At 68.4% G+C, this 111,076-nt stretch carries 105 protein-coding genes (1 of these 105 cut by a window edge); 63 read left to right on the top strand and 42 right to left on the bottom strand.

Going from position 1 to position 111,076, the window contains the following annotated elements:
- Positions 1-227 precede the first annotated feature (227 nt).
- From RTY13_RS05490 to RTY13_RS05460, 7 genes are all read left to right on the top strand, one after another.
- Complete coding sequence (locus RTY13_RS05490) at positions 228-1,976, top strand: tetratricopeptide repeat protein (protein WP_312781736.1); 1,749 nt, start codon at positions 228-230, stop codon at positions 1,974-1,976.
- A 260-nt stretch (positions 1,977-2,236) separates the two neighbouring features.
- Positions 2,237-3,130, top strand: coding sequence for a thioredoxin (gene trxA / locus RTY13_RS05485; protein WP_312781734.1), 894 nt, complete (start codon positions 2,237-2,239; stop codon positions 3,128-3,130).
- 13 nt (positions 3,131-3,143) lie between these two features.
- On the top strand, positions 3,144-3,800 hold the full coding sequence (locus RTY13_RS05480; protein ID WP_312781732.1) for an LON peptidase substrate-binding domain-containing protein: 657 nt from the start codon (positions 3,144-3,146) through the stop codon (positions 3,798-3,800).
- Positions 3,801-3,965: 165 nt separating this feature from the next.
- Positions 3,966-4,160, top strand: a complete 195-nt coding sequence (locus tag RTY13_RS05475; RefSeq protein ID WP_003166576.1) for a Trm112 family protein — start codon at positions 3,966-3,968, stop codon at positions 4,158-4,160.
- 90 nt (positions 4,161-4,250) lie between these two features.
- Positions 4,251-4,394, top strand: a complete 144-nt coding sequence (locus RTY13_RS05470; protein ID WP_312781730.1) for a hypothetical protein — start codon at positions 4,251-4,253, stop codon at positions 4,392-4,394.
- Positions 4,394-4,612 (top strand): hypothetical protein, encoded by a 219-nt coding sequence (locus RTY13_RS05465; protein WP_312781728.1) that lies wholly within the window; start codon positions 4,394-4,396, stop codon positions 4,610-4,612. Before RTY13_RS05470 ends, RTY13_RS05465 begins: the two co-directional genes overlap by 1 nt.
- Positions 4,609-4,785 carry a hypothetical protein gene (locus RTY13_RS05460; protein ID WP_312781726.1) on the top strand — a complete coding sequence of 59 codons (177 nt, stop codon included), beginning with the start codon at positions 4,609-4,611 and terminating at the stop codon, positions 4,783-4,785. Before RTY13_RS05465 ends, RTY13_RS05460 begins: the two co-directional genes overlap by 4 nt.
- A 174-nt stretch (positions 4,786-4,959) precedes the next feature.
- Here the strand turns inward: RTY13_RS05460 and RTY13_RS05455 are convergent, their stop codons facing one another.
- Positions 4,960-6,210 carry a UbiH/UbiF/VisC/COQ6 family ubiquinone biosynthesis hydroxylase gene (locus RTY13_RS05455; RefSeq protein ID WP_312781725.1) on the bottom strand — a complete coding sequence of 417 codons (1,251 nt, stop codon included), beginning with the start codon at positions 6,208-6,210 and terminating at the stop codon, positions 4,960-4,962.
- Positions 6,211-6,354: 144 nt separating this feature from the next.
- On the opposite strand from RTY13_RS05455, the gene RTY13_RS05450 reads away from it, so the two are divergent.
- The 3 genes from RTY13_RS05450 to xth all read left to right on the top strand — a co-directional run bounded on the left by RTY13_RS05450 (position 6,355) and on the right by xth (position 10,786).
- Complete coding sequence (locus RTY13_RS05450) at positions 6,355-8,832, top strand: DNA translocase FtsK (RefSeq protein ID WP_312781724.1); 2,478 nt, start codon at positions 6,355-6,357, stop codon at positions 8,830-8,832.
- 294 nt (positions 8,833-9,126) lie between these two features.
- Positions 9,127-9,762: an outer membrane lipoprotein carrier protein LolA gene (locus RTY13_RS05445; RefSeq protein ID WP_312781723.1), complete on the top strand. Its 636-nt coding sequence runs from the start codon at positions 9,127-9,129 to the stop codon at positions 9,760-9,762.
- 220 nt (positions 9,763-9,982) lie between these two features.
- Positions 9,983-10,786: an exodeoxyribonuclease III gene (gene xth / locus RTY13_RS05440; RefSeq protein WP_312781722.1), complete on the top strand. Its 804-nt coding sequence runs from the start codon at positions 9,983-9,985 to the stop codon at positions 10,784-10,786.
- Between the two features lie 4 nt (positions 10,787-10,790).
- Here the strand turns inward: xth and RTY13_RS05435 are convergent, their stop codons facing one another.
- Positions 10,791-12,221, bottom strand: a complete 1,431-nt coding sequence (locus RTY13_RS05435; RefSeq protein WP_312781721.1) for an SLC13 family permease — start codon at positions 12,219-12,221, stop codon at positions 10,791-10,793.
- A gap of 96 nt (positions 12,222-12,317) precedes the next feature.
- Here RTY13_RS05435 and RTY13_RS05430 point away from each other — a divergent pair, with 96 nt between their 5' ends.
- Positions 12,318-13,232 (top strand): hypothetical protein, encoded by a 915-nt coding sequence (locus RTY13_RS05430; RefSeq protein ID WP_312781720.1) that lies wholly within the window; start codon positions 12,318-12,320, stop codon positions 13,230-13,232.
- A gap of 22 nt (positions 13,233-13,254) precedes the next feature.
- Here RTY13_RS05430 and RTY13_RS05425 read toward each other — a convergent pair whose 3' ends face one another.
- The 4 genes from RTY13_RS05425 to RTY13_RS05410 all read right to left on the bottom strand — a co-directional run bounded on the left by RTY13_RS05425 (position 13,255) and on the right by RTY13_RS05410 (position 15,865).
- A complete protein-coding gene (locus RTY13_RS05425) occupies positions 13,255-13,377 on the bottom strand; it encodes a hypothetical protein (protein WP_255413111.1) in 123 nt (40 codons plus the stop codon).
- A gap of 101 nt (positions 13,378-13,478) precedes the next feature.
- A complete protein-coding gene (gcvA, locus tag RTY13_RS05420) occupies positions 13,479-14,402 on the bottom strand; it encodes a transcriptional regulator GcvA (RefSeq protein WP_312781718.1) in 924 nt (307 codons plus the stop codon).
- Positions 14,403-14,409: 7 nt separating this feature from the next.
- A complete protein-coding gene (locus RTY13_RS05415) occupies positions 14,410-15,096 on the bottom strand; it encodes a response regulator transcription factor (protein ID WP_312781716.1) in 687 nt (228 codons plus the stop codon).
- A 58-nt stretch (positions 15,097-15,154) separates the two neighbouring features.
- A complete protein-coding gene (locus RTY13_RS05410) occupies positions 15,155-15,865 on the bottom strand; it encodes a YggS family pyridoxal phosphate-dependent enzyme (protein WP_312781714.1) in 711 nt (236 codons plus the stop codon).
- On the opposite strand from RTY13_RS05410, the gene RTY13_RS05405 reads away from it, so the two are divergent.
- A complete protein-coding gene (locus tag RTY13_RS05405; RefSeq protein WP_312781712.1) occupies positions 15,864-16,505 on the top strand; it encodes a thiamine phosphate synthase in 642 nt (213 codons plus the stop codon). The two genes, RTY13_RS05410 and RTY13_RS05405, sit on opposite strands and share 2 nt — an antisense overlap.
- A gap of 12 nt (positions 16,506-16,517) precedes the next feature.
- Here the strand turns inward: RTY13_RS05405 and RTY13_RS05400 are convergent, their stop codons facing one another.
- Positions 16,518-16,913 (bottom strand): NtrZ family periplasmic regulatory protein, encoded by a 396-nt coding sequence (locus RTY13_RS05400; protein WP_312781711.1) that lies wholly within the window; start codon positions 16,911-16,913, stop codon positions 16,518-16,520.
- Positions 16,914-17,246: 333 nt separating this feature from the next.
- Here RTY13_RS05400 and RTY13_RS05395 point away from each other — a divergent pair, with 333 nt between their 5' ends.
- From RTY13_RS05395 to holA, 4 genes are all read left to right on the top strand, one after another.
- Complete coding sequence (locus RTY13_RS05395; protein ID WP_312781710.1) at positions 17,247-17,693, top strand: DUF3576 domain-containing protein; 447 nt, start codon at positions 17,247-17,249, stop codon at positions 17,691-17,693.
- 85 nt (positions 17,694-17,778) lie between these two features.
- A complete protein-coding gene (leuS, locus tag RTY13_RS05390; protein WP_312781709.1) occupies positions 17,779-20,361 on the top strand; it encodes a leucine--tRNA ligase in 2,583 nt (860 codons plus the stop codon).
- Positions 20,361-20,855 (top strand): LPS assembly lipoprotein LptE, encoded by a 495-nt coding sequence (gene lptE, locus RTY13_RS05385; RefSeq protein ID WP_312781708.1) that lies wholly within the window; start codon positions 20,361-20,363, stop codon positions 20,853-20,855. The genes leuS and lptE overlap by 1 nt, the downstream gene beginning before the upstream one ends.
- Before the next feature lie 37 nt (positions 20,856-20,892).
- Complete coding sequence (gene holA / locus RTY13_RS05380; protein WP_312781706.1) at positions 20,893-21,945, top strand: DNA polymerase III subunit delta; 1,053 nt, start codon at positions 20,893-20,895, stop codon at positions 21,943-21,945.
- A gap of 42 nt (positions 21,946-21,987) precedes the next feature.
- Here holA and RTY13_RS05375 read toward each other — a convergent pair whose 3' ends face one another.
- The 11 genes from RTY13_RS05375 to hemE form a co-directional block, all read right to left on the bottom strand.
- Positions 21,988-22,176 carry a hypothetical protein gene (locus RTY13_RS05375; RefSeq protein ID WP_312781704.1) on the bottom strand — a complete coding sequence of 63 codons (189 nt, stop codon included), beginning with the start codon at positions 22,174-22,176 and terminating at the stop codon, positions 21,988-21,990.
- A 36-nt stretch (positions 22,177-22,212) separates the two neighbouring features.
- Positions 22,213-23,097 carry a ParB/RepB/Spo0J family partition protein gene (locus tag RTY13_RS05370; protein ID WP_312781702.1) on the bottom strand — a complete coding sequence of 295 codons (885 nt, stop codon included), beginning with the start codon at positions 23,095-23,097 and terminating at the stop codon, positions 22,213-22,215.
- Between the two features lie 39 nt (positions 23,098-23,136).
- On the bottom strand, positions 23,137-23,958 hold the full coding sequence (locus RTY13_RS05365; RefSeq protein ID WP_105564216.1) for a ParA family protein: 822 nt from the start codon (positions 23,956-23,958) through the stop codon (positions 23,137-23,139).
- Positions 23,948-24,571 carry a 16S rRNA (guanine(527)-N(7))-methyltransferase RsmG gene (gene rsmG, locus RTY13_RS05360; RefSeq protein WP_312781700.1) on the bottom strand — a complete coding sequence of 208 codons (624 nt, stop codon included), beginning with the start codon at positions 24,569-24,571 and terminating at the stop codon, positions 23,948-23,950. The genes RTY13_RS05365 and rsmG overlap by 11 nt, the downstream gene beginning before the upstream one ends.
- Positions 24,568-26,463: a tRNA uridine-5-carboxymethylaminomethyl(34) synthesis enzyme MnmG gene (mnmG, locus tag RTY13_RS05355; RefSeq protein ID WP_312781698.1), complete on the bottom strand. Its 1,896-nt coding sequence runs from the start codon at positions 26,461-26,463 to the stop codon at positions 24,568-24,570. Before mnmG ends, rsmG begins: the two co-directional genes overlap by 4 nt.
- Before the next feature lie 81 nt (positions 26,464-26,544).
- Positions 26,545-27,858 (bottom strand): tRNA uridine-5-carboxymethylaminomethyl(34) synthesis GTPase MnmE, encoded by a 1,314-nt coding sequence (gene mnmE / locus RTY13_RS05350; protein ID WP_312781696.1) that lies wholly within the window; start codon positions 27,856-27,858, stop codon positions 26,545-26,547.
- Positions 27,859-27,991: 133 nt separating this feature from the next.
- Complete coding sequence (locus RTY13_RS05345) at positions 27,992-28,231, bottom strand: DUF6489 family protein (protein ID WP_134581953.1); 240 nt, start codon at positions 28,229-28,231, stop codon at positions 27,992-27,994.
- A gap of 81 nt (positions 28,232-28,312) precedes the next feature.
- Entirely contained in the window at positions 28,313-29,800 is a 1,488-nt protein-coding gene (gene rho / locus RTY13_RS05340; protein ID WP_312781692.1) for a transcription termination factor Rho, read from the bottom strand.
- 265 nt (positions 29,801-30,065) lie between these two features.
- Positions 30,066-30,533 carry a CopD family protein gene (locus RTY13_RS05335; RefSeq protein ID WP_312781690.1) on the bottom strand — a complete coding sequence of 156 codons (468 nt, stop codon included), beginning with the start codon at positions 30,531-30,533 and terminating at the stop codon, positions 30,066-30,068.
- A 19-nt stretch (positions 30,534-30,552) separates the two neighbouring features.
- Complete coding sequence (hemH, locus tag RTY13_RS05330; RefSeq protein ID WP_312781688.1) at positions 30,553-31,617, bottom strand: ferrochelatase; 1,065 nt, start codon at positions 31,615-31,617, stop codon at positions 30,553-30,555.
- A complete protein-coding gene (gene hemE, locus RTY13_RS05325) occupies positions 31,614-32,648 on the bottom strand; it encodes a uroporphyrinogen decarboxylase (protein WP_312781686.1) in 1,035 nt (344 codons plus the stop codon). The genes hemH and hemE overlap by 4 nt, the downstream gene beginning before the upstream one ends.
- 521 nt (positions 32,649-33,169) lie before the next feature.
- On the opposite strand from hemE, the gene RTY13_RS05320 reads away from it, so the two are divergent.
- From RTY13_RS05320 to dnaQ, 5 genes are read left to right on the top strand one after another with little or no spacing between them, the layout of a single operon-like run.
- Complete coding sequence (locus RTY13_RS05320) at positions 33,170-34,042, top strand: pyruvate, water dikinase regulatory protein (RefSeq protein WP_312781684.1); 873 nt, start codon at positions 33,170-33,172, stop codon at positions 34,040-34,042.
- Positions 34,039-34,638 (top strand): Maf family nucleotide pyrophosphatase, encoded by a 600-nt coding sequence (locus RTY13_RS05315; RefSeq protein ID WP_312781682.1) that lies wholly within the window; start codon positions 34,039-34,041, stop codon positions 34,636-34,638. The genes RTY13_RS05320 and RTY13_RS05315 overlap by 4 nt, the downstream gene beginning before the upstream one ends.
- Positions 34,635-35,492: a shikimate dehydrogenase gene (locus RTY13_RS05310; RefSeq protein ID WP_312781680.1), complete on the top strand. Its 858-nt coding sequence runs from the start codon at positions 34,635-34,637 to the stop codon at positions 35,490-35,492. Before RTY13_RS05315 ends, RTY13_RS05310 begins: the two co-directional genes overlap by 4 nt.
- Positions 35,489-36,103, top strand: a complete 615-nt coding sequence (gene coaE / locus RTY13_RS05305) for a dephospho-CoA kinase (RefSeq protein WP_312781678.1) — start codon at positions 35,489-35,491, stop codon at positions 36,101-36,103. The genes RTY13_RS05310 and coaE overlap by 4 nt, the downstream gene beginning before the upstream one ends.
- Positions 36,104-36,146: 43 nt before the next feature.
- On the top strand, positions 36,147-36,881 hold the full coding sequence (gene dnaQ, locus RTY13_RS05300; RefSeq protein ID WP_312781676.1) for a DNA polymerase III subunit epsilon: 735 nt from the start codon (positions 36,147-36,149) through the stop codon (positions 36,879-36,881).
- 111 nt (positions 36,882-36,992) lie between these two features.
- Here dnaQ and secB read toward each other — a convergent pair whose 3' ends face one another.
- On the bottom strand, positions 36,993-37,520 hold the full coding sequence (gene secB, locus RTY13_RS05295; protein ID WP_390183200.1) for a protein-export chaperone SecB: 528 nt from the start codon (positions 37,518-37,520) through the stop codon (positions 36,993-36,995).
- A gap of 217 nt (positions 37,521-37,737) precedes the next feature.
- Here secB and timA point away from each other — a divergent pair, with 217 nt between their 5' ends.
- Genes timA through RTY13_RS05280 form a run of 3 tightly spaced genes read left to right on the top strand, consistent with a single transcriptional unit; the run spans position 37,738 to position 39,779 of the window.
- Positions 37,738-38,358, top strand: coding sequence for a TIM44-related membrane protein TimA (gene timA / locus RTY13_RS05290; protein WP_312781674.1), 621 nt, complete (start codon positions 37,738-37,740; stop codon positions 38,356-38,358).
- Positions 38,358-39,482, top strand: coding sequence for an MltA domain-containing protein (locus RTY13_RS05285; RefSeq protein WP_312781672.1), 1,125 nt, complete (start codon positions 38,358-38,360; stop codon positions 39,480-39,482). The genes timA and RTY13_RS05285 overlap by 1 nt, the downstream gene beginning before the upstream one ends.
- Before the next feature lie 57 nt (positions 39,483-39,539).
- Positions 39,540-39,779 (top strand): hypothetical protein, encoded by a 240-nt coding sequence (locus tag RTY13_RS05280; protein ID WP_312781670.1) that lies wholly within the window; start codon positions 39,540-39,542, stop codon positions 39,777-39,779.
- Between the two features lie 452 nt (positions 39,780-40,231).
- Here RTY13_RS05280 and RTY13_RS05275 read toward each other — a convergent pair whose 3' ends face one another.
- Complete coding sequence (locus tag RTY13_RS05275; RefSeq protein WP_312781668.1) at positions 40,232-41,749, bottom strand: helicase HerA-like domain-containing protein; 1,518 nt, start codon at positions 41,747-41,749, stop codon at positions 40,232-40,234.
- 118 nt (positions 41,750-41,867) lie between these two features.
- Between RTY13_RS05275 and RTY13_RS05270 the strand changes: the two genes are divergently transcribed.
- The 15 genes from RTY13_RS05270 to RTY13_RS05200 all read left to right on the top strand — a co-directional run bounded on the left by RTY13_RS05270 (position 41,868) and on the right by RTY13_RS05200 (position 58,162).
- Complete coding sequence (locus tag RTY13_RS05270) at positions 41,868-43,028, top strand: AI-2E family transporter (RefSeq protein ID WP_312781666.1); 1,161 nt, start codon at positions 41,868-41,870, stop codon at positions 43,026-43,028.
- A gap of 408 nt (positions 43,029-43,436) precedes the next feature.
- Positions 43,437-48,296 (top strand): NAD-glutamate dehydrogenase, encoded by a 4,860-nt coding sequence (locus RTY13_RS05265; RefSeq protein WP_312781664.1) that lies wholly within the window; start codon positions 43,437-43,439, stop codon positions 48,294-48,296.
- Positions 48,297-48,551: 255 nt separating this feature from the next.
- Positions 48,552-49,019: a universal stress protein gene (locus RTY13_RS05260; RefSeq protein ID WP_312781662.1), complete on the top strand. Its 468-nt coding sequence runs from the start codon at positions 48,552-48,554 to the stop codon at positions 49,017-49,019.
- 121 nt (positions 49,020-49,140) lie between these two features.
- Positions 49,141-49,698 (top strand): NifU family protein, encoded by a 558-nt coding sequence (locus tag RTY13_RS05255; protein ID WP_312781798.1) that lies wholly within the window; start codon positions 49,141-49,143, stop codon positions 49,696-49,698.
- A 192-nt stretch (positions 49,699-49,890) separates the two neighbouring features.
- Complete coding sequence (locus tag RTY13_RS05250; protein ID WP_312781660.1) at positions 49,891-50,487, top strand: helix-turn-helix transcriptional regulator; 597 nt, start codon at positions 49,891-49,893, stop codon at positions 50,485-50,487.
- Between the two features lie 69 nt (positions 50,488-50,556).
- Positions 50,557-50,925, top strand: coding sequence for a helix-turn-helix transcriptional regulator (locus tag RTY13_RS05245; protein ID WP_312781658.1), 369 nt, complete (start codon positions 50,557-50,559; stop codon positions 50,923-50,925).
- Positions 50,926-50,947: 22 nt separating this feature from the next.
- A complete protein-coding gene (gene tsaB / locus RTY13_RS05240) occupies positions 50,948-51,649 on the top strand; it encodes a tRNA (adenosine(37)-N6)-threonylcarbamoyltransferase complex dimerization subunit type 1 TsaB (RefSeq protein ID WP_312781656.1) in 702 nt (233 codons plus the stop codon).
- A 7-nt stretch (positions 51,650-51,656) separates the two neighbouring features.
- Entirely contained in the window at positions 51,657-52,070 is a 414-nt protein-coding gene (rimI, locus tag RTY13_RS05235; protein WP_312781654.1) for a ribosomal protein S18-alanine N-acetyltransferase, read from the top strand.
- 37 nt (positions 52,071-52,107) lie between these two features.
- The gene (locus RTY13_RS05230; RefSeq protein ID WP_114817062.1) at positions 52,108-52,584 is read left to right on the top strand and encodes a Fur family transcriptional regulator; all 477 of its coding nucleotides are present in this window, start codon (positions 52,108-52,110) and stop codon (positions 52,582-52,584) included.
- Positions 52,585-52,637: 53 nt separating this feature from the next.
- The gene (gene miaB, locus RTY13_RS05225) at positions 52,638-54,044 is read left to right on the top strand and encodes a tRNA (N6-isopentenyl adenosine(37)-C2)-methylthiotransferase MiaB (RefSeq protein WP_312781647.1); all 1,407 of its coding nucleotides are present in this window, start codon (positions 52,638-52,640) and stop codon (positions 54,042-54,044) included.
- Between the two features lie 96 nt (positions 54,045-54,140).
- Entirely contained in the window at positions 54,141-55,133 is a 993-nt protein-coding gene (locus tag RTY13_RS05220) for a PhoH family protein (RefSeq protein ID WP_312781645.1), read from the top strand.
- Positions 55,134-55,589 (top strand): rRNA maturation RNase YbeY, encoded by a 456-nt coding sequence (gene ybeY, locus RTY13_RS05215; RefSeq protein WP_312781643.1) that lies wholly within the window; start codon positions 55,134-55,136, stop codon positions 55,587-55,589.
- Complete coding sequence (gene lnt / locus RTY13_RS05210) at positions 55,586-57,187, top strand: apolipoprotein N-acyltransferase (protein ID WP_312781641.1); 1,602 nt, start codon at positions 55,586-55,588, stop codon at positions 57,185-57,187. The genes ybeY and lnt overlap by 4 nt, the downstream gene beginning before the upstream one ends.
- Positions 57,184-57,627 carry a helix-turn-helix transcriptional regulator gene (locus tag RTY13_RS05205; protein ID WP_312781639.1) on the top strand — a complete coding sequence of 148 codons (444 nt, stop codon included), beginning with the start codon at positions 57,184-57,186 and terminating at the stop codon, positions 57,625-57,627. The genes lnt and RTY13_RS05205 overlap by 4 nt, the downstream gene beginning before the upstream one ends.
- A gap of 112 nt (positions 57,628-57,739) precedes the next feature.
- Entirely contained in the window at positions 57,740-58,162 is a 423-nt protein-coding gene (locus RTY13_RS05200; protein ID WP_312781637.1) for a helix-turn-helix domain-containing protein, read from the top strand.
- Between the two features lie 76 nt (positions 58,163-58,238).
- Here RTY13_RS05200 and RTY13_RS05195 read toward each other — a convergent pair whose 3' ends face one another.
- Both RTY13_RS05195 and RTY13_RS05190 read right to left on the bottom strand, forming a co-directional pair.
- Positions 58,239-58,772 (bottom strand): carboxymuconolactone decarboxylase family protein, encoded by a 534-nt coding sequence (locus tag RTY13_RS05195; RefSeq protein WP_292032124.1) that lies wholly within the window; start codon positions 58,770-58,772, stop codon positions 58,239-58,241.
- Between the two features lie 189 nt (positions 58,773-58,961).
- Complete coding sequence (locus RTY13_RS05190) at positions 58,962-59,516, bottom strand: peroxiredoxin (protein ID WP_292084884.1); 555 nt, start codon at positions 59,514-59,516, stop codon at positions 58,962-58,964.
- Between the two features lie 272 nt (positions 59,517-59,788).
- Here RTY13_RS05190 and katG point away from each other — a divergent pair, with 272 nt between their 5' ends.
- The gene (gene katG, locus RTY13_RS05185) at positions 59,789-62,002 is read left to right on the top strand and encodes a catalase/peroxidase HPI (protein ID WP_312781635.1); all 2,214 of its coding nucleotides are present in this window, start codon (positions 59,789-59,791) and stop codon (positions 62,000-62,002) included.
- Positions 62,003-62,103: 101 nt separating this feature from the next.
- On the top strand, positions 62,104-62,991 hold the full coding sequence (locus tag RTY13_RS05180) for a hydrogen peroxide-inducible genes activator (RefSeq protein ID WP_207824295.1): 888 nt from the start codon (positions 62,104-62,106) through the stop codon (positions 62,989-62,991).
- A gap of 128 nt (positions 62,992-63,119) precedes the next feature.
- Here the strand turns inward: RTY13_RS05180 and RTY13_RS05175 are convergent, their stop codons facing one another.
- Positions 63,120-63,386, bottom strand: coding sequence for a hypothetical protein (locus RTY13_RS05175; RefSeq protein ID WP_312781633.1), 267 nt, complete (start codon positions 63,384-63,386; stop codon positions 63,120-63,122).
- 236 nt (positions 63,387-63,622) lie between these two features.
- Here RTY13_RS05175 and acnB point away from each other — a divergent pair, with 236 nt between their 5' ends.
- Positions 63,623-66,205 (top strand): bifunctional aconitate hydratase 2/2-methylisocitrate dehydratase, encoded by a 2,583-nt coding sequence (acnB, locus tag RTY13_RS05170; protein ID WP_312781631.1) that lies wholly within the window; start codon positions 63,623-63,625, stop codon positions 66,203-66,205.
- Between the two features lie 69 nt (positions 66,206-66,274).
- On the opposite strand, the gene RTY13_RS05165 is transcribed toward acnB, so the two are convergent.
- On the bottom strand, positions 66,275-67,888 hold the full coding sequence (locus RTY13_RS05165; protein ID WP_312781629.1) for an NAD(P)/FAD-dependent oxidoreductase: 1,614 nt from the start codon (positions 67,886-67,888) through the stop codon (positions 66,275-66,277).
- A gap of 118 nt (positions 67,889-68,006) precedes the next feature.
- Positions 68,007-70,733 carry an aconitate hydratase AcnA gene (acnA, locus tag RTY13_RS05160; RefSeq protein WP_312781627.1) on the bottom strand — a complete coding sequence of 909 codons (2,727 nt, stop codon included), beginning with the start codon at positions 70,731-70,733 and terminating at the stop codon, positions 68,007-68,009.
- A 198-nt stretch (positions 70,734-70,931) separates the two neighbouring features.
- On the opposite strand from acnA, the gene ccmA reads away from it, so the two are divergent.
- Together ccmA and ccmB are read left to right on the top strand one after the other, a co-directional pair.
- Positions 70,932-71,555 carry a heme ABC exporter ATP-binding protein CcmA gene (gene ccmA, locus RTY13_RS05155; RefSeq protein ID WP_312781797.1) on the top strand — a complete coding sequence of 208 codons (624 nt, stop codon included), beginning with the start codon at positions 70,932-70,934 and terminating at the stop codon, positions 71,553-71,555.
- Positions 71,552-72,217 carry a heme exporter protein CcmB gene (gene ccmB / locus RTY13_RS05150; RefSeq protein ID WP_312781625.1) on the top strand — a complete coding sequence of 222 codons (666 nt, stop codon included), beginning with the start codon at positions 71,552-71,554 and terminating at the stop codon, positions 72,215-72,217. Before ccmA ends, ccmB begins: the two co-directional genes overlap by 4 nt.
- A gap of 6 nt (positions 72,218-72,223) precedes the next feature.
- Here ccmB and RTY13_RS05145 read toward each other — a convergent pair whose 3' ends face one another.
- The 3 genes from RTY13_RS05145 to RTY13_RS05135 form a co-directional block, all read right to left on the bottom strand.
- Positions 72,224-72,748, bottom strand: a complete 525-nt coding sequence (locus RTY13_RS05145; RefSeq protein ID WP_312781623.1) for a Smr/MutS family protein — start codon at positions 72,746-72,748, stop codon at positions 72,224-72,226.
- Between the two features lie 70 nt (positions 72,749-72,818).
- Positions 72,819-73,052: a helix-turn-helix transcriptional regulator gene (locus RTY13_RS05140; protein WP_292084896.1), complete on the bottom strand. Its 234-nt coding sequence runs from the start codon at positions 73,050-73,052 to the stop codon at positions 72,819-72,821.
- A 23-nt stretch (positions 73,053-73,075) separates the two neighbouring features.
- Entirely contained in the window at positions 73,076-73,684 is a 609-nt protein-coding gene (locus tag RTY13_RS05135) for a DUF2975 domain-containing protein (protein WP_312781621.1), read from the bottom strand.
- Positions 73,685-74,130: 446 nt separating this feature from the next.
- Between RTY13_RS05135 and rdgB the strand changes: the two genes are divergently transcribed.
- Together rdgB and hemW are read left to right on the top strand one after the other, a co-directional pair.
- Complete coding sequence (gene rdgB, locus RTY13_RS05130) at positions 74,131-74,733, top strand: RdgB/HAM1 family non-canonical purine NTP pyrophosphatase (RefSeq protein WP_312781619.1); 603 nt, start codon at positions 74,131-74,133, stop codon at positions 74,731-74,733.
- A 70-nt stretch (positions 74,734-74,803) separates the two neighbouring features.
- Positions 74,804-75,934: a radical SAM family heme chaperone HemW gene (gene hemW, locus RTY13_RS05125; protein WP_312781617.1), complete on the top strand. Its 1,131-nt coding sequence runs from the start codon at positions 74,804-74,806 to the stop codon at positions 75,932-75,934.
- Position 75,935: 1 nt separating this feature from the next.
- Here hemW and RTY13_RS05120 read toward each other — a convergent pair whose 3' ends face one another.
- Positions 75,936-76,625 (bottom strand): alpha/beta hydrolase, encoded by a 690-nt coding sequence (locus tag RTY13_RS05120; protein WP_312781615.1) that lies wholly within the window; start codon positions 76,623-76,625, stop codon positions 75,936-75,938.
- Positions 76,626-76,745: 120 nt separating this feature from the next.
- Between RTY13_RS05120 and rsmI the strand changes: the two genes are divergently transcribed.
- The 8 genes from rsmI (at position 76,746) to RTY13_RS05080 (ending at position 85,617) form a co-directional block, all read left to right on the top strand.
- Positions 76,746-77,624 (top strand): 16S rRNA (cytidine(1402)-2'-O)-methyltransferase, encoded by an 879-nt coding sequence (gene rsmI / locus RTY13_RS05115; protein ID WP_312781612.1) that lies wholly within the window; start codon positions 76,746-76,748, stop codon positions 77,622-77,624.
- Positions 77,621-78,049, top strand: coding sequence for a YraN family protein (locus tag RTY13_RS05110; RefSeq protein WP_312781609.1), 429 nt, complete (start codon positions 77,621-77,623; stop codon positions 78,047-78,049). Before rsmI ends, RTY13_RS05110 begins: the two co-directional genes overlap by 4 nt.
- Complete coding sequence (locus RTY13_RS05105; protein WP_312781607.1) at positions 78,046-78,858, top strand: transglutaminase family protein; 813 nt, start codon at positions 78,046-78,048, stop codon at positions 78,856-78,858. Before RTY13_RS05110 ends, RTY13_RS05105 begins: the two co-directional genes overlap by 4 nt.
- A gap of 118 nt (positions 78,859-78,976) precedes the next feature.
- Entirely contained in the window at positions 78,977-79,927 is a 951-nt protein-coding gene (gene gshB, locus RTY13_RS05100) for a glutathione synthase (protein ID WP_312781605.1), read from the top strand.
- A 23-nt stretch (positions 79,928-79,950) separates the two neighbouring features.
- Positions 79,951-80,637, top strand: a complete 687-nt coding sequence (locus RTY13_RS05095; protein ID WP_312781603.1) for a hypothetical protein — start codon at positions 79,951-79,953, stop codon at positions 80,635-80,637.
- A gap of 77 nt (positions 80,638-80,714) precedes the next feature.
- Complete coding sequence (locus RTY13_RS05090) at positions 80,715-82,301, top strand: YifB family Mg chelatase-like AAA ATPase (RefSeq protein WP_312781601.1); 1,587 nt, start codon at positions 80,715-80,717, stop codon at positions 82,299-82,301.
- Between the two features lie 56 nt (positions 82,302-82,357).
- Entirely contained in the window at positions 82,358-83,896 is a 1,539-nt protein-coding gene (locus RTY13_RS05085; protein ID WP_312781599.1) for a response regulator, read from the top strand.
- Entirely contained in the window at positions 83,779-85,617 is a 1,839-nt protein-coding gene (locus RTY13_RS05080) for an AmpG family muropeptide MFS transporter (protein WP_409450282.1), read from the top strand. The genes RTY13_RS05085 and RTY13_RS05080 overlap by 118 nt, the downstream gene beginning before the upstream one ends.
- Positions 85,618-85,678: 61 nt before the next feature.
- On the opposite strand, the gene RTY13_RS05075 is transcribed toward RTY13_RS05080, so the two are convergent.
- Positions 85,679-87,958 carry an NADP-dependent malic enzyme gene (locus tag RTY13_RS05075; RefSeq protein ID WP_312781595.1) on the bottom strand — a complete coding sequence of 760 codons (2,280 nt, stop codon included), beginning with the start codon at positions 87,956-87,958 and terminating at the stop codon, positions 85,679-85,681.
- 95 nt (positions 87,959-88,053) lie between these two features.
- Entirely contained in the window at positions 88,054-88,893 is an 840-nt protein-coding gene (gene dapF / locus RTY13_RS05070; RefSeq protein ID WP_312781593.1) for a diaminopimelate epimerase, read from the bottom strand.
- A gap of 49 nt (positions 88,894-88,942) precedes the next feature.
- Between dapF and RTY13_RS05065 the strand changes: the two genes are divergently transcribed.
- From RTY13_RS05065 to RTY13_RS05040, 6 genes are all read left to right on the top strand, one after another.
- Complete coding sequence (locus RTY13_RS05065) at positions 88,943-89,746, top strand: ion channel (protein ID WP_312781591.1); 804 nt, start codon at positions 88,943-88,945, stop codon at positions 89,744-89,746.
- A 114-nt stretch (positions 89,747-89,860) separates the two neighbouring features.
- Positions 89,861-92,035, top strand: coding sequence for a prolyl oligopeptidase family serine peptidase (locus tag RTY13_RS05060; protein ID WP_312781589.1), 2,175 nt, complete (start codon positions 89,861-89,863; stop codon positions 92,033-92,035).
- 145 nt (positions 92,036-92,180) lie between these two features.
- The gene (locus RTY13_RS05055) at positions 92,181-94,403 is read left to right on the top strand and encodes a prolyl oligopeptidase family serine peptidase (RefSeq protein ID WP_312781587.1); all 2,223 of its coding nucleotides are present in this window, start codon (positions 92,181-92,183) and stop codon (positions 94,401-94,403) included.
- Positions 94,404-94,529: 126 nt separating this feature from the next.
- Positions 94,530-95,273, top strand: coding sequence for a DUF1223 domain-containing protein (locus tag RTY13_RS05050; RefSeq protein ID WP_312781585.1), 744 nt, complete (start codon positions 94,530-94,532; stop codon positions 95,271-95,273).
- 73 nt (positions 95,274-95,346) lie between these two features.
- On the top strand, positions 95,347-97,302 hold the full coding sequence (locus RTY13_RS05045) for a potassium transporter Kup (RefSeq protein ID WP_312781583.1): 1,956 nt from the start codon (positions 95,347-95,349) through the stop codon (positions 97,300-97,302).
- Between the two features lie 47 nt (positions 97,303-97,349).
- Positions 97,350-98,693, top strand: coding sequence for an RsmB/NOP family class I SAM-dependent RNA methyltransferase (locus RTY13_RS05040; protein WP_312781581.1), 1,344 nt, complete (start codon positions 97,350-97,352; stop codon positions 98,691-98,693).
- Positions 98,694-98,708: 15 nt separating this feature from the next.
- On the opposite strand, the gene RTY13_RS05035 is transcribed toward RTY13_RS05040, so the two are convergent.
- Positions 98,709-99,131 (bottom strand): metallopeptidase family protein, encoded by a 423-nt coding sequence (locus RTY13_RS05035; protein WP_312781579.1) that lies wholly within the window; start codon positions 99,129-99,131, stop codon positions 98,709-98,711.
- A gap of 144 nt (positions 99,132-99,275) precedes the next feature.
- Between RTY13_RS05035 and RTY13_RS05030 the strand changes: the two genes are divergently transcribed.
- A complete protein-coding gene (locus RTY13_RS05030; RefSeq protein ID WP_312781578.1) occupies positions 99,276-101,588 on the top strand; it encodes a sensor histidine kinase in 2,313 nt (770 codons plus the stop codon).
- Between the two features lie 54 nt (positions 101,589-101,642).
- Entirely contained in the window at positions 101,643-102,497 is an 855-nt protein-coding gene (locus RTY13_RS05025) for an HAD family hydrolase (protein ID WP_312781577.1), read from the top strand.
- Here the strand turns inward: RTY13_RS05025 and RTY13_RS05020 are convergent.
- The 8 genes from RTY13_RS05020 to RTY13_RS04985 all read right to left on the bottom strand — a co-directional run bounded on the left by RTY13_RS05020 (position 102,469) and on the right by RTY13_RS04985 (position 108,445).
- Entirely contained in the window at positions 102,469-103,275 is an 807-nt protein-coding gene (locus RTY13_RS05020) for a kinase (RefSeq protein WP_312781576.1), read from the bottom strand. The two genes, RTY13_RS05025 and RTY13_RS05020, sit on opposite strands and share 29 nt — an antisense overlap.
- Position 103,276: 1 nt before the next feature.
- Entirely contained in the window at positions 103,277-103,597 is a 321-nt protein-coding gene (locus RTY13_RS05015) for a 2Fe-2S iron-sulfur cluster-binding protein (protein WP_300197569.1), read from the bottom strand.
- Positions 103,598-103,710: 113 nt separating this feature from the next.
- Positions 103,711-104,508 carry a succinate dehydrogenase iron-sulfur subunit gene (locus RTY13_RS05010; protein ID WP_312781574.1) on the bottom strand — a complete coding sequence of 266 codons (798 nt, stop codon included), beginning with the start codon at positions 104,506-104,508 and terminating at the stop codon, positions 103,711-103,713.
- A gap of 12 nt (positions 104,509-104,520) precedes the next feature.
- Positions 104,521-106,305: a succinate dehydrogenase flavoprotein subunit gene (gene sdhA / locus RTY13_RS05005; protein WP_312781573.1), complete on the bottom strand. Its 1,785-nt coding sequence runs from the start codon at positions 106,303-106,305 to the stop codon at positions 104,521-104,523.
- A 7-nt stretch (positions 106,306-106,312) separates the two neighbouring features.
- Positions 106,313-106,711, bottom strand: coding sequence for a succinate dehydrogenase (locus RTY13_RS05000; protein WP_312781571.1), 399 nt, complete (start codon positions 106,709-106,711; stop codon positions 106,313-106,315).
- Positions 106,708-107,085 carry a succinate dehydrogenase, cytochrome b556 subunit gene (gene sdhC / locus RTY13_RS04995; RefSeq protein WP_312781795.1) on the bottom strand — a complete coding sequence of 126 codons (378 nt, stop codon included), beginning with the start codon at positions 107,083-107,085 and terminating at the stop codon, positions 106,708-106,710. The genes RTY13_RS05000 and sdhC overlap by 4 nt, the downstream gene beginning before the upstream one ends.
- A gap of 200 nt (positions 107,086-107,285) precedes the next feature.
- The gene (locus tag RTY13_RS04990) at positions 107,286-107,702 is read right to left on the bottom strand and encodes an HIT domain-containing protein (RefSeq protein WP_312781570.1); all 417 of its coding nucleotides are present in this window, start codon (positions 107,700-107,702) and stop codon (positions 107,286-107,288) included.
- Positions 107,699-108,445 carry an EcsC family protein gene (locus RTY13_RS04985; RefSeq protein ID WP_312781569.1) on the bottom strand — a complete coding sequence of 249 codons (747 nt, stop codon included), beginning with the start codon at positions 108,443-108,445 and terminating at the stop codon, positions 107,699-107,701. The genes RTY13_RS04990 and RTY13_RS04985 overlap by 4 nt, the downstream gene beginning before the upstream one ends.
- 141 nt (positions 108,446-108,586) lie before the next feature.
- Between RTY13_RS04985 and mdh the strand changes: the two genes are divergently transcribed.
- Positions 108,587-109,549: a malate dehydrogenase gene (gene mdh / locus RTY13_RS04980; protein WP_312781568.1), complete on the top strand. Its 963-nt coding sequence runs from the start codon at positions 108,587-108,589 to the stop codon at positions 109,547-109,549.
- Positions 109,550-109,654: 105 nt separating this feature from the next.
- Here mdh and RTY13_RS04975 read toward each other — a convergent pair whose 3' ends face one another.
- Positions 109,655-110,200, bottom strand: a complete 546-nt coding sequence (locus tag RTY13_RS04975; protein ID WP_312781567.1) for a YbjN domain-containing protein — start codon at positions 110,198-110,200, stop codon at positions 109,655-109,657.
- Between the two features lie 32 nt (positions 110,201-110,232).
- Positions 110,233-111,076 carry the 3' portion of a cell division protein ZapE gene (gene zapE, locus RTY13_RS04970; RefSeq protein ID WP_312781566.1) on the bottom strand. 290 nt of this gene lie beyond the right edge of the window, so only the last 844 of its 1,134 coding nucleotides appear in the window; the start codon falls outside the window, past its right edge — the gene reads right to left on this strand; the stop codon is at positions 110,233-110,235.

Genomic DNA, 111,076 nt, shown 5'->3' with positions numbered 1-111,076 from the left:
CAGCCTCCCCCACTTTCAAACTAAGAGAACCATGATCTCTGTCTGCTTTCCACCCATAGCGGCCATCCAACCCTTCCGCTTTGAGGCACGCCCCCGGGGAAAGTCCCGTTTCCCTGAATCGCTCTGTCCAGGCGATGCGACAGCCCATAATATCGCCGTTCTTCATTCCAGCGCCCCCCCGGCGCCGCGGGCGTTCATCGCGTCAGACCCTGACAGGGAGACGGTGCATGCGACTGTTGTGGAAAGCCCTGGCCGTGGGCGGCGCCGGTCTGGTCCTGACAGGCTCCAGCGCCTTGTCGCCCCTGCCCGCCGCGACGCCCGGCGCGCTCAATGCGATCTGCGGTCCCGCTAGCGCGGGCGGCGCCCTGCTGCGCGACCTGCTGATCGCCTCGGCGGTCGCGGCCCCGGCCAGTCAGGCCCGGCCTATTCCCCTCTATCCCGACCTGACGGGATCAAGGCTGATCGCGACCCGCGACCCCCGCGCCCAGGCCTATTTCAGTCAGGGCCTGATGTTCGCCTATGGCTTCAACCACGCCGGAGCCGTGCGCTCCTTCCGCGAGGCGCAGGCGCGCGATCCCGAATGCGCCCTGTGCTGGTGGGGCGAGGCTCTGGCGCTCGGCCCCAACATCAACGCCCCGATGGACGACCGCGACCGGACGGCGGCGCTGGCCGCCCTCGACCGCGCCATGACCCTGCGAACCCTCGGCACGCCGCAGGAGCAGGCCCTGATCGAGGCCCTGGCCCGGCGCTATTCCGACGACCCGGCGGCGGACCGCGCGGCTCTGGACGCCGCCTACGCCGACGCCATGCTGGCCGTCGCCGCCCGCTTCCCCGAGGACAACGACATCGCCGGCCTGACCGCCGAGGCGGTCATGGACACCACGCCGTGGAACTACTGGCAGGCCGACAAGCGCACCCCCGTGGGCCGCAGCGGCGAGGCGGTGCGTCTGGTCGAAACCGTCCTGGCTCGCGCCCCTGATCACGTGCAGGCCGCCCACCTCTACATCCATCTGATGGAGGCCGCCGATCCCCAGCGCGCCGAGGCCGCCGCCGACCGCCTGGCCGTCGCCCCCACGACCAGCGCCGGCCATCTGGTCCACATGCCCGGCCACATCTATGTGCGGCGCGGCCGCTACGCCGACTCCATCCGACTGAACGTCGCGGCGGCGCGCGCCGACGAGGCCTTCATCCGCGACACGGGCGACGAGAGCCTGGTCCGCTACGGTTATTATCCGCACAACATCCACTTCATTGTCGCCTCGGCCCAGATGGCCGGCGACATGGACACGGCCCTGACCGAGGCGCGGCGGCTGAGGACCGTGCTGGACCCGGCGACCTCGGCCCGCATCGCCTGGATTCAGGTCATCGACGCCGCCCCCTGGCAGGCCCTGGCCCAGTTCGCCGCGCCGCGCGCCATCCTGTCGGCGCCCGCCCCCGACGCCCGCCTGCCCTATGCCGTCGCCATGCGCCGTTACGCCCGGGCCGTCGCCTACGCCCGCCTGCGCGACCGCCCGAACTTCGAGCGCGAACTGGCGGCCATGAAGGCGCTGAAGACCTCCGACGCCTTCGCCGACATGGTCGCCCAGGGCGTGCCCGCCCCCGATCTGCTGACCCTGGCCGAGGCCGTGGCGCGTGGCCGCTTCGCCACGGCTCATGGCCGCCATCGTGAAGCCGCCGGCCACTATCGTCGCGCCGCCACGATCGAGGCCGGCCTGCCCTATCAGGAGCCGCCCTACTGGTATTATCCGGTCAATCAGTCCCTGGGCGCCGCCCTCTATCAGGCCGGTCGGCCCGCCGAGGCCGCCGTCGCCTTCCGCTACGCCCTGGCCCAGACACCGAACAACGGCTGGGCCCTCTACGGCCTGGCCCGCAGCGAGGCGGCCCAGGGAAACGCGAACGAGGCCGCCGCCGCCGAGAGCGCGCTCAAGACCGCCTGGCTGGGCGACCGCCGCTGGCTGCGCATGGATCGGCTATAGAACCCTCTCCTTGCTCCCTTCCCGCTCGAGGGGGAGGGCTTACTTCGGGAGCGACCCCTTCTGACGCAGCGATCCACTATAGGCAGGTTGAATCGGATCGCCGATTTCAGACGATTCAGACGAATTGGACTCTGTTTTTCTCGCGGACCGGCCGCCCCTTGCGGCCAGACGCCTCACTTCCTGCACTTGCCGCTTGATGGCGAGGCATCCCGACGCCATCTGATCCGTTACGATTCTTCGACCCTGATGCGGACCCGATCATGACCTTCGCCGACCCCAAGCTTTCCGACGACCTGATCAAGGACGGCACGGACGCCTCCTTCATGACCGACGTGGTCGAGGCCTCGAAGCATCAGCCGGTCATCGTCGACTTCTGGGCCACTTGGTGCGGCCCCTGCCGCACCCTCGGCCCCGCTCTGGAGAAGGCCGTGCGCGGCGCAAAGGGCGCGGTGAAGATGGTCAAGATCGACGTGGATGCGAACCCTGCCTATGCGGGGCAACTCAGGGTCCAGTCGATCCCAACGGTCTACGCCTTCGTCAACGGCCAGCCGGTCGACGGCTTCCAGGGCGCCATTCCCGACAGCCAGATCAAGGCCTTCATCGACAAGCTGACCGGCGGGGCCGGGGTCAACACCGACGTCGAGCAGCTGCTGTCGCTGGGCGAAGAATCCCTGGCCCTCAACGACCTCGGCGGCGCAGCGCAAGCCTTCGCCCATGTCCTGACCATGGAGCCGGACAATCAGAAGGCCATCGCCGGCATGGCGCGGGTCTATCTGGCCGAGGGCGACGCCGAACAGGCGCGCCAGACCATCGCCATGGCCCCCGCCGACTCCACCGACCCCATGGTCCAGAGCGTGCGCGCCCAGCTGGCCCTGGCCGCCTCGGCCCCGACCGGCGCCCACGCCGACCTGGAAGCGAAGATCGCCGCCGATCCCAACGACCACCAGGCCCGCTACGACCTGTCCCTGGCCCTGGCTGCGACGGGCGACCTGAACGGCGCCGTCGATCAGCTGCTGGCCATCGTCAAGGCCGACCGCGAGTGGAACGACCAGGCCGCGCGCAAGCAGTTGCTGACCGTGTTCGAGGCGGCGGGCGCGACCAGCGAGGTCGCCCGCGACGGCCGTCGTCGCCTGTCCTCCATCCTGTTCGCCTGATCGGAGACCGGCGATGGCCCAGGGCTATATCAAGGCGATCGAGCTGCCCCAGGTGATCCCGGTCTTCCCCCTGCCGGGGTCGATCCTGCTGTCGCGCGGCCAGCTGCCGCTGAATGTCTTCGAGCCGCGCTATCTGAACATGGTGGACGACGCCATGGCCGGGGACCGGGTCATCGGCCTGATCCAGCCCATGGGCGGTCTGGGCGTCCAGCCGCCGCTGGCCCGCGTCGGCTGCGCCGGGCGCATCACCAGCTTCAACGAGACCTCGGACGGCCGCTATCTGATCACCCTGACCGGGATCTGCCGCTTCAACGTGACCGGCGAGCTGCAGGTCAAGACGCCCTATCGCCAGGTGCGCGCCGACTTCGCCCCGTTCGAAGCCGATCTGCGCGCCCCCGATCCCGCCGCTGATTTCGACCGCAACGGCTTCCTCGACGCCCTGCGCCCCTATCTGGAGCACCGGGGTCTGAACGTGGACTGGGACACCGCCGAGGCCGCGCCCCAGGAGGCCCTGATCAACAGCCTGGCCATGGCCCTGCCCTTCGAGGCCCCCGAAAAGCAGGCCCTGCTGGAAGCCGAGACCCTGGACGCCCGCGCCGAGGCCCTGACCGCCCTCCTGCGCATCGAAGCCGCCGCCAACGACGACGACGATGGCCCGGCGATGCAGTAGCGCAAGGCACGACAGGGGCCTAAACACACTCCAACAGCAAGCCGCCGCGCGGTGACCGACAGGGCGAAAACGCCCTCATTTAGAGAGCGCCCGCGGCGCGAACGATAGGGCCAAACTTCCTCAAGCAGCGAGCGCCTGCGGCGCGAGCGATAGGAAACAAAGATGATGAGCGACGCTTTCAACACCCCCGTCTCGGTCGATCCCCGCCTGCTGGAGGTCCTGGTCTGCCCGGTCACGCGCGGCCGCCTGACCTATGACCGCGAGCGCAATGAGCTGGTCTCGGCCGGCGCCAAGCTGGCCTTCCCCATCCGCGACGGCGTGCCGATCATGCTGGCCGAGGACGCCCGCCCGCTGGACTGAGGCTTACGCCGCGCTTAGGCGGCGGCCTGCTTTCCACATCGCGGCCTTACGCCGACCGGGTGTCTTCTTCGCCTCATGAAGGAGACGCCCATGAGCCGCCGCGCCCTGTTGAACCAGTCCCTGCGCCCCGCAGCGCCCCCAAGCGCCACATCTCCCGGTGTCTGGCGCATGGCCCAGACCGTCCTGGCCCTCTATCTCGGCTGCACGCCCCGCAACCCAGGCCGCCCGCGATGATGTCCGGCTATCCCGACGCCTCCGCGCCTGAACGCCGGGCCGAGGCCGCGCCTCACCGCCATCGCACCTATGGCGTCGTCGCCCGCGACGGCGGCTGGTGCGTCACCCTGGACGACTGCGCCACCCGCCCCTTTCCCGATCAGGAGGCCGCCCTGCGCATCGCCCGCCAGCTTCAGACCCAGGCCGACCGCCTACGCCACACGGAACCCCGGGCATGACGACAAGGCCCGTCCTGTTTGAAATCCGCCGCATGGGCCGCGTCTGGCGCCTGGCCTCCTCGGACGGCCTCTTCTTCGGCCTGTTCCAGAACCGGGCCTCGGCCCTGCGCTGCGCCGTCGAGGAAGCCGACCGCCGCGACGACGCCGACGTCCTGCTGCACACGCATGACTAGGTGATCCTTCCTCCCCACTCGTGGGGAGGGGGACCGCGCAGCGGTGGAGGGGCTGCCGCACCAAGCTCGACCGAGCCCCTCCGTCTCGCCGACTCCGCCGCCGATCCACCTCCCCACTTCATGGGGAGGAGAGGCCCGACGGCCTCAAGCAGCGCGAAGCGCGGTAAGCCCTTCTTACAAACTCTCGCCTCGCAAGAGGCGCGGCAGGTCCCCCGTCGCGCCCCCGGCCTCATGCATGAAGGCGCGGCGCAGGGGGGCGATGCGGTTGACCGCCGCCATGCCCAGGTCGCGCGCCAGCCGCACCGGCGCCAGATCATTTGAGAAGAGGCGCACGAAGCCGTCGAAGCCCGCGGCCAGGGCCGCGTTGTCGAAGCGGCGCCAGCGGGCGTAGCGCTCCAGCACCAGCTCCGAGCCGATGTCCTCGCCGATGCGCACGGCGTCGGTCAAGACCTCGGCCAGGGCGGCGGCGTCCTTCAGCCCCATGTTCAGCCCCTGCCCCGCCACCGGGTGCACCCCGTGGGCGGCGTCGCCGAGGATGGCGATGCGCGGCGCGCTCAGCTTCTCGGCCAGCTGCAGCGACAGGGGATAGACGAAGCGCGGCCCCACCACCTCGACCCCGTCCAGGAACTCGCCGAAGCGGCGCATCAGGTGGGCGTGGAAGGCCTCGTCCGAGGCGACTTTCAGGGCCTCGGCCCGGCGCGTGCTCTCGGTCCAGACCAGGCTGGCGCGCTGCTCGGTCAGGGGCAGGATGGCGAAGGGGCCGTCGGGCAGGAAATATTCGTGGGCGACATTGCCGTGGTCGCGGTCCAGCTTGACCGTCGCCACCACCCCGCTCTGGCCATAGCCCCAGCCGAAGGTGTCGATGCCCGCCGCCCGACGCACGGTCGAGCCGCGCCCCTCGGCCCCCACGACCAGAGGCGCGCTGATGCTTGCGCCGTCCTTCAGGGTCACAGACGCCAGACCCGGCCCGACCTCGACCCCGGCCACGCTGGCGGGGGCGCGGACCTCGATCCCGGCGGCGGTCACAGCCTCGGCCAGAGCGGTGCGGATGCGGCGGTTCTCCAGCATATAACCCAGGGGCTCACCGCCGTTGCGGTCGCCGATCTCGTCGGCGTCGAAGCGGATATAGGCCGGCGACGGCGGACGGCTGGCCGCGCCGGGGCGCTTGCCGTCCGTCACCAGAATGCGGTCCATGCGACAGGCGTGGGGACGAAGGCTCTCGCCCAGACCGAGGGCGTCCAGCATGCGGAAGGTCGAATAGGCGATGGCGGTCGAGCGCCCGTCAAAGGTCGGCGCCAGCTGGGCGTCGAAGGGCTGGGGGTCGACCAGCACCGGCTTCAGTCCGCCCTGCGCCGCCGCCAGGGCGAACGTCGCCCCCGCCAGTCCCGCGCCCGCGATGATGATGTCGTAGTCCGTCTGAGCCATGCCGCCTGTGTCGCGCCGATGGCCGCCCGCGTCCAGAGGCGACGAGCGGGGCGAGACGTCGCGGTCGCCGGATCGTCGCCTGGTAAACAGCCCCTTAACCCTGTCGCGCGACAAGGGAGACCTAGTCTTCTGAGGTTCGCCTTCATGTCCGCCGCCCTCGCGCTCGGCCAACGCGCCTGGTCCACCGCCCGCATCGTCTGGGGCGCGCCCTTCGCCGTGCGCTTCCGCGGCGTGCTGCAAGCCTTGCTGGCGACCCTGCTGCTGGTCGCCATGATCTCGTGGAACCCGGCGGACCCCAGTCTTAACGCCGCCTCGACGCAAGGGCCGACCAACTGGTTGGGCGGAACCGGCGCCGTCTTCGCCGACCTGATGATGCAGTCCCTGGGCCTGGCCGCCTGGCCCGCCGTCCTGCTGCTGATCGCCTTCGGGCTGGCGGTGGCCGTCGGCGACGCCCTGCAGCACCGGCTGCAGCCCACCGCCTTCAAGATCTTCTGCGCCGTCACGGGCGTTCTGCTGCTGTCCGCCGCCCTGTCCGCCCTGGCCGCCCCCGCCGCCTGGCGTCTGGCCGCCGGTCTGGGCGGTCTGTGGGGCGACGCCGTCACCGGCCTGTCGGCTCAGGGGCTCAGCGCTCTGCATATCCCCGCCGCGCGCTGGATCGCCGGGGGCCTGTTCCTGGTCCTCGGCCTGTGGGCCCTGGGCTATGCGGTCGGTCTGCGCCTGCGCGACTTCACCGACACCGCCGGCTGGGCCGCCGAGAAGCACGCCGCCCGTCGCGCCCAGCAGGCCGAGCGCCCCGCCAAGCCCGCCCGCGTCGTCGCCGAAGCGGCCCCCTCCCCTGCGGCTGCTCCTCGCCGCCCCCGCCGCGTCCACGAACAGCCCGAAGTCCCCGTCGCGCCTCCAGCCGACCTTGAGGCCGACGACAGCTACGCGGCCGATCCCTACGATGACGCCGACGATGCACCCGCCGCCTACGCCCCGCCATGGGAGGACGCCGCCCCCGCCCCGGTCGCCCCGCCCTCGGCCCGCGCACCCAAGTCGGTCGAGCCGCGCGTGGCGGCGGTCAAGGCGCCCAAGCCCCGCGACACCGCCGATCAACAGACCTTCGACTTCGAACCCGGCGAGGGCTTCGACCTGCCCTCGCTCGGCATCCTGGCCAAGCCCGGCCAGCGCGGCGGCGCCGTGGACGAGGAGTCGCTGAAACAGAACGCCAAGATGCTGGAGGGCGTGCTGCAGGAGTTCGGCGTGCGCGGCGTGATCGACCAGATCCGCCCCGGCCCCGTCGTCACCCTCTATGAACTGGTGCCCGCCCCCGGCGTGAAGCACGGCCGCGTCGTGGCCCTGGCGGACGACATCGCCCGCTCCATGTCGGCCCGCGCCTGCCGCATCAGCGTGGTTCAAGGCCGCAACGCCATCGGCATCGAACTGCCCAACGCCAAGCGCGAGACGGTCTATCTGCGCGACCTTCTGGCCTCGGGCGAATACGACAAGAAGAGCCATCTGCTGCCCCTGGCGCTCGGCGAAACCATCGGCGGCGAGCCCTATGTGGCCGACCTGGCGCGGATGCCCCACCTGCTGATCGCGGGCACCACCGGCTCGGGCAAGTCGGTCGGGGTCAACGCCATGATCCTGTCGATCCTGTATCGCCACACGCCCGCCGAGTGCCGCTTCATCATGATCGACCCCAAGATGCTGGAGCTGTCGGTCTATGACGGCATTCCGCACCTGCTGGCGCCGGTCGTGACCGATCCCAAGAAGGCGGTCGTGGCCCTGAAGTGGACCGTGCGCGAGATGGAGGACCGCTATCGCCGGATGTCCAAGCTCGGCGTCCGCAACGTCGCCAGCTACAACGAGCGCGCTCGCGAAGCTCAGGAAAAGGGCGAGCATTTCGAACGCACCGTCCAGACCGGCTTCGACGAACAGGGCCGCCCGGTTTACGAGAGCGAGAAGATTCGCCCCGAGCCCATGCCCTATCTGGTCGTGGTCATGGACGAGATGGCCGACCTGATGCTGGTCGCCGGCAAGGACGTGGAAGGCGCCGTCCAGCGTCTGGCCCAGATGGCCCGCGCGGCGGGCATCCACCTGATCATGGCCACCCAGCGCCCGTCGGTGGACGTCATCACCGGCACCATCAAGGCCAACTTCCCGACCCGGATCTCCTTCCAGGTCACGTCGAAGATCGACAGCCGCACCATCCTGGGCGAACAGGGCGGCGAGCAGCTGCTGGGTCAGGGCGACATGCTCTACATGGCCGGCGGCGGCCGCATCACCCGCCTGCACGGCCCCTTCGTCACCGACCAGGAAGTCGAGGAGGTGTGCAAGCACCTGCGCCTCCAGGCCGAGCCCGACTACCTCGACCTGATCACGGACGAGCCGGACGGCGACGGCGACGGGGCTATGGGCGGCGACGGCGACGGCATGTCCGGCGACGACCTCTACGACCGCGCCGTGGCCGTGGTCACCCGTGACCGCAAGGCCTCGACCTCCTACATCCAGCGCCGCCTGCAGATCGGTTACAACCGCGCCGCCACCCTGATCGAGCGCATGGAGCAGGAAGGCGTCGTCAGCCCCGCCAACCACGCCGGCAAGCGCGACATCCTGGCCGGGCCTCCGCCCATGGTGTGATCGGCCTGGCGGCCGACGCGGCGGCTGCGCCGCCGGGCGCTATCGCTCGCGCCGCGGGCGCTCGCTGCTTGAGCGCCATGCGACTGAGATGGGAACCAGGCGCTTCGGTTGACGCTTAAACGCCTCACGTCCTCAGGCAGTGAGCGACCGCGTCGCGAACGATAGGACCCCAAAAACAATGAACAGCGCTTCATCGAAGCGCCGGAATATGGTCAGGCTGGCGTCATCAGCCTGCCGGATGAAGCTCACACCCTCGCCGGGTCGAACACCGTTCAGAACGGGAGAAGAAAAGACATGACCCTTTCACGCCGCGCCTTCGGCTTCAGCGCCGCCGCATTGGCCGTCCTCGCCGCCGCGCCCGCCTCGGCCCAGTCCAATCTGTCGGCCGAGGATCAGGCCACCCTGCGCCAGGCCCAGGCCTATCTGACCGCCCTGACGGCGGCGCAAGGCAACTTCATCGAGACCGGCCCCGGCGGCCAGCAGCGCTCCGGCAAGTTCTGGCTGCAGCGCCCCGGCAAGATGCGTTTTGAGTACGCCGAGCCGGCGGGCCTGCTGGTCGTGGCCGACGGCAACAACGTCAAACGCTATGATCCGCGCCTGAACGTCTTCCGCCAGGTGCCGCTGCGGGCCACGCCGCTGTCGACCTTCCTGGCGCGCGAAGTCCGTCTGGACCAGGGGGTGCGCGTCGACCGCGTCACCCGCATGGCGTCGGGCGCCTTCGCCATCACCGCTCGCGACGCCTCCAAGCCCGCCGAGGGCTCGGTCATCCTGGCCTTCGCCGGATCGCCGTTGCGCCTGCAGGAATGGACCATCACCGATGCGCAAGGCTCGCGCACCCGCATCCAGCTGACCTCATTGCAACCGACCTCGGGTCTGGCCGCCAGCCTGTTCCAGCTGCGTGATCCCACGCGCCGTCCCAGCCGCAACTAGGCGTCGCAACCAGAGCGGGGCGTCGCAAGAACGGCACAACCCTGACTCATTTTGTTGATTTGACTTTTTTCGCCCCTGTGACATTCTGACCACAGAACGGCGGCGGCCGTTCTGCCCGCCATGGAATCATCCCCTCCCGGCGGCGAGAGAGACGAACTGAACAGCGCCCGGACCCGTTCCGGGCGCTTTTTTCATGGCGCCTTCGTGCTAAGGCCGGGCCATGACCCTTCGCATCGTCACCTGGAACATCAACTCGGTCCGCCTGCGCGTCGATCAGATCGCCCGTTTCGTCGCCGAATACGCGCCCGACGTCCTGTGCCTGCAGGAGATCAAATGCACCGAGGACCAGTTCCCGCGAGAAGCCTTCGAGGCGATGGGCCTGCCCTATCTGAAGATCCGCGGTCAGAAGGGCTGGCACGGCGTGGCCATCGCCAGCAGGCTGCCCATTCTCGACGGCGAAGGACCTGCGCTGGACGTCTGCCGCGAGGGCCACGGCCGCTGCGTCTCGGGCCTGATCAACGGGGTCGAGGTGCAGAACTTCTACATCCCCGCCGGCGGCGACATCCCCGACCGCAAGCTGAACCCGAAGTTCGATCACAAGATGGACTTCTACGAGCGCCTGACCGCCGAGATGAAGACCCGCGACCGGCAGCGGCCTCTGGTCCTGGCGGGCGACTTCAACATCGCGCCGGGCGACAACGACGTCTTCAATCACAAATTCATGCTGAAGGTGGTCAGCCATACGCCGGGCGAGATCGAGACCCTGCGCCGGCTTCAGGACGCCGGGGGTTTCGCCGACGTGGTGCGCGACCAGATCCCGGACCCGGTCAAGCTGGCCAGTTGGTGGAGCTATCGCGCCAAGGACTTCCGGGTCTCGAACCGGGGCCTGCGTCTGGACCACCTGTGGACCTCGCCGGGCCTGACCCCCGCCGTGGTCAAGGGCAGCGCCCGCATCCTGGACACCGTGCGTGAATGGGAGCGGCCCAGCGACCACGCCCCGGTCGTCATGGATCTGGACGTCTGATCGTTCAAAAGGGGAAGAAGATCGGGATGGCGACCATGGCCGCCGCCCAGGTGATCAGGTTCAGCGGCAAGCCCACGCGCACGAAGTCCAGGTAGCTGTAGCCCCCCATCTGATAGACGAGGACGTTGGTCTGATAGCCGAAGGGGGTGGCGAAGGCGGCCGAGGCGGCCATCATCACCGCCACCAGGAAGGGGCGCGGATCGACACCCAGGCTCTCGGCCAGGGCCACCGCGATCGGGGTCACCAGAACCGCCACCGTGGCGTTGGACAGAAGCTCGGTCGCGAACAGGGTCACGCCATAGAGGACGATCAGGGCGCCGAGCGGCCCGAACGGCCGGATCACCTCGATCAACAGCCCCGCCCCCTGCGCCGCCAGGCCGGTCACCTCGATGGCGGTGCCGACCACCACCATGCCCGCGATCAGCAGCAGGATGTCGGGCTTGAGGCCCGAATAGGCCTCATCCGGCGTCAGCACGCCCAGCAGGATCAGGGCGACGGCCCCGGCGAAGGCCGCCGCCGCGATGGGCGCGATCCCCAGGCCCGCCGCCGCCACCACCATCACGAACACCGCCAGAGCGATCAGCGCCCGCTTCCACTCCAACGGGCGGTCGGCTGAAGAATACAGATCGACGTCGCCGAGGTGAGCGTCGCCGGTGCCGTCGCGCTGGCTGCGGCTCTCGCCCAGATGCATCAGATTGGGCAAGGCGAAGGGCAGACGCCAACGCCCCAGACGCGACGCCTTCGTCCGGCCTGCCTCGGCCAGGGCGCGGGCCTCGGCCTCTTGACGCTCGCGCTCGGCCTCGGCCTCTTCCTCGACGGTCGCCGTGCGGCCCAACTGGCGCGCGCCGGCGAAATAGAGCCACACGCCGCCGACCAGGGCGATGACCAGGCCCACGGGCGTGATCTCGAACAGGCTGAACACCGGCTGGCCCGCGTTGCGCGCCATGTCGTTGACCAACAGATTGGTCGAGGTGCCGATCAGGGTCAGAAGACCGCCCATGACCGCCACATGACTGAGCGGCATCAGGAAGCGCTTGGGCGACAGCTTCAGCGACCGGGCCATGTCGCGCACCACCGGCGCCGCGATCACCACCACAGGCGTATTGTTCAGAAAACCGCCGACCGAACCGCACAGGCCGATCACCAGCCAAATGCCCGTCGCGCCGAACCGCCGGCACAGGGCCGTGGCCTTGCGGATTATCAGACCCAGCAGCCCCGACAGTTCGATGGCGTAGGCGATGACGAAAAGGCCCGCCAGGGCGATGACGGCCGGGCTGGCGAAGGCGCTCTGGACCTCGACCGGGCGCACCACGCCGAGCAGCAGCAGGGCCGCCGCCCCGCTCAGCGCCACGACATCGGATCGCATCCGCCCGTGGATCATCAGCCCGACCACGGCGACCAGAACGATGAGTGCGATGATCTGATCCAGCGTCACGCGCGCACGGACCCTCCCCGGCCCTCGCCCCCGCTGTGGATGCCGGTCATTTCGGCCGGGGGCGCCATTCAGCGTTTCTCGTGTTAGGCTGGTTCCATGCCGATCACAACGACCCGTCTCGCCGCGCCCGTCGCTGTCCTCGCCGCCCTGCCCCTGCTGGTCTGGTGTCAGCGGCCGCCCGAGCCCGCGCCGTCGCCGGCTCCAGCGCCTTCGCCGGCGCCGGCGCCGACGGTCGTGATCGACTCCACCTTGAACCGCTCGGCCCTGCTGGCCGCCCTGACCGAGGCCGGATCGGCCCTGGCCGACGGTCGCGATCGTGACGGCGGCCTGAGCGGCCGCACCGTGTCGGTTCGCCTGCCCTTCGGCTGCGGCGGCGAGGCGATGAGCGCCGAGGCATCGGTTTCAGGCTTGCCGCGCCTGGTGCGCAACCCCGACGGCGGCCTGACCCTGACGGTCATGCCCGAGGACCTCAAGGCCAGGATCGCGGCTGGGGGCGTCACGCCCGCAGCGGACGCGAGCCTGGATCAATGGGATGCGATCGAGGGCTTCTGGATCGCGCGTCCGTGGAGCGGACTGGACGCCTGTCCCGCGGGCGCCATCGCAGCGACAGCGCCTGTAGAGACGCCCGAAGCCGCCAGGATCGAAGCGGATCGATCAAAGCCCGCCAAGGCGGCCGTCGAGGCGCCGCCGCCGGTTCAAGTCCTGCCGGAACGCACGGCAGGCCTCGCGGCCGTGGTCGAGGCGGACAGCTCGCGTCTGGGCCGGCGCCAAGGCCAGGCCTACGCCCATGTCATTCGAGGAGAGAAGGGCGCGGCGCCCACGCCGGCGCCGGGCGGCTACGCCCTGAGGCTGGAAGGGCGGCTGACGACCTTCGCCGACGGCAAGGCTGTCAAATGCGTCCAGAGAGACATCGAGAGCCGGCCGGTCTGCGTCGCCGCGCTGCGGCTGGACCGACTGGCCTTCGAGGATGGAGCCACGGGCGCCCTTCTCAGCGAATGGCGCCCGCGTTGAGCTGAGCTCAGTTCAGCAGGCTTTAGGCGGCGCCGAGCAGCTTGGCGCCGGCCAGAACGCCCAGCAGGATCAGGGTGACGCTGCCGGTGAAGACGACGACGGCTTCGAACGAGAGGGCGTTGGCGCGGGGATGCACGAGTTTCATGATGAGGGTTCCTTGTCGGCGGGGAGATCCGAGCCCGCTGAACATGCCCCCTCAAGCCCCTGTGGACAAACCACGGTTAGGCCAGGTCGCGTGAGTTTCAATCACTCGATAGGCGCGTGGTGGGCCTCGGCTTCGATCCAGTTGAGGAAGCGTCGCAGCTTGGGCTCGTCGGCGCGCTCAGGCAGGACCACGGCCCAGTAGGCCAGGTTGTTGGTCAGAGCGTGATCGACCGGCTGGATCAGTCGGCCCTCCTTCAGGTCGTCGGCGGCCAGGGGCGCCGAGGTCAGGGCCACGCCGCGGCCCGACAGGGCGGCCTCCAGGGCCAGATGACTGTGGCTGAAGACCGGGCCGCGCAGGTGGTTGACGCGCGGGTCCGAAACGCCCGCGCTTTCGAACCAGGCCTTCCAGCCCATACGGTCCGCATAGGGCATGTCGTGCCAGGTCTCGTGGATCAGCACCACGTCCAGCAGGTCCGCCGGCGTATTGACCTTGCGCGCCGCCGCCAGGGACGGGGCGCAGACCGGGATCAGGCGTTCGCTCATCAACCGACGCGCCGTCTGACCGGGATAGGGGCCTTCGCCATAACGGAGCGCCACGTCCGCCTCGCCGTTCGACAAGTCGGCGATGCGATCCTCGGCGAAGACGATCAGATCCAGGTCGGGGTTGTCCTCGCTGAAGCGGTGCAGGCGCGGCGACAGCCACTTGCCCGCCAGGGACGGCAGGGCCGAGATCCGCAGCTGGCGAGAACGCCCCGGGCGCACGGCCTCCAGCGCGCTTTCCAGCCGCTCGAAAGCGTCGGCCACGCCCTGGGCCAGACGGCGGCCGTCGGCGGTCAGGACCACCGAGCGGTTGAAGCGGTCGAACAGGCGCAGGCCCAGCCGCATCTCCAGCGCCTTGATGTGGCGGCTGACGGCGCCGGGGGTGACGCCCAGCTCCTCGGCGGCCTCGCGGAAGCTGCCCAGACGGGCGGCGGCGTCGAACGCCCGAAGCGCCACCAGGGGCGGGGTCGGACGACGTTCGCTCATCGTCCGGTCAGGGCTGCAGGCGGTAGCCGCCCGCGTCGGTCAGCAGCAGGCGCGCCTGACCGGGCTCGGGCTCGATCTTCTGGCGCAGGCGATAGATGTGGGTTTCCAGGGTGTGGGTGGTGACCCCGGCGTTATAGCCCCAGACCTCGGTCAGCAGCTCCTCGCGCGACACGGGCTTGGCCCCGGCGCGATAGAGATACTTGAGGATGTTGGTTTCCTTTTCCGTCAGCCGGACCTTCTTGCCCTTGTCGTCCAGCATCATCTTCGACGCCGGGCGGAACTCGTAGGGGCCGATCTGGAAGACGGCGTCCTCGGACTGTTCGTGGCTGCGCAGATGGGCGCGAATGCGGGCCAGCAGGACTGCGAAACGGAAGGGCTTGGTGACGTAGTCGTTGGCCCCCGAATCGAGACCCAGGATAGCGTCGGAATCCGACGACTGGGCCGTCAGCATGATGACCGGGGTCGAGACCCCCGCCTTGCGGATCAGGCGACAGGCCTCTCGCCCGTCCATGTCGGGCAGGTCCACGTCCAGCAGGATCAGGTCGGCGCGAATCTCGCGCGCCTGACGCACCCCGTCGGTCGCAGTCGAGGCCTGAACGGGACGAAACTCCTCATGCAGAGCCAGCTGCTCGGCCAGGGCCTCGCGCAGGTCGTCGTCGTCGTCGATGATCAGGATGGTCTTGGGCGTCGGCATGGGTAGAGAATGGCGAGGCTTGAAGGGTTCGCCAAGGGCGCTCCGCTATTTCATCGCTTTAAGAGGGCTTTGGGGGCGTAATTCGTTCCCCGAACAAGGCCGAACCGACCCGCACATGGGTCGCGCCGCTGGAAATCGCGGCTTCATAGTCCCCGCTCATGCCCATCGACAGGACCGATAGCCCGTTGCGGACGGCGATCTCGGCCAGAAGCCGGAAATGGGGTTCCGGCGCCTCCTCGGCCGGCGGAATGCACATCAGGCCCTCGATGTTCAGGCCATGGACGTCGCGCGCGGCGGCGATCAGGGCGTCGGCGTCTTGAGGCAGGACCCCGGCCTTCTGCGGCTCCGCGCCGGTGTTGACCTGGACCAGGACGCGCGGGCGTCGGCCCGTCTTCGTCATCGCCGCGGACAGTGCGGCCGCCAGCTTGTCGCGATCCAGGGTCTCGATGACGTCGAACAGTTCGACCGCCTCGACCGCCTTATTGGTCTGCAAGGGGCCGATCAGGCGCAGCTCCAGATCGGGGAAGGCGGCGCGACGGGCGGTCCAGTGGCCTTGCGCCTCCTGCACCCGGTTCTCGCCAAAGACGCGCTGGCCGGTCGCGAGCGCCGCCTCCAAGGCTTCATCCGGTTGGGTCTTGGATACGGCGGTCAGCACGACGGAGGCCGGGTCTCGGCCCGCCTCGACACAGGCGACGGCGACGCGCGCGCGCACCTCGGCGAAACGATCGGCGATGGACGAAGCGGCGGAAGCAGGATTAGAGGCGGTCATGACCCTCACCGAAGACGCAGACGCCCTGTGGCGGACGGCGACGGCTCTAGCCCGAGCGGCGGCGGCTGTCAGCCCGCCGAAAAAGCCCCTGCCCCCGCTTCTGTTCTTCACCGACCCCGCCCGCACGCCTCGGCCGTGGGAGACAGCGGCCCGCCTGCCCGCCGGCGCGGGCGTGGTCTTCCGGCATTTCGGGGCGACGGACGCGCTGGAAACCGGCCTGAGGTTGCGCGCTGCGACCAAGGCGGCCGGCGTCCGCCTGATGGTCGGATTGGACGCCGATCTGGCCGAGCGGATCAGCGCCGACGGGGTGCATTTGCCGGAGCGGGCCCTGTCGGCGGCCTACGCCTTGTCGGGGCGGCGGCCCGACTGGCTGCTGACCGGGACGGCGCACGGGTTGGAGACAGCGAGGGGCGCGCGGGATCTCGACGCCCTGGTGCTGTCGCCGGTGTTTCCTGCGGGCGGCGCCTCGGCGAGCAAGGCGGCGCTGGGGATCGACGGGTTCAAGGCTCTGCGGGCCCACGCCCCCTGCCCCGCCTACGCCCTGGGCGGCGTCAACGCGGGCAATGCCGCCGAACTTCTGGGATCAGGCGCGTGCGGCATCGCAGGCGTAGACGCCATGCAGACCGCCTTCAGGCCCTAAAGCCCGACGCGATCAGAATTTGAAGATGGTTTCCAGACGCACGCGCGGCGCGGCGCGGCGGTCGGCGGCGCTTTCAGGGGCGCGAGCCGGGTCGATTTCGGGCGAGGCCAGGTTGGCGGCGGCGCCGACTCGCAGGCGAGGGCTGAGGCGGTAATAGGCGCCGGCCTCGACATCGCCCCAGTCGGTTTCGCGACCGACAGGCTGGTTGAGGTTGAAGTTCAGACCCCAACGGCCGCTGTCGTTCCAGCGCAGGCCCCGACGTTGCGGGGCAGGCGTCGCATGCGAGGCCTGAGCGGATTCGGTCAGGGAGACGGCGGGCGCGCGGCGCGCCTGGGCCGAGGCGTCATGAGCCGTCCCGGCGATAGCCAGGGCGCCCACAGTCGCAGCGATGATCGCAACGAAACGCATCTTCCAACCCTTGGATCGACGTTCACGCGCCGACCCTTGTTTCCTGAACCTCGAGACGCAACTCAAGGACAACGCGATTAGACACCGCTGATCCAGCCGGTCAACGAAACGTAGTCATCCACAGGTCGTTCCGCACGACTCTTGCGTGTCCTGTGGCGCTGGCACCACGCCAATATGTCGACTTCCCGTCGTTCGAACATCGGATCGCCTTGTCATGGCCCCTTTTCACCGTGTTATAGAGCGTTGCTGCGGCGCAGACGTGCGCGGAGCCAGGGTGCTTGCGTCCCGGATTCGCCCTACGGCTCGGCCTCGAACCTTTACGGAGACCTCGGAATGGCTTTTGTTCGCGGCGCTGCGGTCGCCCTTATTGCGTCGGGACTGCTGCTCGGCGGCTGTTCCAGCCTGCCCTTCGTCGGCGGCCAGGAGAAGGCTCCCAAGGCTGACGCCCAACTGGGCATCGGCGTGAACGCCTATCTGTGGCGCGCCACCCTCGACACCCTGTCCTTCATGCCCCTGGCCAGCGCCGACCCGTGGGGCGGCGTGGTCAACTATGACTGGTACGTCAATCCCCAGGCGCCGAACGAGCGCTTCAAGGCCACCGTCTTCATCCTGGACCGCCGTCTGCGCGCCGACGCCCTGAACGTGTCGGTGACCAAGGAAGTCAAGGACGCCGCCGGCGCCTGGACCGCCGCCCCGGTCGCGGCCCAGACCGAAACCGATCTGGAAAACGCCATCCTGACCAAGGCGCGCCAACTTAATCTCGCCAACGCGGCTCGCTAAGAGCCGCCTCTCCGCTTTCGCTCCCCAACGCAGACCTCAGGGCCGCCTCAAGCTTCGCGCCTGAGGCGATACCTCAGGATACGCCGTGGCCACTCGTTACGAGTCCAAGACCGCCGAACCCCGCCAGCAAGCCCGCTGGGCGGCCGCTGACGCCTTCTCCGTGTTCAACGCCGACACCGGCCGTCCGAAATACTACGTGCTCGAGATGTTCCCCTATCCCTCGGGCAACATCCACATGGGTCACGCCCGCAACTATGTGATGGGCGACGTGGTGGCGCGTCACAAGCGGGCGCAGGGCTTCGACGTCCTGCATCCGATGGGCTGGGACGCCTTCGGCATGCCGGCCGAGAATGCGGCCATGGAGCGCGGCGTCCACCCCGGCGACTGGACCTTGTCCAACATCGCGACCATGCGCGACCAACTCAAGCTTCTGGGCCTGTCGCTGGACTGGAGCCGCGAATTCGCCACCTGCGACCCGGCCTATTACGGCAAGCAGCAGGCCTGGTTCCTGGAGCTGTACAAGCGCGGTCTGGTCTATCGCAAGGACGGGGTGGTCAACTGGGATCCGGTCGACAATACGGTCCTGGCCAATGAACAGGTCATCGACGGCCGCGGCTGGCGCTCGGGCGCCCTGGTCGAGAAGCGCAAGCTGAACCAGTGGTTCCTGCGCATTACTCAGTATGCGGATGATCTGATCGACGGCCTGTCCGAACTGGAAGGCCGCTGGCCCGACAAGGTCCGCCTGATGCAGGAAAACTGGATCGGCCGGTCCAAGGGTCTGCAGATGAGCTGGGCCTTTGCGCCCGACGCCGCCCCGGCCGGCCATGAGGCGGTCGAGGTCTACACCACCCGCCCCGACACCCTGTTCGGCGCCAGCTTCGTCGGCCTGGCCCCCGATCATCCGATCTCGAAACAGCTGGCCGAGGCCAGCCCTGAGGTCGCCGCCTTCGTCGCCGAATGCCGCAAGGGCGGCGCCTCTCAGGCCGAGATCGAACAGGCCGAAAAGATCGGCTGGGACACCGGCCTGAAGGTCGTCCATCCCTTCACCGGCGCCGAGGTTCCGGTCTGGATCGCCAACTTCATCCTGTCGGAATACGGCACGGGCGCCATCTTCGCTTGCCCGGCCCACGACCAGCGCGACCTGGACTTCGCCCGCAAGTACGACCTGCCGGTGATCCCGGTCGTTCGTCCCGAAGGCGCCGGCGACGACTTCGCCGTGGCGGACGAGGCCTATACCGGTCCCGGCTCCATCTTCCACTCGGACTTCCTGAACGGCCTGGACATCGAGACCGCCAAGGCCGAGGCCATCGCCCGCGTCGAGGCCGCAGGTCAGGGCGAGGCCAAGACCATCTATCGCCTGCGCGACTGGGGCGTCAGCCGCCAGCGCTACTGGGGTTGCCCCATCCCCATCATCCACTGCGAGACCTGCGGCCCGGTCGCGGTTCCGGCCGACCAACTGCCGGTCGAACTGCCCAAGGACGTGACGTTCGACGTGCCGGGCAACCCGCTGGACCGTCACCCGACCTGGAAGCACGTCGCCTGCCCCACCTGCGGCGGCGAGGCCCGGCGCGAGACCGACACCCTCGACACCTTCGTCGATTCCAGCTGGTATTTCGCCCGCTTCGCCGACCCCAAGGCGGACGCCCCGATCAACAAGGCCGCCGCCGCCCGCTGGCTGCCGGTCGATCAGTATATCGGCGGCGTCGAACACGCGGTCCTGCACCTGCTCTACGCTCGCTTCATCACCCGCGCCCTGTCGGACGCCGGCCTGATGGACGTGAAAGAGCCCTTCGCCGGCCTGTTCACCCAGGGCATGGTGGTCCACGAGACCTACTACGAAGGCTTCGAGCCCAGCGGCAAGCCGCGTTGGGTCGAGCCCTCGGACGTGCGCATCGAGACCGTGAACGGCCAGCGCGTCGCTGCGCGCCTGTCCACCGGCGCCGCCTTGACCATCGGCGACATCGAGAAGATGTCCAAGTCCAAGAAGAACGTGGTCGCGCCCCAGGACATCATCGAGGCCTATGGCGTCGACGCCGGTCGCCTGTTCGTCCTGTCCGACAGCCCGCCCGAGCGCGACGTGCAATGGTCGGCCGGCGGCGTCGAGGGCGCGAGCCGCTTCGTCCAGCGCGTCTGGACCGAGTTCGACGGCTTCGACCCAGCGGCCCCCGCCAATCCCGACGTGGACGCCAGCCTGATCCGCGAGACGCACAAGACCATCAAGGCCGTCAGCGAGGGCGTCGAGGGCTTCCGCTTCAACTCGGCCATCGCCAAGCTCTACGCCTTCCTGGCGACGCTGCGTCAGCACGACAAGGCGGGCGGCGAGGCCAGAAAAACGGCCCTGTCCACCATGGCTCGTCTGATCGCCCCGTTCACGCCCCACCTGGCCGAGGAAGCCTGGGCCCGGTTGGGCGAAGAGGGCATGGTTCTGGACGCCCCCTGGCCGGTGTTCGACGCCGCCCTGGCCGCCGACGACGAAGTGACCCTGCCCGTCCAGATCGGCGGCAAGCGCCGCGGCGAGGTCGTCCTGCCGCGCGGTTCGGACAATGCGACGGTCGAGGCCGCCGCTCTCGCCAATCCGACGGTTCAGGCCTACCTTGCCGCCAACAACCTCAGCGTCCGCAAGGTGATCGTGGTGCCCGACCGTATCGTCAATCTGGTGGCCGGCTGATGCGTCGCGCCCTCGCCCTGATCGCCGTGGCGGGCGCTGCCCTGCTGTCAGGCTGCGGCTTCACGCCGATGTACGGCGAGATGGGCCCAGGCGGGGGAATTGGCGCGGGCCTGTCGCGCATCGCCGTGACCACCCCCGACAACCGCCTGGGATACCGACTGCGCGAGCAGCTGGAGGACGCCTTCGGCCGCGACGGCTCGGCCCAGCCCCTCTATCGCCTGACGACCGAGGTCCAGCAGGAACGTCGCCCCCTGGGCCGGCGCATCGACGACACCGCCAGCCGCTATGAGCTGACGGTCAAGGCCGACTGGACCCTGACCCCGGTCAGCGGCGGCGCACCGATCAAGGGCACGCAGACCACGACCACCACCTATGCCGCCGCCGACCAGCCCTACGCCGCCATCGCCGCCCAGCAGGACGGGGAGGACCGGGCCGCCGCCGATCTGGCGCGTCTGATCCGTCTGGACATGATGCGCGCCCTGGCGGGCCAGTGAGGCCTGTTCTGAAGGGCCTGGCCAAGGGAGTGGCCGCGTGATCCTGGCCAAGCGGCCCGAGGTCGATCGCTTCCTGAAGGCACCGGACAGCCACATCCGCGCCGCCGTCATCCATGGCAAGGACCGCTCGGGCGTGTCCGAACGCGCCCTGACCCTGTGCAAGGCCATCACACCCGATCTGAACGACCCGTTCAACGTCACCTTCCTGACCGAAGCCGACATCGACGGCGACGCGGTCAAGCTGGAAGAGGCCCTGACCGCCCTGTCCATGATCGGCGGGCGGCGTCTGGTGCGCATCCGCCTGTCCGACGGCAAGGCCGGCGTGGACAAGGCCATCGCCGCCGCCCTGACGGTCCATGCCGAGGGCGGCTACAACCCCGACGCCATGCTGGTGATCGAGGCCGGGGCCCTGGGTCGCGAGTCCGCCCTGAGGAAGGCCGCCGAAAAGTCCCCCGGCGCCGTCGGCATCGCCTGCTACGAAGACGAGGTCGGCGACGTCGCCCGCATGACGCGCGAGGCCCTGGGCGCCGACAAGGTGGGCCTGACCGCCGACGCCCTGGAGCGCTTCGTCGGCCGCCTGCCGCGCGAACGCGGCCTGATGCGTCAGGAGATCGAGCGGCTCGTGCTCTATATCGGCCCCGGTTCCGGCCGGACCATCGACACCCCCGAGCTGGAAGAGCATCTGGGCGTCGAGCCCGACGCCTCCCTGTCCGACGCCGCGCTGCAGGCCTTCGGCGGCCGCCCCGGCCCGGCGCAATCCGGCCTGCGCCGCGCCCTGGCCGAGGGCGAAAGCGCCGTCATGGCCGTGCGCATGGCGGCCATCCATCTGGGCAAGCTGCGCCGCATCAATGTGCTGCAGGCTTCCGGCGCAGGCCCCAAGGAGGCCGCCAAGGCCGCCGGGGTCTTCTGGAAACAGGAGGCCGAGATCCTGCGTCAGGTCCGCGCCTGGCGGCTGGAACTGCTCGACGAGGTGCAGGACAGCGTCAACACGGCCGACGTCGCCACCAAGACCACGGGAATGCCCGAGGCCCTGATCGCAGAGCGCCTGTTGCTGGAAATCGCCGCCCGCGCCAAGCGGATCGGGCTCTGAATCAGGGGCCTATCGCGCTTCCGTGCTGCTTAGGGTCTCCTATCAGCCCCGCTTCGACGCCTTGCGGAAGGCGGGTTTGTTCGCCGCCGCGGCCTGATGCTGCATCGCCCTCTCAGCCCCGCGCGCACCGCCCTTGGTTCCGGCCGGGCCGGGCTGCGAACCCGCCTTCTTGGCCGCAAGGGCGCGTTTCAGGGCTTCGGTGGCGCTGATCTTGTCGGTCGGTTCAGTCATGGCCGCAGCCTAGCACGACCTGACCGAAAAGGCCCGTCAGCCGCGCATCAGGCGCCGGCACAGGTCGTCGAGCTGTTCGAGCGTGCCGTATTTGATCGTCAGTTCGCCCTTGCCGCCCTTGTCGCTCAGCTGAACCTTCAGCCCCAGGGCGTCGGCCAGATCCTGCTCCAGGGCGGCGACGTCGGCGGCGCCCTCGCCGCTCAGGACCGGCTTGGCTTTCGAGGGCTTGGGACCCTCGGCGGCACGGCGGGCCAGGGCCTCGGTCTGACGCACGTTCAGGCCCTTGGCCAGGACCTGTTCGGCCAGGGCTTCGGGATTGGGAGCCGTGATCAGGGCGCGGGCGTGACCGGCGGAGAGCCGGTTCTCCATGACGTGATCCAGAACGCTGTCAGGCAGTTGCAGCAGGCGAATGGTATTGGCCACATGGCTGCGGCTCTTGCCGACCACCCCGGCCAGGGCGTCCTGGGTGCGGCCGAAGCGCGACATCAGAGAGCCGTAGGCCAGGGCTTCTTCGACCGGGTTCAGATCGGCGCGCTGGACGTTCTCGATGATGGCGACCTCCATCACCTCCACATCGTCCATGGCCCGTTCGATGATCGGCACGGCTTTGAGGCGGGCCGCCTGAGCCGCGCGCCAGCGCCGCTCCCCGGCGATGATCTGCCACATGCCGTCCTCGCCCGGCTGGGGGCGCACCAGGATGGGTTGCAGCACCCCCTTGTCGCGGATTGATGCGGTCAGTTCTTCCAGGTTCTCGGCGCTGAACTGCTTGCGCGGCTGGTCCGGGTTGGGCTTGAGGCTCTCGATCGGCACGGCGCGCACGCCCGTCGGCTGAACGCCGCCGTCCACCGGCGCGCTCTCGGCGACGTTTTCTCCCAGAAGGGCCGAAAGGCCGCGACCCAGACCACGTTGACGTTCGGACAAGATGCTGATTCCGTTCTACTTAATCGATAAAGCCGCCGATCAGGCGGCGAGCGCCTGACGACGCTGGCGCTCACGCGCGACAAGCTCGCGAGCCAGCTTCAGATAGGCCTGGCTGCCGGTGCATTTCAGATCATAGATCAGCACCGGCTTGCCAAAGGACGGCGCCTCGGACACCCGCACGTTGCGGGGAATGACGCTGTCATAGACCTTGTCGCCGAAGTGGGCGCGCACGTCGGCCGCGACCTGGCCCGACAGGGCGTTGCGGCGGTCGTACATGGTCAGGACCAGGCCCTGGATCTCCAGCGCCGGATTGAGGCTCTGCTTGACCATGTCGATGGTCCGCATCAGCTGGGTCAGGCCCTCCAGGGCGAAGAACTCGCATTGCAGCGGCACCAGCACCGCATCGGCGGCGGCCATGGCGTTCAGCGTCAGCAGGTTCAGCGACGGCGGGCAGTCGATCAGGACATAGTCATACCGGGAATGACCGTTCCCGCCCTGGGCCGCCAGGGCGTCGCGCAGACGATAGGAACGGCGATCGGCCTGGCTCAGCTCGATCTCGACGCCCGACATGTCGGCGTCGGCGGGAACGATGAACAGGCCCGGAACCGAGGTCTCCACCGCCGACAGGTCTATGGGGCGCCCGTCGACGATGACGTCATAGATGGTCGCTCGGCGTGTTTCACGTGGAACACCCAGGCCCGTCGAGGCGTTGCCCTGCGGGTCCATATCGACGATCAGCACCTTCTCGCCGATGGCGGCCAGAGCGGTGCCCAGATTGATGGCGGTCGTGGTCTTGCCCACCCCGCCCTTCTGGTTGGACACAGCCAGGACTCGGGTCTGTTTCTCGCGATCAGCGGACACGGCGAAGGCTCCGGACAGAAACGATACGGCCGCGCGGGTCGCTGCGCGAGACGGAGAGGTCGCTCTTAAACTGCCAGACCTTGGCCGCCTCTTTCAACTCGGCTTCGGCCTTCTCCCCCTTCAGGAACAGACCTTGTGCACCGTGCTGGAAGTAAGGCTGTGCATAAGCCAGCAGTTTCTCCATCGGCGCCACGGCGCGGGCGGTGACGATGTCGACCTCCACCTCCTGTTCTTCGGCCCGGCCGTTGATCACGGTGGCCGGCAGGTCGAGCGCATCCACCACCTGTTGCAGGAAGCGGCAACGCTTGCCCAGGCTGTCGATCAGCCAGACATGGGCCTCGGACCGATCCTTCAGAAGGATGGCCAGAACCACGCCGGGGAAACCGGCGCCGGCGCCCAGATCGGCCCAGGTCAGGGCCTCGGGCGCCAGGGCCAGAAGCTGAGCGCTGTCCCAGGCGTGGCGGTTCCAGAAGTCGGGAATGGAGTCCGGGCCGACCAGGTTCATCATCTCATTGGCCTCGGTCAGCATGCCGAGGAAGGCGGTCAGATCAGCGATCTGGGTTTCACTGGCGCCGGTATGGGCGCGGAAGGCGGCGACGGGGTCCAGGCTCACGCGACAATGGTCTCGACATCTGCGGCGAGCGAACTCGCCTTCTTCACATGGGCCAACAGGGCCGTCAGGGCGCCGGGGGTCATGCCCTCGATGCGTCCGGCCTGGCCCAGGGTCAGGGGACGGATCATGGCCAGCTTTTCTCGGACCTCGTTCGACAAGCCGCCGATGGCGGCATAGTCGAGGTCGGCCGGCAGGCTTAGCCCCTCCTCCCGACGCAGGGCTTCGGCCTCCGACGCCTGACGATCGAGGTAGCCGGCGTAGACGGCGTCGATCTCGACCTGCTCGCGCACGGCGGGCGACCAGTCGGCGATCTCGGGCCGGACGGCGACGAACTGATCCAGGGTCACATTGGGGAAGGACAGAAGGTCGCGGATCGAGCGGCGCTGGCCGTCGGCGTTGACGGTGATGCCGAGGGCGCCGGCCTCCTTGGGCGTGAACTGGGTTTCACGTGAAACACGGTTCGCCCGGTCCAACTGCGCGGCCTTATCCAGCCATACTTTCGCGCGTTCAGATCCCACAACGCCCGCGGCGACGCCCAGCTCCGTCAGGCGCACATCGGCGTTGTCGGCGCGTAGGGTCAGGCGATACTCGGCCCGGCTGGTGAACATGCGATAGGGCTCGGTGACCCCGCGCGTCACCAGGTCGTCGATCATCACGCCGATATAGGCCTGGTCACGGCCCAGGATGATCGGGTCCGAACCGCCGGCGGCGCGGGCGGCGTTCAGGCCGGCGATCAGGCCTTGCGCCCCCGCCTCCTCGTAACCCGTCGTCCCGTTGATCTGTCCCGCCAGATAGAGGCCGGGGCGCTTCTTGACCTCCAGCGCCGGGGTCAGTTCGCGCGGATCGACATAGTCGTACTCGATGGCGTAGCCGAAGCGGAAGACCTCGACGGCTTCCAGACCGGGCATGGTCTTGAGGAACGCAAGTTGGGTGGCGTCAGACACCGAGGTCGAGATGCCGTTGGGATAGACGGTCGGATCATCCAGACCCTCCGGCTCCAGGAAGACCTGATGGCTGGTCTTGTCGGCGAAGCGGACCACCTTGTCCTCGATCGAGGGGCAGTAGCGCGGCCCGCGACCCGACAGCCTGCCGCCATAGACGGCGCTCTCGCCCAGGTTCTCGGCGATGATGCGGTGGGTCTCTTCGGTCGTATGGGTGATGCCGCAGGCGATCTGCGGCACCTCGATCTTGGCGGTCAGGAAGCTGAAGGGCACGGGCTCGTCGTCCGCCGCCTGCATCTCCAGCCGATCCCAAGCGATGGTCCGACCGTCCAGGCGCGCGGGCGTGCCGGTCTTCAGCCGTCCCATCATCAGGCCCGAACCATAGAGGTCGGCGGCCAGACCGGTCGACGGGGCCTCGCCGAAGCGACCCGCCGGGATGCGCAGATCGCCGCGATGGACGACGCCGTTGAGGAAGGTGCCGGTCGTCAGCACCACGGCCCCGGCGCGCAGCTCGGTCCCCTCGCCAGTCGTCACGCCAACGACGCGGTCGCCGTTCAGGATCAGAGCCTCGGCCGTGCCGGCCATCAGGGTGAGGTTCGGCGTCTGGGCCAGTTCGGCCTGCATCGCTTCGCGATAGAGGCGGCGGTCGATCTGGCTGCGCGGGCCGCGCACGGCGGCGCCCTTGGAACGGTTCAGAAGACGGAACTGGATGCCGGAGACGTCGGCCAGCCGACCCATGACGCCGTCCAGGGCGTCGATCTCACGCACCAGATGGCCCTTGCCCAGGCCGCCGATGGCCGGGTTGCAGCTCATCTCGCCGATGGTTTCCAGCTTCTGGGTCAGCAGCAGGGTGCGAGCGCCGGCGCGCGCCGAGGCCGCCGCGGCTTCGCAGCCGGCATGACCGCCGCCGATGACGATGACGTCGAAGGTGTTCGAGGGGGAGGAACGCATGGCCGAGCACATAGTCCATTCCGCCTGAAATCGCCACTGGGACGACGCCGATGTTTCACGTGAAACACCGCCGATTGGCGACTATTTGCCGATGCAGAAACTCGAGAAGACCTCGCCCAGGATGTCCTCGACGCCGATGGCGCCGGTGACGCGGGCCAGGGCGTCAGCCGCGCGGCGCAGGTCGTCGCCGGCCATTTCCGGGGCCAGGTCGAGCGCGCGGCGCCCGGCCTCGACCGCGGCCAGGGCCTCGACCAGACGGCGGCGATGACGTTCGCGCGTGACGGCAGGGAAGTCGGCGCCCGACAGGTCGCGAGCCAGGCGGGCGGCGATCCAGTCGTGCAGTTCGGACAGCCCCTGCCCGCTCGCGGTGCTGAGGCTCAGGGCTTCGATCCCATCCGCCGCCACGACGGCGCCGAGGTCGGCCTTGTTCAGAATCTGCAGATCGTCGGCCAGGGCGAAGGCCGATGCGGGATCATCTCCCTGCCCCACGCCCGGCGCCCGGACCCAGAGCCGCAGGTCCGCCTGCTCTGCCCGAAGACGGGCGCGGCGAATGCCCTCGGCCTCGACCAGGTCGTCGCTGTCGCGAAGACCGGCGGTGTCGGACAAGGTGACGGCATAGCCGCCGATCATCAGTTCGGCGTCCAGAACGTCGCGGGTCGTGCCGGCGATGGGGGTAACGATGGCTGCCTCACGCGCCGTCAGGGCGTTGAACAGCGATGACTTACCGGCGTTGGTCTCACCGATCAGGACGATGCGATAGCCCTCACGCACCCGACGACCACGGTCGGAATCGGCCAGAGCGCTGCGCAGGTCGGCGGCCAGAGCGTCCAGCACCGGCCCGGCGGTCCGGGCCAGATTATCGGGGACTTCCTCGTCCGGGAAGTCGATCTCGGCCTCGACCAGAGACAGGGCCTTCAACAGGTCGCGACGGAAACCGACGTAGGCAGCGGAAAGGGCGCCGTCCAGCTGGCCCAGGGCCTGGGTCTTCTGGGCCTCGGTCTCGGCGTCGATCAGGTCGGCCACGGCCTCGGCCTGAGCCAGGTCCATGCGGCCGTTCTGGAAGGCGCGGCGGGTGAACTCGCCCGGTTCGGCGGGACGGACATCAAGGGCGATCAGGGCGCGGCTGGCGGCCTCGATCACGGCCCGACCGCCGTGCAGATGCAACTCGGCGCTATCTTCGCCAGTGTAGGAATTGGGACCGGGGAAGCGCAGGACCAGGGCCTGATCCACCATTTCACCGTCGTGACGCAGGGTGCGCAGAGCCGCCAGACGCGCGGTCAGCCTCCCTGCCCCCAGAGCGGACAGGGCGTCGTCGACGCCCGGCCCGGACAGACGGATGATGGCGATGGCGCCCCGACCGGGCGGCGTGGCGAGGGCGAAGATGGTGTCGGTCATATCTGTTCTCCTCCCCATGAAATGGGGAGGTGGATCGGCGCTGAAGGCGGCGAGACGGAGGGGCTGAGGCGGTGGAAAAATCCCTCCACCGCTTCGCGGTCCCCCTCCCCATTCCATGGGGAGGAAAAGAGGATCACGGCTTGGGCGCGCCCGTGACGGCGGCTTCCATCAGGCGACGGAACTGATCCTGCGCCTGAACGCCGAAGCTGGTCCAGGTCTTCATCAGTTCATCGGGCTGCATGGCCGCCATGTTGGCGTCCATCCGCTTCTGCATCTCGGCGACCAGGTGGTCGTTGAGCGGCGTCACGTCCGGCAGGCCGAGGAAGGCGCGGGCCTCGGCCGGGGTGCAGTCGATCTCGATGTTCAGCTTCATCACATCCTCGCGTGTTTCACGTGAAACATGACGGCGCCCCTCAAGCAGCCGCCCGCCGCGCGGGCGGCGCTAGGGCCAGAATTATGTATTCATGGACTGGAAGAAGTCGCCGTTGTTCTTGGACTGGCGCAGCTTGTCGAGCAGGAACTCGATCGCGTCCTGCGGGCCCATCGGGTTGAGGATGCGGCGCAGGACATAGGTCTTGGCCAGCTGGTCCTTCGGCGTGATGAGGTCTTCCTTGCGGGTGCCGGACTTGAGCACGTCGATGGCCGGGAAGATGCGCTTGTCGGCGACCTTGCGGTCCAGCACGATTTCCGAGTTACCCGTGCCCTTGAACTCTTCGAAGATGACCTCGTCCATGCGGCTGCCGGTATCGATCAGGGCCGTGGCGATGATGGTCAGCGAGCCGCCCTGCTCCACATTGCGCGCGGCGCCGAAGAAACGCTTGGGACGCTGCAGGGCGTTGGCGTCGACGCCGCCGGTCAGGACCTTGCCAGACGACGGGACGGTGGCGTTGTAGGCGCGGCCCAGGCGGGTGATGGAGTCCAGCAGGATCACCACATCCTTCTTGTGCTCGACCAGACGCTTGGCCTTTTCAATCACCATTTCGGCGACGGCGACGTGGCGGGTGGCCGGCTCGTCGAAGGTGGAGGCGACGACCTCGCCCTTCACCGTGCGCTGCATGTCGGTGACTTCTTCGGGGCGTTCGTCGATCAGCAGGACGATCAGGAAGACTTCCGGGTGGTTCTTCTCGATCGACTTGGCGATGTTCTGCAGCATGACCGTCTTACCCACGCGCGGCGGGGCGACGATCAGGCAGCGTTGGCCCTTGCCGAGCGGGGCGACGATGTCGATGACCCGGCCTGAACGGTCCTTCAGCGTCGGGTCCTGGATTTCCATGTGCAGGCGCTCTTCGGGATAGAGCGGCGTCAGGTTGTCGAACAGGACCTTGGTCTTGACCATCTCCGGATCTTCGAAGTTGATCGTGTCGACCTTCAGCAGGGCGAAGTAACGCTCACCCTCGCGCGGACCGCGCACGGCGCCGTGCACCGTGTCGCCCGAACGCAGGCCGAAGCGGCGGATCTGCGACGGCGAGACATAGACGTCGTCCGGACCCGGCAGATAGTTGGCGTCCGGGCTGCGCAGGAAGCCGAAGCCGTCCGGCAGGATCTCCAGCACGCCCGAGGCGATGATCTCGACCTCTTCGTCGGCCAGGGTCTTCAGGATGGCGAACAGCAGGTCCTGCTTGCGCAGGTTGCCCGCGTTCTCGATGTCCAGGCCCTCGGCGAAGGCGACCAGGTCTTCCGGCGTCTTCTCGTTCAGTTCCTGCAGGGTGATGCGGCCGTTGGGAACGATCGGCTCGCCGTCCTCGTCCTCGTCGTCGGCCGTGGTGTCGACGCCGGTGTCGTCGTTTACGATTTCAGCGGCGACTTCGATCTCGACTTCCGGTTCCGGCGCGGGCTCAGCGGCCGCCTTCGATCCTCCCAGGGTCAGCGTCTTGCGCGGGCGTTCCGCAACAGTTTCAACGACTTCCGGGGCCTGGTCGTTGTTCTCGCGGGTATCGGTCATGGCGTGCTCGCTCACGCGCTCGGACGCGAAGGGCGTCGAGGGCGGTTCGTCTGTCGATGTCGCGGCCTTGCGGCCAGAGGGAGAGCGACGGGCTCCCGCAGGATCGATCCAGCAGGCGTCGCGAAAAGAGAGGGACCGCCCTGCAGCCTAGGCCGAACGGTTCATCGCCAGCGGAACCACGAAACCCCAGCCCCCGTCAAGCAATGCGGTATCAGATAAGGCGCGCGCTCAAATAGCGAACGACCGCGTCGCGAGCCTTAGCGCCCTAAAACGTCCATTCCAGGGTGACCGACAACACCATGACGATGGCCAGCAGGAAGGGGATTTCGTTGGTCATGCGCCAGAAGCGGCCCGAATATTTCGACGTCCCGGCGGCGATCTTCTTCCTCTGCCCGGCCAGGAAGCCGTGCCAGGCGGCCAGCAGGAAGACGCCGGTCAGCTTGGTCGCCATCCAGGGCTGATGGACGAAGGACCAGTCGGCGCCCTCGCCGCTGCGCAGCCACAGAAGCCAGCCGCCGAAGACGAAGGCCAGGATCATGGCCGGATTGATGATGATGCGCAGCAGGCGCGTCTGCCACAGGCGCAGCAGGGCCTGCATCTCGCCGCGCAGGGGCTCGGGCTTGGCGTTCTGCTCGGCGTCATAGGCGAACAGGCGCGGCAGGAAGAGCATCCCGGCCATCCAGGCGATCACCGCCAGGATGTGAAGCCCGCGAGCCAGATTGTAATAGTCCATGAGGCTCCCCCTCGACCGGTCAGGCCGCCTTTGAACAACCGCCGGGACAGGCGTTCAAGTGGGCGCATGGTCCCCCCCTGGACGCGCCCTGCGGCGCTGTGCCCGAGGTTTCCAGCGCCGCCTCGACGGCCTGGGCCAGAGCGGCGATGAAGGCCGGCTCCACCCCCACAGCGGGCGCCCGCAGATAGGGGGCGCAACCGACCTGTTCAGCCAGTTCGGCGTATTCGTGATCCAGTTCGACCAGGGTCTCGATATGTTCGGAGACGAAGGCGATCGGCACGACCACCGCGCCGACCCCATCCCGGCCCGCCTGCTCGACGGCTTCGGGCGTCGACGGCCCCAGCCATTTCAGCGGCCCGACCCGGCTCTGATAGCAGACGGACCAGTCGGTCAGCCCCATGCGGGCGACGACGGCGGCGACCGTGGCCTCGACCTGGGCCTGATAGGGATCGCCGGCCGCGACCAGCTTTTCCGGAATGCCGTGGGCCGAGAACAGCACCCGCACCGGCCGGCCCTCGGCCTTGTCCATGGTCTCGCGGATCAGGCGGACCTGGGCCTCGATCAGACCCTCGGCGTCGGGATAGCAGCAGACGGCGTGAAGCTCGCCCGGCCCCTTGTAGGCCTCGCGCCAGGCCTTCAGCGACGAGGCCGTCGTGGTGGTCGAGAACTGCGGATAGAGGGGCAACAGCACGACATGGTCGGGCTGGAACTCGGCCACGGCCTTTGCGGTGTCCTCGGTCATCGGATGCCAGTAGCGCATGGCGATGAAGACCTCGGTCTCGTCGCCCGGCGCCGCATCGGCCAGGGCTTCGGACAGGGCCTCCGCCTGCTTCAGCGTTTCGGGCAGCAAAGGCGAGCCCCCGCCCATCCGCGCATAATTGGCCTGGGCCGACTTCTCGCGACGCGACGAGATCAGCCGCGCCAGGGGCGTGCGGACGATCCCCGGCAAGCCGATGATGGCCGGGTCGTTGAACAGGTTGAACAGGAAGGGTTTGACCGCCTCCGGCCCATCCGGTCCGCCGAGATTGGTCAGCACGACGGCCACGCGCCGGTTCGGGCGACGGGTCTCGGCGGTCTGGCTCATTGGGCGCCGATCCGACGCAGGACCTGTTCGACGTGGGCGATCGGCACGTCCGGCAGGATGCCGTGGCCCAGGTTGAAGATCCACGGCCCCTGGCCCCAGGCCTCGAGCAGTTGATCGACGCGGCGGTCCAGCGCATCGCCGCCCGCGCGCAGCAAGAGGGGATCGAGCGCGCCCTGGATCGGCTTGATGGCCTGAACCCGTTTGCCGACTTCCAGAGGACAGGCGGTGTCCAGCGCCACGGCCTGGACGTCGCACTCGCTCGCATAGCGCTCTGCAAGCGCCGCAGAGCCTCTTGGGAAGCCGATGAGCGGCACGGTGACCCCCAGGGACCGGGCGCGGGCCACAAGCGCCTGGTGAGGCTTCAGAACGAGAGTTTCGAACAGATCGTCGGGCAGACCCTCGGCCCAGCTCTCGAAGATCTTCAGCACCTGGGCGCCGGCGTCCTGCTGCATCTTCAGATAATGGGCGGTGGACTCGACCAGGACGTCGAGAAGGGCCGCGACCTTTTCCGGTTCCGCATAGGCGTAGGTCCGGGCCGCGGCGCGTTCGCCCTTCATGATGGTGCGGGCTTCGCCGTCCAGCATATAGGTGGCCACGGTCCAGGGCGCCCCGGCAAAGCCGATCAGGGCGCGTTCCGGCTCCAGTTCCGCGCGCACCAGGCTCAGGGTCTGGCCCACCGCCTTCAGGGCCTCCCCCGCCCCGGAGGCCAGCTCCCGCATCGACTCCACCGAAGGCAGGGCGCCGAGGCGCGGACCTTCGCCGGCTTCGAACCAGACCTTCTGTTCCAGGGCGCCGGGGATCAGCAGAATGTCGGCAAAGACGATGGCGGCGTCGAAGCCGAACCGGCGCATGGGTTGAAGCGTGGCTTCCGCCGCCATCTCCGGGTTCATGCAGAAGGCGATGAAGTCCGGGGCCTTGGCCCTCAGCTCGCGGTATTCCGGCAGGTAGCGCCCCGCCTGACGCATGAACCACACGGGCGGACGGGTCGTGGCCTGGCCCTGGAGAGCCTGGATCAGAAGAGGAGTGCTCATGTCTTGGGCTTTAGGATGCACACTCCCAAGCCTCAATCCCTATTCAAGAATAAGAATTGATAGAAATTGGAGGATGGAAGCAGGGCGCTGAACTGCGGGGATAGAATCCGACCTTCCCGTCGATCGACAGGTTTCTCCCCGATTTCGGATGAACGAATCCGAGGCTCGCGGCCATGGTGTGTTGATTGCGGGGATAACCGGCTCTGAGGCCGCTGTAGCGGGAGTCCGATCTGGGCGCCGTTGTGGGAAAGGCGCCGGGCGCCAAATTTGGACAAGGCGCCTTATCCCCTGGTGAGGATAGAAATTCGGCGCCTGTATGAACGACTCCAGGCGCCGTTCGGCCATCGGCGCCCGCGATCCCCGCTCGCGACCGGCGTCGGAGCTTGCTAGAGGATTCGGCGCCCAATCGGCGCCCCGGCGGCGCCCAGGCGATATCGAACGGCGCCCAGGCTTTTGCACAGGTCTTCGGGGACAGGGTTTGAGGTTGTTCGGGCGCAAAGGATGAGGAGACGATCAGAGCCATGAGCCCCGCCCGCCCGTCGTCGCGTCTCGCCACCTATTTTCATGTCCACCTGGTCTCGGATTCGACCGGTGAGACCCTGAACGCCATGGCCAAGGCCGTGATCGCCCGTTTCGACGGCGTCATTCCCATCGAGCACATCTACGCCCTGGTCCGTTCGTCCAAGCAGATGGAGCGGGTTCTGGAAGAGGTGGCCGGGGCGCCCGGCGTGGTCCTGCACACCCTGGTCGACCGCGAACTGCGCGAACAGTTGGAGGAAGGCTGCCGTCGGCTGCAGACGCCGCAGATCGGCGCCCTGGACCCCCTGGTCGGGGCGCTGTCGGGCTATCTGGGGACCAATATCTCGACGCGTGTCGGGGCCCAGCACGCCCTGGACCACGGCTATTTCAACCGCATCGGCGCCCTGGACTTCGCCATCGCCCACGACGACGGCCAGGGGACGCTGGAGCAGCTGGAGCACGCCGATGTGGTCCTGTGCGGGGTCAGCCGGACGTCCAAGACCCCGACCTGCATCTATCTGGCCAACCGCGGCATTCGCGCCGCCAACGTGCCTCTGGTGCCGGGTCAGGAAGACGGCGAACGGCTGACCAGGCTCAAGAACCCCCTGGTTGTGGGTCTGACCGTCTCGCCCGACCGTCTGGTGCAGATCCGCCGCAACCGGCTGGAGGGGCTGAACGCGGCGCGGGCTTCGGACTATGTCGATCATGACGCGGTGCGCGACGAGACGGTCAAGGCGCGGCGCGCCTTCGAACGACGCGGCTGGCCCACCGTCGACGTGACCCGTCGTTCGGTCGAAGAGACGGCGGCCGCCATCATCAACCTGCTGAGCGAGCGGCGCGGCCGTCGCCAGGACACCCCCGGAGCCCCCACGTGACGACCACCGACGGTGAACGCCTGATCCTGGCCTCGAAAAGCGCAGCGCGGCGCGCCGTTCTGACCGATGCGGGCGTGCCCTTCACGGTCCAGGTCGCCGACGTGGACGAGGACGCGCTGAAGACGCCGGGCGTCGATCCGGTCGCCCTGGCGGTTGAGCTGGCCCGGTCCAAGGCCCTGGCCGTGTCGCGCCACGACGCCGACGCCTGGGTCCTGGGCGCGGACCAGACCCTGGCCTTCGACGGCGGCCTGGTCTCCAAGGCGCCGACGCTGACGGCGGCGCGCGAGCGCCTGATCGCCATGCGCGGGCGTTCGCATCAGTTGCATTCGGGCGCCGCCCTGGCCCGCAACGGCCAGGTCGTCTGGTCCGGCGTGGATACGGTCGAGATGAGGATGCGCGACTTCTCCGACGCCTTCCTCGACGCCTATCTGGCCGCCGAGGGCGAGGCCTTGCTGGCCTGTGTCGGCTCCTATCGGCTGGAAGGCCTCGGTTCGCAGCTGTTCGAGGCGGTCGAGGGCGACTACTTCACCGTCCTGGGCCTGCCCCTGTGGCCGGTCCTGGCTGAACTGCGCCGGGCGGGAGTGATCGTCTCGTGAACCCCTCCCCTATTCAGAAGAACCGCATCACCGGCGCCGCCCTGCTGGCGGGCATCGCCGGCCAACCCGTGACCCATTCGCTCAGTCCGGTGATCCACAACGCCTGGCTGGAGGCGGGAAACATCGACGGCGCCTATATGCCCTTCGCGCCCAAGGACGCCGCCGGGTTCGACGCCCTGGTCGCCGCCGGTCGCGCCGGTCTGGTCCAGGGGCTGAACGTCACCGCCCCCTTCAAGGAACAGGCCTTCGCCCTGGCGGATGAAGCCAGCGAGGCGGCCCAGGCGACCGGCTCGGCCAATATCCTGGTGTTTGAAGGCGGCCGCGTCCTGGCCGACAGCTCCGACGGGGTGGGCGTCCTCTACGCCCTGGCCGAGCAGGCGCCGGACCTGAACCTGAAAGGCGCCGTCGTGGTCATGCTGGGCGCTGGCGGTGCGGCGCGCGCCGGCGCGGGGGCCCTGATCGAGGCCGGGGCGAGCATCTGCATCCTCAACCGGTCGCGCGACCGGGCCGACGCCCTGGCCGCCGATCTCGGTCCCTCGGTCAGCCTGGCCGACGAGACGGCCCTGGCTGAGGCCGATCTGGTCATCAACGCCCTGAGCGTCCAGCCGAGCATCGACCTGTCGGTGCTGAAGTCCGACGCCGTGGTCATGGACATGACCTACAAGCCCGTGGTCACCCCCTTCCTGGCGGCGGCGCGGGCGCGCGACCTGACCACGGTGGATGGTCTGGCCATGCTGATCGGTCAGGCGACGCCCTCCTTCACCGCCCTGTTCCGGCGCCCGCCGCCGTCGCTGGATCTGCGCGCCCTGCTGCTGGCCCATCTGGGAGAGGCCCAAGTGGGGAAGACAAGGTGATCCTCCTCGGCCTGACCGGCTCGATCGGCATGGGCAAGTCGACCACGGGGCGGATGTTCGCCGACGAAGGCGCCCTGGTCTGGGACGCCGACGCCGCCGTGCATCGCCTCTATGCGCGGGGCGGGGCGGCGGTCGAGCCGCTGGGCAGGGCCTTCCCCGGCGTGGTTGCGGACGACGCCGTGGACCGGACCCGCCTGGCCGAGGCCTTGGGTCGTGACGAAGGCGCTTTCAAGCGGCTTGAGGCCATCGTCCATCCTCTCGTGGCGCAGGACCGGGCCGAGGATCTGGCGGCGGCGCGGGCCGAGGGCGTGCGTCTGGCGGTCCTGGACATCCCCCTGCTGTTCGAGACCGGCGGCGACCAGTTCGTGGACGCCGTGGTTGTGGTCACCGCCGACCCCGAGGTTCAGGCGGCGCGCGTCCTGGCCCGCCCCGGCATGACCCGCGAGCGTTTCGAAGCCATCCTGTCCCGGCAGACGCCGGACGCCGAGAAACGCCGCCGCGCCGACTTCCTGGTCGACACCGGACGCGGGCTGGACGCGGCCCGCGAGCAGGTGGCCCAAATCGTGGGGACAGTTCTTGATCCCGCGTGGACGCCGCCGCGCCGGGGCTGAGGCCGCCCTTCCGTTGCGATGCGGCTTGCCTCATTAAGGGGCCATGGCCCGCGAAATCGTTCTCGACACTGAAACCACCGGCTTTGACCCCAAGACGGGCGACCGTCTGATCGAGGTCGGCTGCATCGAGATCTATGACCTGCTGCCGACGGGGCGGACCTTTCACCGCCTGGTCAATCCCGAGCGCCTGATCCCGCCGGACGCCATCCGGGTCCACGGCATCACCGACGACCACGTCAAGGACGCGCCGAAATTCCACGAGATCGCGGCCGACCTGATGGAGTTCATCGGCGACGCGCCCCTGATCGCGCACAACGCCAACTTCGACCGCAACTTCATCGACTTCGAATACAGCCGCATCGGTCAGAAGCCGCCGGCCCAGGAGCGCTGGATCGACACGCTTCAGTTGGCGCAGAAGCGGTTTCCAGGCATGCCCAACTCGCTGGACGCCCTGTGCAAGCGCTTCAAGATCTCCCTGGTCGACCGCACCCTGCACGGCGCCCTGATCGACTCCCGCCTGTTGGCCGAGGTCTATCTTGAGCTGCGCGGGGGCAAGGAACGGGCCCTGGATCTGACGAGCGCTCGCAGCCCGCAGGCCCTGGCGGCGGCGGCCAAGGTCAGCCACGGCGCGCGCCCCAATCCCCTGCCCTTCTTCTCTACCGAGGCGGAACAGGCGGCGCATCTGGCCTTTCTGAAGGCGATGCTGAAGGACCACAGCCTGTGGGCCGGTTACGGCGTGACCGTCGAGGCCGAAGCCAAGGACGAGGCGGCGGCCTAGCCTCGCCATTCGCCGAGAAAAAGAGGACGCCCCTTCGGACGCCCCCTCCCAATTTTCCGCTCAAGCAGCGAGCGCGCCGCGCGCCTCGCTATAGCGGTCTCTCTTAGATGATTAAGCCTGACCGGCGTCGGCCGGGCCGCTGGCGATCTGCTGTTGGCGGGCGACATAGATGGCGGCGAAGTCGATCGGGTCGACCATAAAGGGCGGGTAGAAGCCGCCGTCCGAGGTGGCCTGGGCAATGACCTGACGAGCGAAGGGGAAGAGGTAGCGCGGGCACTCGATCAGCAGCATGGGCTCAATGTCCTGGGGCGAGACGCCGCTCAGGGCGAACAGGCCGCCATAGACGAGTTCCACGTGAAACACCGGGGCCTTGTCCTCGCCGGTCGCCTTGACCGACAGCTTCAGGTCCAGCTCGAACAGGCCGTCAGGACGACCGGCGGCGTTCATCTCCACGCCCATGTCGATGGCCGGCTTGCCCTCGATGCGCAGGCTGTCGGGCGCGCGCGGATTTTCGAAGGACAGATCGCGGACGTATTGCGCCAGGATGCGGAAGCCGGGGCCGGCGGGCTGGCCCTGGCCTTCCATCGGCTCGGTCTGGCCGTTGGCGGCGGTGTCGGCGGGGGCGGTGGCGTCGGTCATGAAGGTAAGCCGTCAGTCTGAAATCGTGGGACGCCGGACCGCTCCGGGCCCGGGGTGAAGGGCCCGCGACTACCACGGCGAGGCTATTGGCCGCAACGGCGAGACCGGTGTTCTAAGCCCCCCTCGCCTTGCGCCGGGCGGGAACGCCCCCTAATCCTCAGGACAATAGAGATGCGCGTCCGACGATCCCCCTGGATGCGCCAATCAGGTGAAGCCCGTGCCCGTCCAATTCCAGATCATCATGTTCGCCATCGTCGCCGCGGTGCTGCTGTTCATGCTCTATAATGTTCTGGGCAAGAAGGTCGGACGTCAGCCTCAGGAAGACGCCCGCCTGCCCCAGACGGCGCCCGCCGCCGGCCAGGCGCCGGTCCCTGCTGCGCCGGGCCTGGACGCGGCCACCGCCGCCGCCGTCGCCGGCCTGAAAGCCCGCGATCCCGCCTTTGATCCGGCCCGTTTCCTGGAGGGCGCGCGTCAAGCCTATGAGACCATCGTGCGCGGCTATGCCGCCGGGGACCGCGAGGCCCTGCGCCCGCTGCTGACGCCCTCGGTCATGACCTCGTTCGAGGCCGGCATCGCCGCCCGTGAAGCGCGCGGCGAGCGCGAACAGGCCGAGTTCCTGCACACGCCCCGCGCCGATCTGGAACTGGCCACGGTCAAGGACGACCGCGCCGTCGCCAAGGTCCGCTTCCTGGCCGAGATGCGCAGCACCGTGATCCCCGCCGAGGGCGAGACGACGACGGACGAGCGCCGCACCGCCGAACTGTGGACCTTCGAGCGCGCCCTGGGCGCCGCCGATCCCAACTGGGCCCTGGCCCGCGTCGAGCCGGCCAGCGCCTGATGCGCGTCGCCGCCGAGGCGTCCCGCCTGAAAATGGCGCGAAGGGGTGCAACCAAGCTCGGCGCCCTGTCTCTCATGCTGTTCGCGGCGGCCTGCGCCTCGACCTCGCCGGTCGCGCCGCCGACAGGACCTGGCCCGGCTCCCGGCCCCGGACCGATCACGCCCCAGCCCCCGTTGGAAGGGATGAGTCTGACCGCCCTGCCCGGCTGGGCCGAGGAAGACCACCTGGCCGCCTTCAACGCCTATGTCGCCGGCTGCGTCCGCGCCCGGGGCCGGGCGGCTGAGGCCGTCTGCGCCCGCGCCCGCGACCTGAATGCGCGGCGGTTGTCGCCCAGCGACGCCCGCGCCTTTCTCGAGACCCACTTCGTCGCGACCGAGGCCCGCACGGATGACGGCCGGGCCGGTCTTTTGACGGCCTATTTCGCGCCCGAGTATCCGGCCCGCCGCACGCCGGACGCCGAGTTCGACGCCCCGGTCCTCAACCGCCCGGCCAACCTGTCCGAGGTCGGCGACCGCGCCGCCATCGAGGCCGGTTCGGCCCAGTCGACCGCCCTGGCCTGGATGCGGGCCGAGGACCTCTTCTTCCTGCAGATCCAGGGATCGGGGACCCTGACCTTCCCGGACGGCGCCCGCCTGCGCGCCGCCTACGCCGCCGACAATGGCGCCAAGTTCGTCGGCATCGCCCGTCCCATGGCCGAGCGCGGCCTGTTGCCCGCCAACGGAACCTCGGGCGACGCCATTCGCGGCTGGCTGTCGGCCCATCGCGGGGCCGAGGCGCGCGAAGTCATGGCCCTGAACCCGCGCTACATCTTCTTCACGACCTCGGCTGATGACGGCAAGGAGGCCACCGGCGCAGCCGGCGTCCCCCTGCCCGCCCGCCGCTCGGTGGCCGTGGACCCGTCGCGCTGGACCTATGGCGAGGCCGTCTGGATCGAGGCCGACGGCGGCAACCTGGTCGGCGCCCGCGCCAGCTATCGCGGCCTGGTCATGGCGCTGGACACCGGCTCGGCTATCCGTGGCTCGGTCCGCGCCGACCTCTATATCGGTCGCGGCGACGCGGCGGGTCAGGAGGCAGGGTCCGTGCGGCATCCGCTCAGGATGTGGCGGCTGATCCCGAGGGGATGAGGCGGGAGTCTGCATTCGACCATTGCGGACATACAGTCTGGCCACGAGTATGGGCGCATGGATGCCGCCTTCAAACCAACCTCAACTCAACAGGCGATCCTTCAACGGTTGCGCCTCCCTGAGCACATCGTGCTCAAGCTTCAGCGGCCGAGTTTCGCCCTTGATGCCAAAGACACTGAAGCTGCTCGCGAGGCTCTCACAGAAGAACTGGCGAGAGTGGGCTTCGATTCCGACTACGAACTGACAGCCGAGGGGCGATTGATTGAAAGCCTGATCGACGCGCTTTTCGCCCCCTGAGTCAGCCCATCCGCCCAGAGGCAAGCTGCACATCTTCGATGACGGAGCGTTCTGATGTCTACATTTCCTACGCTGACGACCGACCAAGCATACCAAGCGATGGCAGCCTTTCTGGAGGCCTATTGGATCAGGGGCGGACGAACCGACGACTAGATCGCTATCATTCTAGGCGGCATGGCGGGCGGACAGGGCGAGACCGCAGACCCGGCCATGTGGAGCGACTGGGTTGAAGCTGTCGGTGCCGTCACAGGCTTCCGCCTTCCAGAAGTGTAATCCAACGTCCGCTTTCCACCCATAGCCGTCATTCCGCGGGGAGCAGCGAAGCCGGAATCCAGGCGGTCAGGACTTCTCCGCCCTCGCCATGGGTTTCGGCGTCTGGGCCCCGGATCGTCCCTTCGGGCCGTCCGGGGTGACGGAGGTTGGCGGGCTGGGGGCTGGCCGCCGACCCGCCCCTAACGCCGCTTCAAACTGCCTAGGACGCCGCGCAGCAGTTCGCGGGTGATGGTCGAGCCGGCGGTGCGCAGGACGGATTTGGTCAGGGCCTCCATCGGGGTCTGGCGGGACGAGGCGCGGGGGCGCGGGGCGGCGCGTTCGCGCGCCGGAGCGGGGGCTGAACGGGCGGCCTTTTCAGCGGCCTTGGCCTCGGCGGCGGCGCTGGCGGTTTCCGCCTCGATGCGCTCGGCCTGGGCGCGGCGGGCCTTCAGGACCTCTTCGGCGGACTCGCGGTTGACCGCCGTGTCATAGGTGCCGCGCACCGGGCTGGCGGCCATGACGGCGGCGCGTTCGGCGTCGGTCGCCGGGCCCAGGCGCGAGTCCGGCGGACGGATCTTCGTCTGGGCCACCACGGTCGGGGCGCCCTTGTCGTCCAGGGTCGAGACCAGGGCCTCGCCCACGCCCAGGGCCTGGATGGCCTCGGCCGTATCGAAGGCGGGGTTGGTGCGGAAGCTCTGGGCGGCGGCGCGCAGGCCCTTCTGTTCGGCGGGGGTGTAGGCGCGAAGCGCGTGCTGCACCCGGTTGCCCAGCTGGGCCAGGACGGTGTCGGGAATGTCGGCCGGGTTCTGGGTGACGAAATAGACCCCGACGCCCTTGGAGCGGATCAGGCGCACCACCTGCTCCACCTTCTCCAGCAGACCCTTGGGCGCGTCGTTGAACAAAAGGTGGGCCTCGTCGAAGAAGAAGACCAGGCGCGGCTTCTCCGGGTCGCCGATCTCGGGCAGTTGTTCGAACAGTTCCGACAGCAGCCACAGCAGGAAGGCCGCATACAGGCGCGGGCTGTTCATCAGCCGGGTGGAATCCAGAACATTGACCTGGCCCCGCCCGTCCAGCGAGGTGCGCATCATGTCCTCCAGCCTCAGGGCCGGTTCACCGAAGAAGGCGTCGCCGCCCTGCTGCTCCAGTTGCAGCAGGGCGCGCTGGATGGCGGCGATGGAGGTGGGCGAGACGTTTCCGACTTCGCGGCCGATGGTCTGGGCGTTCTCGCCGACATAGGCCAGCAGGGCGCGCAGATCCTCGAGGTCCAGCAGCAGCAGGCCCTCCTTGTCCGCGACGTGGAAGGCGACCGTCAGCACCCCCTCCTGCACGTCGTTCAGCTCCAGCATCCGGGCCAGCAGAGTCGGGCCGATGTCCGAAACCGTGGCGCGCACCGGGTGGCCCTTCTGGCCATAGAGGTCCCAGAAGACGACGGGGGCCGCCTTGCCGGTCAGGCTGAGGCCCATCTTGCCGGCGCGCTCGCCGAACTTGGCGGTGTCCCCGGCCTGACTGATGCCCGACAGGTCGCCCTTCACGTCGGCGCAGAAGACGGGAACGCCCGCGTCGGAAAAGCCCTGGGCCATGATCTGCAGGGTCACCGTCTTGCCGGTGCCGGTGGCGCCGGCCACCACGCCGTGCCGGTTGGCGCGCTTGAACAGCAGGTTTTCAGCAGCGCCCTCGAAGGACTGGCCGAGGAAGAGGGCGGCGGGATTGTCGGTCATTCGGGGCGGTCTCCTGCGTCTGGCCGCATGGTTATCTGACCGAGCCAAGGCCGCAAGGCGGAACCGTGCGGCTTTACAGCGATTGACGCTGTCCCCGACGCCCACGACAGTCCCGCTCATGAAACTGCCCCTCACGGTTCCGACCTCAGCGGTCGCGCGCAACGCCCTGGTCCTGATCGCCGTCGTGGCGTCCGGGGCGGCGCTCTACTGGCTGCGGGACATCCTGACGCCCCTGGCCATGGCCATCTTCCTGATGATCATGATCGACGGGGTGAAACGCTCGATCGAGCGCAGGACTCCGGTGCCGTCGCGCTTCGCCGGGGCGGCGGCCCTGATTGTGGTGGTGATCGGCTTCCTTCTGTCGATCTGGATCATTGTGGACGGGGCGGCGGGCTTCTTCACCGACGCCTCGGGGGTGTCGGCCAGCATTGGTCCGCGCCTGGATCACATCATCGCCGACGTCAGCGGCCTGGTGGGGGTCAAGGACCCGCCGACCCTGCAGGACCTGATCGCCGGCATCGACCTGCGCGGCTGGCTGACGCAGACGGCGATGCAGGCCCAGGGCGTGGCCTCGGGCGCCTTCTTCGTCATGGTCTATCTGGGCTTCCTGCTGGCCTCGCAGGCGGGCTTCAGGAAGAAGATCGTGGCCATGTTCCCTGACCGCGGCGCCCGCAACGAGGCGCTGGAGGTGTTCAACCGGGTGCGCGGCGGGGTCGAGGGCTATCTGTGGGTCCAGGCCGTGACGGGGGCCATGATCTGCGCCGTCGCCTGGGCCCTGATGCGGGCCGTGGGGCTTCAGAACGCCGAGTTCTGGACCTTCGTCATCTTCATCGTCGGCTTCATTCCGGTGCTGGGGGGCGCCATCGCCGGCTGCGCCCCGCCCCTGTTCGCCCTGGTCCAGTTCGAGAGCTACTGGCCCGCCCTGATCCTGCTGGTCGGGCTTCAGGCCCTGCTCTTCATCGTCGGCAACATGATCCAGCCGCGCATGCAGGGCGACAATCAGAACATCGACCCGGTGGTGGTCCTGCTGGCCCTGGCCCTGTGGGGCAAGATGTGGGGCGTGCCGGGCATGTTCCTGTCGACGCCCCTGGCGGTGATGGCCATGGCCATCCTGGCCGAATTCAAGGGGTCGCGCTGGATCGCGGTCCTGCTGTCGGGCGATGGCGAGCCCTATGCGCCGCGCAAGGCGCCGCCTGAAAAACCCAAGGGGGGTGGCTGGTTCAGGGGTCTCGTGGGGCGCGGCAAGGCGCCGCATGAAAAAGACCCGAAAGAAGGCTGATCCTGCCCTTGATCCGCCATATCTGGCGACTATCTACCCAATCAGACGACGCGGCCCCCTTCCCCCTCCCGGCCGCGAAGTCCAGAGGACCGGCGCTCCCTCCCCCTCCTGCGCCGGACCCCAAGCAGGCCGTCGAGCGTTTCACGCTCGGCGGCCTTGTTCTTTCAGCCCTTCGATTTGTTGAATACGGCGCGTCAGATCGGGGCTGAATTGGGGCGGTTGTTGTCCGGTTTCCGGCTTGAGAGACCAAAATTCGCCCAACTGTGGGCCTCTGGCGCAACATGGTGCGCTGCACACTGAAATTCAGGGTCTTAGCCGCCTCAGTCGGCCTAGCCATCACCGCCTGTAGCGCTAAGGTGGCGCGGTCAAATCCCTGCGGCCTCAGGCCGTGCTGTTCGAGACCACACCATGTCCGCCGCTCCGCGCACAGTTTCCGCCACGCCAGCAACTCTGGAGGCGCTGGAAGCGGCCTATGCGCGGATTGTCGACGGCCCGCCGGGCGCCGCTGAAAAGTCCTTCCTGGCTCAGGCCTTCGACGACTACGCCGCCGATGAGACGCCCGAGCTGGGCGGCGACGACCTGGCCGCCCTGCTGGGCCAGGCCTGGCGTTCGGCCCAGAGCCGCAAGGCGGGCGAAGCCGCACGCGTCACCGTCAGCCCCCTGGCCGGCGCCGACGGCGCCCCGACTGGCTATGACAGCGTCCTGATCCTGCAGGACGACGCCCCCTTCCTGGTCGACAGCGTCCTGGGCGAACTGGCCGAGGCCGGCGTCACCGTGCGCGCCCTCTTCCACCCGATCGTCGAGGTCGAGGCCGGCCGTCGCGACTCCCTGATCATCGTCGTCATCGACCCCCTGCCTCAGGAGCGTCGCGACGCCCTGGGCGAAGGCCTGGCCCAGGCCATGGCCGACGTGCGCGCCGCCGTGACCGATCACGCCGCCATGGTCCAGCTGATGCGCGACGCCGTCGAGCAGTTGGAGGCCGCGCCGCCCGCCGCCGTCGATCCCGCCGTGCTGGAAGAGAACATCGCCTTCCTGCGCTGGGCCAAGAGCGACCACTTCGTCTTCCTGGGCGCCCGTGATTACGCCTATCCCCGCAGCGCCGACGGCGGCTATGCGGCCGAGGCCCCGCTGGAGGTCTCCGACCAGGGCCTGGGCATCCTGAACGATCCCGAGCGCCGCGTTCTGCGCCGCGCCTCGGAACCCGCCGTCCTGACCCCGGCCATGCAGCGTCAGCTGGATGAGAGCGAGCCGGTCACCGTGGCCAAGGCCAACATGCGCTCGCGCGTCCATCGCCGCGCCTACATGGACTATGTCGGCGTCAAGCGGTACGGCGCGGACGGCAAGGCCTCGGGCGAGACCCGTTTCGTCGGCCTGTTCACCGCCGAGGCCTATGACAAGATGGCCAAGGAGGTGCCGCTGATCCGGCGCAAGGTGGCCAATGCGCTGGAGCGCGCCGGCAAGACCCCCGGCAGCCACAACTACAAGCGCCTGAAGAACATCCTCGAGAACTACCCCCGCGACGAGCTGTTCCAGATCAGCGAGGACGAGCTGCTGGATACGGCCCTGGGCATCCTGCACCTCTATGACCGCCCGCGCATCCGCCTGTTCTCGCGCCGCGATCCGTTCGACCGCTTCGTCTCGGTCCTCTGCTTCATCCCGCGCGAACGCTTCGACGCCGGCCTGCGCCAGCGCATCGGCGGCATCCTGGCCAAGGCCTGGGGCGGCCGAGTCTCGGCCTGGTATCCGCAGCTGACGGATCAGCCGCTGACGCGCGTCCACTACATCATCGGCGTCGAGCCGGGCGCCCACCTCAACCCCGATCCCAAGGCCCTGGAGGCCGAGGTGGCCGAGGCCGGCCGCAGCTGGATCGACCGCTTCGAGACGGCGCTGCGCGCCGCCGACGTGGACGAAGTCGCCGTCGGTCCGACCAGCGCCAAATGGGCCGAGGGCTTCGGGGTCTCCTACCGCGACCGCTATGACGCCGCCGAGGCCGTGGCCGACCTGGAGCAGTTCGACCGTCTGAACGACGGCTCGATGGGCGACGGGGTCCACGCCGAGCCGGTGGCCGTCCGCGCCTTCCGCACCGCCGACGAAAGCCCGCTGCAGTTCCGCTTCAAGCTCTATCGTCGCGGCTCGGCCGTGCCGCTGTCGGACGTCCTGCCGATCCTGGCCGACATGGGCCTGAAGACGCTGGAAGAATCGGACCACGTGGTCCGCACGACCGGCGACGCCCCCATCTATATCCACGACTTCCTGCTGGAAGACCCGCGCGGCGAGGCCCTGACCTTCGCCGACATCAAGGCTCCGTTCGAGGCCGCCTTCTCGGCGGTCTGGACCGGTCGCACCGAGAGCGATGGCTTCAACCGTCTGGTGCTGGAGCTGGGCGTGGACTGGCGCGAGGCGGCCCTGATCCGCACCCTGGCCCGCTATCGCCAGCAGACCGGCCTGGACCCGTCGCAGGCGGTTCAGGAAACGGCCCTGCGCGAGTACCCGACCGTGGCCCGCGCCATCCTGTCGCTGTTCAAGGCTAGGTTCGATCCGGCCCATGGCGGCAGCGTCGCCGAACGTGAGGCCCTGGTCGCCGAGCTGAACGACAAGATCATCGCCCTGCTGCAGGACGTGAAGAGCCTGGATCACGACCGGGTGCTGCGCCGCATCGCCCTGCTGATCGGCGCCATCAAGCGCACCAACTTCTATCAGGTCGACGCCGAGGGCGTGGCCAAGCCCCACATCTCGATCAAGATCGCCTCGCGCGAGCTTGAAGACCTGCCCCTGCCCAAGCCCTTCCGCGAGATCTTCGTCTGGGCGCCGCACATCGAGGGCGTTCACCTGCGCTTCGGCCCCGTCGCGCGCGGCGGCCTGCGCTGGTCGGACCGTCGTGACGACTTCCGCACCGAGGTCCTGGGCCTGGTGAAGGCCCAGCAGGTCAAGAACTCGGTCATCGTCCCGGTCGGCTCCAAGGGCGGCTTCTATCCCAAGCAACTGCCGGTCGGCGGCGACCGCGACGCGGTTCAGGCCGAAGCCATCCGCGCCTACAAGACCTTCCTGTCCGGCCTGCTGGATATCACCGACAACATCGTCGGCGAGGGCGCCCCGGTGCGTCCGACGAACGTCGTGGCCTGGGAAGGCGACGATCCCTATCTGGTCGTGGCCGCCGACAAGGGCACGGCGACCTTCTCCGACATCGCCAACGGCGTGAGCCAGTCCTACGGCTTCTGGCTGGACGACGCCTTCGCCTCGGGCGGTTCGGTCGGTTACGACCATAAGGAGATGGGCATCACGGCGCGCGGCGCCTGGGAGGCGGTTAAGCGCCACTTCCGCGAGATGGGCAAGGACATCCAGTCCGAGCCCTTCACCGTGGTCGGCGTGGGCGACATGTCCGGCGACGTCTTCGGCAACGGCATGCTGCTGTCCAAGGCGATCAAGCTGGTCGCCGCCTTTGATCACCGCGACATCTTCATCGACCCGACCCCGGACACGGCCAAGTCGTGGGAAGAACGCAAGCGTCTGTTCGAGACCCCGCGCACCAGCTGGCAGGACTATGACAAGGGCCTGATCTCGCAAGGCGGCGGCGTCTTCTCGCGCTCGGCCAAGACCATCGATCTGACGCCGGAAATCAAGGCGCTGCTGGACATCGAGGCCGACACGGTCGATCCGACGACCCTGATGCAGGCCATCCTCAAGGCCCGCGCCGAGCTGCTCTACTTCGGCGGCATCGGCACCTACATCAAGGGCGGCGGCGAGACCAATGCCCAGGCCGGCGACAAGGCCAATGACGCCATCCGCATCAATGGCGGCGACGTGCGCGCCCTGGTCCTGGGCGAGGGCGCTAACCTGGGCGCCACCCAGCTGGGCCGCATCGAGGCGGCGCGCGCAGGCATGCGCCTGAACACCGACGCCATCGACAACTCGGCCGGCGTGGACTCGTCCGACCATGAGGTGAACATCAAGATCCTCACCGGCGGCGCCATCGCCTCGGGCAACCTCAAGGCCGAGGACCGCAACGCCCTGCTGAAGTCGATGACCGACGAGGTCGGCCTCAAGGTCCTGGTTCACAACTACGACCAGACCCTGGCGGTCAGCCTGCAACAGGCCGAGGGCGCCGAAGCCCTGGACGCCCAGCAGGCCTTCATGCAGCACCTGTCGTCGATCGGTAAGCTGAACCGTGCGGTCGAATACCTGCCCGACGACGTCCGCATCGCCGAGATGAAGCTGCAGGGCGCGGCCCTGACCCGCCCCGAACTGGCGGTGCTGACGGCCTATTCCAAGCTGGAGCTTTTCGACGAGATCGTCGGTTCCTCGGCCCCCGACGACGCCTTCTTCGAGCGCCTTCTGGTCCACTACTTCCCGGCCCCGCTGGCGAAGTTCGAGGACGACATGAAGCGTCACCGCCTGCGTCGCGACATCATCGCCACCGTGCTGTCGAACGAGATCGTCAACATGGCCGGGCCGACCTTCCCCGACCGCCTGCGGGCGGCGGCGGAATGCGACACCGCCGCCATGGTCACGGCCTTCGAGACGGCGCGTCAGGTCTTCCGCCTGGACCAGGCCTGGAAGGCGGTTTCGGCCCTGGACCTCAAGATCCCGGCCGAGGCCCAGACGGCCCTCTATCGCGAGATCGCCAAGGTCCTGCGTCGCCAGACCTACTGGCTGGCCCGTCGCGCCGCCCGGACCGAAACCACGGTCGGCGGCATGATCGCCGCCTATCAGCCCGCCGCCGACGCCCTGCGCGCCGCCGGTCCCGAGGTGCTGTCGCGCTTCGAGCAAGGGCAGTATGAGGCCCGCGTCGCCACCTTCGTCGGTCTGGGCGCGCCGGAAGACCTGGCCCGCGACATCGCCCTGCTGCGGCCCATGGTGGCCACGGCTGACATCGGCGACCTCGCCAATGAACTGGGATGGAGCGCGCCGGCCATGGCGCGTCTCTATCACCAGGTCGGCGCCGCCTTCGACTTCGACCGTCTGCGCGTGGCGGCCGGTTCGGTGCCGTCGGGCGATCACTTCGACCGTCTGGCCGTGCGTCGCTTGATCCAGGATCTGATGGCCGAGCAGCAGCAGCTGACCCGCGCCGTGGCCAAGGCTTCGGCCGAGGCGGCGGGCGCCAGCGAGGAAACCGCCGAGACGGCCGTCGACGCCTGGATCGGCGCCCGTATCGGCCAGGTCGAATCCCTGCGCGCCTCGGTTGACGAGATCGAGACCTCGGGCACGGGCTGGACCTTCGCCAAGCTGACCATCGCCAACGGGGCTATTCGCGAAGTCTTGGGAAGCTAAGTAGCTTCCCAAGGGCGCTATCGCCCTTTCTTTAGGGCGCTAGGTTCGCCGCGCGGCGGCTCACGGCTTGAGCGCGTCTTCGGGTGCTATGCTCGGCTCGCGGAGCCTCGCGACGTAGGCGAGGTCGCGTCACATCTGCCTGAAGGGGCCCGCTCGTTTCGTCGTTCGCGGCGAGGCGGGCGGGCCTTGGCGTTTGGGGCGGCTTGGCGTTAGGTGGTCGCCGCTGTTCAGAGATCCCCAAGGCCGGAAAGATCCATGCCCAGGAAGTTCCTCGTCGTCGTCGACGACAGCCCCGAGTTTGGCGCCGCCCTCGGCTACGCCGCCCGGCGCGCCAAATCGACCGGCGGCCGCGTCGTCCTTCTGCGCGCCCTGCCCGGCGGCTCGGACGAGCACTGGTCCGGCGTCCGCGACGAAATCCGTCGTCAGCAGCGCGAAGAGGCCGAGGTCCTGCTCAACCGTCTTGGCGAAGAAGCCGCGGAGAAATCCGGCGCCGCCCCCATCTTCCTGATCGAGGAAGGCGATCCCCAGGGCGCCATCCGCAAGGCCGTGGGCGCCGATCCCGACATCAAGATCCTGGTTCTGGCCGCGGGTTCCGGTTCCCGCGGGCCCGGCCCCCTGGTCTCGGCCGTATTGAAACAGGGCGGCGCCTTCACCGGCCGCAAGCTGCCCGTGACCATTGTGCCGGGTGAACTGACCGAGGCGGACATCGAGGATCTGGCGTGATTTTAGGGTCGCTACCGCTCGCCGCGCGACGGCTGGCTGCTTGAGCGACGCGACGCCTCTCCTTCCCCGGTCGGGGAGGGAGAGGCTTGCGAACTTGAGCTTCGAGGTCCATCTCCCGGCCATGTTCATCCAGACCGAACCCACGCCCAACCCTAATGTCCTGAAATTCCTGCCGGGCCGCGACGTGGCCCCGCAAGGCGTGCTGGAATATCGCACCATCGATGAAGCTGCGGCCTCGCCCCTGGCCGAGGCCCTGTTCGAGCTGGAGGGCGTCGAGGGCGTCTTCTTCGGCGCCGACTATGTCTCGGTCACGCGCGGCGCCCAGGCCCCGGACTGGAGCGCGATGAAGGCGCCCATCCTGTCGGTCATCATGGATCACTTCGTCTCCGGCGCGCCGTTGACGCGCGACGCCCCGGCGACGACCGAGGACGGCGGCGAGGACACCGAGATCGTGGCCGAGATCAAGGGTCTGCTGGACAGCCGCATCCGACCGGCCGTGGCCCAGGACGGCGGCGACATCCTGTTCGATCATTTCGATGAGGAAACCGGGGTCCTGCGTCTGCGGATGCGCGGCGCCTGCTCGGGCTGCCCCTCTTCCTCGGCCACGCTGAAGGCGGGCGTCGAGCAGATGATGCGGCACTACATCCCCGAAGTGACCAGCGTCGAGCAGGTGATTTAAGCGAAGGGCGCTACCGCTTGCGACGCGGTCGCTCGCTGCTTGAGCGCATTCCGGGAATGTGTTCTGAGGCGCGCGCGAAGCGCCAGGCCGCGTCGGGTCGAGAAGGCAGAGCCTTCTGACCGCGGCTCCACAAAGATGTTGTTTCACATGAAACAACTATCGTCCGAACGGGCCATGGGGCATGATCGCCGCATGGCCCGTTTCACATCCGATGATGACGCCGGGGCCGAGGGGCGCGCCCTCGGCGACGCCCTGGCCGCCTTGCGCCGCGAGCGTGGGCTGAGCCAGGCCGAGGCCGGCGCGAGGATCGGCATGACCAGTCAGGGGTGGGGCCTGTACGAGGCGGGCAAGCGGCCGGGCCTGTTCCGCCCCGATGTCCAGCGCCGCCTGACCGGCGCCCTGGACGCCACGCCCGAGGATCTGGCGCTTCTGGTCGGCGCCGCTCCTGTCCCGGCAACCAAGCCCGGCGCTGAAGGTTTTCACGCGCGGGGGCGCGCCTTTGAGGCCGCGCCGGCAGCCGAGCGGCGGCGTCTGCAGCTGTCGACCGACGACCTGGCGCCCTGGGCCGCCGCCGGGACGGTGCTGGAATATGCGCCGGGCCGCTGGCCGCGCCGGGATCAGGGCTGCGTCATCGAGATGGACGACGGTTCCCTGCGGCCACGGCTCTATGTCCGGTCGGACGAGGCGGAACTGGTGGTGCGCGGCGCCGGGGCCCTGCTGACCATCGAGCGGATTGCGCGCGCTCGGGTGCGAGTCGTTGCGGCAGTCGTCGCCCGGCTGGACGAGTGATGAAACGAAACAGTTGTGTTTCATCGGACCGTGTGAAACTCTCCCTGCATCATCAGGGAGACGCCGTCCATGCCGCGCCGAACTCAGGATATAGACGCCGCCGTGGGCTTGCGGATGGCCGCGCGTCGTTCGGCGCTCGGCCTGTCGCAGACGGCTCTGGCCCTGCAGCTGGGGGTCAGCTTCCAGCAGGTGCAGAAGTACGAAAAGGGCGCCAATCGCGTCTCGGCCTCACGCCTGCATCAGGTGGCGACGGTGCTGGGCTGTTCGGTGGCTGACTTCTTTCCCGTGCGATCGGCGGAAGGCGATCCGGCTACAGGTCTGCGGGCTTTGATGGCGACGGCGGAGGGGCGGCTTCTGGCGGAGGCCTTTCCTCGCATCCTGGATCCGGCCCTGCGCCAGGCGGTGACGCGGGTGGTCGCGGCGCTGGCGTCGGCCTGACGGCGGCGATAGGAAGGCCGCGATGAGAGTTCTGATCGTGGATACGGCGCTGGGCGCCTGTACGGCCTGCGTGGTCGAGGACGGGCGCCTGCTGGGCGTGCGCTCCGAACTGATGACCAAAGGGCATCAGGAACGGCTGGCGGGCATGGTCCGGGACGCGGTGGCCGATGCGGCCAAGGAGGCGGGCGGCGGCTTTGACGCCATCGACCGGATCGGCGTCACCGTCGGACCGGGCAGTTTCACAGGCCTGCGCGTCGGCCTGTCCTTTGCGCAGGGACTGGGGGCGGCCTTGGATCGACCGGTGGTCGGCCTGTCGACGCTGGACGGCCTGGCCGTCTCGATAAAGCCGGCGGGTCTGGTCGCCGCCGTCATCGACGCCCGCCGGGGCCAGGTCTATGCGCGCCTGTTCCGCGACGGTCGTCCCCTGGGCGGACCCGAGGCCCTGTCGCTGGAGGCGGCGGCGGACCGCATCTTCCACGCCGCTGCCGGGGCGCCGCCCATCCTGGTCGGATCAGGCGCGGGCCTGATGGCCGAAGCCTTCCCCGAACGCCTGGGCGCCGCCATCCTGGCCCGCCTGCCCGCCCCGGCGCCCGAGGCCCTGGCCTATATGACCGCCGTGGTTGATCCAGAGGCCCACGCGCCTCGCCCCCTTTATCTGCGCGCGCCCGACGCCACGCCGCCCAGCCGCCTGCCGGGGCAGGCGCGTCCGCCAAGCGCTTCGTGACGACATCGTGACCCGCTCGGACGCCCTCGCCGCGATCCACGTCGAGGCCTTCGACGCCCCCTGGGACGCGGCCAGCCTGTCGGCCCTTCTGGCCTCGCCGGGCGTCTTCGCGGTTGAGGAAGACGACGGCTTCATCCTGATCCGCGTGGTGGCCGACGAGGCCGAGATCCTGACCCTGGCGGTGCGTCCTGCGGCTCGGCGCGGCGGCCTGGGGGCGCGCCTGGTCGAGGCCGCCGTGGTGCGCGCGGCGGCGCTGGGCGCCGAGCGCATGTTCCTGGAAGTGGCCGAGGACAATGTCGCCGCCCGCGCCCTCTACGCCCGTACCGGCTTTACCGAGGCGGGCCGTCGGCGCGGATATTATGCGCGTGCGGATGGAAGTCGCGAGGACGCCCTGGTGCTGGCGCTGAACTTTTCTCGATAGCTTCCATAAGGCGACGGCTCAGCCTATCTTCCGGCCCATGGAACGGATCGAGAAACTTTGCGCCGACCGCGGCATGCGTATGACCGAGCAGCGGCGCGTGATCGCCCGCGTGCTGTCGCAGGCCGAGGATCACCCTGACGTCGAGGAGCTGTATCGCCGCGCCTCGGCCATCGACCCGCACATCTCGATCGCCACCGTCTATCGCACCGTGCGCCTGTTCGAAGAGGCGGGCGTGGTCGAAAAGCACGACTTCGGCGACGGCCGCAGCCGCTACGAAGAGGCGGGCGACGACCACCACGACCACCTGATCGACACCAAGACCGGAGAGGTCATCGAGTTCTTCGACGCCGAGATCGAGCGCCTGAAGACCGAGATCGCCAAGCGTCTGGGCTTCGAACTGGTCGGTCACAAGCTGGAGCTCTACGGCCACGCCATTCCCGGCGCCGAGCCGGTCGAGCGCGAGGGTCTGATCTACAAGCGCCACGCCGCGCGCGTGGAGCCGACCGAGGGCTGACCCCAAGAGCGGTCCGCCTTGCCGTCGCCGGCTTCGGCGATCATAAGCCGCGCATGACCGATACGCTCGAAAAGCCCTTCGAAAAGGCCGAAGGCGCAGCTGTTTCAGCGGCGCCCAAACGCCTGTTCATCAAGACCTACGGCTGTCAGATGAACGTCTATGACAGCGAGCGCATGGCCGATGTCCTGCGCCCGCTGGGCTATGCCACGACGGACGCGCCTGAGGGCGCCGACTTCGTCATCCTCAACACCTGCCACATCCGCGAACGGGCCGCCGAGAAGGTCTATTCGGAACTGGGCAAGCTGAAACAGATGCGTGAGCGCAAGGTCGCGCGCGGCGACGGCGGCATGACCATCGCCGTGGCCGGCTGCGTCGCCCAGGCCGAGGGCGAGGAGATCATGAAGCGCCAGCCCGCGGTCGACCTGGTGGTCGGACCGCAGGCCTACCACCAGTTGCCGGAACTGCTGACCCGCACGGCGCGGGCGCGCGGCGAGCGCATCGGCGCAGACTTCGCCCCGCATGAGAAGTTCGACGCCCTGCCCGCTGCACGTGGAGGCGACGGCCCGACCGCCTTCCTGACCGTGCAGGAGGGCTGCGACAAGTTCTGCACCTTCTGCGTCGTCCCCTATACGCGTGGCGCGGAGTGGTCGCGCCCGGTGGCGGCGGTCCTGGCCGAGGCCCGCGCCCTGGCCGACCGGGGCGTGCGCGAGGTCACCCTGCTGGGCCAGAACGTCAACGCCTATGACGGCGAAGGTCCGGACGGAAAGCCCTTCACCCTGGCGCGTCTGGCCTACGCCCTGGCCGAGATCCCCGGCCTGGACCGCATCCGCTACACCACAAGCCACGCCAATGACATGTCGGACGACCTGATCCAGGCCCACGCCGATCTGGACGCCCTGATGCCCTATCTGCACCTGCCGGTGCAGGCGGGGTCTGACCGGGTGTTGCGCCTGATGAACCGCAAGCACGGCCGCCAGAAATACATCGACCTGATCGCCCGCATCCGCGAGGCGCGGCCCGACATGGCCATCGCCGGCGACTTCATCGTCGGCTTCCCCGGCGAGACGGATCGTGATTTCGAGGACACCCTCGATCTGGTGCGTCAGGTGACCTATGCGGGCGCCTTCAGCTTCGTCTATTCGCCGCGCCCCGGCACGCCTGCGGCTACCATGCCGGGCCAGATCGAGGAGAAGGTCGGTCTGGAGCGGCTGCAGCGCCTGCAGGCCCTCTTGTTCGAACAGCAGACCGCCTTCAACGCCGCCCAGGCGGGCAAGACCTTGGATGTCCTGTTCGAGAAAAAGGGCCGATACGCCGGTCAGGCCATCGGCCGCTCGCCCTATCTGCAAGCCGTCCACGTCGAGGCGGCGGATCATCTTCTGGGCCAGATCGTGCCGGTCGAGATCATCAGCGGCGCTCAGAACAGTCTGAACGGGCGCATGGCCGCCGCCGTCACTATCTAACTCGACACGTCTCTGACGAGGCGGCTTACTAGTTCCACGTCCCTCAAGCAGCCTCGCTCCGCGAGCGAGGCGCTAGGGACACCAAGAAGGAAGCCTATGGCGCGAGAGTCCGAGTTCCTGTCCCTGAGCGATCAGGCCCTGCGGGCCGTGATCGGTCCCAACAGCCGCCACGTCGCCCTGATCGAGGACGCCTTCAAGGTGCTGGTCGAGGCGCCCGGCGGCGGCGTGTCGATCAACGGCTCGGCGCGGGATCGGGCCCAGGCGAAACGCGTGGTCGAGACCCTGGCCAAGCGGGCCGACGCGGGCGCCGAGATCACCGAGGCCGACGTCCGCATGGCCCTGGGGGCCGCCGTGTCGCAGCCGCGACCGGACCACGGCCGGGTCGTGCCGGACGCCGTGGCCCTGCCGGTCGGCCGGCGCGGCGCCATCGCGCCCAAGACGGCGGCCCAGGCCCAGTATCTGGATCTGCTGAGCCGCTGCGAGCTGACCTTCGGCGTCGGCCCGGCGGGCACGGGCAAGACCTTCCTGGCGGCGGCCTATGGCGCCTCCCTGCTGCGGCGCGGACAGGTGGACCGCCTGGTCATCACCCGTCCGGCGGTCGAGGCGGGCGAGAAGCTGGGCTTCTTGCCGGGCGATCTGAACGAGAAGGTCGACCCCTATCTGGCCCCCATCTGGGAGGCGCTGAACGACATCCTCGGCGTCGAGGACGTGCGCCGTCGCCGCGAGAAGGGCGAGATCGAGGCCGCCCCCATCGCCTTCATGCGCGGCCGCACCCTGAGCCACGCCTTCATCATCGTCGACGAGGCGCAGAACACCTCGCGGCTGCAGATGAAGATGGTCCTGACCCGTCTGGGCGAGGGCGCCCGCATGGTGGTCACCGGCGATCCGTCGCAGATCGACTTGCTGAACCCGCGCGATTCCGGCCTCAGCCACGCCCTGCGCATCCTGAAGGACGTGAAGGGGGTCGGGGTGCAGGCCTTCAAGGCCGAGGACGTGGTGCGCCACGCCATGGTCGAGCGCATCGTGCGCGCCTATGACGCTGATTCCGCGCGCCACCGTCCGACGCCGGACCTCGAGGACGAAGACTGAATGATCGAGATCGAAGTCGAGGACGCCGCCTGGACCGCCGCCCTGCCTGACGTGGAAGCCGTGGTTATGCGCGCGGCGACGGCGGCCTTGGGGACGGTCGAGGGCGACCTGGTCGTCCTGCTGACCGATGACGCCGAGGTGCAGGACCTGAACCAGCGGTTCCGCGACAAGGACCGGCCGACGAACGTCCTGTCCTTCCCGGCGGCCGAGAGCGCCTTTCCGCATCTGGGCGATGTGGTGCTGGGCTTCGTCTATTGCGCGGCCGAGGCTGAAGCTCAGGGCAAGGCCCTGTCCGACCATCTGAGCCATCTGGTCGTCCACGGCGTCCTGCACCTGCTGGGTCGCGACCACGAGGACGAGGCCGAGGCCGAAGAGATGGAGGCCGAGGAGCGTGAAATCCTGGCTTCGCTCGGCGTCGCCGATCCCTATGCCGCTGAACATGAGGCGACTGCATGAACGAGCGTTTGTCGGCGCAGGGTCTGAGTGCCTTGGGGGGAGACGTGCTGACGAACCGCTGGGGTCGCATCGCCCTGGCTCTTCTGGCCGGCGCGGGCGCGGCCTTGGCCCATCCGCCGTTCGGCGTCCTGCCGGGCCTGTTGGGCTATCCCCTGCTGATGCTGCTGGCCGAGCAGTCGCGAACGGTGAAGGGCGGCTTCTGGGTCGGCTGGCTGGCCGGCTTCGCCTACTTCTTCATCGGCTGCTGGTGGGTGGCCGAGGCCTTCCTGGTCAACAAGGATCAGGCCTGGATGGCGCCCTTCGCCGCCAGCCTGCTGCCCATGGGGCTGGGGTTGTTCTTCGGGACGGCGACGGCCCTCTATCGCCGGTTCGCGCCGCAAGGCGTGCGCCGCGTCCTGCTGTTCGCCGCCCTGTTCGCCCTGCTGGAATGGCTGCGCGGCCACGTCCTGACCGGCTTCCCCTGGAACCCGAGCGGGGCGGCCTGGCAGGCCGGGTCGGCCATGTCGCAGTTCGCCTCCGTGGCGGGCGTCTATGGTCTGGGTCTGGTGACGTTGGCGGCGGTTTCGGCGCTGGGCCTGCTGGCGAGCGGCGGCCCGCGTCGTCCGCGCTGGATCGCGGCGGCTCTGGGCGTGGCGGTGCTGGCGGGCCTGTTCGCCTTTGGAAGCCTGTGTCTGTCCTCGGCCCAACGGGGCGACGGCCCGACCCTGGTGCGTCTGGTTCAGGCCGACATCCCGCAGGAATCCAAATGGTCGCCTGAGGCCTATCAGGCCATCGTCGATCGTTACGTGGCGCTGACGGCCCAGAAGGGCGCGGCCCTGCCTGACGTCGTGGTCTGGCCCGAGGGCGCCCTGCCCGCGACCGCCAACGACGTCTTCAACTCGTCCGACGCCCAGGCCATCGCCGGCGCCCTGCAACCCGGCCAGACCCTGCTGATGGGCATCAGCCGGGGCGAGGCCGATCCGACCGCCGAGGGCGGCGCCCGCTACTTCAACAGCCTGTTCGCCCTGCATGACGAAGGCGCGACGGGTCTGCGCATCGGCGCCATCTACGACAAGCACCGTCTGGTGCCGTTCGGCGAATACCTGCCGCTGGGCCGACTGATGAGCCAGATCGGCGTGCGCAGCCTGGTGCACGTTCCGGCCGACTTCAGCCCCGGACCCAAGCCCGCGCCGATCAGCCTGGTCAATGCGCCGAACGTTCAGCCGCTGATCTGCTACGAAAGCCTCTATCCGGGCTTCACCCCGGCCAAGGACGCCGACCGTCCGGCCTGGATCGTCAACGTCTCCAATGACGCCTGGTTCGGCGCCACCTCGGGCCCGCGCCAGCACCTGAATCTGGCCAGCTATCGCGCCATCGAGACCGGTCTGCCCATCGCTCGCGCCACCCCGACCGGGGTCTCGGCCATGATCGATCCCTGGGGCCGGGTCGTGGACGGCAAGCGGCTGGACCCGGGCCAAGCGGGTGTGATCGACGTGCGCCTGCCCGAACCAGCGGCGCCGACCCTCTATGGCCGCTGGGGCGACGGCCTGTTCGGCGTCCTGCTGGCGCTGATGCTGGGCGGCGGCCTGTCCTGGCGGCGACGCAAGGGGCGGGCATGAGCAAGGCCGGCGATGAGGAAGAGCTGGATCGCAAGCGAACGCGACATATCGACGGACCGCTCGGCGTTCGTTTGCGCGCCATGCGGGAAGATCGAGGCCTGACCCAGGCCGAGATGGCTCACAAGCTCGGCATATCCGCCAACCAGTGGGGGCGCCATGAGGCCGGCGAAAATCGTGTGCCGGCTGCGCGACTTTGGCAGTTTTGCCGTGCGATGAACGTCACTGTCGCCGAGATTTATGATGGCTTGCCAAGCAACATCGTCTTGCAACAGGGACAAGCCGGTATGGGGGAGCAAGGTGAGACACCCTTTGAGGGAGCGCCTCCGATTGGCCAGCCTCTTGTTCAACGCATCGGGGCGGCCGCGAGAAAACTTCCGGAAGCGCGCCAGCGCACGGCCTTGGCGGTCATTCGCGCCTTGAAGGACGAGGGCGACCGCTAGCCGGGCGAGGTTGCAAGGACACGCGCATCGCGCGAATTGTCGTGACACCGCTGGCTATCCGTCGCATTTCGAGACAATTGAGTTCGGGCGTGGATTTCAGCGAGAACGCGTGATGGTCAGAGGCTCTGCAGAGGACGGCCCCCATCCCGTGGACCGTCATGTCGGTCGGCGGGTTTGCGACAAGCGCATCGCCCTCGGTTACAATCAGAGCGACCTCGGGCGGGCGCTCGGTCTGACCTTCCAGCAGATCCAGAAGTACGAGAAGGGCGCCAATCGCATCTCGGCGTCCAAGCTCTGGGACATCGCCCGTTTCTTCAAGGTCGATATCGGCTACTTTTTCGAGGGCCTGACGACGCCGCAGCAGCCCGGCATGGCCGAGGGAGAGGTCGAGCCCTTCGTCCACGATTTTCCCTCGACGCGGCAGAGCATCGAGATCGGTCGCCTGGCCCCTCAGCTTTCGGTGCGGCAGCAAAAGCTGATCCTCGACATGATGCGCGAGATGGCGGGGCATGAAGCGCCGACCGACAAGGGCTGAGGCCCGGCCCTAGACGGAATTTGAAAAAGGCGCGGATCGCTCCGCGCCTTTTGGCTGTCTGGTGATCCTTTTTGGATCAGCCGGCCAGGGCGGCTTCCGAAGCCACGATGCGGCTGGCGGCGTGGACCACGGCGCCGATGCGCAGGGCGGCCTGGACCTGGACGTTCGGCACGCCGTGCTTGCGCAGTTCGCCTTCGTGAGCGTCCAGGCAGGCGCCGCAGCCGTTGATCGCCGAGACGGCGGTGGACCACAGCTCGAAGTCGAGCTTCTCGACGCCCGGGTTGGCGATGACGTTCATGCGCAGCTTGGCCGGCAGGGTCGTGTACTCGTTGTTCTTCATCAGATGCAGCGAGCGGTAGTAGATGTTGTTCATGCCCATGATGGCGGCGGCGGCCTTGGCGGCGTTCATCGCTTCGGGGGTCAGGACGGCGGCGGCGGCGGCCTCGATGGCCTTCACAGCGGGCGCGACGCCGATGGCGTGGGCCGAGGCCAGGAAGCAGCCCCACTTCTGCTGGTCGTTCAGCACCGTCTCATTGGCCAGCGAGGACAGGTTCAGCGAGATGTCCTTGCCGTAGGCCGGGATGAGGTCGCGCAGGGCGTCGATGGACATGGGGACTTCCTTCTGCTCAACGGCGCCGCTTGCGCCGGATACAATATAGGGACTGCCGACGCGCCCCGTCAGGGCCGGATTCGGGGGCGTCAGGCATGAAAAAGGCGGCGACAGTCGCCCGCCGCCGCCTCTTCAAGAGGGGCGGCCCGGACCATTACGAACGCGGTCCGGGCCTTCCTTGGCCAGTACTTAGGCGGCCAGGGTCTCGCCGCCGACCGGGCGGTTGCAGGCGCACAGCTCGTCGGTCTGCAGAGCATCGACCACGCGCAGCGTGTCTTCCGGCGAACGGCCGACGTTCAGGTTGGTGACGTAGACGTGCTGGACGACGTTGTGCGGGTCCACGACGAAGGTGGCGCGCAGGGCGACGCCGTTTTCCTCGTCCAGGACGCCCAGTTCGCGGGCCAGCTTGCCGCCGCAGTCGGCGAACTGCCACATCGGCAGCTTGTTCAGGTCGGCGTGGTCACGACGCCAGGCCAGCTTGGTGAACTCATTGTCGGTCGAACCGCCGAGGACCACGGTGTCGCGGTCTTCGAATTCCTTGTTCAGCTTGGCGAAGGCGGCGATTTCCGTCGGGCAGACGAAGGTGAAGTCCTTCGGGTAGAAGAAGATGACCTTCCACTTGCCCTCGAAGGAGTCCTGGGTGACGGTTTCGAAGGCCGAAACGCCGTTTTCTTCGTGGCTGTTGAAGCCCGGCTTCACGCCAGTGATCTTGAATTCAGGCAGTTTTTGACCGACGCCCAGCATAGTGGAGCTCCATTCTGACAATGTAAGACATCCGGCGTCACAGGGAGGTGCATCGCCGATGGGGCTCAGATGGGACTTGGGGCGTCGGAAGTCAAATCGATGATTTCACAAAGCCGAATAGATTTTTGTTATGGGTGACGGGCTGAACCTTAAGCGCTTCGTCCAGCTTCGCTATAACTTCCCCTGTTGGTCGACCCAAAGTTTATCGATTTTCCTTCGGTGCGGAACCGGGCGTAGGCTCGGGACATAATCTGCCGAACAGGAGGAAAGTCATGGACGGACAAGCAGGCGGCCCTACCCCTCTCCACGATCCGAAGAAGGAGCCGGGCGCGCTGCGTTCGCTTCTGGGACGCACCAATCGCGACTGGTGGCCCAATCAGATGGCGATGGACATCCTGCATCAGCAGGGCAGGTCGGGCGACCCGATGGGCGACGACTTCGACTACGCCGCCGCCTTCAAATCGCTGGATCTGGCGGCGGTGAAGCGCGACCTGACCGCCCTGATGACCGACAGCCAGCCCTGGTGGCCGGCCGACTATGGCCACTATGGTCCCTTCTTCATCCGCATGGCCTGGCACTCGGCCGGCACCTATCGCACCGGGGACGGGCGCGGCGGCGCGGGCGCCGGCCAGCAGCGCTTCGCCCCGCTCAACTCCTGGCCGGACAACGGCAACCTGGACAAGGCGCGCCGCCTTTTGTGGCCGATCAAGCAGAAGTACGGCGCCAAGCTCAGCTGGGCCGACCTGATGATCCTGGCCGGCAATGTCGCCATTGAAAGCATGGGCGGACCGGTCTTCGGCTTTGGCGGCGGCCGCGCCGACGTCTGGGAGCCGGAGAAGGACGTCTACTGGGGCACCGAAGAGAACTGGGTCGGGGACGAAGGCAACCAGACCCGCATCCAGCCTGACAAGGACATGGCTCTGGAAGAGCCCCTGGCCGCCATCCAGATGGGCCTGATCTATGTGAACCCGGAAGGCCCCGGCGGCGTGCCCGAAGCCCTGGCCTCGGCTCGCGACATTCGCGAGACCTTCGCCCGCATGGGCATGAACGACGAGGAGACGGCCGCCCTGACCGCCGGGGGTCACACCTTTGGCAAGGCCCACGGCGCCGGCGACGCCTCCAAGGTGGGCGTCAGCCCCGAGGGCGCCGACATCGCCCAGCAGGGCCTGGGGTGGATCTCGGGCCACGAGAGCGGCATGGGCGACCACACCATCACCTCGGGCATCGAGGGGGCCTGGACCCCCACGCCGATCACCTGGGACATGACCTATTTCGACATGCTGCTGGACCACGACTATGAACTGGTCCGCAGCCCGGCGGGCGCCAAGCAGTGGCAGCCGGTGGGCAATCCGCCGGAAACCCTGGCCCCGGCCGCCCATACGCCGGGCAAGCGCGTGCCGACGATGATGACGACGGCCGACATGGCCTTCAAGATCGATCCGATCTATCGTCCCATCATGGAGCGGTTCCGCGCCGATCCGGCCTATTTCGGCGACCAGTTCGCCCGCGCCTGGTTCAAGCTGTGCCACCGCGACATGGGCCCCAAGGCCCGCTACCTGGGGTCGGACGTCCCCGCCGAGGATCTGATCTGGCAGGACCCGATCCCGGCGCACACGGGGCCGAAGCTGTCGGACGCCGACGTCAGCGCGCTGAAGGACCGCATCAAGGCTTCAGGTTTGTCGGTCGCCGAGCTGGTGTCGACGGCCTGGGCCTCGGCCGTGACCTTCCGCGGTTCGGACTATCGCGGCGGCGCCAATGGCGGACGCCTGCGCCTGGCTCCGCAAAAGGACTGGGACGTCAATGAACCGGCCAGGCTGGCTCGCGTCCTCAAGGTCTATGAGGACATCCAGGCGGCGTCCGGTCTCAACGTCTCCATCGCCGACCTGATCGTCCTGGGCGGCGTGGTCGGGGTCGAGCAGGCGGCCAAGGCCGGCGGTCACGACGTGACGGTCCCCTTCACGCCCGGCCGCACGGACGCCTCGCAGGAGCAGACCGACGTGGACGGCTTCAAGGTGCTGGAGCCGCGCGCAGACGGCTTCCGCAACTATCTGCAGGTCCGCTTCAACGTCCCGACCGAGGAACTGCTGATCGATCGGGCGCAACTGCTGGGCCTGACGGCGCCGCAGATGACGGTCCTGGTCGGCGGTCTGCGGGTTCTCGGCGCCAACCACGGTGGGTCGAAGCACGGCGTCTTCACCGACCGTCCGGGCCAGCTGACCAACGACTTCTTCGTCAACCTGCTGGACATGAAGACCGGCTGGAAACAGGTGGACGGCGAGGGCGACGAAACCTTCGTCGGTTCCGATCGCCTGACCGGGAAAGAGCTGTGGACCGCCACCCGCACCGACCTGGTGTTCGGCTCCAGCGCCCAACTGCGCGCCCTGTCCGAGGTCTACGCCTCGGCCGATGCGGGCAAGAAGTTCGTCACGGACTTCGTCGCGGCCTGGACCCAGGTGATGAACGCCGACCGGTTCGACCTGAACTAGACCATAGGGGGCGCCGCGGGCCGAGCGGTTCGCGGCGCCTTTCTTTATCAATGGTTTCGATTGTCTTTGAAAACACCATAGGGCGCGCCTATGTGGGGCGGATGCTCCCCACCCTGCGACAGCTCCACTATCTCAAGCTCCTGGCCGAACACGCCTCCTTCAGCCGTGCGGCCGAGGCGGCCCACGTCAGCCAGCCGGCCCTGTCGGCGGGGGTGCAGGAGCTGGAGAAGATCCTGGGCGCGCCGGTGGTCGAGCGCACGCGCGGCGCGGTGCAACTGACCGCTGTCGGCGCCGAGGCGGTCAAGCGCGCCGAGGACGTCCTGGCCCGCACCGAAGACCTGGTCGAGGCGGCGCGCAACGCGGGCAAGCCCCTGTCCGGCCGGTTCCGCCTGGGCGTCATCCCCACCGTCGCCCCTTTCCTGTTGCCGCGCGCCCTGCCCGGTCTGCGCGACCGATACCCGGCCCTGCGCCTCTTCATCCGCGAGGACCTGACCCCGCGCCTGATCGCCGGACTGAAGGCGGGCCAGCTGGACGCCGCCGTCATCGCCCTGCCCTATGAGGCGCCGGGCATCGACCACGCCCGCATCGGCGACGACGAGATTCTGGCCGCCGCCCCGGTCGGTCACCCGCTGGCGGGCGCCGGGCCGATCCCCGAGGGGATGCTCAAGGCCGACGATCTGATCCTGCTGGAGGACGGCCACTGCCTGCGCGATCAGGCCCTGGCCGCCGTCAACATCGAGGCCCCGCGCGGCGAGGACGTCTTCGCCGCCACCTCCCTGCACACCCTGGTCCAGATGGTGTCGTCCGGGCTAGGCGTCAGCTTCCTGCCGCAGATGGCGGTGCAGGCCGGTCTGGCCGACAACCCCGGCGTCGTCATCCGCCCCATCTCCGCCGACGCCCCCCGTCGCGAGATCGTCGTCGCCTGGCGCGCCGGCTCGAGCCGCGCCGCCGAAGCCCGCCTCCTGGCCGAGGCGCTCAAGCTGGACTGACGGCGAGGCGCCACAGCCTTAGGTCGCTACGTTTTCTCAGCGTCACTCCTGATCCCCGCCGTTATCCTCGGGCGTGACTCGAGGGTCAGCTTGTCCGCTGGCGGCACGCGGGAAGTTTGATTGCGCCGCTACACGGATCCTGGGAAAGCGATTTGACTTGTGAGGGCTGCCCGCATTTGTCCACGTCGAATTCGCCCGAAACTCGGATCCCTTCGATGGAGCGTTTCTTCGAGAAAAAGGAACACGACGGGAGAAACCTCAAGATTGTTCTCGTCCAGTCGATCGATCCAGCGAAACGCCCTATCGTGGGCTTCCAACCAATCAAGGTCTCCCGTTTCTTCGGCTTCAAGCTGTTGCTCCACGAAACCCTTCAGCTCGTTGATGAGATCGACCATTGGTGTTTGGTTTCCGCTCGTGTTGCACGGCCGGTAGCGGGGCCAGACGAAGGATCTTATCGACCCGGGGGCAAACAGAAAAACCGTCGGATCGCCTGCCCTTCCCTACGACGGAGGTCGAAGGTCGAACCGGCCCCCTTCCCTTGCGACCCCAGGCCTTATGTGGGAAAGGCCACGCGCGGTTTTGGCGGGCCGACGGGCCAGTCATGTCGCGACTGGACCAAGGAAGGCCGCTCATGCTCGAAACCTATCGTCTTCACGTCGCCGAACGCGCGGCCCTGGGCATTCCGCCGCTGCCGCTGTCGGCTGAGCAGACCGCCGACCTGATCGAGCTGATCAAGGCGCCGCCCGCCGGTGTCGCCGAGCAGGAGCTGCTGGACCTGCTGACCCATCGCGTGCCGCCCGGCGTGGACGACGCGGCCAAGGTCAAGGCCTCCTTCCTGTCCGCCGTGGCCCATGGGGACTTCGCCGTGCCGTCGCTGTCGCGCGAGCGTGCGACCGAGCTGCTGGGCACCATGGTCGGCGGCTATAACGTCAAGCCGCTGATCGACCTGCTGACGGACGCCGTGGTCGGCGCCGTCGCCGCAGAGGGTCTGAAGAAGACCCTGCTGATGTTCGACTTCTTCCACGACGTCGCCGAACTGGCCAAGGGCGGCAACGGCAACGCCCAGGCCGTGCTGAAGTCCTGGGCCGAGGCCGAGTGGTTCACCAGCCGTGACAAGGTCGCCGACAAGATCACCGTCACCGTCTTCAAGGTCACGGGCGAGACCAACACCGACGACCTGTCGCCGGCGCCCGACGCCTGGTCGCGCCCCGACATTCCGCTGCACTACCTGGCCATGCTGAAAAACGCGCGTCCGGGCATCACGCCGGAACAGGATGGCGTGCGCGGCCCGATGTCGTTCATCGAGGACCTGAAGGCCAAGGGCCATCTGGTCGCCTATGTCGGCGACGTGGTCGGCACCGGCTCGTCGCGCAAGTCGGCGACCAACAGCGTCATCTGGGCCACCGGCCAGGACATCCCCTTCGTGCCGAACAAGCGTTTCGGCGGCGTCACCCTGGGCGGCAAGATCGCCCCCATCTTCTTCAACACCCAGGAAGACAGCGGCGCCCTGCCGATCGAGGTCGACGTGACCAGCCTGAACATGGGCGACGTCATCGACATCTATCCCTATGAGGGCAAGATCGAGAAGGACGGCGAAAAGGTCGCCGACTTCGAGCTGAAGTCGCAGGTCCTGCTAGACGAGGTCCAGGCCGGCGGCCGCATCAACCTGATCATCGGCCGGTCGCTGACCGCCCGAGCCCGCGAGGCCCTGGGCCTGGCCGCCTCGACCGAGTTCCGCCTGCCGGTCACGCCGGAAGACAGCGGCAAGGGCTTCACCGTCGCCCAGAAGATGGTCGGCCGCGCCTGCGGTCTGCCGGAAGGCCAGGGCATCCGTCCGGGCACCTATTGCGAACCGCGCATGACCACGGTCGGCTCGCAGGACACCACCGGCCCGATGACGCGCGACGAGCTGAAGGACCTGGCCTGCCTCGGCTTCTCGGCCGACATGGTGATGCAGTCCTTCTGCCACACCGCCGCCTATCCCAAGCCGGTCGACGTGAAGACGCACCGCGAACTGCCGCAGTTCATCTCCAACCGCGGCGGCGTGGCCCTGCGTCCGGGCGACGGCGTGATCCACTCCTGGCTGAACCGCCTGCTGCTGCCCGACACCGTCGGCACCGGCGGCGACAGCCACACCCGCTTCCCCATCGGCATCTCCTTCCCGGCCGGTTCGGGTCTGGTGGCCTTCGGCGCCGCCACCGGCGTCATGCCGCTGGACATGCCGGAGTCGATCCTGGTCCGCTTCAAGGGGGAGATGCAGCCCGGCATCACCCTGCGCGACCTGGTCCACGCCATCCCCTACTACGCCATCCAGCAGGGCCTGCTGACGGTGGCCAAGGCGGGCAAGGTCAACGCCTTCTCGGGCCGCATCCTTGAGATCGAGGGCCTGCCGGACCTGAAGGTGGAGCAGGCGTTCGAACTGACCGACGCCTCGGCCGAGCGTTCGGCGGCGGGTTGCACCGTCAAGCTGAACAAGGAGCCGATCATCGAGTACATGACCTCGAACATCGTGCTCATGAAGAACATGATCGCCGACGGTTACGCCGACGCCCGCACCCTGCAGCGCCGCATCGACGCCATGGAGGCCTGGCTGGCCGCGCCGAACCTGCTGGAGGCCGACGCCGACGCCGAATACGCCCACGTCATCGAGATCGACCTGGCGGACGTCAAGGAGCCCATCCTGTGCGCCCCCAACGATCCCGACGACGCGCGCCTGCTGTCCGAGGTGCAGGAGACCCCGATCGACGAGGTCTTCATCGGCTCGTGCATGACCAACATCGGCCACTTCCGCGCCGCCTCGCTGCTGCTGAAGGGCAAGAAGGACATCCCGACCCGTCTGTGGGTAGCCCCGCCGACCAAGATGGACGCCTCGGAACTGACCAAAGAGGGCCACTACTCGACCCTCGGCGGCGCCGGCGCCCGCATGGAGATGCCGGGCTGCTCGCTGTGCATGGGCAACCAGGCCCAGGTGAAGGAGGGCGCGACCGTGGTCTCGACCTCGACCCGCAACTTCCCCAACCGTCTGGGCAAGGGCTCGAACGTCTATCTGGCCTCGGCCGAACTGGCCGCCGTCGCCTCCAAGATGGGCCGCATCCCCACCGTGGCTGAATACATGGCTGAGATGGGCGTCATCGACGCCGACCGCGACGAGGTCTACCGCTACATGAACTTCGACCAGATCCCCGAATACGCGGATCGCGTCGCGGCCGAATAAGGCGGGCGGAAGTCTGAAAGACAAACGGCCGATGGAGCGATCCATCGGCCGTTTTCATGGGCGGCGTGTCTAGGTCGCCGTCTGTCCGATCATCGATCGGGCGACGGCCTCGGCGACCTTGATGCCGTCGACGGCGGCCGACAGGATGCCTCCCGCATAGCCCGCGCCTTCGCCGGCGGGAAACAGGCCGCGCACGTTCAGGCTCTGGAAGTCCGCGCCGCGCGTCATGCGGATCGGCGAGGAACTGCGCGTCTCGACGCCCGTCAGAACCGCTTGGGCGTCGTCATAGCGCGCGATCTTGCGGCCGAAGACGGGCAGGGCCTCGCGCATCGCCGCGATCACATAGTCCGGCATCAGCGGGGCCAGATCAGTCGGGCGCACGCCGGGTCTATAGCTGGGCACTACCTCGCCCAGTTCGGTCGAGGGGCGCCCGGCCAGGAAGTCGCCCACCAACTGGCCCGGCGCGAAATAGTCGCCGCCGCCGGCCGCATAGGCGCGGGTCTCCAGATCCCGTTGCAGCTCGATGCCCGCCAGAGGGTGGTCGCTCGGATAGTCCTCGGGCGAGATGCCGACCACGAAGCCGGAGTTGGCGTTCCGCTCGTTGCGCGAATACTGGCTCATGCCGTTGGTGACGACGCGGCCCGGCTCGCTGGTCGCCGCCACCACCGTCCCGCCCGGGCACATGCAGAAGCTGTAGACGGTCCGCCCGTTCGAACAGTGGTGCGAAAGCGAATAGGCGGCGGCCCCCAGATCGGGGTGCCCGGCGCAGGGACCAAACAGCGCCCGGTCGATCCAGGACTGCGGATGTTCGATCCGAAAACCGATCGAGAAGGGCTTGGCCTCGATATGGACGCCCCGGTCGTAGAGGGTCTGGAAGGTGTCGCGCGACGAATGGCCGATGGCGAAGACCACATGGTCGGCCTCCAGGAACTCGCCGGTGTGCAGATGCACGCCCCGCAGCTTGCCATTGTCGAGCTCGATATCGACCACCCGGTGCTCGAAGCGGTACTCGCCGCCCAGGGCCTCGATCTTCTCGCGCATGGCCTCGACCATGGTCACCAGACGGAAGGTGCCGATGTGCGGATGGGCCTCGGTCAGGATCTCCTCCGGCGCGCCCGCCGCGACGAACTCGGTCAACACCTTGCGGGCCAGGAAGCGCGGGTCCTTGATCTGGCTGTAGAGCTTGCCGTCGGAGAAGGTGCCGGCGCCGCCCTCGCCGAACTGCACGTTGGATTCCGGGTGCAGTTTGCTCTTGCGCCACAGCTCCCAGGTATCCTTGGTGCGTTCCCGCACCACCTTGCCGCGGTCGAGGATAATGGGCTTGAAGCCCATTTCGGCCAGGATCAGCCCGGCGAACAAGCCGCATGGCCCGGCCCCGATCACGACGGGCCTCAGGCGCTGGTCTTTGGGCGCGACCGCAACCGGACGATAGGCGACGTCCGGCGCGGGCTGCACGTGCACGTCGTCCTTGAAGCGGGCCAGCAACATGGCCTCGTCCCTGACCTCGACGTCGACAATATAGACCTTCAGGATCGCGGACTTCCGACGCGCGTCGTGCGCCCGCTTCCAGATCGACCAGGAAACGACATCACCCGGCGGCACGCCCAGGCGGGTAGCGATGGCGGCGGGCAAGGCCTCCGGCGGGTGATCGAGAGGCAGCTTGAGTTCTGACAGGCGCAACATCGGTGTCTTGTAGCCGTTCGTGACGCCAAACGCATGAGGCAAGAGGCGGCGGATGGCCGAAGAAAAAGGCCGGTGGAGCGATCCACCGGCCTTTCCTGTTTCTGCCTGAAGCCTCGCCTTATTCAGCGGCGGCAGGCGCCTCGGCTTGCGGGCCGCCCGCCAGGTTGCGCAGGACGTAGGGCATGACGCCGCCGGCCAGCAGGTAGTCCAGCTCGGTCTGGTTATCGATGCGGCAGCGGACCGGGAAGCGGGCCATCTTGCCGTCCGAGGGACGGAACATCTCGACCCACAGGTCCTGACGCGGCTTCAGCTTGCCGATGTTGGCGTCGGTCAGGCCGCGGATGGTGACGATCTCCTCGCCGGTCAGGCCCAGCTTCTGCCAGCCGTCCTGCTTGAACTGCAGCGGGACCACGCCCATGCCGACCAGGTTCGAGCGGTGGATGCGCTCGTAGCTCTCGGCGATGACGGCGCGGACGCCCAGCAGGCGGGTGCCCTTGGCCGCCCAGTCGCGCGACGAGCCGGTGCCGTATTCCTTGCCGGCGAAGACGACCAGGGGACGACCTTCCGACTGGTACCGCATCGCTGCATCGTAGATCGACATGGTGTCGCCCGACGGGAAGTGCCTGGTGACGCCGCCCTCGATGTCCGGGGTGATCTTGTTGCGGATGCGGATGTTGGCGAAGGTGCCGCGCATCATGACTTCGTGGTTGCCGCGGCGCGCGCCGTAGCTGTTGAAGTCCAGGGCGTCGACGCCGTGGTTGGTCAGATAGACGCCGGCCGGCGAGGCCTTCTTGATCGAACCGGCCGGGCTGATGTGGTCGGTGGTGATCGAGTCGCCGAAGATGCCCAGGATGCGGGCCTCGACGATGTCGCTGACGGGGGCCGGCTCCATCGACAGGCCCTCGAAGTAGGGCGGGTTCTGGACGTAGGTGGACGTGTCCTCCCACGCATAGGTCTGGCCGCCGGTGACTTTGATGGCCTGCCAGTGCTTGTCGCCCTTGAAGACGTCCTTGTAGCGCTTGGCGAACATGGCCGGGGTGACCGACTTCTTCTGGATGTCGGCGATCTCCTGCGAGGTCGGCCAGATGTCCTTCAGGAAGACGTCCTTGCCCTTCTTGTCCTGACCGATGGCATCCTTGGTGATGTCGATGCGCATCGAACCGGCGATGGCGTAGGCCACGACCAGCGGCGGCGAGGCCAGGTAGTTGGCCTGGACGTCCGGGTTCACGCGGCCTTCGAAGTTGCGGTTGCCCGACAGGACCGAGGTCGCGACCAGGCCGTTGTCGTTGATCGCCTTGGAAATCGCCGGGTCCAGCGGGCCCGAGTTGCCGATGCAGGTGGTGCAGCCATAGCCGACCAGGTTGAAGCCCATGGCGTCCAGATCCTTCTGGAGGCCGGCGTCGGTCAGATAGTCGGTGACGACCTGCGAGCCGGGGGCCAGCGAGGTCTTGACCCAGGGCTTGACCTTCAGGCCGAGGGCGTGGGCCTTGCGCGCCACCAGACCGGCGGCGATCAGGACCGACGGGTTCGAAGTGTTGGTGCAGGAGGTGATGGCGGCGATGACCACGTCGCCGTCGCCGACGGTGAACTTCTCGCCTTCCACGGCGGCGCGTTCGGCGTCGGTCGGGCGGCCGAAGACGTCGGTCAGAGCGGTTTCGAACGAGGGCGCGGCGACGGTCAGTTCAACGCGGTCCTGCGGACGCTTGGGGCCGGCCAGCGACGGCACGACGGTCGAGATGTCCAGTTCCAGAACGTCGGTGAAGACGGGGTCTTCCGAGGTCTCGTCGATCCACAGGCCTTGCGCCTTGGCGTAGGCTTCGACCAGGGCGACGCGCGCCTTGTCGCGGCCGGTGGCCGTCAGATAGTCGATGGTTGCGCGCGACACGGGGAAGAAGCCGCAGGTGGCGCCGTACTCCGGGGCCATGTTGGCGATGGTGGCCTGGTCCTCGATGGTCATCCCGGCGATGGCGTCGCCGAAGAATTCCACGAACTTGCCGACCACGCCCTTCTTGCGCAGCATCTGGGTGACGGTCAGCACCAGGTCGGTGGCCGTCGCGCCTTCCGGCAGCTTGCCGGTCAGCTTGAAGCCGACGACTTCGGGGATCAGCATCGGGATCGGCTGGCCCAGCATGGCGGCCTCGGCCTCGATGCCGCCGACGCCCCAGCCCAGGACGGCCAGGCCGTTGATCATGGTGGTGTGGCTGTCGGTGCCGACGACGGTGTCGGGATAGGCGACGGTCTTCTTGCCTTCGTCCAGGGTCCAGACGGTCTGGGCCAGGTTCTCCAGGTTCACCTGGTGGCAGATGCCGGTGCCGGGCGGCACGACGCGGAAGTTGTTGAAGGCCGAGGAGCCCCAGCGCAGGAAGTTGTAGCGCTCGATGTTGCGCTCGTACTCGCGCTCGACGTTCTGGCCGAAGGCCTTGGCGTCGCCGAAATGGTCGACCATGACCGAGTGGTCGATGACCAGGTCGACGGGGACCAGCGGATTGATCTTCTTGGCGTCGGCGCCGAGCTTGGCCATGGCGTCGCGCATGGCGGCCAGGTCGACGACGGCGGGCACGCCGGTGAAGTCCTGCATCAGGACGCGGGCCGGACGGAAGGCGATCTCGTGCTCGACGGCGCCCTTGTTCTCGATCCAGGCGGCGACGGCCTTGAGGTCGTCCTCGGTGACCGAGACGCCGTCTTCGTTGCGCAGCAGGTTCTCCAGCAGCACCTTCATCGAGCGCGGCAGACGGGAAATCCCGGCCAGACCGGCTTCCTCGGCGGCCGGAAGGCTGTAATAGGCGTATTTCTTGCGCCCGACCGAAAGGTCCTGACGGGTCTTGAGGCTGTCAATCGACGGCATGGAGATAAGTCCTCTGACTAACGCCGCCCGACAATTCGGTTGCGCCTTCGCGCGCTGGACGCCGGGGCGCACAGGTCCCAGGCGCGCGCGGCGAAAGCCTGCTGCGGCGCTTGCGGATATAGTCCTGTGCGGGGAAGCCGTCCATGTATCCACAACGGCGTCATGGACATCGAGAATGGTTCGCAAGTCGGCGGGGTCATGCTGAAGACGGTCGACATCGAGGCCTTGAGCCTGTCGCGCGGCGAGCGTGTCCTGTTTCAGGGCCTGTCGCTGCGGCTTTCGGCGGGCGAGGCCGTGGCTCTGACCGGGGCCAACGGCGCGGGCAAGACCAGCCTGCTGCGCGCCGTGGCGGGCTTCATCCAGCCTGACGCCGGGGCGATCACTTTTGGCGGCGCGGACGGTGAGGCGCTGGATTCGGAGACCGCGCGGCGCGATGGGGTCCACCTTCTGGGCCACCTCGAGGGTCTGAAGCCGACGCGAACGGCGCGGCAGGAATTTGATTTTCAGACGGATTGGCTGGGCGGGACCAGCGCGGCGCGCGAGGCGGCCATTGCGCGTTTGGCGCTGACGCCCCTGCTGGATCTGGAGACGCGCAAGCTGTCGGCGGGGCAGAAGCGGCGCCTGTCGCTGGCGCGCTTGGTGGCTGCGCCGCGGACCCTGTGGCTGCTGGACGAACCCCTGGCTCCTCTGGACGAGCGCTGGCGCGTTGTCGCGGCCGAGCTGATGGCGGCGCATTTGGCCGGGGGCGGGATGATTCTGGCGGCGGTGCATGATCCCCTGCCCGTCCCGGCGCGCGATCTCGACCTCGGCGGTCTCGCATGAGTGCCGTGCGCGTCCTGTTCGGCCGCGAGCTTTCGCTGGCCTGGGGCGGGGGCGGCGGACCCCTGCTGGCCTGCGGCTTCATGCTGTGCCTGACGGCCATCCTGCCGCTGGCGGCGGGCGGCGATCCGCGCGTCCTGGCCCCGGCGGCCTCGGGCGCCAGCTGGATGGCTCTGGCGCTCGCCTCCCTGCTGTCGCTGGAGCGCCTGTTCGAGCGCGATCTGGAGGACGGGGCCCTGGACCTGCTGGCGCTCGGTCCCGTGCCGCTGGAGGGAACGGTGGCGATCAAGGCCCTGGCGCAATGGCTGGCGACGGGTCTGCCCTTGGCGCTGGCCGCGCCGGTCGCGGCCCTGGCTCTGGGTCAGCCGGCCCATCTGATCGGTCTGACAGCGCTGGCGGCGGCCGTCGGCGGACTGGGCTTCGCCTTCACCGGGGCCCTGGGCGCGGCCTTGGCTTTGGGCGCGAAGCGCGGAGGTCTGCTGATCGCGGTGGTGGTGCTGCCGCTCTTCATCCCGCCGGTGGTGTTTGGGGCGGGCGCCCTGACGCGGGCGGCGGGCGGCGGCGACCCCCTGTCGGCCCTGGCCCTGCTGGGCGCCTATGTCCTGTTTGCGGTGGTCATCGCGCCGGTGGCTGGAGCGGCGGCGATCCGCAACGCCCAGGGCTGACCGGCCTCAGCCCCGCGGCTTCAGCGTCACATAGAGGGCGCCGTCGCCGCCGTGACGGCGGTGGGCCGAGGCGAAGCCGGACACCACGCCGCGCAGGTGCGGGCCGGTCAGCCAGTCGTGCACCGAGCCGCGAATGATCCCGCCGCCGCGTCGTCCCTGCCCGGTGATGACCAGAACCGAGCGCAGGCCGCGCATCTGGCAGCTGATGAGAAAGCCGCGCAGCTGGTCCTCGGCCTCGAAGCGGCCAAAGCCGTGCAGGTCGATGCGGGCTTCGATCGGATCGCGTTCGCGCGACAGGCGGCGCTGACGGCGGGGCTCCAATTCCTCGGGCGTCGGGCGGGCGCGGGTCGGCGCCGGCTTGGCGGGGGGCGCGATGCCCAGGGCCTCGAAGCTGGGGGTCTGATCGGGGGCGTAGCGCTTCTTGCCGGCGACGCCGCGCGCGGGCTTGGGGGCGACCGACGGAGATTCGGGATCGGGCAGGACCGCGCCGGGCGTGACGCGGGTGGCCTTGCGGCGCGCGGGCGGGGTCACTGTTCCAGTCACCCGGGCCCAGATGCGTTTGTCGTCGTCAGTGGGGTCCGAAGGGCCTTTGCGGGCCACCTTAGTCCTCGCCGTCGAAGACGTCTCCGGGACCAGGCTCATGGGCCAGCAGGTCGCCGGGCTGGCAGTCCAGTTCGCGGCACAGGGCGTCCAGGGTCGAGAAGCGCACGGCGCGCGCCTTGCCGGTCTTGAGAATCGACAGGTTGGCGACCGTCACGCCGACGCGGTCGGCGAGCTCCGTCAGCGACATGCGCCGTTCGGCGAGAATGCGGTCAAGTTGGACGCGGATGGCCATGGGCAGAGCTTAGCGTTTCCAGATCAGATCGTCAGTTCGGATTCGCGGCGCAGGCGCGCGCCTTCGCGGAAGACCTCCGCCAGGACGAAGACGACGAGGATGGAGAAGGCAGGGGTGAGCAGGTCGCTGACGCCTTGCGGCTCCATGACGCCGGGGGCCAGGCGGGCGGCCACCAGGCCTTGCGCCACCCAGACGCCGCCGGTCACGACGGCCAGGATCAGGCCGATCTGGCGCAGACGGCGCACGTTGTCGGGCTGGAAGGGGTCGCCCAGGGTCAGGGTGCGGAAGATCTTGCGCAGGCCGCGCAGGATCATCAGGAAGCCGCCGAAATAGGCGGTCATGGCGCCCACGCCGAACAGCAGAAGGGGGCGGGTCAACGGGATCTGGCGGCCGTTGTCGCCGTCGGTGTCGATGACGTAAAGGTTGTCCAGAGGAATGAAGATGGAGGCGATCCAGAGCAGCAGCAGCACGCCGGTGATCAGGGCCAGCAGGACATAGGCGACGTCCAGGGCGATCTTCAGCAGGCTGGAGACGGAGCCGGGGCCTATGGTTCTCAGATTGGGTGTCCGCAGGTTCGCGCCGGTCAGGCGCGGCGCTCTTATCCCGATGGCAGGCAGTTTCGGGAAGCGCATGAAGTCAGATCTCAGGCCGGGTGGTTCGGGCGGCGATCGCCGCGCGGGGTCCGGCAGACCCTCACGCGGCGCTATTCTTCGCGGTGTTCATGCTGATCGTCAAAGCCCCCTGTCCGATCAAGGCCAGGATCACAGGCTCTGGATGATCAGGGCGACGGCGGCGGCAGGCAGGGAGGCCAGCAGAAGGGCGTTGAAGAAGCCGTGGCCGACGCGGTCCATCCAGATCGAGGTTTTCATCGCTTGCATCGTATCTCTCCGTGATTGCACGATTTTCGTGCATTTATGTGGTGTCGCTGGGTGAACGTTGCGTCTTCGTCGCTTCGTCTGAACGGTGCGACCCCCGTTCTTGAGATTGAAGATGCGCCATGCCCCCTCGAAAAGCACGTTACATATCGTTTAACGATGTTAAACTTCCGCAATGCATCGGACGGGACTAGGGTGACCGCATGAATCTCAAGCTGATCAAGGGGATGCGGCTGGTGGCCGCGACCCACAATCCGGGCAAGGCGCGCGAGATCGAAGCCTTGCTGGACGGAAATTACAGGATCGTCACGGCCGGCAGCCTCAACCTGCCCGAACCGGACGAGACCGAGAGCACCTTTGTGGGCAACGCCATGCTGAAGGCCCGTCATGCGGCCGAGGCCTCGGGGGAAGTCTCGCTGGCCGACGATTCCGGCCTGTCGGTCGCGGCTCTGGGCGGGGCGCCCGGCATCTTCTCGGCGCGATGGGCCGGACCGGGCAAGGACTTCGCCATGGCCATGAAGAAGGTCGAGGAACGGCTTGAGGAGATCGGCTCGACCGATCGCCGCGCCTGGTTCACCTCGGCCCTGGCTGTGGCCTGGCCCGACGGTCCCTGCGTGGTGGTCGAGGGTCGCATCGACGGCGATCTGGTCTTCCCGCCGCGCGGCGATCGCGGTTTCGGCTACGACCCTATCTTCCGGCCTCAGGGTTCGGACCTGACCTTCGGCGAAATGGACCCGGTCGAAAAGGACTCCCTCAGCCACCGCGCCCGCGCCTTTGCGCGGCTCAAGGCCGCGCTGATTGACTGACATTTTGTCAGGGTCGCGGGTCCCTCAAGCAGCCGCCTTTCGCGAAGGCGGCGATAGGGAGCTCAGGGATGTGGCCCTCTACGTTCACTGGCCCTACTGCGCCCGTATCTGCCCCTATTGCGACTTCAACGTGGTGCGCGACCGGGGGCGGGTCGAGGAGCAGGCCGGGCTGGTCCAGGCCATCCTGGCGGACATGGAGGCGCAGGCTGCTCGGGTCGGGCCGCGCCGTCTGGCCTCGATCTTCTTCGGCGGCGGCACCCCGTCCCTGATGCCGCCGGAGGCCGTGGCGGCGGTGATCGCGCGGGCCAGGACGCTTTTCCCTCCGGCTGGCGAGATCGAGATCACCCTGGAGGCCAACCCCACCGATGCCGAGGCGGACCGCTACGCCGCCCTGGCCGCGGCCGGGATCAACCGCCTGTCCATGGGGGTGCAGTCGTTCGACGACGCGGCCCTGACCTTCCTCGGCCGCGACCATTCGGCGGCGGAGGCGCGACGCGCGGTTCAGACGGCGGCTGCGGCCTTCCCGCGCTTGTCCATTGACCTGATCTACGCCCGACCGGGGCAATCCGTGGCCGACTGGACGGCGGAGCTGACCACGGCGCTGGACCTGGGGTTCGAGCACGTCTCGCCCTATCAGCTGACCATAGAGCCGACGACCGCCTTTGGCCGGGCCTTCGCGCGTGGGACCCTGACCCCGCCGGACGATGATCTGGCCGCCGAACTGTATGAGGCCACCCAGGCCGTGCTCGAGGACGCGGGGTTCGAGGCCTATGAGGTATCCAACCACGCCCGCGACCTCGCCGCCCGGTCGAGCCACAACCTGCACGTCTGGCGCGGCGGCGACTATCTGGGCCTCGGCCCCGGCGCCCATGGGCGGCTGACGCTTGAAGGTCGGCGCACCGCCACCGTCGCCCATCGCCGCATCGCCGACTATGCGGCGGGCGTCGCGGCGGGAACGCCCTGGGCCGAGCAAGAGGCCCTGGACCCGCTGGGCGCCGCCGAGGAGTTGGTGCTGCTGGGGCTGCGAACCGTCGAAGGGGTGTCTTTGACCACCCTGCAGACCCTGGGCCTGTCGGCCGAGAAGGGACCTCTGGCCGACCTGCTGGCCGATGGCTTCCTGACCCTGCATGAGGGCCGGGTCGCAGCGACGGCGTCCGGGCGTCCGGTGCTGGACGCCGTCCTGCGGACCCTTCTGACCTAGATCAGATCGCCGCGGCGGCTTCCTCGATCAGGTCGGAGATCTCGACCGGATGGGAGGCGAGCGAGGCGTGGCTGGCGTCCAGGGTGATGACCTTGCGGGCGTTCATCCGCGCCGACATCCGTTGCTGATTGGTCGGGGCGATCATGTGGTCCTGGCTCGAGACCTGATACCAGCAGGGCTTGGCCTTCCAGGCCGGGGCGGTGACCGCGTCGCCGAAGGTGGTAGCCAGGGGCGCCTTCTGGGTCACCGCCATGACCAGGGCCTCGTCCGCCGTCAGATCCTGGCAGAAGCTCTCGTGGAACTTGTCGGGCTTGACCCACAGATAGCCGTCGCTGTCGGGGGCCAGGTTGGGGGCGGCCGACGGCGGGTCCTGCTGGGTGATGCCGCCGGGGCTTTCGCCGGCGTCGGGGGCGAAGGCGGCGACATAGACCAGGGCCGCCACGTTGGGCAGATCGCCGGCCTCCGACAGCACGGCGCCGCCGTAGGAATGGCCGACCAGGATGACCGGGCCTTCCTGCTGGCGCACCATCTTGCGCACCCGCTCGGCGTCGTCGGCCAGCGAGGTCAGCGGCATTTCGACGGCGTGCAGGGAGGTATAGCCGCGCCGGCTCAGCTCCGTGATGACCTTGGCCCAGTGGGCGGCGCCGCCCCAGAAGCCGTGGACGAGGACGATGGCGGTGGATTTGGACATGGGTGCGTTTCCTAAGCTTGGCGGTTTCTGCCCCGCTCGGACACATGAGCGCCTCAATCTGGACCGGGTTCCCGGAACTGGCGGGTTTCACGACAGGGTGACGCCCTCTAGGATGAGGCCATGCCTTCCGACGCCTCGCTGTTTCCACCAACCGCCCCGCCCGCCCGTTCTGTCGCGCCGGGCCTCTATCTGGTGGCCACGCCCATCGGCAATCTGCGCGACATGACGTTGCGGGCGCTGGACGTTCTGGCCGCCGCCGATCTGGTTCTGGCCGAGGACACGCGAGTCACAGCCAAGCTGCTGACCGCCTATGGCCTACGCGCCAAGCTGGAGCGTTGCGACGACCACGCCTCGGCGCGGGCCGCCGAGATCGCGGTCGAGCGGCTGAAGGCGGGCGAGGTCGTGGCCCTGGTGTCGGACGCCGGCACGCCCCTGGTGTCCGACCCCGGCTATGTCGTGGCCCGCGCCGCCATCGCCGAGGGTCTGCCGGTTCACCCCGTTCCCGGCGCCTCCAGCCTGCTGGCCGCCCTGTGTCTGGCGGGGCAGCCGGCCGACCGGGTGCTGTTCGCCGGCTTCCTGCCGCCCAAGTCCGGGGCGCGCAAGACCATGCTGGAGGAGCTGCGCACCGGGCGCCAGACCCTGGTCTTCTTCGAGAGCGGGCCGCGTCTGAAGGACAGCCTGGCCGACATGGCCCAGGTCCTGGGCGACCGCCCCGCCGCCGTCACCCGTGAACTGACCAAGCTCTATGAAGAGGCCGTGCGCGGCAGCCTGGCCGAACTGGCCGTCGATCCGCGCTGCGACGCCCCCAAGGGCGAGATCGTCATCGTCATCGGCCCCGGCGAGACCGAGGTCGCCAGCGCCGCCGACGTCGATGCGGCCCTGGCCGACGCCCTGACCCGTCTGCCGCCGGGCGAGGCCGCCGCAGAGGTGTCCAAGGCCCTGAACCTGCCCAGGAAGCCCCTCTACAAGCGGGCGCTGGAAATGCAGGGCCGGGGGTGAAGCCTCGGCTGCGGCCCTCCCCGTCGCCGCGCCGGCCGAAGTCGGGCTGGCGTCAGGCGCTGGGCGGACGGTCGCATCGTGAAGGTCACGCCGCCGAATGGATCGCCGCCGTCTGGCTGATGCTCAAGGGGTATCAGATCCTGGCCTTTCGCCTGAAGGGGCGCGGCGGCGAGATCGATATTCTGGCGAAACGCGGCCGCATCCTGGCGGTGGTCGAGGTCAAAAGGCGACGCTCGATCGAGGCGGCGATCCTCGCCTTGGGTCCCGAACAACACGGCCGACTGGCCGCCGCCGGGCGGGCGGTGGTCCACAGCCGACCCTCGCTGCAGGGGCTGATGTTGAGAATCGATATGGTGGCGCTGGCTCCCCGGCGATTTCCGCGTCATCTTCGCGGCGTGACGACCACAGGAACGGACATGGCGTGACGCGCGAGGACGCCGAGATCATTCTGACCCAGGCGGGAACCGCTGAGGACGACGGCTTTCCGCTGCTCGAATGCGCCATCGCCTGCGCCATTCACGACTATCCGTTCCGCGATCCCGAGCCGGTCCGTCTGCTGGCCGACCAGGCCGCCCAGAGGGTCAAGGAGCGCGCCGCCAACGAAGGCCCCGACGACGCCCTGACCGAGACCATGGCGGCGGACCTGCGCCTCAACGGCGATCTTTTGAACCATGACCACCCCGGCAATACCGACGTCATCGACGTGGCCGAGCGGCGACGCGGCCTGTCGGCGGCCCTGGTGGTCTTCTACCTCGACGCGGCGCGTCGGGCGGGGCTGAAGGCGGCGGCGGTGGACTTTCCCGGTCATATCCTCTTGCGGGTAGAGACGCCCGAAGGGCCGGTGGCCCTGGACCCCTTCAGCCAGGGCCGTCTCGTTCTGCCTAGCGAACTGACGCGTCGGGCGCTTTTGGCGGGCTTGACCCCGCATGTCGCGGATCGTCTCGACCTGCTCATGGCTCCGGTCAGCGATCGGCAGGCCTTGATCCGCCTGCAGAACCTACTGTTCGCCCGCGCCCTGTTGGCGGAGGATTATGAGGGCGCAGAGCGCTCAGCCCTGCGCCGCGCCTTGCTGGACCCCGAGGATCACCGTCCTTGGCTGGACGTCGCCGCCGCGCGCGAAAAGCAGGGCGCCCTGACCGGCGCGCTGCAGGCCCTGTCGCGCGCCCGCGCCGTCGACGGTCCCGCCGACGCCCACCGCGCCAGCATGGACCGGGTGCGGATGCGGCTGAACTGAAGCGCGGCCTTGCGGCGGGCGCCTGGCGCCCTCAATTAGGCAGGGACGGCGCTTCGGCGCTCAAGCAGCGAGCGCCCGCGGCGCGAGCGATAGCGCCCTCTTCGACCAAGGACTACCCATGCTGAAAGTCGCCATCCAGATGGACCCGCTCGAGGCGGTGAACGTCGAGTCCGACACCACCTTCCTGATGGCCCTGTCGGGTCAGGCGCGTGGACACAGGCTGTGGGTCTACGACTTCCGCACCCTGGCGCTGGACGAGGGCCGTCTGTTCTGCCGCGCCCGTCCGGTGACGGTGAACACGGTGCAGGGCGAGCACGCCGATTTCGGCCCCGAGGTGATCCTCGATCTGGCCGAGGATGTGGACGTCATCCTGATGCGTCAGGACCCGCCTTTCGACATGGCCTATGTCACCGCCACCTATCTGCTGGAACGGGTCCATCCCAGGACCCTGGTGGTCAACAACCCAGCCGAGGTGCGCTCGGCGCCCGAGAAGCTGATCGCCACCCTCTTCCCCGGCCTGCAGCCGCCGACCCTGGTGTCGTCGGACCCGGTCGCCCTGGTCGACTTCCACCGCCGTCACGGCGACGTGGTGCTCAAGCCCCTGCACGGCGCCGCCGGTTCGGGCGTGGTGCGGCTGAAGGCGGATGATCCCAATCTGGAAGCCCTGATCGAGATCCACGCCGCCGGGTCGCGCGACCCTCTGGTGATCCAGAAATTCATTCCCGCCGTGTCCAAGGGCGACAAGCGCATCATCCTGATCGACGGCGAGCCGGTCGGCGCCATCAACCGCATTCCGGCCAAGGATCAGGTGCGCTCCAACCTGCGCGTCGGCGGCACGGCGGCCCCGGTTGAGCTGACCCCGCGCGACCTGGAGATTTGCGCCGCCATCGGCCCCTATCTGAGGGAACGCGGCCTGATCTTCGTCGGCATCGACGTGATCGGCGACTATCTGACCGAGATCAACGTCACCTCGCCCACGGGCGCCCAGCAGCTGCTCAAGTTCTCGGGCGTCGATGCGACGGCCCTGATGTGGGACGTGATCGAGGAGAAGAAGCGCGAAGCCCGCTAGGGTGCACAACGGGAGGGGACCCCATGACCAGAACGACGATCGCCGGCGCGCTGAGCGCCTTGACCCTGCTTGTCGCCGCGCCGGCGACGGCGCAGGACGCCGCGCCGAAGCGCCCGTCGATGGAGGTGCTGGAGCGGATCATCGAGACCCGCACGCCGCAGACCCGCGTCGAGACGCCGGACCATGAGCGCATCACAGCCCGACGCATCGACATCGTCGACGCCGACGGGACCATCCGCATGACCCTGTCAGGGGCCACGCCCGCGCCGATTATCGACGGCATTCAGTACAAGCGCGCTTTCAACGTGGCCGGTCTGATCCTCTATGACGACAAGGGCAGCGAGCGTGGCGGGTTCGGCACCGCCGACGTCGACGGCGGCATGGCCGTGCTGGCCTTGGATCACCCGGCCATGGACGCGATCGGCTGGCGCGTGTCGCCGGACGGCGCGGTCAGCTTCGTCATCAACCAGGCTCCGCCCCTGATCCGCGAGCCGGGTTTAGGCGACGCCCTGGTGCCGGGGGTGCAGACGCCGACACGGATGCGTCTGTCGGTCGCCGCAGACGGGACGCCCGCCGTGGCCCTGTCGGACAGGAACGACCGGCCGCGCGTGCGGATGACGGTGTCCGAGGAAGGCTATGGCGCCATCCAGTTCCTCAACGCGGCGGGCGAGGTGATCCATACCCTGGCGCCGGAAGCCGACCTGCCCTGATCTACTTTCGAGTAACGGCGCTCTTGCGGTCCGCCTAGGTTCGTGATTTGTTCTCTCTCGATCAGCGGGAGGGAACCATGCTTGCACGGGTGGTGACGGTCGCCTTCGACGGGGTCGAGGCGCGTCGGGTCGATGTCGAGGTGCAGCAGGTGGCGACGCCTGCAGGCGCCTTCGCCATTGTCGGTCTGCCGGACAAGGCGGTGGCCGAGAGCCGCGAACGGGTGCGCGGGGCTTTTGCGGGCATCGGTCTGGCCCTGCCGCCCAAGAAGGTCATCGCCAACCTGGCGCCCGCCGATCTGCCGAAGGAAGGCAGTCATTTCGACCTGCCCATCGCCCTGGCGCTTCTGGCCTCCATGGGGGTGATTGCGCCCGATGCGCTGGACGGCTGGGCGGCGGTGGGCGAACTGGGGCTGGACGGTCAGATCGCTACGGTCGGCGGAACCCTGCCTGCGGCCATGGCGGCGGGCGCCATGGGCCTGGGCCTCATCTGTCCCGAGGCCAATGGCCCTGAGGCGGCCTGGGCGGGCGACACGGCTATCCTGGCGCCGCGCTCCCTGATCGGCCTGATCAATCACTTCCGCGGCACACAGATCCTGCGTGCGCCCGAACCCGGCCCAGTGACGGCGGGCGGCGCGGTCCCGGACCTGCGCGAGGTCAAGGGTCAGGAGAGCGCCAAGCGGGCGCTGGAGATCGCGGCGGCGGGCGGCCACAACCTGCTCTTCATCGGCCCGCCCGGATCGGGCAAGTCGATGATGGCCCAGCGCCTGCCCGGCCTTCTGCCGCCGCTGACGCCGCAGGAGCTGCTCGAGACCTCCATGGTCTGGTCGGTGGCGGGCCTGATCGATCGCGGCGCCCTGACCCGCGACCGGCCCTTCCGCGCGCCCCATCATTCCGCCTCGATGGCCGCCCTGACCGGCGGCGGTCTGCGGGCCAAGCCGGGCGAGGCGTCGCTGGCCCACAACGGCGTGCTCTTCCTGGATGAACTGCCGGAATATTCCGCCCAGGCGCTGGACAGCCTGCGCCAGCCTCTGGAGACGGGCGAGATCGTGGTGGCGCGCGCCAACGCCCACGTCCGCTATCCGGCCCGGTTCCAGCTGGTGGCGGCGATGAACCCCTGCCGCTGCGGCCTCGGCGGGGCCGGGCGCGGGGCCTGCGGCAAGGCCCCGCGTTGCCAGCGCGACTATCAGAACCGCATCTCCGGCCCGATGTTCGACCGCATCGACCTGACGGTGGAGACGCCGCCCGTCACCGCCGCCGACATGGCCCTGCCCCCGCCCGCCGAGGGCACGGCCGAGGCCGCCGCCCGTGTGGCGACCGCCCGCGCCCAGCAGGAAGAGCGGGTGCGCGCGGCGGGCTTCGATCCCGACAAGGCGCGCGATCAGGGCATCAACGCCCGCGCCTCGGGCGAGACCCTGGACCGCTTCGCCGCGCCGGATGACGCAGGGCGCGCCTTGCTGATGCGGGCGGGCGAGGCCGGCGGTCTGACCGCGCGGGGCTGGACCCGCACCCTGCGGCTGGCGCGCACCATTGCTGAGCTCGATGGCTCGACCGGGGTGCTGCGCCGCCATGTGGCCGAGGCCCTGATGTATCGCCGCACCACAGTCGGGGCCCAGGGCGATTTCGACCGTCAGACCGCCCATCGCCACGAGGCTCCGGCCTTCTGAGGCCTGAAATCCTTGTTCGGCCACGCTTAACCCTTTGGGCGCTAAGGGTGGTCGCCATGGCCCATGCACGCAGAACGCACGCACCGATCGACATCACGCCCGCCGCGGAAACCGCCGCCCCAGAGCAGCAGTTCCTGCGGTTGATGAGCCATGAGATGCGCACGCCCCTGAACGGGGTGATCGGCATGCTGGGCCTGCTGTCGCGGACCAAGCTGGACGGCGCCCAGCGCGCCTATGCCGAGGCGGCGCAGAAGTCCGCCGAACACCTGCTGGGCCTGGTCAACGACCTGCTGGACTTCGCCCGGCTGGAGGCCGGGGCGCTGGAGTTCGATCCCGCCCCCGTCGATCTGGAAGGCCTGACGCGCGGGGTGGCCGAACTGCTCAGCCCCAAGGCCCACGACAAGGGGTTGGAGATCGTCTGGTCCGTCGCCGCCGATGCGCCCGATGTCATCGCTGATGAGGGCCGCCTGCGTCAGGTCCTGTTCAACCTGGCCGGCAATGCCGTGAAATTCACCGACCGGGGCGGTGTGCGTCTGACGGTCGAGCGCGCTGGCGGAACCGCCGCGCGTCCACGCCTGGCCTTCGTCGTCGACGACACCGGCCCCGGCGTGCCGGAAGAGGCGCGAGCCCGCATCTTCGACGAGTTCGGTCACGCCGACGCCTCCGACGCCGCCCGCTTCGACGGCGCCGGCCTGGGGCTGGCGGTGGTGCGGCGTCTGGCCCAGGCCATGGGCGGCAGCGTGACGGTGTCCGACCGACCCGACGGCCAGGGCGCCCGTTTCCGCTTCGAGGCTCCCTTCGCCGTAGCCCCCGACGCCGCGCCTCGCCCTCGTCCTCTGGACGGCGTGGCGGTGGCGGTGCGCAGCCCCGACCCCTTCGTGCGCCAGGCGGCGACGGCTCAGATCGAAGCTTCGGGCGGGCGCGTCGCGCGTCAGGCGGGCGTGACCCTGATCGACCACGCCATGGCCGAGGACGGCGCCCTGATGGTCAAGCCGTCGCAGGGCGAGGCCATCATCCTGCTGAAAGCCGGCGAACGCGATCTGATCGACCGCTACCGGGCGGCGGGCTTCCACGGCTATCTGATCAAGCCGCTGCGTCGCGCCTCGCTGGCCGAGCGCGTGCTGGCGGCGGCGGGTCGCCGCAAGGGCCTGGCGGCTCCCACGGCGCGCGCCCAGGATGACGATCGCGTCACGCCCGTCGCCTTCAAAGGGCTGCGCGTCCTGCTCGTCGAGGACAATCCGGTCGGCGCCCTTCTGGCCAAGACCCTGCTGCGCCGCGAGGGCTGCGTCGTCCAGACCGCCGCTGACGGTCACGAGGCCCTGCTGACGCTAAAGGAAGCCCGCTTCGACCTGATCTTCATGGACATGCGGATGCCGCGCATGGACGGCCCGGCGGCGGCGCGGGCGCTGCGGGCGCGGGGCGAGCGCACACCGATCGTGGCCCTGACCGCCAACGCCTTCGCCGAGGACCGCATTGCCTGTCTGGAGGCGGGCATGAACGACCATCTGACCAAGCCGCTGGAAGCCGACGCCCTGCGCGCCGCCCTGACCCGCTGGACGAACGTCGGCAACCGCGCCAAGGTCGGCGCCCAGTAACCACGACCGCCCGTTTCCGGCGGCGTCCGCCGGAGACCCGCATGACCGATACGAAGACGCCCGCTTCCGAGGTCGCGGCCCTGCAGCCGTCGCCGAAAGGTCTGGGCGTGCTGAAGGCGGCCTTCCGTGAGCGCCGCACCCTGGCCATGCTGCTGCTGGGCTTCTCCGCCGGTCTGCCCTTCGCCATGCTTTTCGGGACCCTGAACGCCTGGCTGTCGGACGCGGGCGTCTCGGTGGCCACCATCGGCGTCCTGTCCTGGGTGGGCCTGTTCGGGGCGTTCAAATTCCTGTGGTCGCCCTCGGTCAGCCTGACGCCGCCCATCATCGGGCGGATGGGACGGCGGCGGGCCTGGCTGATCCTGTGCCAGGTGGTTCTGGTCGGCGCCCTGTTGACCATCGCCCTGTCGCACCCCGGCACAGGCGCCATCGCCCTGCTGGCGGGCGCGGCCGCCCTGGGCGCCTTCGCCTCGGCGACCCAGGACATCGTCATCGACACCTGGCGGATCGAGGTCGCCGACCAGCGGGTTCCCGTCGACCTTCTGTCCACCGTCTATCAGCTGGGTTTCCGCACCGCGGCCCTGGTCGGCGGCGCGGGCGCCCTGGTCCTGGCCGATCATCTCGGATGGTCCTCGACCTTCGTCATCGGCGCGGGCCTCATGGGCCTGGGGTTGCTGGGCACTCTGATCGCGCCCGAGCCCAAGCCGGCGCCGAAACAGGCTATCGCCCGCGAGCGCATCGGCTCGCCTCGTCTGCGCATGACGGCTCTGGTCGTCACCCTGGCCGCCTGGGTCTGGGCCGCCTTCATGCTGATCCGCTTCATGGTCACGGCGCTGAGCGTCACCCCGGCGCCGAGCGCGGGCGAGTTCACCGCGACCTGGGGGCCGTGGATCGTCGGCGGGGCCGTCATCCTGCCCGCCCTGCTGGCCGGACTGATCGTCTGGCGCGGGGGCAAGACCGGACCAGTGCAGACGCAGAGCGACGCGCCTGCCTTCGCCAACACCCTTTATGACGCCATCCTGGCCCCTCTGGTCGAGCTGATGGGACGTCTGGGCTGGGGCGCGGTCATCGTTCTGGGCCTGATCCTGACCTATCGCATCACCGACGGGGTCTGGGGCCCGTTCGCCTTCCCCTTCTACATGGGCGACACAGGCGGAGCCCTGGGTCACACCAAGACCGAGATCGCCCTGGCGTCCAAAACCTTCGGCGTGGTCATGACCATCCTGGGCATCGGCCTGGGCGGCTGGGCGCTTCTGGTCATCGGCCGGATGGCCAGCCTGCTGCTGGGGGCGGTGCTGTCGGCGGCGACCAATCTGCTGATGATGGACCTGGCGCTCGGCGCGCCTTTCATCCACGGCTTCATGCAGGTCACCGGCCTCTACAAGCTTTTCGGCCTGTTCCACCTGGGCGAACCGATGGCGCGGCTGATGCTGGCCATCGCCGGCGAGAACATCGCCGGCGGTTTCGCGGGAGCCGCCTTCGTCGCCTATCTGTCGGCCCTGTCCAACAAGATGTTCGGCGCGGTCCAGTTCGCCGTCTTCACCTCTCTGGCCCTGCTGATCGGCACCCTGGGGCGCGGGGCCCTGGGCGAACTGATCGAGCGTCAGGGCTATGCCGCCATGTTCGTCATCGCCGCCTGGCTGGGGGTCATCGCCGTCGTCTTCTGCGCGGCCGAATGGGTGCGCCAGACGCTTGAGCTGCGCCGCCTGAAGCGGGCGACCTGAGGCCCAAACGCAAAGAGGCGGCCCGAAGGCCGCCTCTCGACGTTCCAGCGATGGAAAGCGCCTAGTCCTCGACCTCGGCGCCCTCGGCGTAGGCGGCGAAGGTGGCGGCGGTGATGATCTCGCTGACCGAGGCTCCCAGGGGCACGATCTGCACCGACTTCTCCAGACCGACCAGTAGCGGGCCGATCACCGTGGCGCCGCCCAGCGACTGCACCAGGCGGGTCGAGATGGCCGCCGAGTGGATGGCCGGCATGACCAGGACGTTGGCGTCGCCGGTCAGGCGCATGAAGGGATAGTTGGCCCGCGCCTCGGGGTTCAGGGCCAGCTCGGGCGGCATTTCGCCTTCGTATTCGAAGTCGACGTCCATGCTGTCGAGGATGCGAATGGCCTCGCGCACCTTCTCGCCGCGATCGCCGGGCGGATCGCCGAAGGTCGAGTAGCTGAGGAAGGCGACGCGCGGCTTGCGGCCCAGTTTCTTGACCGTGGCGGCGGCCTTGACGGCGATCTCGGCCAGTTCGGCGGCGTTGGGCAGCTCATGGATCGAGGTGTCGGCCACGAACAGGGTGCGGCCCTTGGCCAGCAGGATCGACAGACCGATCATGCGGTCCTTCACGTCCAGGACGCGGCGGACCTCTTTCAGGGCCATGTTGAAGTTGCGGGTCACGCCGGTGACCATGCAGTCGGCCTGGCCGCGCGCGATCATGGCGGCGCCGAAGTAGTTGCGGTCTTGGTTGATCATCCGCTGCACGTCGCGGCGCAGATAGCCCCGGCGCTGCAGGCGGTTGTAAAGCCATTCGACGTATTCGGCGTTCCGCTCCGAAACGCGGGCGTTCATCACCTCGATGCCCAGGTCGTCGAAATTCAGCCCCGCCTCGGCGGCGTTCTGACGGATCAGGTCCTCGCGACCGACCAGGATGGGCGTGCCCAGGTCGCCCTGTTTGAAGGCCCAGGCGGCGCGGATGACCGACTGCTCCTCGCCCTCGGCGAAGACGACGCGCTGCTTGGGTCCCGAGCGCACGGCCGAGGATATCTTCTGCATCAGGGCGGCGGAGGGATCGACCCGCTGACGCAGGGCGATACGATAGGCCTCCATGTCCTCGATCGGCTTGCGGGCCACGCCGGTGTCCATCGCCGTCTGGGCGATGAAGGGCGGGATGTACCAGATCAGACGCGGATCGAACGGGGTCGGGATGATGTATTCCGGGCCGAACTTCAGCTTGCGGCCGCGATAGGCGGCCGCGACCTCGTCCGGCACGTCCTCGCGGGCAAGCGCCGCCAGGGCGTGGGCGCAGGCGATCTTCATCTCGTGGTTGATCTGGCGCGCGCGCACGTCCAGGGCGCCGCGGAACAGATAGGGGAAGGCCAGGACGTTGTTGACCTGGTTCACATAGTCCGAGCGGCCGGTGGCGATGATGGCGTCCGAGCGCACCGACTTGACGTCTTCCGGGGTGATCTCCGGGTCGGGGTTGGCCATGGCGAAGATGATCGGATTGGGCGCCATGGAGGCGACCATTTCCTTGCTGATCGCGCCCTTGGCCGACAGACCCAGCACCACGTCGGCGCCGACCATGGCTTCGGCCAGGGTGCGCAGGGGCGTGTCGGTGGCGTGCGCCGCCTGCCATTGCGAGACGTTGTCCCGGCCCTTGTAGATGACGCCCTGACGGTCGCAGATGACGGTGTTCTCGGCCTTGACGCCGGCGGCCTTCATCAGGGCGATGGACGACAGGCCCGCGGCCCCGGCGCCCGACAGGACGACCTTGAGGTCTTCCAGCTTCTTGCCGACGATATGGGCCGCGTTGATCAGGCCGGCGGTCGAGATGATGGCCGTGCCGTGCTGGTCGTCATGGAAGACGGGAATGTCCAGCAGGTCCTGCAGCTGGGCCTCGATCTCGAAGCACTCCGGGGACTTGATGTCCTCCAGATTGATGCCGCCCCAGGTGTCGCCGATGTTCTTGACCACGGTGACGAACTCGTCCGGGTCGGTGGTCTTGACCTCGACGTCGAAGCTGTCGACGTCGGCGAAGCGCTTGAACAGGACCGACTTGCCTTCCATCACCGGCTTGGAGGCCATGTGGCCGAGGTTGCCCAGGCCCAGGATGGCGGTGCCGTTGGAGATGACGGCGACCATATTGCCCTTGGACGTATAGTCGTAGGCCTTGTCCACGTCCTCGGCGATGGCCAGGACCGGCACGGCCACGCCCGGCGAATAGGCCAGCGACAGGTCGCGCTGGGTCGCCATCGGCTTGGTCGGAGCCATGGAGATCTTGCCCGGGGTCGGCGCGCTGTGGAACTCCAGGGCGTCGTCGTCGGAGAAGGTCTGTTTATCGGTCAATTCGGGCATTTCGATCTCGGGAAGGGCAGGCGCCTCTCGTTCCTAGATCGTGGGACGGGTGGGGACAACCGTTGACGCAACGTCAGGCGGCGGATTGCTGAGCTTTATGACAAGAGCCCGGTGCGCTCGATCTCGACCGGACCGGTCATGAAGACATGGCCGGACGCCTCGTCCCAATCGATGGTCAGCTCGCCCCCGTCGACCACCACAGTCGCCTTGCGGTCGCTCATGCCGCGCCGCGCCGTGGCCACCAGGGCCGCGCAGGCGCCGGTGCCGCAGGCCAGGGTCAGACCCGCCCCGCGTTCCCATACCCGCAGCCGGATATGGTCGCGGTCGATGACCTTGGCGAAGCCGACGTTGACCCCCTCGGGGAAGAGCGGGTGATGCTCAACGAGCGAACCCGAGCCGCGCACGAAGGCGTCGTCCTGCTGATCGGTGAAGAAGACCACGTGGGGATTGCCCATCGAGACCGCGCCCGGCGTGTGCAGGACCGGAGCGTCGATCGGCCCGACCTGCAGCTCGATGCCGCGCGTGTCCATCTCCTCGGCGAGCGGCACCTGGGCCCAGTCGAGGCGCGGCGCGCCCATGTCGACGGTTACTTGATGATCGCCCGCCCGTCGCGCCGTCGTTGGCCCTCCCAGGGTGTCGATGACCACTTCTTCCTTGCCGGTGGCCTCCAGCAGCAGCCAGCCGACGCAGCGCAGGGCGTTGCCGCAGGTCTGCACCATCGAGCCGTCGGCGTTCCAAACCCGCATGAAGGCGTCCGCTGTCTCGGACGGTTCGATCCCGATCAACTGGTCGAAGCCGCCCAGACCCGCCGCCGGGGCGGCCAGGGCGCGCACCTGTTCCTCGGTCGGATGGAAGCCTTCCTCGAAGGCCTGGACGACGATGAAGGCGTTTCCGGCGCCGTTCATGCGGATGTAGGGGCGAGCAGTCTGGGTCATGTCCGCCTTCATATAGGATTTTTCGCCGGTTCATGTATCGCTGGCGACGATGGCGTCAGAGCACAGCGAAACCGGCAAATCCGAAGGTCTGCGGCTGAGGGCGCGGCTGCGCTACCTCTATCACGGCTCACAGCCGGCGGCGGTGAAGTTCCGCCTGATGGTCATCGTCATCGACCTGGCCATCATCGGCTTCTTCCTGGCCACGCCGATCCTCAAGGAGGCGGGCTGGGTCTTCTATGTGATGGACTATCTGATCGCCGCCGTCCTGGGGCTGGACCTAGCGGCGCGGGCCTATGCCTATTCCGACATCCGCGACTGGCTGAAACGGCCGATTGTCTGGGTCGATCTGTTCGTCCTGGCGACCCTGCTGTTCCCGGTCTGGCTGGCCAACCTCGGCTTCCTGAGGCTGCTGCGGCTGTGGAGCCTGCTGAACAGCGACCTCTTCTGGCGCACCATCGGCCGTCGCTTCGACGACACGCGGGTTGAGGAGATCACCCGGGCCCTGGCGGCCCTGATCACCTTCGTCTTCGTCGTGACCGGCTTCGTCTATGCCTATTTCCGGGGCAAGGCCGAGCACATCAACGGCTATCTGGACGCCCTCTATTTCACCGTGGCGACCCTGACGACGACGGGGTTCGGCGACATCACCCTGCCGGGCAACTGGGGCCGGGTCATCTCGATCATCGTCATGCTGGTGGGCATCACCCTCTTCATCCGCCTGGCCCAGACCCTGATCCGGCCGCACAAGGTCAAGTTTCCCTGCCCGACCTGCGGTCTTCAGAAGCACGACCCCGACGCCGTCCACTGCAAGGCCTGCGGTCAGATCCTGTGCATTCCGGACGAAGGCGACTGACGCCGGTCGCGCCGTCGCTGCGACGAAAGATGACAGGCTTGTAAGATTTCCACCGCTTGCCGCAGTCCTCGTGTCTCGCCAAGGTGCCGCCCAATTTCTGTTGGGGAATGAAACATGATCCGCACTCTGGCGTCCGCCGCCGCCCTTCTTCTCGCCGTCGGAGCCGCTCCCGTCGCCATGGCCCATTCGACCGACACGCCCGCCGCCGCCTCCACGCCGGGCTTCGCGACCAGCGACGCGACCGATCCCTACATCTGGCTGGAAGAGGTCGAGGGCGAGCGCGCCATGGCCTGGGTCAAGGCCCACAATGAGCATTCGCTCGGCACGCTGCAGGGCGACCCGCGCTACGAGAACCTGCACCAGCAGGCCCTGGACATCGTCCAATCGCGTGACCGCATCCCCTCGCCCGGCTTCACCCACGACGGCCATATCGACAACTTCTGGCAGGACGCGACCCATGTGCGCGGCATCTGGCGCCGCACGACGCTGGACAGCTACCGCACCGCGACGCCGACCTGGGAGACCATCCTCGACATCGACGCCCTGTCGGCCGCCGAGGGCGCCAACTGGGTCTACAAGGGCGCCAGCTGCCTGCCGCCCGAGGAACGCTACTGCCTCGTCTCCCTGTCGAACGGCGGCAAGGACGCGGTGACGATCCGCGAGTTCGACAGCGTCACGAAGACCTTCGTAGAGGGCGGCATCAGCCTGCCGGAATCCAAGGGCGGCGCCAGCTGGATCGACAAGGACACCCTGCTGATCTCGCGTGACTTCGGCGAAGGCTCGCTGACGGACTCGGGCTATCCGCGCACCGTGCGCCTGCTGAAGCGCGGCCAGAGCGTCGATCAGGCGGTCGAGGTCTTCGCCGGCCAGAAGACCGACGTCTCCGTCTCGGGCTACACCCTGCGCGACGCCGACGGCATGGTGCAGGCGGTCCTGCTGAATCGCGGCGTCAACTTCTATGAGAGCGAAACCTGGCGCCTGAACGCCGACGGCACGACGACGAAGCTGGAGTTGCCGCTCAAGGGCAACATCAACGCCCTGGTCGCGGGCCAGATGGTGGTGACGACAGATCAGGACTGGACCGCGCCCTCGGGTCAGGAATTCAAGACCGGCGACGTCATCGCCTGGAACCTGCAGGCCTGGCTGGCCGATCCGAAGACCCCGGCTCAACTGGTCATCCGCCCCGGCGAGCGCGAGGCGATCGAGGGTATCAGCGCCACCCGCAACACCCTGGTCGTGGCGCTTTATGAAAACGTGCGCGGTTCCGTTTATGTCTACCGTCCGAACCCGTCCGGCGAATGGGCGCGCACCCGTCTGGACCTGCCGCAGAACGTCACCGTCGGCGTTGGTTCGGCCTCGGAGCAGGACGACAAGATCTTCGTCAGCGTCGCCGGCTATCTGAACCCGTCCAGCCTCTATCTGGCCGACGCGGCGACGGGCGCGGTCGCTCTGACCAAGTCCCTGCCGGCCAAGTTCGACGCCACGGGCATGCGGGTGGATCAATTCGAGGCCCGCTCGGCCGACGGCACCATGATCCCCTATTTCGTCGTCCATAAGGACGCCATGGCCATGGATGGCTCGAACCCGACGCTGCTGTACGGCTACGGCGGCTTCCAGTCGTCGCTGCTGCCCGGCTACTCGCCAACGGTCGGCAAGCTGTGGCTGGAGCGCGGCGGCGTCTATGTCATCGCCAACACCCGCGGCGGCGGCGAGTTCGGACCCAAGTGGCACCAGGCGGCCCAGCAGGAAAACCGCCAGCGCGCCCACGAGGACTTCCAGGCCGTGGCCCAGGACCTGATCACGCGCGGGATCACCAGCCAGCCGCACCTCGGGATCATGGGCGGTTCGCAAGGCGGCCTCTTCATGGGGGCCATGCTGACTCAGCGCCCGGACCTGATCAATGCGGCCGTCATCCAGGTGCCCCTGTTCGACATGCTGCGCTTCCACAAGTTGCTGGCCGGCGCCTCCTGGATCGGGGAATACGGCAACCCGGACATCCCCGAGCAGCGCGCCTGGATCGAGGAGTACTCGCCCTATCAGCGTCTGGCGGCGGGTCAGCCCTACCCCGAGGTCTTCATCCACACCTCGACCAAGGACGACCGCGTCCACCCCGGCCACGCCCGCAAGGCGGCGGCGCGGATGGAGGCGCTGGGCTACCCGGTCCTCTTCTATGAAAACACAGACGGCGGCCACGCGGCCGGCGCCAACCTGCGCGAAACGGCCCGCCGCATCGCGCTGGAATACACCTATCTGACGCGCCGCCTGATGGACGAGCCGGCGAAGCAATAACCCCCTGCCCGTTCATCCCCGCGGAAGCGGGGACCCAGGTTTGAGCCCCGCGCTCAGACCTGGGACATGAGCGAAAACTTTGACGGCGGCTTATCAGGCCAAATCACTGGGTCCCCGCCTCCGCGGGGATGAGCGGAGTAAAGTCATGAAAACCTTGTTTCTTAGCGTCGCCCTGCCCGCGCTGATGTTGGCTGCGGCGCCCGCTTTGGCCGAGGGTTCTGCGGCCGCCCCGGCCGTGAGCGCCGCCGCTGCGACCAATCCGCCGCCGCACTTCCCGCGCGATCTGTCGCCCGAGGGGGTCAAGGCCGCCGATGATCATCTGGCGCTGGAAGAGGTGGACGGGGCGGAGGCCCGGGCCTTCGTCGCCGCCTCGAATGAAAAGGCCCTGTCGGCCCTGACCGGCGACCGTCGCTACGAATCCTTCCGCCAGCAGGCCGAGGCCATCCTGACGGCGACCGACCGCATTCCCGGCGTCAGCTTCCTGGGCGAGGGTCTGGGCAATTTCTGGCAGGACGCCGCCAATCCCAAGGGGGTCTGGCGCCGCACGACCCTGGCCTCCTATCGCACCGCCCAGCCGCAGTGGGAGACCCTGCTGGACATCGACGCCCTGGCCAAGGCCGAGGGCCGCGACTGGGTGTTCAAGGGCGCCAACTGCCTGGCCCCGGACGAGACCCGCTGCCTGATCAACCTGTCGGACGGCGGCAAGGACGCCGTCGTCGTGCGCGAGTTCGACCTGACCACCAAGCGGTTCGTCGATGGCGGCTTTGTCATCCCCGAAGGCAAGCACCGCCTGACCTGGCTGGACCGCGACACCCTGCTGATCGCCACCGACTTCGGCCCCGGCACGATGACCGAGTCAGGCTATCCCTTCATCGTCAAATCCCTGAAGCGCGGCCACCCGCTGGCCCACGCAACCGAGGTCTATCGCGGCCAGCAGTCCGACGGCGGCTACGGCGTCTCGCCCATGGTCTTCCGCGACAAGGCCGGGGCGGTCGAGGCCGTCCTGTTCAGCCGCCCGCTGGACACCTTCCGCTCGGAGACGTGGCGGTTCGTGGATGGTCGGACCTATAAGCTCCGCATTCCTGAACGTGTCAGCATTTACGGCATGCTGGACGGGAAGCTGGTGTTCACGCCCGAAGAAGCTTTCAGTCGGGATGTTCTGGGATATGGCGGCGGTCCGGCGGGCGCCTTGATGGTGATGGCGCTGGACAGTCTGCATGACCGTCCCGACGGTTCGCGTCCCGGTCCTAGCCATTTTGCAAGCCAAGCTTTTGTTCCGAGTCCCCGCCAGTCTATCGCCGATGTGGCAGTTTTGTCGGACAGGCTGGTTGTAGCGATCAACGACAACGTCAGCGGTCGTCTTTCGGTCCTCACTCCTCAAGGAGAGTTCCCCTGGACCGCGACCGACATCGCCGTGCCCGCCAACAGCGCCGTGGGTCTGGGCGACAGCTCCAAGTCCAAGGGCCAGGTCTTCGTCTCGACCCAGGGCTTCTTGACGCCGCCGACGCTCAGCCTGGCCGACGTCTCGACCGGTGCCCTGACCGAGCTGAAATCGGCGCCGGCCAAGTTCGACGGCTCGACCCATGTGGTCGAGCAGTTCGAGGCGATCTCGACCGACGGGACGAAAATTCCCTACTTCGTCACCCGGCCTAAGGATCTGGCGATGGACGGGAACGGCCCGACCATCCTGTTCGGTTACGGCGGCTTCCAGGCCAGCTTCCCGCCCGCCTACAAGCCTGAGATGGGCAAGCTGTGGCTCGAGAACGGCGGCGTCTTCGTCCAGGCCAATATTCGCGGCGGCGGCGAGTTCGGTCCCGGCTGGCACCAGGCGGCCCTGCGTGAAAACCGCCAGCGCGCCTTCGACGACTTCGCCGCTGTGGCCCGCGATCTGGAGCAGCGCAGGATCACCAGCCCGCGCCACCTGGGCATCTATGGCCGCTCCAACGGCGGGGTGCTGACGTCGGTTTCGATCACCCAGCATCCGGAGCTTTTCAACGCGGCGGTGATCGAAAGCCCGCTGATCGACATGCTGCGCTATCAGGACCTGCCCGCCGGCGCCTCGTGGATCGGCGAATACGGCGACCCGCGCATCCCCGGCGACGCCGAGTTCATCGCCCGCTACTCGGCCTATCAGCAGCTGCGCCCCGAGACGAAATACCCGCGCGTCTATATCACCACCAATACGCGCGACGATCGGGTCCATCCCGGCCACGCCCGCAAGTTCGCCGCGCGTCTGGGCGATCAGGGTCACGACCACCTCTATTTTGAGGATACCGCCGGCGGTCACTCCAACGACGCCGACCCGGTCGCCAACGCCCGGCGCTGGGCGCGGCATTACGTCTATCTCAGCCAGCAACTGATGGACTGAACCGGCGCCTCATCCCGGAAGCGGCATCGGGCAGCCAGGGGGCGATAGGCCAATGAATGGGTGAGCCTCTTGCCGCTCACGGTTTTATGAGCGGCGCGGATGGATCGAAGGGCTAGGATCACGGCCATGAAGGCAAGGGGTCTGATCAAGGGCGGTTTGCTCGTCGCGACGCTCATCGGCGTCGGTGCGGCGGCCCAGGCGCACGAGCGCGACGCCTCGGTCCAGCCGGTGGTGGTCGAGCTGTTCACGGCCCAGGGCTGCTCTGGCTGTCCCGAGGCCAACCGCACGCTTGAAGCCGTGGCCAACGAGCCCGGCGTCATCGCCCTGACCTATGGCGTCGGTTACTGGGACTATCTCGGCTGGTCGGACACCTTCGCCAAGCCCGAATTCGCGGCCCGTCAGCAGGCCTATCGCCAGGCGCTGAGGCTGAGGAACGTCTCGACGCCCCAGGTGGTGATCGACGGCCGCCGTCATCTGTCCGGCGCCCGCTCGCCCGAGCTTCAGGCCGCCATCGACGCCGAGGCGTCAGCTCGCCAGCATCCGCCCGAGATCGAGTTTCGCGAGACCGGCGACCGGGTCGAGGTCGGCTCGGGTCGTCCGCCGGCGGGCGGAGCCGAGGTCATGGCCGTGGTCTATCAGCCGGGCCTTCAGACGGTCGAGGTGCGCCAGGGCGACAACCGGGGTCAGGCCGTGCGCCACGTCAATGTGGTGCGCGAGGTGAAACGTCTCGGCGACTGGACCGGCCGTCCGGTCCTGTTTGTTCTGCCGCCGGATTCCGCGTCAGAAGACAATGTCGTAGTTCTGGTTCAGGCCAAGACGGATCGCCGCATCCTGTCGGCGGCGCGTCGCGTGGAACGGGCGCGCGATTGAACCGCTGACCGAAAGGGTCTAAAGGCCCGCGGCTCTTGATGGGCGCGCCCTTCGCGCGACCCGGAGGTTATGCATGGCCGGGGATACGCCCCGCGGCGACGTTGCGACGTCCGCCGCAAACGCTTCCGAACAACCGAACGCCGGGACTCCCTCTCCGCAGGGCCATGGCAAGGCGACGCATCGCGCCCTGATCCTGGGCGCCATCGGCGTGGTCTTCGGCGACATCGGCACCAGCCCGATCTACGCCCTGCGCGAGGCCATCGGCCACGCCCAGAAGGGCGTCGGCGGCGAACTGGCCATCATCGGCGTCGTCTCCCTGGCCTTCTGGGCCCTGATGGTGGTGGTGACGTTCAAATATGTCATGTTCCTGATGCGGGCCGACAACAAGGGCGAGGGCGGCACCCTGTCGCTGATGGCTCTAGCCCAGCATGCAGTTGGCCGACGCAGCGCTTGGTTATTCATCCTCGGCGTCTGCGGCGCGGCGCTCTTCTACAGCGACGGGGTCATCACCCCCGCCATCTCGGTGCTGTCGGCGGTGGAGGGTCTGAAGGACGCTCCTGGCCTGAACGGCGAGTTGGACCCCTTTATCCTGCCGATCTCGGCGGGCATCCTGATCGCCCTCTTCCTGGTCCAGTCGCGCGGCACCGCCGGCCTGGCCAAGTTCTTCGGCCCCATCACCGCCGTCTGGTTCCTCAGCCTGGGTGTGCTGGGCCTGACCCATATCTTTGACGACATCTCGATCCTGCGCGCCCTGTCGCCGATCTATGGCGTCGAGCTGCTGCTCAAGGACGGTTTCCTCGGCTTCGTCATCCTGGGCAGCGTTTTCCTGGCCGTGACAGGGGCCGAGGCCCTCTATGCGGACATGGGGCATTTCGGAAAGGCGCCGATCCGTCAGGGCTGGCTGTTTGTGGTCCTGCCCTGCCTGACACTGAACTATCTGGGCCAGGGCGCCTTCCTGCTGGACAACCCTGGCGCGGCGGACAACCCGTTCTGGAACATGGTGCCGCAGATGATCTACTGGCCCATGCTGATCCTGGCCACGGCGGCCACGGTCATCGCCAGCCAGGCGGTCATCACCGGCGCCTTCTCGGTGACCCAACAGGCGGTGCAACTGGGCCTCCTGCCCCGCATCGACATTCGCAATACGTCCGAGACCCTGGCCGGCCAGATCTATGTCCCGGCGGTCAACAGCCTGCTGATGATCGGCGTGCTCTTCCTGCTGCTGACCTTCCAGTCGTCTCACAACCTGACCGCGGCCTATGGCGTGGCCGTCACTGGCACCATGCTGGTCAACACCCTGATGTCCTGGTCGGTGGTGACCAAGAAGTGGAAGTGGCCGATGTGGGCCGTGCTGGGCACCCTGGTCCCGTTCGGCATCATCGACGGCGTCTTCCTGACCTCCAACCTGCTCAAGATCCCCGACGGCGCCTGGATGCCTCTGGTCCTGGGCGGGGGCCTTGTGCTGATCATGTGGACCTGGGTGCGCGGCACGCAGATCCTGACCGAGAAGACGCGCAAGGACAGCCTGCCCCTGCATGACCTGATCGAGATGCTGAAGGCCCGCCCGCCGCACCGCGCGCCGGGCACGGCCATCTTCCTGACCTCGGACCCCGAGGTCGCGCCGGTGGCCCTGATGCACAACCTCAAGCACAACAAGGTGCTGCACGAGAAGAACGTCATCCTGACGGTCCACACCGCCGACCGCCCGCGCGTCGCCGACAGCCAGCGCGTGACGATGGAGCCGATCAGCGACGACTTCAAACGCCTGACCATCACCTACGGCTTCATGGAGACGCCGAACGTGCCGCGGGCCCTGGGCCTGTGCCGCAAGCAGGGGCTGAAGTTCGACATCATGTCGACCAGCTTCTTCCTGGGCCGTCGCTCGGTGGTGCCGTCGGCGCGTCAGGGCATGCCCCTGTGGCAGGACAAGCTGTTCATCTTCCTGATGCGCAACGCGGCCAATCCGACCGACTTCTTCCATATTCCGCCCGGCCGCGTGGTCGAACTGGGCACGCAGGTATCCGTATGAGTGGTGGCACCCCCAAGGGCAAAAGCTCGGCTGCGCGCGGTCGTCGCATGGCTGAAAAGTCGCGTCCGCGTCGTGAGGCCAAGCCCGAGGTCGTGGCCGAAGACCCCCATGCCGACATCGGTGTCGAGGCGCGTCTGGTGGCCGGCATCCTGCTGAACGCCGCGCTGGAGAAGCGCACGGGTCTGGACGAGGCCCTCAGCCAGTCACCGGCCAAGGACCTGGCCGGTCCCGACCGCGCCTTCGCGCGCGCTGTCGCCATGGCCGCCCTGCGCCGTCTGGGCGAGATCGACCAGATCCTGGACCGCCGTCTGCAGAAGGCGCCCCCGGCCCCGGTGCGCACCATCCTGCGCGTCGCTCTGGCCCAGACCCTGGTGCTGGGCACCCCCGCCTTCGCCGCCGTCTCGACCGCCGTCAAGCTGGCCGAACGCGACGCCAAGACCCGGCCCTACAAGAACCTGGTCAACGCCGTGCTGCGCGGCGTCGACCGCGACGGTCCCGGCCTGACGACGGCGGAATCCAACCTGCCCGACTGGCTGGCCGCCCGCTGGAAGGCCACCTATGGCGAGGCCAACCTGATCGGTCTGGCCCTGGCCACCCGCGAGGAGCCCGCCACCGACCTCAGCGCCAAGCCCGGCGTCGATCTCGATGTCCTGGCCCAGGACGTCGAGGGCGAGGTCCTGCCCGGCGGCACGGTCCGCACCGGCAAGCGTGGCGATGTGGCCGGCTGGCCCGGCTTCGAGGCCGGCGACTGGTGGGTTCAGGACGCCGCCGCCGCCGTTCCCGCCCGCCTGCTGGCCGTCAAGGCCGGCGAGACGGTGCTGGACATGTGCGCCGCGCCCGGCGGCAAGACCTTGCAATTGGCCGCCGCCGGCGCCGAGGTCGTGGCCGTGGACCGCTCGCCCGCCCGCCTGAAGCGCCTGCGTCAGAACTTCGACCGCACCGGCCTGCCGGTCGAGGTCGTGGCCGTCCCGGTCGAGGACTGGGAGGACGACCGTATCTTCGACGCCGTCCTGCTGGACGCGCCCTGCACCGCTACCGGCACCTATCGCCGCAACCCCGAAGTCCTGCGCGCCACCCGCCCCGCCGAAGTCGCCAAATTGGCTGACGTCCAGCACCGACTGCTGGACGTGGCCGCCGACAAGGTGAAGCCGGGCGGCCGTCTGGTTTACTGCGTCTGCTCGCTGGAACGCGAAGAGGGCGAGACCCAGGTCATCGCCTTCCTGCGCCGCAACCCGGCCTTCCGCACCGTGCCCGCCGTCCCCGCCGAGATCGGGGCTCCTGACGAGGCCCTGACGGCCGAAGGCTGGCTGCGTATCCTGCCCTCGCAATGGGCTGAACGCGGCGGCGTGGACGGTTTCTTCGCGGCGCGCCTGGAACGGATCGCCGACTGACGATCCGCTGGACGATCAATCCGCCTCGTCCTCGATGTGGTGGATCTGGTCGTCGTCGAGGCCGAGGTGATGACCGATCTCGTGGATCAGGACGTGGGCGATGATCTCGGCCAGGCCGACGTCGCCGCGCTCGCACCATTCGTCGAGGATGGGGCGGCGATAGAGGAAGATGCGCGAGGGTTCGGCCGCCGGACCCATGGCGTCTCGCTCGCCGATGTGAACGCCGGAATAGAGGCCAGTCAGTTCGAACGGGTCCTCGATCTCAAGATCCGCCAAGGTCTCCTCGTCGGCGAAGTCGTCGACGCGGATGACCACCTCGCCGGCGGCTTGGCGGAACACCTCAGGCAGATCGGCGAAGGCGGCTTCGGCCAGGCGGGCGAAGTCGTCGAGGGAGGGGGCGGGCTGGTCGTTCCACGCCGGGTTCGGGGCTTGGGTCATGGCCCGGATATCGCCCGCGCCGGAGCATGCTGCAATCCGTCGTCTCGCCGCATCGCAAATCGCGCAATCAGGGTATGGTAAACGCGAATCGGTCGGCGCCCCTGGGGTTCCGCCCGCTCGCTCGTCGTATTTTCCGGGGACAGGATGGCCGAGGCCTACATCGCCTATGTGGCCACTGCAGGCGCAGCGGGTCTGGCGCTGGCGATCAGCGCCTGGGCCTGGCGACTGCGCAAGCGCCTGGGCGCGCGCGAGGCCGAGGTCGAGGCCTGGCTGGCGGGCGAACGCGCCCATGCGGCCGCCTGCGAGGGCGCGCTCAACGTCTTCGACGACGTGCGACTGGCCCTGACGCCCGAGGGCGCGGCCCAGTCGGTGTTCGGCGCGCCTGAGGCCTTGGCGGTGCTCGCGCCGGGGCATGACGGCATGGCGGCGGCCGAGGCCATTGTCAGGGCGCTGAATGAGAACCACACCGGCCATATGGAGGGCCTGGTCCAGCGCGGCGAGCCGTTCGAGACCCTGTTGGAATCCGCCGACGGCGCCTGGGCGGTCGAGGGGCGGGCCCTGGGCGGATCGACCTGGCTGCGTCTGTCGAAGCTGGGCGGGGCGGAAACCGCTGCGGACGCCGGGCTCGGCGCCCTGACTGAGGCCTCCCCGGCCCCCACCTGGGTGGTCGACGGGACGGGACAACTGATCTGGGCCAACAAGGCCTGGCTGAGCGAGATCAAGGCCGAAACCCTGGCCGAGGCGCATGAGACAGGCCTCAGCTTTGACCGCGGCGCCGACCTGATCGTCGCGGAGGCTTCGCGCCTCAACGCCCGTCAGGAGGGCTTCCGCTGGGTGTCGTCCGACGGCCGCCGCAAGGCCTGGCGCATCCTGGCCGAGCCCCTGGCCGGCGGGCGCGGCGCCGTCATCGCCTTCGCCATCGACATGACCGAGGCCGAGGAGACACGCGACACCCTGCGTCGTCACGTCGAGGCCCACGACGAAACCCTGAACCACCTGGCCGACGCCGTGGCCATCTTTGGCCCGGCCAAGCGGCTGGCCTTCCACAACACCGCCTTCCAGCAGTTGTTCAACATCGACCCGGCCTGGCTGGACGAGCGCCCGACCCACGCCGAACTGCTGGATCGCCTGCGCCAGAAGCGCCAACTGCCCGAGGTCATCGACTACGCCGGGTGGAAGGCGCAGGAGCTGGAATTCTATGGCGCGGCTCAAGCGGCGCCGGATGACAGCTGGTCCCTGCCTGATGGGCGGACCCTGCGCGTGGTGCGTCAGCCTCATCCCCTGGGCGGCATCCTGCTGATCTTCTCGGACATCACCGACGAGTTGCAGTTGCGCAGCCGCTACAACGCCCAGATCCAGGTCCAGACCGCGACCCTGGACAAGCTGAACGACGCCGTCGCCGTCTTCGGTTCGGACGGCCGTCTGCGGCTCAACAACGACGCCTTCGAGATCTTCTGGGGCGTCTCCGCCGAGAGGCTGGCCGAGGCCGGCGACTTCGACGCCGTGGCGGCCTTGTGCCGCCCCGTGCTGGACGATGCCGCCCTGTGGCTGGGCCTCAAGGCGCGGGTCGCCGATCCCGATCCCGAAAGCCGGGTGCCGATTGCGGGCGAAGCGCGCACCGACGACGGACGAATGGTGGCCTGGCAAACCCGTCCCCTGCCCGACGGCGCCACCCTGGTCGCCTTCTCCGACGTCACGGCCCGGCGCGAGCTGGAGCAAGCCCTGGCGGCCAAGGAAGCGGCTTTGGCCGAGAGCCAGGCGCTGAAGCGCGAGTTCGTCGGCTCCGTCTCTTACGAGCTGCGCACGCCCCTGACCACCATCGTCGGCTATTCCGAACTGCTGGAAGCCATGGGCGATCTGCCCGAGCGCAGCCGTCAGCACGCCGGGGCCATCCGCGTCGCCGCCAGCCATCTGGCCCGCTCCATCGACGACGTGCTGGACATGGCCCAGATCGACGCTGGCGAGATGGAGCTGACGCTCGGCGACATGCGGGTCTGCGACCTGCTGGAAGCGGCCGCCGACAAGGTGCGGGCCAAGGTCGAGGGCCGGGGCGCCGTCCTGAGCGTCGTCTGCCCGCCGCGGCTCAAGCCGATCCGCGGCGACGTCCGCCGCATCGCCCAGGCGGTCGATCACCTGCTGGAGAACGCCTGTCGCGCGGTGTCCGAGGGCGGCGCCGTGACCTTGACCGCCGAGGTCGGATCGGGCGAAGTCCGCATCCGCGTCGAGGACACCGGCCGCGGCATCCCCTATCACCTGCAGGCCCATGTGTTCGACCGCTTCGTGCGGCGCGAGCGCGGCGGGCCGGGCGTGGCCCTGGCCCTGGTCAAGGCCCTGGTGGAACTGCACGGCGGCTGGGCCGAGGTTCAGTCCGAACCGGGCAAGGGCGCGGCCTTCATCCTGCACCTGCCGGTCGAGGCCACGGCCCCCACGGCGGCCCCGGAACTGCTGCTGGGCTGATCTTTGCAGCAATGTCGTGCTAGAGGGCTTGTCCAAGCCCCTCAGGACGCTCTTATGGCCGACACGACCCGCCCCCTGCTCAAGACCGCCATCATCTATGATTTCGACGGCACCCTGGCGCGGGGAAACATGCAGGAGGTCAGCTTCATCCCCTCGATCGGGATGACGCCCGCCCAGTTCTGGAACGAGACCGTCCGTCCCCGGACCATCGCCTCCGACGGCGACGGCATCCTGATGTACATGCAGATGATGCTGCTGGCGGCGCGCGAGCAGGGCAATCCCGTCACCCGCCAGACGCTGCAGGACCATGGACGCGACGTCGCCCTGTTCGAGGGTCTGCGCGACGGCAGCTGGTTCGACCGCATGAACGAATTCGGCGCCCAGTACGGCCTGGAGATCGAGCACTACATCATCTCGGCCGGGCTGGAGGAGATGATCCAGGGCTGCCCCATCGCCGGGGCCTTCACCCACGTCTTCGCCTCGAAGTACGCCTATGACGAAAACGAAGTCGCCGTCTGGCCCGCCGTTGGCGTCAACTACACCACCAAGACCCAGTACCTGTTCCGTATCAACAAGGGCGTGCACAACCACTGGGACGACGAGCGCATCAACCGCTTCATCCCGGACGAGGAACGCCCCATCCCGTTTGACCGGATGATCTTCCTCGGCGACGGCGACACCGACGTGCCGACCATGAAGATGATGCACACCAAGGGCGGCTTCTCGATCGCCGTCTATGACCCCGACAACACCCCGCGCGACCACAACAAGATCCACCGCCTGATCTCGGAAGACCGGGTCAACTTCGTCGCCGAGGGCGACTATCGCGAGGGCACGCCCGTCGACCTGATCGTCAAGGGCCTGATCGGCCGCATCGCCGTCAACTACGGCCGGATGCCGGCGGACTGATCGTCCGGTCGCGGGCGAGATCAAATGTCACATCCGCCCGCACCCCGCCCGCCAGCATATGGCGGGTGATGCGCTCGAAGGCCTGGATGAAGACGGCCAGTTCGGCGCGGCGCTCGGCGGGCAGGTCGGACGGTGCCAGCCCCATCAACCCCGCCTCCTGCTCGCAGCGCCAGTCCAGCACGGCGTTGAACGACGGCGCCTTCAGAAACAGGATGGCGTCGAAGCGGGCGAAGGTCTTGGCGTAGGGTCCGGCCAAGTCGGTGTTGGCTGCGCGGCGCCAGACCCCCGGCCCGTCCTGCTCGCGTTCCAGCGCATTGATCGGCGCGGCGAGGTCCGCCTCGGCCTGCGCCGTCGCCCCCAGGCACCAGCCATCCACCAGCACCGCCGACGGGCGGTTCGCGAACATCGGCCATTCGGCCGTGGGGCGTCGGTCGTCGGAAAGCTTGTCGAAGGCGGGCAGGGGCGTACGGCTGTTTGGACCGGCGGCGCGCAGGGCGGCGATCGTCGTCTCCAGCAACGCCAGATCATGCGTTCCGGGCGGGCCGCGGACGGCGAACAGGGGATGGAGGGCCCTGCCCTTCGCCTCGCGCTCGGCCTTGGTCAGATAGACGTCGTCCAGAGACAGGCAAGCCGCGCCCCAGCGCTCGGCGGCGGCGCGGGCCAGGGTCGTCTTACCCGACCCTTGCGCTCCGGCGATGCCGATCAGGGGGGCATCGCCCGGCCGCGCATGGGTGGCGATCAAGGCCCCGACCGCGTCCAGCAGCCGGGCGTCGATCATCTCAGTGCTGGCTTTGCGGCAGGCGCACGATCAGGCCGTCCAGGTCGTCGCTGACGCGGATCTGGCAGGACAGGCGGCTGTTCGGCTCGACGTTCTCGGCGAAGTCGAGCATCGACTCCTCCATGGCCGAGGGACGGCCCGTTTCCGAGGCGAAGTTCTCGTCCACATAGACGTGGCAGGTGGCGCAGGCGCAGGCGCCGCCGCAGTCGGCGTCGATGCCCGGCACATTGTTGCGGATCGCGCCTTCCATGACGGAAAGGCCGTTCTTGACCTCGACCGTGTGCTCGGTCCCGTCGTGCTCGATATAGGTGATCTTGGCCATGCAGGCGTCTTAGCCCAGGCCGCGCGGGAGGCAAGCCCCGGCGACCTGCGGGCATGAAAAACCCCCGGAGCCTGACGGCGCCGGGGGCTGTTCGGATGGGCAAACCCGAGGGTTTAGGCCGCCGCGCGCTTGCGGCTCGGCGCGACCATCAGCTTCTTGGTCTCGGCGATCGCCTTGGCCGGGTTCAGACCCTTGGGGCAGACCTGGGCGCAGTTCATGATCGTATGGCAGCGATACAGCTTGAAGGGGTCCTCGAGGTCGTCGAGGCGCTTCTGCGTGGCGTCGTCACGGCTGTCCGAGATCCAGCGGAACGACTGCAGCAGGGCCGCCGGGCCGAGGTATTCTTCCTGGTTCCACCAGTAGCTGGGGCAGGAGGTCGAGCAGCAGGCGCACAGGATGCACTCGTACAGACCGTCCAGCTTCTCGCGGTCGGCGGGTGACTGCAGGCGCTCCTTCTCCGGGTCGGGCTCGTCGGACTGGAGGTAGGGCTGGATGGAGTCGTACTGGGCGTAGAAGAGCGACAGGTCCGTCACCAGGTCCTTGACCACCGGCTGGTGGGGCAGGGGGGAGATGGTGATGTTGTGCGACGAGCACTCGTCCCAGCCCTTGGTGCAGGCCAGGGTGTTGCGGCCGTCGATGTTCATCGAGCACGAGCCGCAGATGCCCTCGCGGCACGAACGACGGAAGGACAGGGTCGGGTCGATCTCGTTCTTGATGTGGATCAGGGCGTCCAGAAGCATGGGGCCGTGATCGTCGGACGAGACCTCGTACGAGTCCCAGCGCGGATCGGAATCCGTTTCCGGGTCGTAGCGATAGACCTTGTAGGTCTTGACGTTCTTGGCGCCGGCCGGGGCCTTGTGGACCTTGCCGGTCGTGGGCTTGGAGCCGCGCGGGAGGGTGAGTTGAACCATCTGCCTGCTCCCTTAGTAGACCCGAGCCTTGGGCTCGATGTAGGCGACTTCGTCGGACATCGTGTACTTGTGCACCGGACGATAATCGATCTGGACGCCTTCGCCCGGACGCTTCCAGGCCAGGGTGTGCTTCATCCAGTTGACGTCATCGCGGTCCGGATAGTCCTCGCGGGCGTGGGCGCCGCGAGATTCCGTGCGGTTGGCCGCGCCTTCGATGGTGACGAGGGCCTGGGCGATCAGGTTGTCGTACTCCAGCGTCTCCATCAGATCCGTGTTCCAGATCAGGCCGCGATCGGTGGTCTTGATGTCGGCGCCGGCGGCGTCGATCGAGCGCAGCTTCTGGACGCCTTCGTCCAGGGTCTTGCCGGTGCGGAAGACGGCGGCGTCCGACTGCATGGCGCGCTGCATCTCAAGACGCAGCTTGGCGGTCGGGGTCGAACCCGAGGCGTTGCGGAAGCGGTCGAGGCGCGCCAGGTGGGCGTCGGTGGTCGCCTTGGGCGCAGCCGGGACGGCCGAGGCCTTGTCCACGACCTCGCCGCAGCGCAGGCCGACGGCGCGGCCGAACACCACCAGGTCGGTCAGCGAGTTGGAGCCCAGGCGGTTGGCGCCGTGCACCGAGACGCAGGCGGCCTCGCCCACAGCCATCAGGCCCGGAACCACACTGTCGGGGTTGCCGTCGCGCAGGGTCAGGACTTCGCCGTGATAGTTCGTCGGGATGCCGCCCATGTTGTAGTGGACGGTCGGCAGGACCGGAATCGGCTCCTTGGTCACGTCGACGCCGGCGAAGATTTTGGCCGACTCCGAGATGCCCGGCAGGCGGGCGTGCAGGATCTTGGGATCTAGGTGATCCAGGTGCAGGAAGATGTGGTCCTTGTTCGGACCCACGCCGCGGCCTTCGCGGATTTCGATGGTCATGGAGCGGCTGACCATGTCGCGCGGGGCCAGGTCCTTCACGGTCGGCGCATAGCGCTCCATGAAGCGCTCGCCTTCCGAGTTGGTCAGATAGCCGCCTTCACCGCGGGCGCCCTCGGTGATGAGGCAGCCGGCGCCGTAGATGCCGGTCGGGTGGAACTGCACGAACTCCATGTCCTGCAGCGGCAGGCCGGCGCGCAGCACCATGGCGTTGCCGTCGCCGGTGCAGGTGTGGGCCGAGGTGGCCGAGAAGTAGGCGCGGCCGTAACCGCCGGTCGCCAGCACCACCATCTTGGCGCGGAACTGGTGCAGCTGGCCGGTGTCGAGCTGAAGCGCGGTGACGCCGGTGCAGGCGCCGTCCTGCATGATCAGGTCCAGGGCGAAGTATTCGACGAAGAACTTCACTTCGCGGCGGACCGACTGGCCGTACAGGGTGTGCAGGATGGCGTGGCCGGTGCGGTCGGCGGCGGCGCAGGTGCGCTGCACCGGGCCTTCGCCGAAGTTGCGGGTCATGCCGCCGAAGGCGCGCTGGTAGATCTTGCCTTCTTCGGTGCGCGAGAAGGGCACGCCCCAGTGTTCCAGCTCGTAGACGGCCTTGGGCGCGTTACGGACCAGGTATTCGATGGCGTCCTGGTCGCCCAGCCAGTCCGACCCCTTGACGGTGTCGTACATGTGCCACTGCCAGCTGTCCTCGCCCATGTTGCCCAGCGAGGCGGAGATGCCGCCCTGGGCGGCCACGGTGTGCGAGCGGGTCGGGAAGACCTTGGTGACGCAGGCGACCTTCAGGCCCTGCTGGGCGGCGCCGAGAGCCGCGCGCAGGCCCGAACCGCCCGCGCCGACGACGACGACGTCGTATTCGTGATCGATAAGCTCGTAAGCAGCCATGGCGGGATCAGACTCCGGCGGGCAGCGGGGCGGAGCCCATCGCCACACGCACGATGAAGAAGATGCTGGCGGCGGCCAGCACGAGGAAGACGAGGTTCGACAGGTTGATCAGGGTCGTCCGGGCCGAGGGGGCGGGGACGTAGTCCTCGATGATCACCTTCCAGGCCAGGCTGGCGAACAGGAAGAAGACGATCGCGGTCAGGCCCAGCAGACCGGCGTTCAGGGCGTTGCCGAACCAGGCGAGCACGGCCTCATAGCCTGCGCCGGCCAGGGTGAAGCCCGACGACAGGACCCACAGGCCCAGCGGCATCAGGGCCAGCAGAGCCAGCTTCTCGATCTTCCACTCGCCGGCGCCGTGGCGCTCGGAGATCTTCACATTGTTCTTGAACTTGGGGGCGGCGCTCACAGCGAAACCTTTCCGGCGGCGAACAGGACGACCCAGAACAGGACGGTCAGGACCAGGGGGCCCCAGACCGCGATGTTGGCCATCAGATTGGCGGACTTCAGATCAAGGCCCTTGCCGGCGTCGTTGATCAGGTGGCGGGCGCCGTTCAGCAGGAAGGAGAAGACCACCAGCGACAGGCCGAACCAGATGAAGAGGCCGAACGGCGAGGCCGAGCAGGCCGCGATCTTGGCGTAGGCTTCGGGACCGGCCGCGACCGCCGCGACCCAGGCCAGCAGCAGGACGGCGCCGACCGTGGCCGCGCCGATGGTGACGCGGAACAGGATGGAGGCCGTCATGGTGATGTGCCACCGCCAGACGTCGGTGAAGGGCGACATCGGCGCCACATGGCCATTGGGATGGCGGACGTAGCGGCCAGTGGGGTCGCCCGCACCCTGGGGAAGGTTCGACATGCGAATGGTTCTCAAAAAACCTGTGGAAAAACAGGTCCGGTTGCAGTGCGATAGGCTTTAGTGACCGCAAAGGCCGGGTGTCAACGAACCGGGCCGGATAAGCGGCGCTGATCGCAATTTCCTGATCAGGCCTCGCGAATCGCTCGCAACAAGGCCTCCAGATCGGCCTCCTCCAGCCGTACCGCGCCCGGACGGCCCCAGATGGGGTCGGGCCACAGACCGTCGTCGCGGCGACGGCCGACGACATGGACGTGAAGCTGGCGGGTGACATTGCCCAGGGCCGCCGTGTTCAGCTTGTCGATGGGGCGACCCGCTGTTTCGGCGAGGGCGCGCACGACCTCTCCAGCCCGCACGATCTCCTCCATCAAACCCGCGCGCTGAGCGGGCGTCAGGTCGTCCAGCTCGACCGCGCCCTCGACGCGGGGCAACAGGATCAGCCAGGGAAAGCGGGCGTCGTCCTGCAGCCGCACCTGGCACAGGGGCCAGTCGACGGCGAAGACGGACCCCGCCTCGAACGCAGGGTCAGCTTTGAAATCGGTCATGTCAGATGCTCGTCCTCGAACCAGCGCAGGCGATAGGCGTTCATCGCCGTCGTCGCCAGCCGGGTGGTCAGCCGCCAGTTGACCACGGCCCCGACGGGGGCGCCGATGACCGGGATCAGTTGGGCCAGTTTGGCCAGGTCGATGTAGTCGCGATACTCCAGCTGGAACTTGCGCCAGTCGAAGTCCTGGATGCGTTCGGGCTGGTGCAGGCCGCGCCCTGCCGCTTCCAGCGCGGACAGGGCCTCGGGCCGATACCGGGCGCTGGAAAAGGCCAGCTGGAAGATGCGCAGCAGATAGAGCCGCTCAGAAAGGCTCTTGCCCGAATGGCCGTAAAGGGCGCCGATCTCGGCCAGCAGCTTGACCTTGATGGCCAGCAAGGCCGGGAAGTCCGCCGCCGCCAGCAGGAAGCCGCCGGCCCCCGCCACCCCGCCCTCGGCGCTGGCCGTGGTGCGATAGAGGTCGATCCGGGTGCGGATCAGGTCTTCGCGCGTCCTCAGGCCGCCATGCAGCAGGGGCTTGGCGGTGGTCCATTCGGCCCCAGCCATGATGCCCCGCGTCGTCAGTTCGACGCCGGACGTGACGATCCGATGCACCCGCTCGGGGATGATCCTGTTGATGCGGTCCTGGGTCGCGCGGGTGGTCATGTCCCACAGGCCGGGGCGGCGCAGCTGGCGTTCACGCCAGGCTTCGGCTTCCCCGAGGACGCGGGCTTCATATTGGCGGTCGTCTTCCGTGGCGGTCATCATGCCCCTCTGGATGCGGCGACCCTCGCAGGGGCCGACCAAAGGCGCAACGCCCGGCGCTTGCTCCCGCTCCCTTGCGGGTCTAGACCGCCCGCCATCGAGTACCGTTTCGCACACGCAACATCGACTGGAGAGACCTGTATGGCTCGCGCGAAGATCGCCCTCATCGGCGCCGGAATGATCGGCGGAACCCTGGCCCACGTGGCCGCGCGCGAAGCGCTGGGCGACGTCATCCTGTTCGACATCGCTGAAGGCACGCCGCAAGGCAAGGCCCTGGACATCGCCGAGGCCTCGGCCGTCTTCGGTCAGGACGTGGCCCTGAAGGGCGCCAACGACTACGCCGACATCGCGGGCGCCGACGTCTGCATCGTCACCGCCGGCGTGCCGCGCAAGCCGGGCATGAGCCGCGACGACCTGATCGGCATCAATCTCAAGGTCATGAAGGTCGTCGGCGAGGGCATCAAGCAACACGCCCCCAACGCCTTCGTCATCTGCATCACCAACCCGCTGGACGCCATGGTCTGGGCCCTGCAGAAGTTCTCGGGCCTGCCCAAGGAGAAGGTCGTCGGCATGGCCGGCGTGCTCGACTCGGCCCGCTTCGCCTACTTCTTGGCCGAAAAGACCGGCGTCTCGGTGCAGGACATCCACGCCTGGACCCTGGGTGGTCACGGCGACGACATGGTGCCGATGGTGCGCCACTCGACCGTCGGCGGCCTGCCGCTGCCGGACGCCGTCGCCGCCGGCTTCCTGAGCCAGGCCGATCTGGACGCCATCGTCGAGCGCACCCGCAAGGGCGGCGGCGAGATCGTGGCCCTGCTGAAGACCGGCTCGGCCTTCTACGCTCCGGCTGAATCCGCCATCGCCATGGCCAAGTCCTACCTGCTGGACCAGAAGCGCGTCCTGCCGTGCGCCGTCTGGCTGTCGGGCGAGTACGGCCTGTCGGACCTCTATGTCGGCGTCCCGGCCCTGATCGGCGCAGCCGGCGTCGAGAAGATCGTCGAGTTCACCACCAACGACGAAGAGAAGGCCATGTTCGCCAAGTCGGTCGAGTCGGTGAACGGCCTGATCCAGGCCTGCAAGGACATCGAGCCTTCGCTGGCTTGAGCCAGCGAAGGGGCGCTATCGCTCGGCTCACGGAGCCGCGCTGATTGAGCGCTTTTTCTGCTTTGAGGTGAGGGCCGTGCCGGAAGGCGCGGCCCTTTCTTTTGGTCAGTTCGTCGTCGTCGCGTTCGGCACGAAATAGCCGACGTGCAGGGCGAAGGCGGGCAGCAGGCTGCGCCATATGGCGACGTTGTCCGTCAGTTGCGACGGGCCGATGCCGTTCAGCAGCACCACGTCCTGCTGGAGGATGGCGGCACCGTCCGCCCGCCCATTCGAGGGCGCTTCATAGAAGGCCTTGGTGAAGCGCCGCTCCGCGTTCCAGGCGTTGACCTTTTCCAGCGTGACCTGAGGATTGCTGAAGCCGGCCCCCAGTTGCAGGTCGCCGCAGACCTGATTTTCACAGCTGTTGAAGGTCACCGTCCAGGCCAGATCCGCGCTTTCGCGTACCTGGACATAGGGCGCGTCCCCGCCCTGAACCTCGCCGACCGTCAGGCCCTGGGCCTTGAGCCAGTCGACCACGGCGGCGACGGGCAGACCGGTCGCTGCGGCTGCCGGCGTCGAAGCGGGCGCCTGAACTGGAGTCTGGGCCAGGACGGCGGTCGGGCCGGTCGCAAGGATGACGGCGAAGGTCAGGGCGCTGAAGGCGGAAGGCACGGGCGTCTCCATTCGGTTTCGCCCACCCTACTTCAGGCGTGGGCCGACGCCAGATCATCCTCAGCCTCGTCGCCCCTTTGCTCCAGCCACGATGCGCTGCGCATTTCGTTCAGGCGCGACACTGTGCGCTCGAACTCGAAGGCGCCGACGCCCTCGGCGTAGAGGCTCTCGGGCTCGGCTTCGGCCAGGACCACCAGCCGTGTCCTGGCCTCGTAGAGGGCGTCGATCAGGGTCACCAGACGCCGCGCCTCGTGGTGATTGGCCGGGCTCAGGGTCGGCACGTCGGCCAGGAAGAGGGTGTGGAAGCGCCGGGCGATGGCCAGATAGTCCTGCGGTCCCAGCGGGGAGCCGCACAGCTCGGTGAAGGTCGCCCGCGCCATGGCGCCGACCGTGCGCTGCACCCGGACCTGACGGCCCAGGACGGGCAGGGCGACCGGCTCCTCGGGTTCACCGCCCTTGAGGTCCGACCACAGGGTCTCGAACCCGGCCCGCGCCGCCTCGTCCAGCGGCGAGAACCAGACCTTGGCCCCCGCCATGCGGTCCAGACGGAAGTCCCGCGCTCCCGCCGTCTCCACTACCTCGCAACGCTCGCGCAGGATGTCGATGAAGGGCAGGAAGAGCTGGCGGTTGATGCCGTTCTTGTAGAGGTCCTCGGGCGCGCGGTTCGAGGTGACGGCCAGGACCACCCGCTTCTCGAACAGGGCCTCGAACAACCGACCCAGGATCATGGCGTCGGCGATGTCGGTGACCTGCAGTTCGTCAAAGCAGAGCAGCCGGGCTTCGGAGGCGATCAGGGCCGCGATCGGTGGAATGGGATCATCGCCCTTGCTCGTGCCGAACACCGCCTTGCGGGTGCGGGCGTCGCCGTCGCGCCAC

Origin of the sequence: Brevundimonas sp. (assembly GCF_032055285.1) — a bacterium.
Classification (GTDB): Bacteria; Pseudomonadota; Alphaproteobacteria; order Caulobacterales; family Caulobacteraceae; genus Brevundimonas.
The sequence above is the reverse complement of the archived record's forward strand: the minus strand, read 5'-3'. Positions and strand labels throughout refer to the sequence as shown.

Bases quoted from the DNA above. Each gene is read 5' to 3' on its own strand.
- RTY13_RS04985 (WP_312781569.1), bottom strand. From the start codon at position 108,445: ATGACCGCCACGGAAGACGACCGCCAATATGAAGCCCGCGTCCTCGGG.
- RTY13_RS05410 (WP_312781714.1), bottom strand. From the start codon at position 15,865: ATGACCGCCTCTAATCCTGCTTCCGCCGCTTCGTCCATCGCCGATCGT.
- RTY13_RS05335 (WP_312781690.1), bottom strand. From the start codon at position 30,533: ATGGACTATTACAATCTGGCTCGCGGGCTTCACATCCTGGCGGTGATC.
- RTY13_RS05260 (WP_312781662.1), top strand. From the start codon at position 48,552: ATGCCCAGGAAGTTCCTCGTCGTCGTCGACGACAGCCCCGAGTTTGGC.
- RTY13_RS05040 (WP_312781581.1), top strand. From the start codon at position 97,350: ATGGCTGAAAAGTCGCGTCCGCGTCGTGAGGCCAAGCCCGAGGTCGTG.
- RTY13_RS05020 (WP_312781576.1), bottom strand. From the start codon at position 103,275: ATGATCGACGCCCGGCTGCTGGACGCGGTCGGGGCCTTGATCGCCACC.
- RTY13_RS05255 (WP_312781798.1), top strand. From the start codon at position 49,141: ATGTTCATCCAGACCGAACCCACGCCCAACCCTAATGTCCTGAAATTC.
- dnaQ (WP_312781676.1), top strand. From the start codon at position 36,147: ATGGCCCGCGAAATCGTTCTCGACACTGAAACCACCGGCTTTGACCCC.
- RTY13_RS05275 (WP_312781668.1), bottom strand. From the start codon at position 41,749: ATGACCGACAATCCCGCCGCCCTCTTCCTCGGCCAGTCCTTCGAGGGC.
- acnB (WP_312781631.1), top strand. From the start codon at position 63,623: ATGCTCGAAACCTATCGTCTTCACGTCGCCGAACGCGCGGCCCTGGGC.
- RTY13_RS05490 (WP_312781736.1), top strand. From the start codon at position 228: ATGCGACTGTTGTGGAAAGCCCTGGCCGTGGGCGGCGCCGGTCTGGTC.
- RTY13_RS05460 (WP_312781726.1), top strand. From the start codon at position 4,609: ATGACGACAAGGCCCGTCCTGTTTGAAATCCGCCGCATGGGCCGCGTC.
- RTY13_RS05065 (WP_312781591.1), top strand. From the start codon at position 88,943: ATGGCGTCAGAGCACAGCGAAACCGGCAAATCCGAAGGTCTGCGGCTG.
- RTY13_RS05220 (WP_312781645.1), top strand. From the start codon at position 54,141: ATGGCGCGAGAGTCCGAGTTCCTGTCCCTGAGCGATCAGGCCCTGCGG.
- RTY13_RS05455 (WP_312781725.1), bottom strand. From the start codon at position 6,210: ATGGCTCAGACGGACTACGACATCATCATCGCGGGCGCGGGACTGGCG.
- RTY13_RS05055 (WP_312781587.1), top strand. From the start codon at position 92,181: ATGAAAACCTTGTTTCTTAGCGTCGCCCTGCCCGCGCTGATGTTGGCT.
- RTY13_RS05405 (WP_312781712.1), top strand. From the start codon at position 15,864: ATGACCCTCACCGAAGACGCAGACGCCCTGTGGCGGACGGCGACGGCT.
- RTY13_RS05480 (WP_312781732.1), top strand. From the start codon at position 3,144: ATGGCCCAGGGCTATATCAAGGCGATCGAGCTGCCCCAGGTGATCCCG.
- xth (WP_312781722.1), top strand. From the start codon at position 9,983: ATGACCCTTCGCATCGTCACCTGGAACATCAACTCGGTCCGCCTGCGC.
- RTY13_RS05010 (WP_312781574.1), bottom strand. From the start codon at position 104,508: ATGGTTCAACTCACCCTCCCGCGCGGCTCCAAGCCCACGACCGGCAAG.
- hemE (WP_312781686.1), bottom strand. From the start codon at position 32,648: ATGAGCACTCCTCTTCTGATCCAGGCTCTCCAGGGCCAGGCCACGACC.
- lptE (WP_312781708.1), top strand. From the start codon at position 20,361: ATGCGTCGCGCCCTCGCCCTGATCGCCGTGGCGGGCGCTGCCCTGCTG.
- RTY13_RS05245 (WP_312781658.1), top strand. From the start codon at position 50,557: ATGCCGCGCCGAACTCAGGATATAGACGCCGCCGTGGGCTTGCGGATG.
- RTY13_RS05140 (WP_292084896.1), bottom strand. From the start codon at position 73,052: ATGGCCATCCGCGTCCAACTTGACCGCATTCTCGCCGAACGGCGCATG.
- RTY13_RS05180 (WP_207824295.1), top strand. From the start codon at position 62,104: ATGCTCCCCACCCTGCGACAGCTCCACTATCTCAAGCTCCTGGCCGAA.
- RTY13_RS05135 (WP_312781621.1), bottom strand. From the start codon at position 73,684: ATGCGCTTCCCGAAACTGCCTGCCATCGGGATAAGAGCGCCGCGCCTG.
- mnmG (WP_312781698.1), bottom strand. From the start codon at position 26,463: ATGCGTTCCTCCCCCTCGAACACCTTCGACGTCATCGTCATCGGCGGC.
- RTY13_RS05265 (WP_312781664.1), top strand. From the start codon at position 43,437: ATGTCCGCCGCTCCGCGCACAGTTTCCGCCACGCCAGCAACTCTGGAG.
- RTY13_RS05375 (WP_312781704.1), bottom strand. From the start codon at position 22,176: ATGACTGAACCGACCGACAAGATCAGCGCCACCGAAGCCCTGAAACGC.
- RTY13_RS05085 (WP_312781599.1), top strand. From the start codon at position 82,358: ATGGCCCATGCACGCAGAACGCACGCACCGATCGACATCACGCCCGCC.
- RTY13_RS05195 (WP_292032124.1), bottom strand. From the start codon at position 58,772: ATGTCCATCGACGCCCTGCGCGACCTCATCCCGGCCTACGGCAAGGAC.
- gcvA (WP_312781718.1), bottom strand. From the start codon at position 14,402: ATGAGCGAACGTCGTCCGACCCCGCCCCTGGTGGCGCTTCGGGCGTTC.
- gshB (WP_312781605.1), top strand. From the start codon at position 78,977: ATGCTGAAAGTCGCCATCCAGATGGACCCGCTCGAGGCGGTGAACGTC.
- secB (WP_390183200.1), bottom strand. From the start codon at position 37,520: ATGACCGACGCCACCGCCCCCGCCGACACCGCCGCCAACGGCCAGACC.
- RTY13_RS05095 (WP_312781603.1), top strand. From the start codon at position 79,951: ATGACCAGAACGACGATCGCCGGCGCGCTGAGCGCCTTGACCCTGCTT.
- RTY13_RS05320 (WP_312781684.1), top strand. From the start codon at position 33,170: ATGAGCCCCGCCCGCCCGTCGTCGCGTCTCGCCACCTATTTTCATGTC.
- RTY13_RS05430 (WP_312781720.1), top strand. From the start codon at position 12,318: ATGCCGATCACAACGACCCGTCTCGCCGCGCCCGTCGCTGTCCTCGCC.
- tsaB (WP_312781656.1), top strand. From the start codon at position 50,948: ATGAGAGTTCTGATCGTGGATACGGCGCTGGGCGCCTGTACGGCCTGC.
- RTY13_RS04990 (WP_312781570.1), bottom strand. From the start codon at position 107,702: ATGACCGATTTCAAAGCTGACCCTGCGTTCGAGGCGGGGTCCGTCTTC.
- lnt (WP_312781641.1), top strand. From the start codon at position 55,586: ATGAACGAGCGTTTGTCGGCGCAGGGTCTGAGTGCCTTGGGGGGAGAC.
- mnmE (WP_312781696.1), bottom strand. From the start codon at position 27,858: ATGACCGACACCATCTTCGCCCTCGCCACGCCGCCCGGTCGGGGCGCC.
- trxA (WP_312781734.1), top strand. From the start codon at position 2,237: ATGACCTTCGCCGACCCCAAGCTTTCCGACGACCTGATCAAGGACGGC.
- ccmB (WP_312781625.1), top strand. From the start codon at position 71,552: ATGAGTGCCGTGCGCGTCCTGTTCGGCCGCGAGCTTTCGCTGGCCTGG.
- RTY13_RS05165 (WP_312781629.1), bottom strand. From the start codon at position 67,888: ATGTTGCGCCTGTCAGAACTCAAGCTGCCTCTCGATCACCCGCCGGAG.
- RTY13_RS05035 (WP_312781579.1), bottom strand. From the start codon at position 99,131: ATGACCCAAGCCCCGAACCCGGCGTGGAACGACCAGCCCGCCCCCTCC.
- rsmI (WP_312781612.1), top strand. From the start codon at position 76,746: ATGCCTTCCGACGCCTCGCTGTTTCCACCAACCGCCCCGCCCGCCCGT.
- RTY13_RS05465 (WP_312781728.1), top strand. From the start codon at position 4,394: ATGTCCGGCTATCCCGACGCCTCCGCGCCTGAACGCCGGGCCGAGGCC.
- RTY13_RS05090 (WP_312781601.1), top strand. From the start codon at position 80,715: ATGCTTGCACGGGTGGTGACGGTCGCCTTCGACGGGGTCGAGGCGCGT.
- RTY13_RS05475 (WP_003166576.1), top strand. From the start codon at position 3,966: ATGAGCGACGCTTTCAACACCCCCGTCTCGGTCGATCCCCGCCTGCTG.
- RTY13_RS05015 (WP_300197569.1), bottom strand. From the start codon at position 103,597: ATGGCCAAGATCACCTATATCGAGCACGACGGGACCGAGCACACGGTC.
- miaB (WP_312781647.1), top strand. From the start codon at position 52,638: ATGACCGATACGCTCGAAAAGCCCTTCGAAAAGGCCGAAGGCGCAGCT.
- RTY13_RS05395 (WP_312781710.1), top strand. From the start codon at position 17,247: ATGGCTTTTGTTCGCGGCGCTGCGGTCGCCCTTATTGCGTCGGGACTG.
- RTY13_RS05230 (WP_114817062.1), top strand. From the start codon at position 52,108: ATGGAACGGATCGAGAAACTTTGCGCCGACCGCGGCATGCGTATGACC.
- rdgB (WP_312781619.1), top strand. From the start codon at position 74,131: ATGAATCTCAAGCTGATCAAGGGGATGCGGCTGGTGGCCGCGACCCAC.
- RTY13_RS05450 (WP_312781724.1), top strand. From the start codon at position 6,355: ATGTCCGCCGCCCTCGCGCTCGGCCAACGCGCCTGGTCCACCGCCCGC.
- dapF (WP_312781593.1), bottom strand. From the start codon at position 88,893: ATGACCCAGACTGCTCGCCCCTACATCCGCATGAACGGCGCCGGAAAC.
- rho (WP_312781692.1), bottom strand. From the start codon at position 29,800: ATGACCGATACCCGCGAGAACAACGACCAGGCCCCGGAAGTCGTTGAA.
- katG (WP_312781635.1), top strand. From the start codon at position 59,789: ATGGACGGACAAGCAGGCGGCCCTACCCCTCTCCACGATCCGAAGAAG.
- RTY13_RS05025 (WP_312781577.1), top strand. From the start codon at position 101,643: ATGGCCGACACGACCCGCCCCCTGCTCAAGACCGCCATCATCTATGAT.
- RTY13_RS05445 (WP_312781723.1), top strand. From the start codon at position 9,127: ATGACCCTTTCACGCCGCGCCTTCGGCTTCAGCGCCGCCGCATTGGCC.
- RTY13_RS05175 (WP_312781633.1), bottom strand. From the start codon at position 63,386: ATGGTCGATCTCATCAACGAGCTGAAGGGTTTCGTGGAGCAACAGCTT.
- RTY13_RS05425 (WP_255413111.1), bottom strand. From the start codon at position 13,377: ATGAAACTCGTGCATCCCCGCGCCAACGCCCTCTCGTTCGAAGCCGTC.
- RTY13_RS05400 (WP_312781711.1), bottom strand. From the start codon at position 16,913: ATGCGTTTCGTTGCGATCATCGCTGCGACTGTGGGCGCCCTGGCTATC.
- RTY13_RS05200 (WP_312781637.1), top strand. From the start codon at position 57,740: ATGGTCAGAGGCTCTGCAGAGGACGGCCCCCATCCCGTGGACCGTCAT.
- sdhA (WP_312781573.1), bottom strand. From the start codon at position 106,305: ATGGCTGCTTACGAGCTTATCGATCACGAATACGACGTCGTCGTCGTC.
- ybeY (WP_312781643.1), top strand. From the start codon at position 55,134: ATGATCGAGATCGAAGTCGAGGACGCCGCCTGGACCGCCGCCCTGCCT.
- acnA (WP_312781627.1), bottom strand. From the start codon at position 70,733: ATGCCGTCGATTGACAGCCTCAAGACCCGTCAGGACCTTTCGGTCGGG.
- hemH (WP_312781688.1), bottom strand. From the start codon at position 31,617: ATGAGCCAGACCGCCGAGACCCGTCGCCCGAACCGGCGCGTGGCCGTC.
- RTY13_RS05285 (WP_312781672.1), top strand. From the start codon at position 38,358: ATGCGCGTCGCCGCCGAGGCGTCCCGCCTGAAAATGGCGCGAAGGGGT.
- RTY13_RS05345 (WP_134581953.1), bottom strand. From the start codon at position 28,231: ATGAAGCTGAACATCGAGATCGACTGCACCCCGGCCGAGGCCCGCGCC.
- RTY13_RS05120 (WP_312781615.1), bottom strand. From the start codon at position 76,625: ATGTCCAAATCCACCGCCATCGTCCTCGTCCACGGCTTCTGGGGCGGC.
- ccmA (WP_312781797.1), top strand. From the start codon at position 70,932: ATGCTGAAGACGGTCGACATCGAGGCCTTGAGCCTGTCGCGCGGCGAG.
- RTY13_RS05270 (WP_312781666.1), top strand. From the start codon at position 41,868: ATGAAACTGCCCCTCACGGTTCCGACCTCAGCGGTCGCGCGCAACGCC.
- RTY13_RS05250 (WP_312781660.1), top strand. From the start codon at position 49,891: ATGGCCCGTTTCACATCCGATGATGACGCCGGGGCCGAGGGGCGCGCC.
- RTY13_RS05205 (WP_312781639.1), top strand. From the start codon at position 57,184: ATGAGCAAGGCCGGCGATGAGGAAGAGCTGGATCGCAAGCGAACGCGA.
- RTY13_RS05030 (WP_312781578.1), top strand. From the start codon at position 99,276: ATGGCCGAGGCCTACATCGCCTATGTGGCCACTGCAGGCGCAGCGGGT.
- RTY13_RS05415 (WP_312781716.1), bottom strand. From the start codon at position 15,096: ATGCCGACGCCCAAGACCATCCTGATCATCGACGACGACGACGACCTG.
- mdh (WP_312781568.1), top strand. From the start codon at position 108,587: ATGGCTCGCGCGAAGATCGCCCTCATCGGCGCCGGAATGATCGGCGGA.
- RTY13_RS05280 (WP_312781670.1), top strand. From the start codon at position 39,540: ATGGATGCCGCCTTCAAACCAACCTCAACTCAACAGGCGATCCTTCAA.
- sdhC (WP_312781795.1), bottom strand. From the start codon at position 107,085: ATGTCGCCCTTCACCGACGTCTGGCGGTGGCACATCACCATGACGGCC.
- RTY13_RS05045 (WP_312781583.1), top strand. From the start codon at position 95,347: ATGGCCGGGGATACGCCCCGCGGCGACGTTGCGACGTCCGCCGCAAAC.
- RTY13_RS05060 (WP_312781589.1), top strand. From the start codon at position 89,861: ATGATCCGCACTCTGGCGTCCGCCGCCGCCCTTCTTCTCGCCGTCGGA.
- RTY13_RS05075 (WP_312781595.1), bottom strand. From the start codon at position 87,958: ATGCCCGAATTGACCGATAAACAGACCTTCTCCGACGACGACGCCCTG.
- RTY13_RS05190 (WP_292084884.1), bottom strand. From the start codon at position 59,516: ATGCTGGGCGTCGGTCAAAAACTGCCTGAATTCAAGATCACTGGCGTG.
- RTY13_RS05050 (WP_312781585.1), top strand. From the start codon at position 94,530: ATGAAGGCAAGGGGTCTGATCAAGGGCGGTTTGCTCGTCGCGACGCTC.
- RTY13_RS05470 (WP_312781730.1), top strand. From the start codon at position 4,251: ATGAGCCGCCGCGCCCTGTTGAACCAGTCCCTGCGCCCCGCAGCGCCC.